Raw genomic sequence first — 98,921 nt, forward strand, 5'->3', positions numbered from 1 at the left:
ACATACACCCGAAGATCATCCGCCAGGTACAAGAACAACGACTTCAAGCGGCATAAGCCTTGACGGAGTACTGATGGTTTTTGCGAACTTTACTTGACACTAACAGCTGAATTTGATATGGATTCAAAAAGACTCGGAAAAGAAATAAAATATCTTCGAAAAGAGAAGGGAATAAATCAAAAAGAATTAGCTGAGGGAATATGTACACAATCTGCCATTAGTCAGATTGAATCAGGTGAAATATTTCCAAGAATTGATACATTATATTATTTGGCAGCAAAATTAAGAGTCTCTATAGATTTTTTTTTATCAATTTTATTTCATGAAAAGCATAATTACATAAACAATACAAAAGCATACATCCAGATGCTTTCGAATAAAAAGCAATATGATGAATTATATTTTTTTTCAAAAAATGAACTTAAAAATAATAAATTACACTCAGAATATCACCAATTTCTACTATGGCATTATTTTATGTCATCCTACTATTTAAAAAAAATTAATTACTCTCAATGTATAAACGAACTAAAAAAGCTCATTACTTTAGCAAGTATTCATGAAAAATATGAGTTAATTGATTTGAAGATAATGAACGCTATAGCTAATCTACATGCTGAAAATGAGGATTACACTTCGAGTATAGAAATTCATAATAAGATAATATCAATGGAGGACATACCTGAAGAAGAGTTTTATAAATTAAAAATAAAAGTTTTATATAATAAGTCAAAAACACTTTTTAAAATAGGAGATACTAAATTATCACTTAAATCCTGTGAAGATGCCTATAAAATTTCCACAGAGAAAGAAAGTCTTTTTTTATTAGGACAAATTTTTTTTCAAAAAGGACAGTGCCTAGAAAAGTTCACAAATACAGACATTTCATTAATCAAAGAATGCTATAAAAATTCTTTGATATTTCTTGAAATTTTCAAAATGGACTACTACATAAATATTATTAAAAAAGAAAAACAACAATACCTTTGTTCATAGCAGAAAAAAATCAGTTAAAAGAGTCAATTTCATGAATCTAATCCCTTACAGGACAAGGCTTTCAGAATGTAAAAAAGGAGGTACCTCCCCAAATCTCGAAATAGTTAAGTACGACCAAAACTTTTTCAGATTGGAGGAACGCTCCCTATGTCTATTATACGACAAGGAAGCCTGTTTGACCTGCAAGATTTATATGATTTAGAACCTACCCAACGCTATGATGCTATTTTGTCCGAATTTGATACGGACTCAATCCTTCACAAGGTTAATAAAAAGTCTTGGTTAGGTGCACCCACTGAACTCAATTATGCAGCGATGATCAACTCACTTCATATCCGTATCGTTGAACGTATCCCAACCGTTAAAGATCTGATCAAACGTTTAAAAGATGATTTTATTTTTAAACTAAATTGCGGATTCCTTATTTCTGATCGTGTACCGTCAGAAGCCGCCTATTCAAGACTTATCACCAAGCTTGATGCTTCCATTGTTCTAGAAGAAGCCAATGAAACCGTGGTGAACCAAGCGATTTCTGAAGGATTCATTACGGATGATGCCGTTGCCCTTGATGCCACACACTTCGAAGCACGAGATCAAGCGCATCCAAAAGAGGAAAAGCCGGCAACCGTGCCCAAGAAGCGTGGTAGGAAGTCAAAAGCAGAACGGGAACAATGGCTCATTGACCAAGCTGAACAGGAAGCTAATCTGCCCATTTTCGAGAAGAAAATTGAAGCTCAACTGGATGTGTCGCTCGACGAACTTCGGGCCACTCTCCCACAGAACCCGCAATGGGGTGTCAAGAAAAATAGTGAAGGTAAAAATGTCTTCTGGTACGGGTATAAAGCTCATTTAGCTGTCGGCACCCAATCCCAATACATTCTCCAATCCCTATTTTCTTCAGGGAACTTGAATGATGGGAAAGCGGCCATTCCTTTATTAAAAGGGATAGCTGAGCGTTTACCACTCCCGTCTCTAAACTATGCCATGATGGATGCAGGTTACGATTTTGAGCCTATCTATGCACAAAATCATCAAATAGGGCTCCAATCCGTCATTGCCTATAATAAGCGAAATGAGCCTGAGCCTATAGGATTTGACAAGCATTTCGTTCCAACTTGTGTAAGAGAACATTCCTATCGTTACGACAGCTATGATGCTAAATACGAAACATTGAAATATACGCGGCCAAAGGAATGTGTGGAGTGTCCTTTAGCGCAGGACGATCTTTGTCAAAAGGTCTATAAAGTGAAAATCACCACAGACTTGAGGCGGTATACGGCACCTGCCCGTGGTTCAAAAGCTTGGAAGACCTTATTCAAGCAACGAACCGCTGTTGAACGAGTCAATGCTTATCTCAAAGAATATTTTCAGCTTAACAATGTTCGTTATCGGACAGGTAAACGTGCGAGAGTTCATTTTAATCTTGTGACGCTGGTTTATAATGCTTCAAAATTGGCTTGTGATCGTATCAATCAATTGTTAATTCAACAAGCAGCCTAAAACGTATTTCCGCAATTAAAGAAAAGCACATCATTTTTTTAAAACGAAAAACTGAAATTCTGCTTCTATGACTTTCTAATCAAAAGCAATTATGAAATTGATTCATGTATGAGATCCTTGAATAATTTTTTCCGAAAATAAAATCGGGCAAATTTCGGGCAGTAGATGAATTCACTATTTTTAGAGTGCAATCGACCGATAATAAAAAACCCTCAACACAAGGAGTGTCAAGGGTTTTGGCTATTAATAACTGTTAAGATACTGTTCTCTTTCCCAAGGGTGAACTTGTGTGCGGAACATATCCCATTCGATTTCTTTCGCTTCAAGGAAGTTTTGAAGGGCGTGCTTGCCAAGAGCGTCGGTCATGACTTTGTTTTCTTTCATGATGTCAAGCGCTTCTTTTAAGTTAGCTGGTAGGTCTGGAATGCCAGCGGCTTCTCTTTCTTCCTTATCCATGACATAGATGTTACGATCGACAGCAGGTGGCGGGGTCAATTGATTTTTAACGCCATCTAAGCCAGCTGCAAGCAATCCAGCCATTGCAAGATAGGGGTTAGCAGAGGGGTCAACGCTACGCACTTCAACACGTGTGCTTAAGCCACGTTTCGCAGGAATACGAATGAGCGGGCTACGGTTTTTCATCGACCACGCAACATAACATGGTGCTTCATACCCTGGAACAAGACGCTTATAAGAATTGACCGTTGGGTTAGTGAGAGCGGTAAAGGCTTGTGCATTCTTAAGAATACCAGCGATGAATTGCATGGCAGTTTCGCTAAGCTGAGTCCCTTCAACGTCTGGGTTAAAGAAAGCATTTTCACCGTCTTTAAACAAGGACATATTGGCATGCATACCGTTACCATTGACACCGAAAAGTGGCTTTGGCATGAAGGTTGCGTGCAAACCATGCTGACGAGCGATGGTTTTTACAACAAGCTTAAAGGTTTGAATATTATCACAGGTTGTAACAGCATCAGCATATTTGAAGTCAATCTCGTGCTGACCAGGCGCAACCTCGTGGTGAGAAGCCTCTACTTCAAAGCCCATGTCTTCAAGCTCTAATACGATGTCGCGACGACAATTTTCGCCTAAATCGGTTGGGGCTAAGTCAAAATAGCCGCCCTTATCATTCAGTTCAAGCGTTGGCTCGCCTTTTTCATCAAGCTTAAATAAGAAGAATTCTGGCTCAGGTCCGATGTTAAAATCAGTGAAGCCTAGCTTATGCATTTCTTCTAGCTGACGCTTGAGAATGTATCGAGGATCTCCCTCGAATGGCGTGCGGTCTGGGTTGTAAATATCACAGATCATCCGCGCAACTTTACCTTTTTCAGAAGTCCAAGGGAAAACCACCCATGTATTTATATCTGGATAAAGCAACATATCCGATTCTTCAATACGGACAAAGCCTTCGATCGAGGAACCATCAAACATGATTTCGTTATCCAGTGCTTTCGGTAATTCATCAACAGGGATTTCCACGTTTTTGATAATGCCGAGAAGATCAGTGAACTGCAAGCGAATAAATTTTACATTTTGTTCTTTTGCTAAGCGAAGAATGTCGTCTTTTGAGTAGTTACCCATCTTTTCTCCTCCCAATCTCGTAAAAAAATTCTATCAGTGAAAAAATCGCGATAGTTCCCCTTGGATAATAGAGGTCTTCCCGTGTTTCCCCGCATCGAACAAGCCTTGCTTCAACAATTTTCTAAGCTCATCATCTGAGAGATCCGGCTTTCTATATTCCGTTTCGGGACTTTGTGTGTCAGACACAGAAGCACTCGTCAACTCTTCTTGTTGTTTCATTCCAAGAACATGTTGGATACCAGCGAGGTTCACACCTTTATCGAGCAAGGCTTTGATTTCTAATAATCTTTCAACATCGTTAAAAGAAAATAATCGCCGATTCCCTTTGGAGCGTTCTGGTGTCACAAGATGATGTTCTTCATAATAACGGATTTGTCGTGCTGATAGTCCAGTTAATTCCCCTACAATGCTCATTGAAAATAGCGGCATATTTCGACGAATACGGTCATCCACACAAATTCCTCCTTCCAAGTTTCTAGTTCAATTATAGTAAAGTGACTTTTTCCTGTCAACAGATGTTAAGTTTTTTAACACAAAAATTTTTTGAAAATTAATGAAGGTAAAAAAGTTGTAGAATCATCCTTAAAATTTAAGAAAAACCGGGCAAGAGTCCTATCCTTACCTAAGCATAGGCATCCTATTCGTAAGATGCCTTATTGCCAAATCGAGCGGATTAGAGCGCAAGTCATCCATTACAACATGAGTTGAGGCCATTAAAGATGATCGGCTACAACCGGCACATCCAGTGGCAATGTCAAAGCTATCACATTCATACCACCTCAAAAAGTAAAGAACATTTTTCGGGGATCCCGATTGTGCATCGGAGAAAGCGAACTGCCTGGAGTGGAAACGTGCACCGTCGGGATGACCAGAAATTTCATACTTTTGTATGAAAACAAACGTATTTCTTCTAGTAGAGCCTATATCGTCTGGTCAATACCGAACGAAGACATACACTCTTATCAAAAGGTTCATGGTAGAGGGTGCAACGCGCATGCGAAGCGGACGGTGATTTCTGATTTTTCAAAAAACTCTACACCTTCAAAAGGCATAGCGTTTAATGCTTATATTTTTACTCCTTTATTCAGCATGTCATCCTAAGGAGAGGCTGTACACCAGCACTATCCTACATAAAGAGTGCATGTGAAAAGTAAGCTATCTCTACATTAGTTGCCAGCAGGTAGGAGAATTAGCTTGCCATGGGCATGCCCACTTTCACTGATGTCGAGTGCTGTGCGCCATTCATTAAGCGTGAAAGTCTGGGCAACCGGGATAGTGAACTTGCCATCAGCAGTGTATTGAGCGAACTCGCCAAGAACAGCATAGTTCTGGGTCTGATCCATGGAGAACTCAGTGAAGGTGGTGCGCACGCCAAATTCAGCAGCTGCGTCGAAGTCACTAATGGTTAGGACACGGCGGGGATCATCAGCGGCGATCTGGATAAGAGCAGGTAATACTCCACTCGGTGGAGCTGTATCTAAAACCAGGTCAACCGGGATTTCCGGCCAGTTCGATCAAGAGGCTGCAGAGCGTTGGTTTTTCTCTAGGCGAACTGACGGAACTCTTTCAAGAATACGCTGTGAATAACCTTACAGTTTCAAAAGGAATTGAACTCGTTGAACGTTTTCGTGAAAAAATACATGAGATCGAAAAGAAACAGATCGAATTAGAGGAGATCCGCAGAGTCCTTGATAAAATGTTGGCGGCTAAAATTTCATTGCTTAACAAACTTGAGGATGGAAGCAACTTTTGATAACAAATCGATATAAGATATGTCACAGTGTATTCTCAGAAGAGCCTAAGGATTTGGTTATGTGGATTTATATACATTCAAATATTAGAAAATAAAATTGCCTCCAGCACAGACAACTTCTGTGTTGGAGACACATTTATACTAAAGGAACTAGCATTTTTTCATATTTACTGGGCCTGTCCAACTGGAAGCATCCCTTTTTCCATCAGTGTATCGATAGCAAATAAAATCGCATACTTGACATGAGCAAAGGTTAAGCCCCCCTGAACAAAAACCGTATAAGGCTCCCTTAATGGACCATCAGCAGAAAGCTCAATACTGGCCCCTTGGACAAATGTTCCCGCCGCCATGATAACAGGATCATCGTAGCCAGGCATCGGACTTGGCACCGGCTTAACATGAGCATTAATCGGCGAGCATTGCTGGATGGCTTGACAAAAAGCCACCATGCGTTCGGGATCATGAAAGGTCACCGATTGCACAAGGTCTGTACGTTCTTCATGCCATAAAGGCTGCGCCATCATCCCGACAGCTTCCATGCTGGCTGCAGTGAACAGCGCACCTTTTAAAGCTTCAGCAGTGACATGTGGCGCTAGGAATAGGCCTTGATACATTTCCGGCAGCATCCCAAGCGTGGGACCAACTTCCTTGCCCAGTCCTGGCGCAGTCAAGCGTTCCGCACAATGCGCGACAAGGTCTTGATTGCCAACAATATAGCCGCCCACTCTCGCTAGACCTGCTCCGGGATTTTTAATAAGTGAACCCGCCATTAAATCAGCTCCCACATGGCAAGGCTCCAGCGTCTCAACAAATTCACCATAGCAATTATCCACAAAAACGATGATATCTGGGTGCTGCGCTTTAATGCGTGTAATCGCGCTCTGAATCGAGCGGATAGAGAGAGAAGGACGGTCACCATACCCTCGTGACCGCTGAATGGCCACCATTTTTACTTTAGGGGTGATGCGGCGACAGACTTCTTCCACATTAATCGTCCCCTTGTCCAATGCTACAATTCCGCAATCAATATTAAAATCTTTTAGAGAGCCATGCCCCCCTGCCCTCAAGCCGATGACACTCTCTAAGGTGTCATAAGGCTTGCCTGTTATGTATAGCAGCTCATCTCCAGGACGCAGCACACCGAATAAAGCCACGGTAATGGCATGCGTGCCGGAAATTAATTGAGGCCGGACGAGGCCGGCCTCTGCTCCAAACACCTCTGCGTACACCGCTTCTAAAGCTTCTCTTCCGAAATCATCATAGCCATAGCCTGTGGTACCTTGGAGGTGAGCATCACTGATTTGCTGATGGCGAAAGCTGTTCAGCACTCGCCACTGGTTCTGTTCAGCGCGTTGATCAATCACCTGTAGCTGACTTGATAATTTTTCCATTGCTTGTTTCTCTAATGCCATTAATTGTTCTGAATGATGAAACGTGTCAAACATGATCTTCCTCTTTCCCTTCTACATGCTGGAGCGCTAATTGTTGGTACAGTGGGGACTGTCGCCACACAAAGCCATCATACTGATGCGCTTCCTTCTCATCATCCCAGTGATGTTCTGTCACAATCGTCTCCGTGCGGAGGCGTGCAATTAAACCACCATCGCCCGCTTCTACTGTTGCCCGATATGGTGCGGATTGTTCAATGATTTTATCTTGAATATACTGTTTGATGCGCGCTAAGTCGACTGCATCAAAAGCTGATATAAACAAGCCATCCTTAGGTAGGGTGAACGCCTTTGGATTCGCAATAGCATCCCTCTTATTGAAGAGCACAATCGTTGGGATTTGCTCTGCGCCAAGTTCATTTAAAAGCTTTTCTACAGTCTTGATGTGATTTGGGTGATCAGGATGAGACGCATCCACAACATGGAGGAGTAAATCCGCCTCCTGTACTTCTTCCAGCGTTGAGCGAAAGGCTGCCACAAGCTCTGTTGGGAGATCCTGAATAAAACCAACTGTATCTGTCATTAATGCATTTAAACCATCAGGGCAGCGAAACCGTCTTGTTAAAGGATCCAGCGTGGCAAACAATTTATTTTCTTGCAGCGTGTCAGCGTCTGTCAATTGATTAAATAAAGTCGATTTACCAGCATTCGTATAACCGACTAAGGCGATTTTAAAGGTTTGATTTTTCCTGCGACGGCTGCGATATTGCGCGCGATGTCTCACGACTACACCGAGCTGTTTTTTGATCTCGCCGATACGGCGCCGAATATGACGGCGGTCTGTTTCCAGCTGCGTTTCGCCAGGACCACGCGTCCCGATCCCCCCACCTAGACGCGAAAGGGAAAGCCCAAGCCCCGTAAGCCTCGGCAATAAATAATTCAACTGTGCCAATTCCACTTGAAGGCGGCCCTCTCTAGAACGCGCCCGTCCTGCAAAGATATCAAGAATAAGCTGCGTGCGATCAAGCACTTTGACTTCTAAAGCTGTGGCAAGATTCGTTTGCTGACTCGGTGATAGTTCATCATTAAAAATCACTGTATCCACGTCAAGCTCCTGACAAAGCTGTTTCAGTTCTTCCACTTTACCAGAGCCAATGAAGGTCGCAGCATCTACTCTCTGCCTTGCTTGTGTTAATGTCGCCTTAACACTGCCACCTGCGGTTTTTGTCAGGCTTTCTAATTCCTCCATTGAATAAGAAAAGGCCTCATCTGAAAGCGCAGGGTCGCGGCGTCCGGCAAGAATGACCTCTTCCATTCTCTATCCGTCTCCTACCTTTATGAATGTGTCGATTGAATCGAATGATAGTGCTACATTGAGATATCGTCTATAATTAAGTCATGCCTCATTGTGACATTGTCGATTCATCCTGGTGATAATTTCTTACATCGTATGGTTTTTCCTTGCTCTCCTCAATGGTAATGTCAGTCGAGCGAATCGTCAACAAACTCAAGCGATCAGGCACGCCTTCACGCAGCAGTCTTACCGCCTGCTGACGGATCATTTTTTCCACTAGATTCCGGACATAGCGGCCATTACTAAATGTTTTTTCATGTTGATTGACCTTGAGCTTTAAATGGCGTTCTAATTTTTTGCGCGCTTCAGAGGTCAGTTTATATTCGCGCTCTGCAATCATCTGATCCGTGATGAGTGTGAGTTCGTGTTCATTATAATTTGGAAAAGAAATCTGAATTGGAAACCGCGAAGGAAGCCCGGGATTCATTTCCATAAAATGATCCATTTCATCGGAATACCCCGCCAATATAAGGACAAATTCACCTTTCTTATCCTCCATTTGCTTGACCAAGGTGTCGATAGCTTCTTTACCAAAGTCCTTTTCGCCACCTCGTGCCAAGGAATAGGCCTCATCAACAAACAAGATACCACCTTGTGCTTTCTTAACAAGCTCACGCGTTTTTTGGGCGGTCTGACCAATATATTCTCCAACGAGATCGGCTCGTTCTACTTCGATTAAATGTCCCTTGGCTAAAACCTCCATATCAGAAAATAATTCACCTAATAAACGCGCGACTGTCGTCTTGCCCGTGCCTGGATTGCCTTTAAACAGCATATGGAGTGCTTGATTTTCCGTTTTTAAATGATGCTGACTGCGGAGCCGATTGACGTAAAGCCACGCATAGATTTCCCTGACTGTTTTTTTGACTTCTTCCATCCCAACAAAACGATTCAGTTTTTCTTCAATTTTCTCCAAAGAAAAATGACGCGTGAGTGTTTCCTTTTGACCGGAAATCGGTTCATCATATCCTTGTTTGGCCTGATTCAAAACGACATTGATTTGCCCTTTTTGTTTAAAAGTAAACGTATCGGACACTGAGCTCACCTCACTGTTCTTTGGTCCAGTATACGATGCGCAAAAGCATTGCGTGACAGATGCCTAGAAAATAAAGACAACCAGCTCAGGTTCAGCCAGCGAAATTGCATCCATACCATCACTATATGATAAAGATGCATTAATTATATTGACTGTCTTAGATTTTATTCCTCTCAGTCCTATTAACTGGCATGCCCGATACGAGCAAAAACCCTCGGAGATGACTCCGAGGATTTGATAGACATTATTCTTCGTTTTGTTGCGTGAAATGTACGGGGCGTGAAGGTGCAAAGGTTGAAATGGCGTGCTTAAAAATGAGCTGCTGCTTCCCTTCGCTTTCGAGAAGCACGGTAAAATTATCGAAACCTTTGACAAGCCCTTTAAGCTGGAAGCCATTCAACAAAAACACGGTGACAAACGTCCCATCCTTCCGCAATTGGTTCAAAAAGCTATCTTGAATATTAACAGATTGTTTCATGATGAACCTCCTCAATTCTCTATATCTTTTATTTCGCCTTTTAATTCATTTTTCCTGCAACAAATTCCATGATTTTTGTCACTTTTTTTGTAAAGGTTTGTTCAACTTGATCCATTGAAAACCAATGGACCTGCATTTGATGCTTAAACCACGTCATTTGCCGTTTCGCGAAGCGCCGTGAATTTCTTTTGATTAAGCGTACTGCCTCTGCCTGATCATAGTGCCCAGAAAAGACGGGAAACAGCTCTTTATAGCCGATAGCCTGAGCCGCTTGGCTATTCTGAAGTTGCTGTTCAGCTAAGCTTTCCACCTCTTTCATCAACCCCTGAGCCATCATGAGCTCAACGCGATGATTAATACGCGCATAGAGCTCATCGCGATTCATGGATAGGCCAATGACAAGATGGCGGTATAACGGTTCTTTTACCTTCTCAGCTTCTGGTTCAAGGCTCGGATTCCGAGCTTTTTCAATCGCCCGAATGACACGTTTGACATTATTCGGATGAATGCTTTTTGCAGCATGCCTATCTGTCTCTAGTAAGCGTTGGTAAAGTGCCTTACTCCCATGCTCTGCAGCAAATCGCTCAAGCTCTTTGCGAAAAGCGGGATTGTGCGGTTCATCTTGAAAAGTATAATTTTTATAAAGCACCGCATTAATGTAAAGTCCTGTCCCACCGACGAGAATGGGCAATTTCCCGCGCTGATGAATAGCTTGAATTTGCCTGCGCGCATCCCTTTGAAAATCAGATACGGTATATGTATCACCTGGATCGACAATATCTAATAAATGATGAGGGATGCCCTCCATTTCCTCAGGTGTGATTTTTGCAGTACCTATATCCATGCCCCTATAGACTTGAAAGGCATCACCATTAATGATTTCACCATTAAAGGCTTTCGCTAACTCTATGCTTAATTTGGTCTTTCCAACGGCGGTCGGACCAACAATGACGATAAGATCATGTTTCACTTTACCACCACATTCTTTTCAGGTCCCTGCCAATAGTTTAGATAATATTTTCCAAAAATACAAGTTTTATTCTGAATCTCTTCGTTCATTACTGAAAGAGCGCGGCTATGGAATGAAAGAGTGAACGAATAAAATCCACGAGCTTGGCAAAAAATCCCTTGGCTTCATCTGAATTTAAAACTTGATTCAGCTTACCTTTTACCTTCTGCAATTGATCGCCAACTTGGTTCCAATTAATATGAAGGTCTTGCATTTTTTTGAATAAGTCAACAAGCTTTTGCACCTGGGCATCGGTTAAATGAATGCCAAGTTGATCTGCCGCCTCGCGAATGATCTTCTCGATGTCAGCATCTGTTTTTGGATTTTCCTTAGCCATTTTTTCTTTGATCAATGTCATCAGCTGTGCCGCTTTATCCTTACCAATACCATTATCATTGGCTAGCTTCGCCGTGGTGACCATTTCCTCATTGGCGACCTGCTTTTGCTGTTCAGGAATCACATCTCCTGTCGAAAGTTCGTAGGCTTTAATCAATCCCGTTAAACCCGCAGTCCCTGATACATCAAAAGGAGCCGTGACATAGACCTGTGCATCCTTCACACCCGCTGTCGCTAAGGCATTGATATACATATCATTGGAGACATAGGTAATATGATTGGTGCTGACAGACAACCCTGTATTCTTTTCTCCAATCGTAATTTTGGATGAGCTGATTGCCCGTGTTCCTATTTGTGCCTTGGGCAGATAGTTGTCAAGATATTTATGCTCTTCAGCATTCGTGACCTCGATGATCTGGGCATGATTTTGATCCACATTCATTTCTTGTAAAATTTGTTGTTTTTGCTGCGCTGTGAGATCCGCACCCAGAGTGACAATGGTATCCCCCGGCGCTGCGTCGGCATGAGCCAACTGTGGGGCTATCGAGAGCGCAATAATAATGACCGCTGATAAGATGAAATAAACAGCTCGATTCATCGCTTTCAATTCCTTTCTACATCAAAACACTGATAAAACTACACTATTGACCTGCATGTCAAAATGCCAATGATTAAGCTTTTACTATAATCAGAAAATGCCTGAAGGTCAAGGTCCTTTAGACATGATTATTTTGCCGAAAATTTGATGCCTTTAACACCGGAGAGATCCTGCAAGGATTTTGTGATCTGATTGTGATCAATCTCCTGTTCGCTATTATTCATTTTGACTTGGATAACATATGGAGAATCACTCGTTGTCTCTCTTATTCTAACAGCATACTCAGACACCACAAGGTTCATCCCAGACAGTCTGTCAATAATGGCCGATGTCAGCGTATTCGTTGTTGCATAGATCGCCAACTGATAAGATTTATTAGGCAAGACAGGTTTGAAGACACGGTTCAACAATTCAAAACCAAGAAGAACGAGGGCGGTACAGACGATCCCCACTGTATACATTCCAGCTCCAATGGCAAGACCGATCCCCGAGGTGGCCCATAACCCAGCAGCTGTTGTGAGCCCACGAACGGACTGTCTTTGTACAAGAATGGTGCCGGCTCCAAGGAACCCGATGCCGCTAACCACTTGAGCCGCGATCCGACTAGGGTCTAGTGTAATATTCTGACCTAAGACATCGGTAAAGCCGTATTTAGAAATGATCATAATCACTGCACTGCCCACCGCCACTAAAAAGTGAGTCCGCAATCCGGCTTCTTTTAATCGTTTTTCACGCTCGAAACCGATACAAGCGCCAAGTATCCCTGATAAAACTAAGCGGATCACCCATTCCATTTCCACCACAAATCCCTCCTTCGTTCTCCATTCTTAATTAAGTTGATGGACGGGTAAGCACATCCTTTCTTCATGAATGCATTCTATGTGGTTTTAAAAAAAGGAGAACCTTTTTTCAGATTCTCCGCTGAGATGTCCTTATTTTCACCACAAATCCCATGTCGAGTGAAGATTATGTGAAAAATCACATCACCCTTTTAAACATCTTTTCCATCTCATAAGTAGTAAATTGAATAATAACAGGCCTGCCATGCGGACAGGTAAAAGGGTCCTCAGCCTTCGCCAACTGGTCTAACAGCGCTTCGATTTCATCCATACGCAAATGGCGGTTGGCTTTGATCGATTTTTTACAGGACATCATAATGGCCAAATCCTCACGCAGTTTTTTTACAGAAACCTTCCCATCCTCTAGGATTTGCTGCACAATATCTTCGATGGTTTCCTGTTCCTTTCCTGAAGGTAACCACTGTGGATGCGCTCGTACAATATAAGAGTGCTCGCCAAACGGCTCAAACTGAAGACCGATACGCGCTAATTCCTCTTGAAAGTTGTCAATAATGGCAGCTTCTGAGGCAGTGAACTCGAAGGTCATTGGCATTAATAATTCTTGGACTTCTTGCGCTGTTTCTCCAACCTTTTCACGATAAAATTCATATTTGATCCGCTCTTGTGCCGCATGCTGATCGATGATAAATAGGCCTGTTTCATTTTGAGCCATGATATACGTTCCATGCATTTGCCCGATGGGATATAAGGCAGGCATACGCCGCTGTGGCTGTTCAGGTTCTACCTCAGCAGGCTCCAGAGCCTCTGCCAATACTTCGTCGCTCTGAACCTCTGCCGCCATCGAGCGCTCCGTTTCCACAGGTTCCTCCTCATAAAGGACAGGAGAAGTGTCAGGCTCAACGTGTTGTTCTAACACATCCACGGCAGCGGAAGACCTTTTCTCTTCTTTAACTATAGGGGCGTATGTTGCTGACCGTTCAACTTGATGAGCCGCGACCTCTTGACGATGCGCGGATGTATAAGGTGAAAGATCAAGGGCTTGCTGTTCGGAATAAGGCTTTTCTTCACGCGCTTTCTTTTGAACAGCTGGGATTAATTGCTCCCGGTGAAAGGTCTGTTTTACCGCTTGCTCTATAAGCTCACACAGCTCTTTTTCTTTACTCAGTCTTGCCTCTAACTTAGCTGGATGGACATTGACATCAATTAAAGTAGGGTCCATTGTAATCTGGATGACTGCAATCGGATAGCGACCAATCGGCAGTAACGTATGATAGCCTTTTAGCACCGCATTGAAAATCGCATAATTACGAATGTAACGCCCATTGATCAAAAGATAGACATATTGCCGACCTGCTCGGGTGATTTCCGGTTTAACCAAGCGCCCCTTCACCTCATAGTCCAAAGAACTAGCGTCCAAAGGCAAAGAAGCCCGAGCGGTTTGAACACCGTAAATCGAAGCCAACACCTGAGCGACATCGCCACTGCCGCTTGTGTGTAACAGCATCTTTTCATTGTGAAAAAGTTCAAGGCGGACTTCAGGATGGGCAAGCGCAATTTTATTTAACGTGTCGGTTATATTGGCTAACTCAGTATGAATAGTCTTTAAATGCTTAAGCCGTGCAGGTGTATTATAAAAGAGATTGGTGACAACCATTTCCGTCCCCCGCCGACCATGAGCACTTCCTGACTCTATAATCTGTCCACCATGAAGGACGAGACGCCTGCCTTCTCCATGCTCAGTCGCTGTTCGCATTTCAATATGAGAAACCGAGGCAATACTCGGTAATGCTTCGCCGCGAAAGCCTAAGGTACGAATATGAAACAGATCAGGCTCATCTTTAATTTTGCTTGTAGCATGACGTTCAAAAGCCAACTCACAATCATCGGGTTCAAAACCATGACCATCATCAGTCACTTTGATCTTTTGTAATCCACCTTCTTCAACTTCGATGCGAATTTGTTTTGCAGCAGCATCAATGGCATTTTCGACCAGCTCCTTAACGATTGAAGCTGGCCTTTCTACAACTTCACCCGCAGCAATTTTATTGGCTAAGGGCTCGCTCATTCGATGAATTCGTCCCATCATTCACACTCCTTATTTGCTGCTTTTTATGCTTAGCATCCTTCAGTTAATTGGAACGCAATTGCTTTTGTAATTCAAACAGTTGATTCATTGCGTCCATAGGTGTCATTGCTAAGAGTTCAATCGATTTTAATTGTTTTAGAACAGTCTTCTCTTTTTTGCTTAATTTCCCTTCATCTGTGGATGAAAGCTCAGCAAACAGAGCTAATTGTTCCGTTTCAACTGTCGATTCGGGTCCATGTACAGGGACCTGTTCCTCTTCTGGCTGTTCCTCTTTTTCAATAGCTGTTGCCACTTGTGTGACACTTTGCTGCCGGCTTGAGCCTGCTTCTAATTCAACGAGAATTTCACTAGCACGACGAATGACTTCTTCAGGGAGCTCCGCAAGCTCTGCCACATGAATGCCATAGCTTTTATCAGCAGCCCCTTTCATGACCTTATGTAGAAAGACGACGCGACCTTCCTCTTCCTTGGCACCGACATGAACATTTCGCAAACGAGCAAGCGCCTGCTCAAGATCAGTGAGTTCATGATAATGCGTTGAGAACAGTGTTTTCGCTTTTACATGGGTATGAATGAACTCAACAATAGAGCGGGCGATGGCGATTCCATCATAGGTTGATGTCCCACGACCAATCTCATCAAGCAGGATTAAGCTTTGCTCTGTCGCTTCTGTCACCGCTTCTTTCGCTTCAGCCATTTCAACCATGAAGGTGCTTTGACCTGAGACGAGATCGTCCGCGGCACCAATTCGCGTAAAAATTTGATCAAAAATAGGTAGAACGGCCTCATCTGCTGGAACGAAACAGCCGATTTGTGCCATGATTGCTGCAAGAGCCACCTGACGCATCGCCGTGCTTTTTCCTCCCATATTCGGACCTGTGATCAATAGTACATCACAAGTATCATCCATGTATAAATCATTAGCCACAAATTGACCGCTATCAAGAACCTTTTCAACAACAGGATGACGACTATTGGTAAGGCGAATACGCCGTTCATGGTTAAAGACTGGCTTGACATAATTATTTTCGCTGCTCACTGTTGCCAGACTTTGCAGAACATCCACAGTACTGATATAACGGGCTAATTTCTGTAATCGTTCACTGTGTGCTTTGATTTCTTTGCGAATGTTTTGGAAGAGCTGGTATTCCAAATCCACCATTTTCTCCTGAGCTTCCATAATCAATTTTTCTTTTTCTTTGAGCTCTGGCGTGATGTAGCGCTCAGCATTCGTCAAGGTTTGCTTGCGTTCATAGCGCCCCTCAGGCAAATATTTTAGATTAGCTTTCGTCACCTCAATGTAATAGCCGAACACTTTGTTATATCCGATTTTTAATGATTTAATGCCTGTTGCATCCCGTTCCTGCTGCTCCAGCTGAGCAAGCCATGCCTTTCCATTTTTACTAATATAGCGGTACTCGTCGAGCTTCTCATCATAGCCTTCCTTGATCATCCCGCCCTCCGTAATCGAAATGGGAGGGTCCTCACTGATCGCCTGCTCTATTAGCGTATCAATATCCTCACAAGGATCAATTTCTCCTGCCAACCTCTGTAACGAAGCACTATCGATCGCCTGCAAGACCTTTTTGATTGCTGGGATTTGACCAAGGGATTGCTTGAGCTGGAGGAGTTCTCGAGCGTTCACATTCCCATAGGAAATTCGACCAACGAGGCGCTCCAAATCATAAATATCATTTAACAGCTCACGCAGACTTTCTTTTTCAAAAAAATGGGCGATGAAGGCTTCAACCATAGCAAGTCGCTCGCTGATTTCTGCTTCATTCAGCAAGGGTTTTTCGATCCATTGCTTTAGGCGTCTCCCTCCCATAGCCGTTTTGGTTTGATCTAAGAGCCATAACAAGGAACCTTTTTTATGCGCGCCGCGCATGGTCGACACTAATTCGAGATTGCGTCTAGTCTGCTCATTTAGGCGCATATACTGCATCACTTCATAGGTTTCGACCGGTTGTAAGTGGTCAAGCGTTCTTTTTTGAGTGTGTAATAAATAGGTTAAAAGCCTGCCATAAACCCTAGCAATATCCTGATGACTGTCTTTGGGCAAGAGACTTTCAAAGGCCATCGGCATAGCCTCTGACTCTTCATAAGACAAAGTAAAAGCGTGCTGCTGCAGGTGATCTAAAACGGCTTGTCCTATGTTACTAGCAACCACAACTTCCCGGCATTGAAAGCTATTAAGCTCCTGCGACACTAAGCGTTCACTTAACCCGCGGGTTGCTTTGGATTCTCCCGTTGTCATGTCCACCACAGCTAGACTGTATGTCCCATCATCACTCGCTGTCATAGCCGCCAGATAATTGTTCTCTTTTGGACGCAAAGAGCCTTCAGTCATCACCGTTCCAGGAGTGATTAACTGGACAACTTCCCTTTTAACAACTCCCTTGGCCTCTTTGGGGTCTTCAACCTGCTCACAAATGGCGATCTTATAGCCTTTTTCTATTAGGCGAGCAATGTATTGATCTGCAGAATGATAAGGAACCCCGCACATCGGAATCCGCTCACCATCGACTCCACCTCCTCGTGAGGTCAATGTGATTTCTAGCTCCCGAGCGGCTAATTTTGCATCCTCATAAAACATTTCATAAAAGTCACCCAATCTAAAAAAGAGGAACGCATCTTGATAGTGCTCTTTAATAGAAATGTACTGTTGCATCATTGGGGTTATTGCCATTATCTTCATCCTCTATATTTCAAACATTATGATTCATTAAACACAATTCGCTTAATAGCATTTTCTCCCCACATTATATCATATAACCTAAGGTAATCCGAGGGGACGATACTCTCATCTGTTCATTCTCACAGGCAGATCACACTGCTATTTTAGGGGGTCAAAAACCACTAGCCCAGCAATGAATTTGCCATTTCAAAACAATAAAAAGACTAGGAAGAGCTTCCCTCCCTAGTCTATTCTTCGACTTCACCAACCAAAAATTCGGAGTCGAGATCTTCAAAAGCTTCGTCGAGATCTTCATCCCAGTCTTCTTCTAACACACCATCTTCATCAACGGATACCTTAACCTTTGTTTCCCCAACAAGCTCCACTAGAAATTCGCGTTCAACTTGAACAACGACTTTATTTCCATTTGGAGAAATATTGGCTTCTAGGCTATTGGGTTCTTGAAGCTCATGAGCATAAACATCCAGACGATCGGAAATCACATTTTTATCTTTAATGGTTAATGGGATTTCATCACGGTAGCTTACGGTTTCACTGACAACCTCTGTTTTTGTATTATTGCTATAGGAGTACCAGATGTTAATGTCATAAGTTCCCTCGACGACGACAATATCCTTGTTATAATGGGTCCGAAATTTATGATTGATGACCCAGCAGCCGAGGATACTCGAAGGTTTATGAGTTGGAGAAACAGAATGTGCTGTTTGACTAAACTTTTTTCCTTTACCACATATGGCTCTCGTAATAATTTCTCTGTAATTTAACCCTGCGTCAGCCACGAGTCCATTACCTCCTTTGCTTTCTTCTCTGTCATGTTATGCAGGGCAAATAACTAGTGTGCAGAAATTGTTGAGATGGGCTCTCTCAGCATGCATTTACAACTCAATCGGCAATGTCTGCTCCTTTTTATAGGAGGCTGGAACAAAAAAAGTCATATGAATGCCGAACGACAAGGCTTTAAAAGTAGACAAAACTAGGGGCAACGGAAAAATGTGTGTAGTGTCACTTTATAGCCCCCGTTTTAAACTGTCTTATTTTCTAAGAAAAAACAGGTAAAGCAGGCCCGGTCCTTGTCCTGGCATAGAGCATCAGCAGATATGGAAGAGGCTTCATGGCAAGATCAAATGGACGGGGGCACAAGGCGTGAGGGATTCGGAACACTCTAAAATCGTGTGTTCCCGAATCGCCGCTGACTCATAATGCGATACTAGAGTCCTGTGGGAAGTGGGAGATCGGTAAGACCCCGCAGCGCGCAGCTCAAGGAGGCTTACCACGCTCCCATGGAAAGCGAGCGCTCTGGAGCGGAAACGTGCACTGGCTTCATGACTAGAAATTTTATCCCCTCTGATCTTTTAAAAAAAGCGATCCACAAAGTCGTCACTTTGAAAACCGCTCTTTACATGCTCTTATAATGTAACCACCAGTGGAGATTGTAGATAGTAATAAATCAAGTCTCCTGTATGGCGCAATGAATCAACATGTGTTCTTTCGAAAGCATGCGATGCATCAATGCCCGGACCAATCAAACCGTGAACAATATCATAGCCAGCGCGAATGGCTGCCGATGCATCCGATCCATAATAAGGATAGATATCAATCTTATAGCCAATATCATGAGCTTTCGCCAGCTCTACAAGATGCTTTCTTAAACCATAGTGATAAGGGCCACTGGAATCCTTAGCACAGATTGATACAGTGTACTCATCGGTTGCCTGTCCATCACCGATCGCTCCCATATCCACAGCCAGATATTCAACTGTTTCCTCAGAAATATTGGAATTGCCTCCAAACCCGATTTCTTCATTATTTGAAATCAAAAAATGGGTTGTGTATGGCAAGGATATAGCATTTTCTTTTAGTATACTTGCGACATGAAGCAATAACGCCACGCTAGCTTTGTCGTCAAGATGTCTTGATTTAATAAAGCCACTCTCTGTGACCTGAACACGGGGGTCAAAAGAAACAAAATCACCAACTTGAATGCCGAGAGCTTCTGTTTCCTCACGTGATGTCGTTTTTTCATCAATACGCACTTCCATGTTATCATCAGAACGCTCCGCCTTCCCAGCATCCTTGTACACATGGGTGGATGTTTGATGAATAAGAACTGTACCAGTCACGCGTTTCCCCTCAGCCGTTTCGATCTCACAATATTCCCCTTCGGCCATGTTCCAAGGAAAGCCACCAATTTTCGTTAGTTTCACACGACCATCAGCTTTAATTTCCTTAACCATAGCCCCTAGTGTATCGACATGAGCCGTTAGAAAACGATGTTTTGAATGATCCTTTCCTTCAATAGTCGCCAGTAGACCACCCTTGTTTGTCTTCATGGTTTTGATGCCTAAATTCTGAAAGTACTGTTCTGTAAAATCAATCGCTTGAGCCGCATTCCCAGATGGACTAGGAATGGAAACAAGCTGTGTAATGAGTTCAACGACCTTTTTTTCATCTACAATAGAACGCATCTGTCATCCTCCTGTCATTTTTAAAATTTCAACCTACAACAATGCGCTTAAATGGTTGTCCGAAAGCCATGTTCACTGACAACCTAAAACGATCATTCTCCACTAAACGGCAATAGAGATATGTACATGTCCATTTCTATGCTATAGAAAAGTGCGAAGAGATTCAATAGATATATTTCGGATATTGAAGGAATTTGCAATAGAGAAAAGTTGATAATCATATAAGTTTACATAATATTTTTATGGTTATTAAATTCCTAAACAAAAAACTGTTGATGGATATCCATCAACAGTTTTGTTTAGCGTTGGCTTCTAGAGCAGAACCCGTTTCACCTTTTAAAAGATCTCCACCCGTGGACGTAATAATTTCATCGGTCACGCGATTAGAAATCGTAATTGAAATGTATTGCAGAAGATCGTTAACATCCACCTGCGACTGTTTGAATTCTTGAACAATCGGAATCTCATCCAATTGTTTCATTAATTCATCGATCTTTCTCTCGTTTTCTTGATAGGCTTCATGTTTCTGATAATGCTGAAGATTAACCGATTCTTTTTGCAAAAGCTTGATTTGCTTAATCAGTTGTTGCACTTTTTCGTTCTGATTAATCGAAGCCTCTGCTCTTTTAAAAAAATCCACTTCGTCTGTCTCAGCTAACATCTTGGCTAATTCATTGGTTTTTTCCATGATTTGTTCCTTGGTATATTTACTCATTGAACAGCCGCCTCCACTTCTTGAATCCACTCACCATTTAATGACCAGGTTTTGGCATCAGTGATCTTTACTTCAACAAGCTCTCCAATCAATGATTTTGGACCTTCAAAATTGACAACTTTGTTTGTCCTTGTGTGTCCAGATAGAATGTCGCCATTTTTCTTACTCACGCCCTCGACGAGTACCTCAACCGTCTCCCCAAGAAGCTTCTGATTGCTTGCCGCCATATGCTTATTAACAATGGCATTTAAGCGCTGCAAGCGTTCCTTTTTAACTTCCATTGTTACATTATCTTCCATGCGGGCAGCCGGAGTGCCAGGACGTGGTGAATAAATAAAGGTATATGCCCCATCAAATTGACATTCTTCTACTAGAGAAAGAGTTTCTTGGAATTGTTCTTCGGTTTCATTCGGGTAGCCAACAATAATATCCGTTGTAAATGAAGCATGTGGTATCGCTTTTTTAAGCTTATAAAATAATTCGAGATAGGATTCTCTCGTATAATTTCTTCCCATGATTTTAAGGATGGCATTGTTCCCTGATTGGACAGGCAAATGAATATGCTCTACTAAATTGCCGCCCTTAGCAAGCACCTCAATTAAATCATCCGTAAAATCCCAGGGATGACTTGTCGTAAAGCGAACGCGTGGAATGTTAATTTTGCGGATCTCATCCATCAAATGGCTTAAACGATACGCGTTATCTTTAAGATCTTTTCCGTAAGCATTGACATTCTGACCTAGTAAAGTAATCTCTTTATAGCCCTTTCTTGCCAAATCACGTACTTCATGAATCACTTCCATTGGCTGACGGCTGCGTTCTTTCCCACGTGTATAAGGAACGATACAATAGGTGCAAAATTTGTCACAGCCATACATGATATTCACCCATGCACGAATGTTGCCTTTTCTAGCCTTAGGAAGATTTTCAATAACGTCGCCTTCCTTGGACCAAACTTCCATGACCATTTCTTTGCTGAACATCGCTTCTTTGAGCAACTGTGGCAACCGATGGATATTATGGGTACCAAAAATAAGATCAACATGCTGATGCTTTTGTAGAATGCGATTAACAACCGCTTCTTCTTGTGCCATACAGCCACACACACCGATGATCAGATCTGGTTTTTCTTGTTTTAAAGGCTTTAGGTGGCCGATTTCGCCAAATACCTTATTTTCTGCATTCTCACGAATTGCACAGGTGTTAAGAAGAATGACATCGGCATCAGCTTCTGTATCTGTCGCTTCATAACCAAGCTCTTCAAAAATACCTGCCATAACCTCAGTGTCATGTTCATTCATTTGACACCCATACGTACGGATTAAAAATTTCCGTCCCTCTCCAATCGTCGCCATATCTTCTGGAATATCAAAATCGTTGACATAGTGCGTTGTATTTTTTCGACGTCTCCTTGCTTCCTTAAGATTAGGAGGCATATACGTCTGTTCGAAGTATTTGGCAAAGTCAGCAGAACTCTTCTTTTTAATACGCTCTAAATTTTCAGCGGATTTTAAGTCCGTCGGCTCAACCGCCTGATTGTGTATTTGTCTATGTTTCTCGTCCATTCCTTCATACTCCTTTCCAGAAAGAAAGCCTACCTCGCAGGATTTCTGACCCTATCACGATCAACTACTACTCTTAAAATAAATCGTTAGCTCAGTGCATAGTTATACATTATTACAGTATAAAGCTTAGAAGCAAATTAAACAACTCTTCCTCCTTTGTATTTCTAGAGGATAAGAGCCTTTACTTAACAAGCCTAGCAAGCAAAACCAACATAATGCAACAGAGCTCGCCAACCCACTGCTTTAAACCGCTCGAATCCCTGTAAAGAATGGCTCATGAAAAACGCCGACCTTTTGGGATCGACACCTGAATAGAATTAGCCTTGATGCATGGCATGCCCATAATAGATTTCATCCATCTCCATTTGAAGCTTCTGAGTGATTAATACCTGCTCATCCTCCGATAAGGTTTCCTTCTTATAGCCAAATAAGTAATTGTTGAGATCAAAATCCTTAAGCTTACATTTTGTATGAAAAATATTACTATGACTGACATTCACATCAAACATATCATACATGTCTTGGACATCTTCCGGAATAAAGTTTTGAATCGAGCTAATGTCATGATCTATAAACAACTTATTGCCCTGAACATCGCGCGTAAACCCACGAACCCGATAATCAATAGTCATAATATCTGTGTCAAAGGAATGAATCAAAAAGTTTAAGGCTTTAAGTGGTGAAATCTCACCACAGGTAGAAACATCGATATCTGCTCGAAACGTACTGATGCCTTCATGTGGGTGATACTCTGGATAAGTATGAACGGTAATGTGACTTTTATCGAGCTGAATGACAACTGAATCAGGCAATGGACCTGGAGTCTCATCAAAATGCTCTGCAGGAACTTCGACAACGGGGCCCTCCGAAATTAAATACGTCACACTGGCTCCCTGTGGAACATAATCTTGCTTGGCAACATTTAAAACATGCGCACCAATGATATCTGACACTGTTTTTAAAATGGTTGCTAAACGATCCGCATTGTACTGTTCATCAATGTATTCTATATAAGCCTTGCGCTCCTCTTGCGTTTTCGTGTAACAAATATCATACATGTTGAAGCTCAAGGTTTTGGTAAGATTATTAAATTCATGAAGCTCAATCCGCTCATGAGGTGTTAGTCCCATCATTATCCCCCTCTGAATACTACTATTCTCTAGGATAAGCAGGTTTTCCTCTACCTATGCTATAAAAATGTATAGAAAAAAGAGGGTGAAACCAAACGAAAAGAATCCCCCCTCATACTGAACGATAAGTAACCAGGGAAACAGGAAGCGTAGTCAAAATATGGAGACTCCTACGGGGACAGTACGTGTCCGAAGAACCAGTTGGAAAAATAAATCGTCTATTTCCAAGTTCACTGAGGTCACTAAGGACGATCGGCTGAAACATCACATCCATGTGATAACACCGAAGCGAGCACATCACTACCACCCCAAAGAGTAAAAAGCACTTTTCGTGGACCCCGGTGGTGCGTTGAAACCCGAAGCTAGCTGCGCGCCTGAGGCGGTGCCTGTGGCAAGTGAAGTGTTGTGCCGGAGTGCTTCATGACTCATTCAAAATCCGAACGCATCCCTTCAAAGTTGTGAATGCGTTCGGATTCTCTATGAGCTGAAGCCTTCTGTCCCAGCCCCAACATCACCCTAACGTTTATCTGCATTAAATATTGGACGAGGTATCGAAAACGTCTCACCCAGCTTCGTATAACTTGTACCGGCTAAACGGCCAATAGGCTGCAGGACCTGCTCCGGAATTTTGCCATGATCATAAAGTGCATCATCGATATCAATCCCTATAACCTCACCGATAAAAAGTTCATTCGTAGGTCCCTTTCCTAAAGGAATGAGCTGATGAAGCGTGCATTCTAAGCGAATCTTAGCTTCTTTCACCCCTGGGACGGCGATAGTGTGACTTTCTTTTAAAGTCAACCCAAATTCCTTTACTTCACTATAGTCTTTTGGAAAATCGATGGCTGTTTGATTGACTAATTGTATATTCGTCTCATCAACAATATGGACAACAAAAGCTTTGCTCGTCACAATATTGGCAGCAGTATCTTTTCTGTCACCATTATCCTTTCGAGCGATAGAAACACCGATTAATGCTGGATCACTACACAAGACGTTAAAAAAGCTAAAAGGTGCCGCATTGACGAGCCCACTTTCATTTTGTGTGGTAATAAAAGCGATCGGTCTGGGCACAACGGCGCCAATTAATAATTTATAAGTATCCTGGATAGACTGCTGCTTAGGTTCAATAAACATAATATGATCACCTCATGAACACTATAGCAAAGCCTTACACAAGAAAAAAGAAAAATGGGCTAACGGAGACCATAGCGCTCCTGTAAAAGTTGCTGGTGATGGCGTTCATGCCCTGCTATAATATAAGCAATCGCGCACACGGTTAACGGAGAGCCATTGGCAGTCCCCGTACGCAACCAGACATCAGGAGCATTATCAATCCCTTTAATAAGTCGCAATGTTGACGCTCTGACCACTTTCAAATCATCTAATAGCTCTGAGAGCGCTCGCTCATTAAAGTCAGCCTTTTTGACATAATCATCTTGATCAAAACCTGGCAATTCCACTTTTTCCCCTCTAGCAACACTAAGCAGTCGATAAGCCATAATGCGTTCCGTGTCGGTCATATGTCCAATCACTTCTTTAATTGTCCATTTTTCTGGTTCATAGCGAAACAAAGCTTGCTCTTCGGTAAGCTCCTTGACCAAAGCAATCGTTGTATTCACCTGTTCTTCTAAAATGGTATTATTGAAATCATCAGGCACCAAGTCTATGTATCGCCTGTAAAAACTATTGTATTCATCTTCTCTCGGTCGTTCCAACATCCTGCCCTCACCCTTTCAATTATTGAATATTCTAAATGAAATTATATCATAGGAAAAAAAATAAAATACCCCTAAAAAAATAGAGGGATAAAACACTAATTTTCCCAATAATACGATGAGTGAAGTATGCTATAATGCTGCTAAAGGTACTTTTTGGTATTTACGGGAGGTCAATATGGGGATTAACGGTGTTTTTCAAACAAACAGCATCCAAGAAAGACTCAACTCCTGGCAACGTGCCATCATCAAAAGAGATACAGCTCAAGCAAAGCAAATGCTGGTGGAGCTCGAAAATCAAAGCATACATAGCATGCCAACGTGTCAAATGCGTGGTTACTATCACCTATTAAGATATGGTCACTATGTCTTTATACGTGAATTTGATGAAGCCAAGCTATGCTTTAATGAGCTGGAAGAGTATCTCTCTTCTTTCAATACAGAGGAAATGTTTCTCTTTTATCTCTTTCGAGGCATGGATTATAGAATAAACAGCGAACGCAATCAGGAAGCCTTAGCACTTTATCAAAAGGCCGAGAAGCTCATTCCTTCAATTGATCAAGATGCGCTGACCGCCGAACTGTATTATCAGACGGCAGCGGTGCTATTCGAACTAATCAAAAGCTTCGATTCCTTCATGTATTTGCAGAAGGCGTATACCCTATTTGAGAATATGGAGGATTATGCGCGCTTATCTGGATGTGAAATGCTCATCGGTTTGAATTGCATTGATATGCATCAATATGAAGAAGCGGAGAGGCGATTTCATTTAGCCTTAAAGCAGGCCAATAAAACAAACGATATCTCTTTAAAAAACTTAGCCTACCATGATCTTAGCCTACCATGATCTTGGGCTACTCTATAGCAAGCAAAATCTTCCAAAGGCAGCGATTCACTGGTTATTAGAATCTTATAAGACCGGAGAACAGTTTTATAAAACCCCCATTCTCCTTTGCCAAGAATACTGTAAACTCAATGAGCTTGATAAGGCTAGAGAATGGTACAATAAAGCAATGGTCTTATGTGAAGAAGTGAATGATACCTTGCATATTGCACTCTTAAAAGTTTTATATGGTATATATATAGATAGGGGAAATATTGAAAATACCTTACAAGAGGGCATTCAATTTTTCATAGAGAATAAATCATGGGAATATACACAAGACTTTGCATTATTACTAGCAAATTATTATAAGGATCGTTCTCGTTATCAAGAAGCAATGATATACTTTGAGAAGGTATTTGATGCTCAAAGAAAAATATTTGAACTGGAGGCTTTAAAATGAAAGCTCTAAAATTTTCTCTTTTAACACTTGCTTTAACGGCAACAGTTGCAATGTCGGCATTTTTTTACCATGAGGGTTCTTCTAAACAAGCATCCCGACTAGGCGGTTATCCTTCCGCAGGATTTATCTATTTTAATAATCTTTAAGCCTTAGCCTAATTAAAAACCCGACGCCAAATGGTTGCCGGGTTTTTAATTGCTTTATTTTAGATGATTCCCAGCGCTTTCCCTGCTTTTTCAAAAGCATTAAGCGCCTGTTGGAGTTCTTCTTGTGTATGCTGAGCAGTGACGATGGTGCGGATACGTCCTGTTCCCTTTGGTACAGTTGGGAAGACAATTCCTTGAGCGAATACACCATACTCATATAATTTATCGGATAATTGATGCGTTTTGGCTTCGTCACCAACGACAACTGGGGTAATTGGCGTTTCACTTTTTCCTGTGTCAAAGCCAAGAGCCTCCAGACCCTTTTTAAAGAAGGCACGATTATCCCATAGCTTTTCAATCAATTCCGGTTCATTCAGCAATACATCGAGCGCTGCTAAGCAGGCAGCCGTGACGGCTGGGGGATGAGATGTACTAAATAAGAATGGGCGACCCTTGTGAATAAGATAATCACGAAGCGTATTGGTACTCGCAACATAACCACCCAGTACACCAATCGCCTTGCTGAGTGTACCGACTTGAATATGGACTCGGCCATCCAAACCAAAGTGATTAACAGTGCCACGTCCATTCTTCCCTAAAACACCACTAGCGTGCGCATCATCGACCATGACCATGGCGTCGTATTTTTCCGCAAGGGCTACAATTTCTGGAAGTGGGGCAATATCTCCATCCATTGAAAACACACCATCAGTAACCACCAAACGCGTTCTAGCCCCTGTAGATGCTTTTAGAGCTTCCTCAAGCGAGTCCATATCAGCATGCTTATAGATTTTGCGTCCCGCCTTCGTTAAACGAATGCCATCAATAATCGAAGCATGATTTAATTCATCGGAAATGACCACATCTTGATCAGAAAGAATTGCTGATAAGACTCCTTGGTTGGTTGTAAATCCAGATTGAAACACTAATGATGCCTCAGTATGTTTGAAATCCGCAAGCTTTTCTTCAAGCTGATTATGCATCGACAAAGTTCCAGCGATCGTCCGTACAGAACCCGTTCCTGCACCATACTTCTCAACGGCTTCTATCGCAGCCTGCTTCAATTTGGGATGGTCCGTTAGACCAAGATAGTTGTTAGAGGATAATTGAATGACATTTTTGCCATGAATATCAACTTTGGACCCTTGCTTTGACTCTAATGGAATGAGCTGTCTAAATGTGTTATTATCCTTCATTTGATCGAGTTCTTCTTGGAGATAGCGAAATGCCTCTTTCATGTAAGAACCTCCTTTAAACAAGTCTCTATGTATTTCATATAATGACACTATTGCAATAATAAAAAGACAAACCCTGCCTTTCCTTCTTCATTTTATCATTCTCAACCCCAGAAGTACACTTTCATTGTACATTGGGGGAAGACGATTATTCTGGAAGTGCTTGATAGAAATGATCAAATAGAAAGCCTTTGACAAGGTCTTCTGAATAAAGCTTCTGCAAGTGATTAATAAGTTCTGGATAATAGCTATAATTGTCCAAGCCCTCTGGTGTAAACTGAATGCCATCAAAATCAGAGCCAAAACCGATATGGCTAGCACCGCCGAGTTCACAAATATGTTCAATATGCTTTAATATATCATCAATCGAAGCAGAGCCTGGCTCTCTCAAAAAATCGGTGACAAAAGTGATGCCAATGACACCATTGCGCTTGATGAGCGCTTCAATCTGATCGTCATACAGATTACGCGGATGATCACATAGTGCACGGGCATTAGAATGAGAAGCAATTATATAGTCTGCCTCCTCCACCGCATCCCAAAATCCCTTAGCATTTAGATGAGAAACATCAGTCCATACTTTATGCCGATTATTTTCTCGAATAACTTGGCGACCAAAATCAGACAAGCCTGCTCCGCGAGATTCTTCAGCCCCATCTGCTGCTGCATTTGCATTATTCCACGTCATCCCCACCGATCGAACCCCTAAGCGAAAGAGCGTCCGCAGTTTTAATAAGTCGATGTCAAGAGCATCACAGCCTTCTAGCGTCAGCATTACACCTATTTCATCCTCTTTTAAATGAGCAATGTCTTGCTTAGAACGCACTTGCTTGATATCATCATGCACAGCAAGAATCTTTTGATTAAAAATATCAATCATATTCAAAGCGATTCTAAATTTAATTTCTTGTGGTTCATCAGGCGGTATAAACAAGGCAAAGCATTGCACCTTACTGCCACCTGTTTTTAGATAGTTATAATTAATATGTAAGCTATCACTATTCGCAAAGTTTAATTTAGAATCATAGTGTAGCTTTAAAAGCACATCACAATGTGCATCGAAAATACGCATAGCCTTTCCCCACTTTCTTTTCTTTATATTATAGCATGTCTGCACCATCACGCATGTGTGCAGACATGCAAAAACCAGAAAATCAGAACCTAAACTGATAGGATCATCTTTGGAAGTCATCAGCGAAAAATTATAAATTTTGGCGATTGCCCAATTCTCTTTTATAAATAGAAAAAGCAATTATGGTAATAAACGAGGTTCGGAACACGAAAAATATTGGGTAATAGTAATCTTCAACATCGCTGACTTAAAAGGAGTTTAACTCAATTCTGTGGGGAAGCGGGCCAGAAGCAATTCTTCAAAAAGTAAAGTGATTCTCCCTAAAAACGCCCAGCTATACCTTCTGAAGGCATGAAAAAACCCACTTGTTATTAACAAGCAGGCTTAAAACCATCTGCTCACCGGGGCTCAACAATTAACTTGATAGCCGTTCGTTCTTCACCGTCGATCAAAATATCCGTAAATGCAGGAACACAAATGAGGTCGACACCACTTGGAGCTACAAAGCCTCTTGCAATCGCTACCGCTTTCACCGCTTGATTTAGGGCACCCGCACCAATGGCCTGTATCTCAGCACTTCCTCTTTCACGAAGTACACCAGCGAGTGCACCAGCTACGGAATTCGGATTGGATTTTGCTGAAACCTTTAATACGTCCATTTCAATTGTACCTCCTCCAGAGAGAATCGTTATCCCATTGTATCTATATTCCGCATCTAGTACATGTATTCCTTCTCTTCAGGATTAATTTTCAAATTTTTCTAAACTAAACATACTCCGGCTACTCATAAAATGGATGGTCAGGATTAATGAAATGCCGTTTTATAGCCGTTGCTTTACCTGTCGCTTTATCAATATCAATCACGACCGCACATAATTGCCCCGGCCCTGTTTCACTTTCAAAGCGAACCGGCATGCTTGTCTTAAATCGATGAATGACTGCATCGCGTTGCACGCCGATAATCCCGTTATAAGGCCCTGTCATTCCTACATCGGTGAGATAGGCAGTCCCCTGCTCCAAAATTCGTTCATCAGCTGTCGGCACATGTGTATGTGTACCGACAACAGCAGAAACACGACCGTCCAAATACCAACCCATCGCTAATTTTTCACTTGTCGTTTCTGCATGAAAATCTACAAATATAAGTGATGTCTTTGCCCGTGCTTTTTTGATTAATTCATCAGCAGCTGCAAAGGGACAGTCTATAGCTGGCAGGAAAACGCGGCCCTGAAGGTTGATGATCGCTATTTCCACACCATTTCGATTCAAAAAGATCAGCCCCTGCCCTGGTGTCCCTTTTGGATAATTAGCAGGCCTAACCATATGATCAGCTCGATCAATAAATTCAAAGATCTCTTTATTATCCCATGTATGATTTCCCATTGTGATCGCATCGGCTCCCGCACGCATCAGTTGCTTGTAGATGGTTTCCGTGATCCCTTTGCCATGAGCAGAATTTTCACCATTAATAATCGTCACATTCGGCTTATACGCACTTTTTAATCGTGGCAAATACTCGTCAATCATTTGCCTTCCTGTCTTCCCGTAGACATCCCCTACAAATAATACTCTCACCATTATAAACTCCTTCATGATTAGCAGCATTCACATGTACTAATCTTTATACTTGTTTTTATACTAACAGTACAGCTTTAGCCCTGTAAAGCTTTCGGCAAACTGATCCATCAGCAAATACTGCTTACGACAAGCTCTATTAAAACTAGCTTATCTCTAAATTTCAGGACGTTCTCCTCATAAAAACCGTGATTATCCGAGCGAGGACAAAATTTTATAAGTGCAAAAAAACGGCCCCTAGGGGCCGTTTTTTAGAGAATATTAAGCTTTTAAAGTGTTACTCTTACTTAGCGTATTCAATCGCTCGTGTTTCACGAATAACAGTCACCTTAATATGTCCCGGATAATCAAGTTCATTTTCAATCTTCTTCGTAATATCCTTAGCCAATTGATAAGATTTGGCATCATCAACAATCTCAGGCTCAACCATAATACGAATCTCACGACCGGCCTGAATAGCAAATGATTTCTCAACACCTTCAAATGACTCTGAAATCTCTTCTAATTTCTCTAAGCGACGGATATAAGTCTCAAGTGTTTCTCTTCTAGCACCAGGGCGCGCTGCAGATAAGGCATCGGCGGCTGCCACAAGTACGGAAATGATAGAGGTAGCCTCTGTGTCTCCGTGATGGGAAGCGATACTGTTGATAACAACAGGATGTTCACCATATTTTGTTGCAAGCTCAACACCAATCTCTACATGGCTTCCTTCCACCTCATGGTCTATAGCTTTACCAATATCGTGGAGCAAACCTGCACGTCGGGCTAGTGTCACATCTTCACCTAACTCCGCTGCCATTAATCCCGTTAAATAAGCGACTTCCATCGAGTGTTTAAGAACATTTTGTCCATAACTTGTTCTGAACTTTAAACGTCCTAAAATCTTGATTAAGTCTGGATGCAAACCATGAATGCCAACTTCAAATGTCGTCTGTTCGCCATATTCGCGTATCATCTCATCCACTTCACGACGCGATTTTTCTACCATTTCCTCAATGCGTGCTGGATGGATGCGACCATCTAACACCAATTTCTCCAGAGCAATTCTGGCAATTTCACGTCGGATTGGATCAAATCCAGATAAGATGACAGCTTCCGGTGTATCATCGATGATGAGATCGATACCTGTTAGCGTCTCTAGTGTACGGATATTTCGGCCTTCTCTACCGATGATGCGGCCCTTCATTTCATCATTAGGCAAGTTAACCACTGAAACTGTTGTTTCTGCAACATGATCAGCTGCACAGCGCTGCATTGCAAGTGAAAGAATATTTTTAGCTTTTTTATCGGCCTCTTCTTTGGCACGATTTTCAATTTCCTTCGCCATCTGTGCGGCTTCATGGACAGCTTCGTGTTTCACCTGATTAATGACTAACTCTTTGGCCTCCGCCATAGTTAATCCGGAAATACGCTCAAGTTCGGCTTGCTGACGACGCAGCACATCCTCCACTTTGCTTTCCATCTCTTCAATTTGTCGTTGTTGTTTTCCGAGAGAATCCTCCTTTTTGTCCAGTGATTCCTCTTTTTTATCGAGTGTTTCGCTCTTTCTGTCCAGGAGATCTTCTTTTTGAACGAGTCTATTTTCTTGCTTCTGAAGTTCGTTACGGCGATCACGAAGCTCATTATCCACTTCTGTTCTCATCGAATGAATTTCATCTTTTGCTTCAAGAAGCGCTTCCTTCTTGGACGCTTCAGCTTCTCGCCTAGCATCTTCTACAATTTGCCTCGCCTGATTTTCAGCCGTCGCAATTCTTGCTTCAGCGATCGATTTGCGTACCAAGTACCCGATCAGGATTCCAACGACTACAGAGATAAGCGCAATGGAGATGATGGTAATTGTACCCATAATATTCACCTCCCTGCTCTCAAACAGTCGTCCTATTTCGTCATGCGAAGACCATGTCATGGTCTCTTTTACACTTTTCAAAAATCATTTTTTAATGAAAGAAATATAAAGTGACACTTTCATTGTATATTTGGAAAAAATGGTTGTCAACTTGTATCGTATGATATTCTCTATTAAAGGCTAAAATAAGGGGATCCAATCTAAAATAAAAAATAGTCTATAAATTAAATTTATCCTAGACTATTCATAGAAGTTCCCAAAACACAGTAAAAAGGCTTATCTATCAAGTGGTTTATTCTGTATTTCAACGCATCAAATAAATGAAAAAAAATCCGTTTCTGATAAGGTTAATGTATGGCACGAGACTCCTACGGGAACAGCACGTGTCCGAAGACCCCGCAGGAAGTGTCTTTCTTCCGAGGAGGCTGAGGCCGTGCCCGTGGAAAGCGAGTGCCAGGAGCGGAAATCACCTACCCATGCTATACCCAATTTCAACATTTATTTTCGCGCCAAGGGAAAAGTATGCCCAAAAACAGATAACTTTTTAGTGCACGATCATTTTATTGCTTCANATACTCATTAGATGCATCTAGAGCCGTGTATCAATAGAATGAGCGCGTCCTTCCAAAAGTCAAGACCCTTGACCCTTTTAATTTACATAAAGCGCATTATTTTTATTAATAAAAAGGAATCCAATCACCCTTCCGGAGAAGCGGCACGGATTCCTTTATTTATTATCTTAAAGCAATTCACCTTGTTCAGGTTCAGCAATAGGGGCTTCTGGAGCATCTTCTTTATCTGCATCCAAACCAAAATGCTGACGAATGGCGTTCTCAATCTCTGCCTTAATTTCATCATTTTCTTTTAAAAACTGTTTGGCATTTTCACGTCCTTGACCAAGGCGCTCATCATTAAAAGAGTACCATGCGCCGCTCTTTTGAACAATGTCTAAGTCCGAACCAATATCTAGGATTTCGCCTTCTTTAGAGATACCTTCTCCGTACATAATATCAACCTCTGCTTGTTTAAAAGGCGGTGCAACTTTATTTTTTACAACTTTAATTCGAGTACGATTGCCCACCATGTCATTGCCCTGTTTAAGAGTCTCAGCGCGACGGACTTCTAGACGAATTGAGGAGTAAAACTTGAGTGCCCGACCGCCGGGTGTCGTTTCAGGATTACCAAACATGACACCGACTTTTTCACGAATTTGGTTGATAAAAATAGCGGTTGTTTTCGACTTATTGATCGCCCCAGAAAGCTTTCTCAGAGCTTGAGACATCAAACGCGCCTGCAAGCCAACGTGAGCGTCCCCCATCTCTCCTTCAATTTCCGCCTTAGGCACTAACGCAGCAACGGAATCGACAACGATGATATCAACAGCACCACTGCGAACAAGTGCTTCAGCAATTTCCAAAGCTTGCTCCCCGGTGTCGGGTTGAGATAAAAGCAATTCATCAATGTCCACGCCTAGTTTTTGTGCATAAACAGGGTCCAAAGCATGTTCGGCATCGATAAACGCGGCTTGTCCACCATTTTTTTGAGACTCAGCGATCGCATGAAGAGCAACCGTTGTTTTACCAGAGGATTCAGGACCGTAAACTTCAATGATTCTGCCGCGTGGATAACCCCCTACACCGACAGCTACATCAAGGGATAATGAGCCTGTTGAAACCGTTGAAACACGTTGCTCAGCCTGTTCTCCCAGCTTCATAATGGAGCCTTTACCAAATTGCTTCTCTATTTGACGCAAAGCCATATCAAGGGCTGCTTTTCTTTCACTCATAAATCATTATCTCTCCTTATTAGAGGGTTAAATTCAGCGCTTCACTTATGAGTTCTATTATAAATCTAGTAATTCTTGGTACTCAGAAAACCATGAACTCATCTGCCTACTCTTATAATAGACGTTTTTTATACATTTGCCAAGCGTTTTACGAACATTTATTCGATTTATTTTTCAAAAGGGGATTTTTCAAGTAAATAGCGCCGGATAAGATCAAAGCCATGCATCACGCTCCGCTGGCGAATACCACGTCTTGAGCCATTAAAACGAAAGGCATGAGCAACTTGAGTTTTTCCATGAGATAAACCGATAAATACTGTGCCAACAGGATGATCCTCTTCGAGTGACGGCCCAGCAACACCTGTAAAGCTAATGCCAAGGTCAGCATGGCAATGCTCAGCTGCTCCACTAGCCATTGCCATAGCGCAGGCTTCACTCACAGCGCCATTTTCATCAAGGATACGCTGCTCAACGCCTAACACATCACGCTTTACTTCATTTGTATAGCCGACGATGCCTCCAGAAAAAAGGGCTGATGCGCCAGGAAAGTCGGTTAATTGCTGGCTAAAAAGGCCTCCTGTCAGACTTTCTGCCGAAGCCACTGTCAGCCCTTTATCCTTCAATAATTCAAACACAACCTGTGGCAATGTCGTTTCATCACCATATCCATATAAAAATTCGCCGACGCGCGCGCTGATCTTTGCTTCTGTATCATCTAATAGCTTGGTTGCTTCCGCAGGATTACGATGTTTGGCTGTCAGGCGAAGCGTCACTTCTCCTTCCTTCGCCAGAGGCGCTATGGTTGGATTGGTTTGCGCATCAATCAAGTCCATGAGCTCGGTTTCCAAAGCCGATTCACCAATGCCAAAAAAGCGCAGGACGCGTGAATGAAGAGGTTCGTTGAAATCCTTAAGCAAGTACGGCTTGACCTCACCTAAGAACATCGGCTTCATTTCACTTGGCGGCCCTGGCATAAGGATATAGCGATGTGACTCAGTTTCTATGATCATTCCTGGAGCCATGCCATTATTATTTGGAAGAACACGGCTGCCTTCAAGTACGATGGCTTGCTTGCGATTATTTTCAGTCATCTCACGATTCAACTTTTTGAAATAATCCTCAATTTGCTGCATCGCTTTGTCATCTGTCACCAAACGTCTATCTAAACATTGCGCCACCGTTTCTTTCGTTAAATCATCCTTAGTAGGTCCCAAACCACCAGTAAAAATAATCAGCTCTGAGCGGGATTGCGCAATGCTGATCACCTGCTTCAAGCGTTCTGGGTTGTCCCCTACTACCGTGTGATAGAACACATTGATCCCCAGCTCCGCTAACTGCTCGGATATAAATTGAGCGTTTGTATTCGCAATTTGCCCTAATAGAAGTTCTGATCCGACTGCTATGAGTTCTGCATTCACCATAGACACCTTCATTCAGTGTAATTTTTCTAACCCTATTGTCTTACTGCCCTAACTATTTAATTATCGCTTCACCTATTAAATTCCTGCTTTTATTTTGATTTTAGTAGAATTTCTCTATTCTTATAGAAATAATCCCATCCGGATATGACCGTGAGAACAACAGCAATCCAAAGGATGATCATCGCTAGCGGGAAGCCGTTTTCTCCAAAGGGGATGTTGTGAAAGAGCAATAAAATCAACGCCACCATTTGAGCTGCCGTTTTCCATTTGGCAATGCGACTAGCGGCAATAACTTCACCAGATTCCACAGCCACAAGCCGAAGCCCTGTCACCGCAAATTCACGGGCCAGGATGACAATAACCATCCAGGAAGGAATCGTTCCAAAGCCAACCAATGGAACAAAAGCGCTCATAACAAGCAGCTTGTCCGCCAGCGGATCAAGAAACTTCCCAAAGTTTGTAACCAGATTAAGCTTGCGTGCATAATGCCCATCGAGCCAATCCGTACATGAAGCGACGATAAACAAAATCGCAGCAATAAAATCTTGCACTGGAATGACGGCATCCCCAATTGTAAATGTACCAAAATGCCAGGGAACAAGAAAAAAGATCAAGAAAATAGGAATGAGAATCACACGGGAAACCGTAATTTTGTTGGCAATGTTCATCTAAAGCGCCTCCTAATATAAGTCCGTAGAAAAAGAGCCACCCTGTGATGACTCTCAATCATTAGGATTTTTTGAAATTAATAGTCAGTGATTGTGTGGTGGTATCCGTCGGATATTTTAATACCTGACCATTGACCTTGACCACCGCTCCAGTCGTGTTACCAATCTTTAAATAAAGAGATTGGACACTGCTCAAATCCTTTTTAAATGACGCATCTTTTTGACCGTTAACGCCTTTGGCCACATTAGCAAAATAATAGCGTTCACCGCTAGCATTATCCTTAGATGCTGTCAACCAAGAATATTTGCCATCTACCGCAGTGACTTCTACTACAAACTTATCCGTATCAGAAAGAGAATAGGTAGAAGCTGTTCCTGATTGGCTCGTCATTTTTAGCGTCTGCTGGGTTGGCTTGTCTTCGTTTTGCTGATCAGATGGGTCATTTTTTGAGGTTGCTTTTTTTGTTGAATCTGACTGCTTCTGATCCGCTGTTTTATCAGCCGTTTCACCGGTTGCACCATCAGTCGATTTCTTCTTGGACTTATGGTCTCCAATATCACTGCCCTGCTGCAGGGTGACATCATCATTGCTCGATGCCTTACTGCTTTTATCATCGCTACCACCATTCACTTTAATAACTATAAAGTAAATGCAAGCAATGACCGCAATTAAAGCAACAACGGCAATAATCTTTGGTAAAAGCGATGATACATTGGTTGATGTTGCTTTTGATTTTACAGGAGCCGTCCGCTCAACCCGTTCCTTTCGAGAAGGCAGCTTTTCTATTTCTGAATCAGCTGCAGCTGCCGGATTAGGCACTTCAGAAGCATATTGGGTAAAAAGCTCCTGAACATCTAAACCAACAGTTTCCGCATAACTCTTAATAAAAGCGCGTATGTAAAATTGCCCGGGTAGAAGTTGATAGTCTCCATTTTCAATGGCAACCAAATAGCGTTTTTGAATCTTAGTTGCTTCTTGGATGTCGTCGAGGGTCAGTCCCTTTTCCTCTCTCGCTTCTTTTAGAGCCTTGCCAAGCTCACTCACTGATTACCACCTACCTCATATCAGTTAAACTCATTAAATGAAGAAAAACCATCTTCAAGCATGTCATACGTGATTTCTTCTTTGTCATGATTCCGTAATTCAATAATATAATCAAAGTCATCCAGCTGATATTCAGTATTTTGAACAAAAATATCAGGATGTTCAACAACCTTCGTGACAGGCATTCTCATGACGCGACGAAGCAATTCCCAATGGCGCTCCGTAGAACGGCGTGTTGACACAATGCCGTCGATGATAAACACGTGATCATCAGTAAATTCATCCTCAGCAAGCTGACTTCTCACCGTTTGTTTTAACAGAGTGGATGAAATAAATACCCAGCGCTTATTCGCACATACACTGGCGGCAACGACAGATTCGGTTTTTCCAACACGTGGCAAACCTCTTATACCAATCAGTTTGTGCCCTTCTTTTTTATACAATTCAGCCATGAAATCGACAAGCAAGCCAATTTCATCTCGCACAAATCGAAAGGTTTTCTTGTCATCTGCATCTCTTTCAAGATACCGTCCATGGCGAACAGCTAAGCGATCGCTTAACTTAGGTTCCCTCAATTTGGTGACATTTATGTTATCCATCGACTTAACAAAGCTATGAAGTTGATCAATTTGCGTGCTATTTTCAGTTCTTAAAAGCATCCCGCGCCTGGTGTCATCTACGCCATTAATCGTGAGAATGTTAATGCCGAGCATGCCAAATAAAGAAGTAATGTCACCCATCAGCCCAGGACGATTTCTATGTATTTCATACTCTAAATACCACTCTTTTTGCTCCTCCATATAAAACCTCTTTAGAATATGACGTGAACTTACGAACACCATTCTTATGCTCAAAAGCCAAAAGAAGTATCACTTCTAATTTATACTAAAAAATTAAAGGTTTCAAGAGAGAAAAAAGAAAATCTCTGGTAAATCCCATTTAAATAATAACCTACAAGTAGAGTGCTTATGATAGAAATAAAACGATGACCACGAGGTCTTGAAATAAACTGAAGAAAATCTTCATAGTAAAAAGAGATGTCCTTATAGACACCCCTTTTCACAAATGTTTTATTTATTGATTGGCACCATTGTTGTGAACAAGCTTTACCATCATGTTTGCGATAGCATGTTGTTCATCCTTGTCCGCCACGCTCCAAAGATCAGCTAGCATTCGTTGCTCATCGTTTTTTGGATCAACATGCTGAGCAAGATAGCCACCAATTTCCGTGGCAAAGTTGCTGATTGTTGATTGGTCAACACCTTTGCCTTCCGCTTGATGTAAGCGATCAGCCAGGAAATCCTTCCATTGATCCCAGTTTTGAAGAACAGACATGTTTTATACCTCCTTGAAATGATCCTACGTAGTTTAGGATGCCATGTGAGGAATAAACTATTCATTTCAATTGAGCAAAAAAATGGAAGACTGTATCCTTATGTTTGCCAGGCCCCATTGATGGAAATCACCTGTCCATTGATGTAATCCGCCTGATCTGAGACCAAAAAATCCACTAATGCCCCCACCTCTTCAGGCTGGCCAAAGCGTCCTGCTGGGATGTCATCACAGACTAACTGCTTCGTTTCCTCATCAAAGACCTCCATCATTTCTGTCTCAATGGCACCAGGCGCTACAGCATTGACATTGATATGACTCGGGGCAAGCTCTCTTGCTAAGGCTTTAACAAAGCTATTTTGCGCCCCTTTCATCGTCGAATACAGCACTTCCATAGAGGACCCGACAATTCCCCAGATGGACGTAATAAAGATGATTTTCCCTCTTTTATTGCGAATCATCTGTGGCAATAGTTCCTGCGTGATCAAAAAGGGGTTGGTAATATTTAAAGTAATAAATTTTTCTAAAGTCATCTTCGTCACATCTGTAATAAGCCCCACATGACTGCGACCGCAATTATGGATCAGACAATCGATGGGCCGATCAATCTCTTTTAGCAAGTGCCACCCGTTATCCTGACTAAGATCTGCCTGAAGCGTAATAAATTCCTGATCCGGATAACGCGCCATAAGCTCTTGACTTAAAGACTCGATTGCCGCTGTATTTTGATAATAATGTAAAAAAATCGAGAAGCCACTTTTAGCGAGCGCCTTTGAAATTTCGCGACCGATACCCCCGCTCGCTCCCGTGATCAAAGCATACTTTTCCACGTCATTTCGCCACCACTTTAAACTGCGTAAAGCAGTCATGATCAAAATGCTCATTAAGGACCGTTTGCAATTCTGTCAATGTCAGTGTCTCTAAAGTTGATAAAATGGAAAATAAATCCATTTGGTTGAATTGATAGCGTGTGAACTGTGTTGCGATAAATTCAGGCGAATTCAAGGCCTTTAAAAAAGAGCCGATCCGCTTTTTCCGCGCTCTCTCAACCGTCTGTTCATCAATGGGTTGCGACTTAGCCTCCTCCACCATTGCCTGAAGTCTTGCAGCCAGACGATCCGGATCTTCAGTATTGCCACCAAAAGCAGAAAAGGCAAATTCATATTCCTCAGTGTATTCAAAGGAAAAGCTATCATCAATTAAGCCTTCATCAATCAAGGTCTTATAATTTTCCGTTCCTTTTCCAAACAATAGTTCAAGCAACAATTGCACAGAAAGCTCATGACGCAGCATTTCGTCCCCCTGACGATGAACCGTCTTTTCTTTGTAGCCAACCAAACACTTAGGTGTTTTAACAGGCATAGGTAGACTTCGCTCTTTGTGGGCTACCGATACGGGCTCTTCAGGATATTGGCGCTCAATAGCTTGCTTATGAGTAAACCCTTTGCCCGCTTGATTCTTTTCTATAAGCGTGATGATGGCCTCGGGATCGACAGGGCCAACAACAAAAAGCACCATATTACTGGGATGATAAAAAGTTCTATAGCATTCATAGAGATGTTCTTTTGTAATTTTAGCAATGGACTCTACAGTACCTGCAATATCGATTTTAACTGGATGATTTTGATACATATTTTCAATAAGCCCGAAGTATAAACGCCAATCCGGATTATCATCGTACATGCGAATTTCCTGTCCAATAATGCCCTTTTCCTTCTCAACATTTTCATCAGTAAACGCCGGTTCTTGAACAAAATCTACAAGGGTCTCAAGATTTTTTTCAACATTGGATGTACTGGAGAAGAGGTATGCCGTTGCCGTGAAAGACGTAAATGCATTGGCCATTGCCCCCTGCGTGCCGAACGTCTGAAACACATCAACGCCATCAGGCTGTTCAAACATTTTATGCTCTAGAAAATGGGCTATGCCATCAGGTACCTTCAACCATTCCTCTTGATTAAAAGGTTTAAACTGGTTGTCAATGGCACCATATTTCGTTGTAAACGTCGCAAAGGTTTTGTTAAACCCTTCTTTTGGCAAAACATAAATGTTTAAGCCGTTATTCAACTGCTTATGATAGACTGTTTCTTGCAGCTGCTCAAATCGCTTCGTTTCCACTTAAGCACGCTCCTTTCCTTGAAGAAAATATACGGTATCTAATTGGGTTTGTTGAGCGACTTTGATAATGTCCTCACGATTGACACGATGAATGTCATCAAACCATTCATCAAGCACTAGAGCATCATTGGATAACACCTGTTGGTAAAGTAAATCAATCACTGAAAACGGACTATCCAGAGCTTCTAAAGTAGAATTGATCAGCAGCGCCTTCGTTTGATCGATTTCATGATCTGAAAACGCCCCTTCTTGCATCGCTTTAAATTGCTCATGAATAATGTCTAAGGCCTGATCGTAATTAGCAAATTCAATGCCTGACATCACGAGCATCAGCCCTTTAAAGCTTTCGTTGCGTGAAACAGCATAATAGGCGAGACTTGCCTTTTCGCGGACATTCATAAAAAGCTTGGAATGGGGGAAACCACCAAACAAACCGTTAAAGACTTGAGAAGCTGGATAAAGGGGATCACCCACAACGACATGTGTGCGATAGCCAAGATTAAGCTTGCCTTGCTCAATATCCTGACTCTCCTTGATATATTTTGGTTCAACAACCCTTTTATCCACATCCTGCAGCCGGCCTATAGGCCGATGTTCGTTTTGATTAAAGTGAAGAAGCGTCTTTAATTCACTTTGAATCACATCGCTATCAACATCCCCAACAATATAAAGGTCAACGCTATTGGTTTTAAGCATCTCTAAATAATAGTCATAAACATCAGTAGGCGTAAGAGCCTCTAAAGCCTCCAGCGTTCCATTTGTATGCAGTGCAAAAGGCTCTCCGGCACACATTTCATCAATTAGCCGTTCACTGGCATAGCGCATCTTATCATCATAGACCGCCAATAAGCGCTGCCTTAAGGCCCGCTTTTCCCGCTGAAAGACAGCCTCATCAAACGCTCCCTGCTCAGTGACATTAGGTTCAAGAACAGCTTCTGCTAATAAATGAAGGCTTTCTGTTAATAATGAAGACGATTCTGATAAAAATTTTTCATTTGCTGTATTGATTTGAATTGAAAGCACATGATAATGTCCCTTTTTCTGAACCTGTGAAGCGAGTGAAGCCCCGTATAAATCATCCAAGCGATGCTGGAGCTGTTGAGAGGTTGGGGACTTTTTTGTACTGCTTTTTAATAAATGTGCTAACAAAGCACGCTTAGTCACCGTGCTTTCCTCTAACGGTGCACAAAATTGTAAAACCATCGTTACCGTTTTAAATTTATTTGTCTTTACTATATGTAAACGATAACCCGCGAGTTCAACGATTTCTTCATTAATAGTGTTCATGCCTTTCCCTCCTTGTAATCCGTCTTTTTCATTGTACCCGAAAGCCGTCGTTTGAACCATCAATTAAGAAGAAAAATTTGCCTATTCTATATCATGAGAGAATATGATAAACCGCTGCCATTTATGTTGGGTTATTAGAACTATTAGGCAAAAACCCCCGATCCTATACTGGACACTAAAATGGAGTTCAACTAAAAGACATGGATTCGGACCATTTCAGATATAGTATGTTCCTCAGTATCCGGACTCACGGATACCTAGATGGGTATCCTGTGGGAAAGCAAGCCAAATAAACTGTCATCGCGCACCGTCCCCATGATCAGAAATTTTATAATTTCTCCTAATTTATTCATACTTCAAAAAAAAAAAAACAAAATTTCAGGTCAAGACCAAACTAATCTAGGTTTCTGATCTTTCAAGAAAAAACACACTCCCCCGCGGTTAAGCAGAGGAGTGCGTCACTATATTTTAAGAGGAAATTTCATCTTCAATTTTAGCAATCAGAACTTCCCTTGGTTTACTTCCTTCATACGGCCCAACAATATGGCGCTCTTCCATGGCGTCAATGAGACGGGCTGCTCGCGTATAGCCGATACGAAAGCGGCGCTGTAGCATAGATACTGAAGCCGTCTGCATATCGACAACAAGCTTAACCGCATCGTCAAACAGCTCATCTTCAACCTCCTGCGCTTTTCGTTCGGGTTCATCCGTAGGAATCATATTCTCTTGATATTGTGCCTTTTGCTGTGATATTACAAAATCAACCACAGCTTCCACTTCATCATCAGAAAGGAACGCCCCTTGTATACGCGTTGGCTTAGAAGCGCCAATAGGTAAAAACAGCATGTCCCCTTTTCCAAGAAGCTTCTCAGCACCACCACTATCTAAAATCGTCCTTGAATCGGTTTGAGACGAAACGCTAAAGGCAATCCTTGAGGGGATATTTGCCTTAATGACCCCTGTTATGACATCCACCGATGGACGCTGAGTGGCAATAATAAGATGAATCCCCGCTGCTCGCGCCATCTGAGCCAAACGAGTAATCGCATCCTCCACATCCTTTGAGGCAATCATCATCAAATCGGCAAGCTCATCAATGATAACAACAATATATGGCATATAAGGCTGCTGCTCTTCATGCTGTTCATTGTGCTTTCGAACATAATTATTATAGCCCTCAAGATTTCGTGTGCCGCTATGTGAAAAGAGCTCATAGCGGCGTTCCATCTCATCGACAACTTTTTTCAAGGCCTGCGATGCCTTTTTAGGATCCGTTACAACCGGTGTTAAAAGATGTGGAACACCATTGTACACATTCAGCTCAACCATTTTAGGATCAACCATCAGCAGCTTTACTTCATGGGGCTTCGTACGCATAAGCAAGCTTGTAATAATGCCATTAATACACACACTTTTTCCGCTTCCTGTTGCCCCAGCAACAAGGAGATGAGGCATTTTACTCAAATCGGCTAGAATGGGCACACCCGAGATATCACGGCCGAGCCCGATGGCGAGCTTGGACATTTCTTTGGAGGCATATTCTGATTCAAGCACCTCACGCAAGGACACCATGGCTACCTCTTGGTTTGGCACTTCAATACCAACTGCTGATTTTCCTGGGATTGGTGCCTCGATACGGATTTCTTTGGCTGCCAAAGCTAAGGCGATATCATCATTCAAATTGACAATGCGGCTAACCTTTACCCCCACATCCGGGTACACTTCATATTTGGTTACCGCAGGTCCAAGGTGAACCTTTTTCACCTTGGCTTTTACACCAAAGCTTTCAAATGTTTGCTCTAGCTTGCGTACATTTGATGCAATATGCTGGCGCTCATTGGTCTGCGAATTTTTCACCGGAGGATTTAGCAAATCGAACGACGGCAATTGATATTCTTCATTTTCCATCTCTGGGACAAGAAAACTTGCGCCTTCAGCCGCGTCATCCTCATCGGCTTCACTCTCCTCGCGCGGTGACTGTACAGATGTTTCGTGAGCTGTATAATCCGCTTCTTCATTAAAATCGTGAATAATCGGTTCCGTTTCTTCAGGCTCTCCAGCATTCTCGGTATGATCAATAAGCTCTAATGCTGCTTCAGAGGGGGGATTGGCAGCCTTTTCTTCCCGTTTATCCCGACGGCGTTCCTTAGATTCCTGCCATTTATCAGCAGCATTTTCACGGGCCGATTTAGAAAGACGACCAAGCCGAGTCATGAGCTTATGTAAAGTATCACGAAGCGATTTTCCTGTAATGAGAATGATAGAGATCAGGATGAGACAAAGCGCCATAAACATAGCTCCCTTGGCATCAAAGAGCACGTAGAAAAAGGCAAATCCGATCGCCCCAATCATGCCTCCTCCCAAATAACTCGCCGTTATATTGCCCAGAAGATATTCATGATAAAGCTCCCACGTATTGCGAAGTACCGATGCATTTTTCCATTGGTTATTGTCTGTTAAAGCTTCAAACAATTTCACATGGCTTAAAAGTAAAATAGCAAAAAACAAAATATAAAACCCAACGAGTCTGCGCGTAAAAAATCGTGGCTGTTTTCGCGCCCATATATAATATACTGACAGAATAAGTGTGCCGATAAAAATTAATATATACCATTCCCCCGCAAAAAAACGGGCGATATCCACTAACACTTTTCCAGCAATTCCTGTATGGGTAATGCCAATACAGGTTAAGGCAAACAAAATCAGACCGGTGGCTTCATAAATAAACATCTGTTTCCAGCCTTTTTTTGTCTGCCGCCTTCTCTTTCTTTTTCTAGCCATGAGTGTGACACCTCTGTTCAATCTATTGAGAAAACTTGGCTTTAAGCCAAGGTAAAGCCTGCTGAAGGGCTTAGCTTTTCCTCAGTCCATATTTCACACGAACAACGCGTTGGACTTGTCATCCTATTAAAAACGAGAAGCACCGCATGAAAAAACGATGCGCTCATGCGATGCTGTCCATTCCTTCTTATTATACTGTACCTTAAATGGTGGATTTGAGTAAAGGCTGAAAGGTCACCTTTTTTCCCGGCTGATATTTTTCTTGAAGAAAATGCTGAGGATCAGAACTTATCACTTGAACAATGTGATAGTCAGATTCAGTTTCCTGTTCAATGATAAGCGGAACACCATCCATTTCAATCATCACTTGCTTTGGCATTCCTCGCTCCTCGCTCTCAGAAAAAATGAGTTCAGGAGGCATAATCGTATAATACATTATTGAACCACCTGCTGTTCATCCCTATCGGGTTTTTGTTTATCAATCAATTCATGCAGCTTCAATAATGCCTTTCCCACACCACCAACCTCATCGATAATGCCCTTTTCTACAGCTTGTTCACCGACAAGATTTGTCCCTATATCTGTGGTTAAATTCGTTTTATTAAACATTAGCTCTTCAAAATCTTCGCCGCTAATTTTAGAATGCGTGGTGACAAATCGAGTGATCCGCTCTTGAATTTTTTCAATATAATCAAAGCTCTGTGGCACACCGATAACTAGTCCGTTAAGACGAACAGGGTGGATAAGCATCGTGGCGCTTTCAGCAATGAAAGAATAGTCTGATGATACGGCAATCGGCACCCCAATAGAATGGCCGCCGCCAATAACCAATGTAACCGTAGGCTTGGAAATGGTGGAAATCATTTCAGCGATCGCAAGGCCGGCTTCCACATCCCCACCAACCGTATTCAGCATGACTAGCAGGCCTTCGATTTTTTCATTCTGTTCAATAGCAATAAGCTGTGGAATTAAATGCTCATATTTAGTCGTCTTATTTTTTGGCGGTAAGGCCATATGACCTTCAATTTGACCAATGATCGTAAGACAGTGAATATTTGATTCGGAACCCGTTAGATTCGTCTGTCCGAGTTTTTGAATTTGATTGAGCAGCGCATTCGATTCATTGTTTTGTTGTTCTTGCTCTTGTTGCTCCTCTGACATCTGGAAAGACCCCTCCTTTTACATAAGTTACGATTATTATCTGATAAGCAAAGGTTTTTCATACATTGGAGCTATTAGAGCAAGAAGCTTCTATCACGCAGAAAAGTGCCGGCTACAGGGCACGACACTTTTCTTGAATCATATTTCCATAATTATCGGTAAAATCATTGGACGGCGTTTGGTTTTATCATAAAGATATCGACCTAGAGCATCACGAATACCGTTTTTCAGTGATGACCATTCAGATACCTTTTCATTCAGAGCTTTGGAAAGGACTTCTGTTACGATTTGGTTGGCATCCTCAATAAGTTCTTCAGACTCTCTAACATAGACAAAGCCTCGAGTGATAATCTCCGGACCGGAAAGAATGGCTTTTGATCGTCTGCCAAGGGTAACAACAACAATAAGTGTGCCATCTTCAGCCAGTAAACGGCGATCCCTTAGAACGATGTTCCCGACGTCACCGACACCCAAACCATCAACAAGCACTTGGCCAGCAGGAACCTTTTCCGTCTCACGCGCTTCACCCTTTGTAAATTCAACTACATCGCCTTTATCAAGTAAAAAGACATGATGGAGCGGAAGACCTGTTGAAGCGGCAATATCCATGTGCACCTTAAGCATGCGAAATTCACCATGGATTGGAATCAAATATTTCGGACGCACCAATTCAAGCATAAGCTTCAAATCTTCTTCTGAGGCATGCCCAGAAACATGAACGTCCTTACCGTAAACAACTTGTACCCCGATCCGCATTAATGAGTCGATCGCTTTGGTGACATCTTTCTCATCACCGGGAGAAGCAGAAGAAGCATAGATAAAGATATCTGTGTCCTTTGGCTGCAGCTTTTTATGAGAATGGTTGGCAATTTTTATTAAAGGTGACATTGGATCACCTTCAGGCCCTGTTGAAATAATGGCAATTTCACGATCAGGTCTTTTATCGATTTTATCTAAACTGATAAAGGTGTGCTTAGGGACATGTAAATAGCCAAGCTTTGTCGCAATGCCAACCAGTCGCTCAAGATAGCGATTGTCTAACGCCACCTTTCGCTTTGTCTGTACAGCGGCATTAACCACCTGCTGAATACGATGCAAATTAGACGCATAAAGAGCTGTTATAACTCTGCCTTCTGCAAAATAAAACACGTCTTCAATGCGTTCCCCTACTGTTGATTCAGAAGGCGTATGTCCAGGCAATTCAGCGTTCTTGCTATCCGAAAGCAGGCAAAGTACACCTTCATCGCCAATGCGCGTTAATTTACTCAAGTCAAATTTCACGCCATCTACAGGGGTATAGTCAAATTTAAAGTCCCCTGTATGAACAATCGCACCTTGCGATGTATGGAAGGCGAGGCCTACTGAGTCAGGGATGCTGTGGTTCGTTCGGAAAAACGATACCCGATTGCTTCCAATCCAAACCTCTTTGTCAGGATCTATTGTATATGTTTTGACTTTCTTATTACTTTTCATCTCTCTGAGCATTTGTTCTAAAAATGCCAGAGTCAGTGTAGTACCATATATTGGAGCCTTAATTTTCTTAATTAAGTACGGTATACCTCCAATATGTTCACTATGTGCATGAGTCAAGAAGATCGCTTTTATACGATCTCGTTTTTGTTCGAGATGCGTGATGTCCGGTATTACAGTATCAACACCAAACATCTCATCTTTAGGATGCATCATCCCGGCATCAATGATAAAAATATCCTCATTGATCTCAATAACTGTCATGTTATTTCCAATTTCACCAACGCCGCCCATCGCATAAATCTTGACCTTATCTTCTTGTTGATTCTGCAATGAGCATTCCTCCAATATTAACATATAAAAGATCTAACAATTCAAAAGGATCACTACGAACTATGGGTTTAGCCTATGTAAAACAAAAAACCGACAAACATACTAAACAGCTTCATTTCAAATCACGGCGATGATCACTGATCTGTGACTAGACCAACGGCTTTTCGATTCTTCAAACCCTTGATCTCTTACAAAACCCGTTTCACATCTCTCGCTTCTCTCTTTCGATTCCCATTAAAATGGCGCAACGCTTTAATTACTTTCTGTCTTCAGCCATCAATCGACACTCTTATCACACTTATTCGAAAGCTTCTCATATTTATGGCTTGTATACATTAAAATTAAAAGGCTTACCATAGCCCATACTTTCACCCGTACGAATCCTTATCCGTATTATACTCTAAATACAGGAGGATATACAAGACCTGAAACTGGTATAAAATGAATTTATTACTAATAGTATAGAAACGACTTAGCAAAATCTCCCCTCTTATAGAGAAGCCACTGAAAAGTTCTCTTTTTTATTTTATAATGCACAAGGAAGGTCGGATGCTGATTGCAATGAAAGGCACTCACTTTCCGCTGGAAAGTGGTAAGCCTCCTCACGCTGCGCCCTGCTAACGTCTTACCGATCTCCCACTTCCCGCAGGAGGCTCGTGCCTTCCATTTCATGACGATGGTGTATATTTTAGCTTTCAGTAGTTTTTCAGTACTCCTTATAGAGAGGCTATTTCTTTAAAACGGTAGGCATGAGGAGAGTTTTACAGAAGTATAGCAGAGGATTAAAAACTGTGCACTAAAAGTAAAAATAAAACATGATGATGTAAAAAGAGACACCTTAAAATGCCCCTTTTTACTCAGACTGAGCTCACCTGTTATAGCCTCAGTCCTCATCATTCGCTGATAGCTGCTGATAGACCTGCTGTAATTCCGTCAGCTCTGTTTCGGTCATGGGGACTAAAGGAAGACGCACACTGCCTACCTCGACTCCAAGCTGATTTAAAAGTGATTTAACCGGTACCGGACTCGGTTGCGCAAACAACTGACGCATGACAGGCAGTAAGTGCCGATGGTATTGTGCCGCTTTCTCAAACTGTCCTTTTTGAAAAGCTTGGATTAATTCACGCATCTGTGGTCCGATGACATGAGAGGCTACAGATACCACCCCATAGCCACCTATGGATAGAATAGGTAATGTCAGCCCATCGTCACCGCTATATAAAACAAAATCATCTGGTGTCCGCTCTATAATTTCCGCGATTTGATCCAAATTACCACTAGCTTCTTTTATGGACACTACATTTTCAATAGAAGCGAGTTTAACAACAGTATCAGGGCTTAAATTAGAAGCTGTTCGCCCCGGAACGTTATAAAGCATGATAGGAACATGAACGGATTGTGCAATGGTTTTAAAGTGTTCGTATAAACCAGCTTGGTTAGGTTTACTGTAATAGGGTGAAACGAGAAGCACACCCTCTACACCAAGCTTTTCAACTTCTTTTGTCAGTGCGACGCTTTCTGCCGTATTATTGCTCCCCGTCCCTACAATCACTGGTACTCTACCAGCTGTTGCCTCTAAGACGGTTTCGAATAAAGCCAGCTTTTCGCTTTTAGACAATGTCGGAGATTCTCCGGTTGTCCCTGCCACAACAAGCCCTTCAGTTCCTGTGTTAATCAGATGATCCACGAGCTGCCGTGTGCGTTTATCATCCACTTCCCCGTGTTCATCAAATGGTGTGACCATAGCGGTTAATAACCGTCCAAACACCACAAAAATCGCCTCCCAATATTAATCACCCACTGATTCAGGAATCCTCCTGCAATCGGTCTCTCTCTAGTTATCCTGCCCATTATTAATAATACTCTGTGGGCTCACTATAATTTTCTTTTTCCAATTCAAAGGCTTTATGGAGAGCATTCACAGCTTCATTTAAATATTTGTTCTCAATGAGTACCCAAATCGTTGTATGCGAATCAGCCGATTGCAAAATTTGAATGCCTTGACTTGTCAAAGCATGAACAATTTTGGCGGTTACACCTGGAACCCCTGCGATGCCAGCCCCAACCGCTGAGACCTTAGCGCAGTTGCGTTTGACCTCAGGATCAAAACCGAGTGTTTCAAGTGCAGCGACTGCACGTTCCGTTGCCAGACGACTGACCGTATAAACCACTTCCTGAGGACTGATGTTGAAAAAATCTACGCTGATATGCTGCTCAGCCATGGCTTTGAAAACCTTTGATTGAAAATCGTATTGATCCTTTTTCGCTTTAACTTTTATTTGTGTGACGTCATCCATATAGGTAATGCCTGTGATTAGGCGCTCCTGAACATCCTGACCTTTCCCCATCCTCTTAATTGCTGTGATCAGGGTCCCTGGACGTTCTGACTTCGTCGAACGAATCCGAATGGGCACCTTCGCCTGCATCGCAATTTCAACAGCCCGAGGATGAATCACTTTTGCCCCCTGATACGCCATATTACAGACTTCATTATAAGTGAGTACCTGTAAGTGACGGGCATCGGAAACAATCCGTGGATCGGCTGTCATAACACCTTCCACATCGGTAAAGATATCGATCCACTCAGCTCCTAGTGCTGCACCTAAAGCCGCGGCAGAGGTATCACTCCCCCCACGACCTATAGTCGTGATTTCTCCTGTCTTTGTAATGCCTTGGAAGCCAGCGACAACCACAACATCAACAGCTTCAAGTCTTTGACGAAGGACTGAGGTGTCGACCTCAATGATTTTAGCATTCATAAAGTTCTCACTTGTGCGAAAGCCTGCTTGGCCACCTGTCAACGCGTCGGAAGCGATCTCTTCACTTTGTAATAATCCTGAAAAAACAACGGATGAGATCGTTTCACCACATGACATTAATAAATCCATTTCTCGTTCTGAGAGCCGGCGATCTTCAACAAGGCCGAGTAGCGTATCTGTCGCATAAGGTGCGCCCTTTCTCCCCATTGCAGAAACGACAACAACGACCTTATAGCCCTCGCTTACTGCCTTTTTTACATGTTTTACGGCTTCACGCCGATCTTCATCAGATTGAACAGAAGTGCCACCAAATTTTTGGACGATGATCTTCATCTATAGAACCCCTTCAACATTAAATAGTAATAATCTTAAGCTGGACAAGGGTTTCAGCAATTTGTACTGAATTCCAAGCCGCTCCCTTTAATAAGTTATCCGAAACTATCCAAAGGTGAAGCCCTTTTTTCTCATCTGGGTCTTTGCGTACTCTTCCGACGAATACGTCTTTTTTTCCAGCAGCATCCATAGGCATAGGATACCCTAAGTTTGCTGGATCATCGACAACCGTTACGCCAGGTGAATCAGCTAACAAAGCTAAGGCGTCTTCAACGCCGACTTCTTGGTCAAGCTCTACATAGACAGATTCCGCATGACCAACAGCCACAGGCAACCGAACGCATGTCGCTGCTACACGAAGCTCTGGAAACGCCATAATTTTCTTTGTTTCATTGATCATTTTCATCTCTTCAAACGTATAGCGATTATCTTGAAAAGTATCGATTTGCGGAATGGCATTGAACGCAATTGGATATGGAAACTTTTCCGTTTTGGGCTCTTGACCATTCAAAACAGCCTCTGTCTGCTGCTTTAATTCCTCAATCGCTGAATGACCCGCACCAGACACCGCTTGGTAGGTAGAGACGATGACACGATTTAATCCATGCTTACGACGAAGGGGCTCTAATGCGACTACCATTTGTATTGTTGAACAATTGGGATTAGCGATAATCCCCTTATGTTCCCTTAATGCTTCAGGATTGACTTCTGGGACAACGAGTGGAACTTCAGGATCCATGCGAAACGCACTTGTATTATCAATAACAACAGCGCCTCTTTTTACAGCTTCTGGAGCCAATTGCTTAGATACCGCTCCACCTGCACTAAATAGGGCTATATCTACTCCTTCGAAAGCAGCGGGTTTTGCTTCTTCTACGATAATTGACTGATCTTTGAACGTTTGTGTCTTCCCCGCTGATCGCTTTGAAGCGAGTAGCTTTAATTGAGAAATAGGTAATGATGAGCCTTCAAGCATCTTTAACATTTGTACGCCGACCGCTCCTGTAGCTCCAACAATCGCAACATTTAAGCCTTGTTTTGTATTCAAAGGGAACACTCCTCCTGACAACTGACAATTCAAAGGAGAAACGCGAACTCTCCTTTTGCGTTTCTCCAGATTCTACTTCTTATTTTATCATATCCTCTAACAATGAAAAGGGAAAGGGCTAATCGCGAAATTTTTCTATCAAAACTGGATGAAGTTGTTTTCTCTCCAAGGCAGCTTCAACTGTTTCAGGAATGACTTCCATTCGTGAGACGAGCGATGTCTTCTTTTTCACGGGATCATCTTGACCAAAAGGAATAAAGAAGACATTTTTTGCAACCATTAATTTTGCGATATTTGCCATGCTTAACCCTAGACCATCATTGGTTGAAATACCTAAGACCACAGGGCTTTCATTCCTTAATGTTGCTTTAGCAGCCATGAGAACGGGGCTGTCTGTTGTGGCGTTAGCAAACTTGCTGAGTGAATTGCCCGTAAGTGGTGCAATAACCATCACATCCAAGGGCGTCTTCGGACCAAATGGTTCAGCTTCGACTATTGAGTCAACGACCTTATTCCCTGTGACTTCTTCAAGCTTCCTAACCCAATCAAGGCCATCACCAAAACGTGTATTGGTATGTTTAACAGTATAGGTAACAAAAGGGCTGACATTGGCTCCGAGCTCAACCAAACGCTCAATTTGTGGTAGCACTGCGCCATAAGTACAATGTGAACCCGTCATGCCAAAACCAATGTGTTTTCCTTTAAGATCCAATGGTATCGTCCTCCTCAATATATTTTTCCAATAAAAGCTCTGAAAGGACATTGCCAATAATTCGGCCAGCTGTTTTTGGGGCAACCATCGCAGGAATCCCAAGAACATGTAATGCTTTGATTCCCCGTTTTTCGGCATAGCGAAAATCGGTTCCACCTGGGTTAGATGCAATGTCAACAATTAATGCACGTGATGGCATTTTTGATAGAACCTTTCCGGTTAAAACACGTGATGGAATCGTATTGATACAAACATCAACGTCAGTGATATACTTCTCTAAATCTTTTATATGAAAAGGGATCATCCCCATCTCTCTAATTCTTGCCAAACTTTCAGGCTCTCTAGCACCAACACAAACTTTGGCTCCTAAAGCATCAAAGGTCCTAGCCATGGTCATTCCTGTACGGCCTAATCCAAGAATGACTACATTGGACTGATGGATGGTAATATCTGTATTCTGAATCACCATCATCAACGTCCCTTCTACTGTTGGAATAGAATTATAAATCGCCACATCATCCCGTTCAAAAAGCTGTACAACCTCCCGCTGACAAGTCTTGGCACATTCTCTTAAATAAGGTGTACTAATCCCCGAATAAATGGTGCAGTGATCCGGGGTTTGTTGAAGCCATTCCTCTGTAATTCGAACGGATTTATCGCTAAAGACCGTCTCTACTGTCCCATCATCACTTGTGCCGCTGACCGGTAGCACAATCGCATCAACAGTACTATATTGAATATCTTCAACATCAATCTTAGAAACACCGGCATAATAGCGGTCAAGCTGATCAAAACCGACTAAATCCAACGTTGCATCAAGTTCATTTAACTTATTGATGACCTCAAGCTGTCTGGCATCACCACCTAAAATCACTATGTGGACGCCTGTTAACATGTGTGTTCCCCCTTATTTATAGATTTAAGACTTTGGAGGAAGTCTTCTGGGTTATTGTCTGGGTTATCATATGTCGATGTAGGAAATGAGGTGAATAAAAAAGTGTAGGACAGCCCCCTACTAAGGAGTCGTCCCTTATCCTGAAATGGAAGAAGCTCGGTGAGGCGCATCTTATAGTAAAACACGAGCTTTAAAAACATTTCAGGCATGGGATGTTCTTTCAATCCCACAGACGCATTGACGGCCAAACTAGAGTCCTACGGGAAGTGGGAGAGCGGTAAGACCTTAGCAGTCCGAAGGCGCGAGGAGGCTTACTACTTCCCGCGGAAAGCGAGCGGCCTGAGAGCGGAATCGCGCACCATCCTCATGATCAGAAATTTTATACTTTCTTTTCTTTTAGAAAACTTGGCTTGCACCCCTTCGCTGGTACTCCTGATGTGATTTTTGCCAATCACACACTTAGGGTACCCGCAAGCCTCAGATGGCGAAAGTCAAAGTTACACTTATACCTCTCTTCCTTTATGAGCATCAGCGAAGTTATTACATTCTGATAGTATAAAAAAGCTTCTATCGAAAAAAATCGATAGAAGCCATAAAGTTTCTCTTATTTTTAAGGATTATTTTCTTACTGGAAGCTCTCCAGATGGGCTAATCACTGAGCATGAGTAATCTCGTTTAAACAGTCTCTCAGAGATATTTTTGATGTCTTTCATGGTCACTGCCTCGATCAATGTTGTAATCTCATCAAGCGACCGATGCTTTTGAAGAAGCAATTCATTTTTGGCATTACGGTTCATTCGACTTGATGTACTTTCTAAGCTGAGCATCAAATTGCCTTTGATTTGTTCTTGGCTATTTCTCAATTCTTTTTCCGTAATGCCTTTTTCTAAAATAGTATCGATGGTCAAAAAGATGGTATCAAAGAGCGCCTCAGTTTGCTCGGCACCTGTTCCGCCGTAGATCGTAAACAAGCCACTGTCTTTATGAGCAGAGTGGTAGGAAAAGATCGAGTAAGCGAGCCCTCGTTCCTCCCTTACCTCCTGAAATAGGCGACTGCTCATGCTTCCGCCAATAATATTGTTTAAAACAATCAATGGATAAATCGCCTCGTCACCAATAGGTAAACCGTTAAACCCAATGCACAAATGCGCCTGTTCGGTATCCTTTTGCTTGGCAATTTTTCCAGGATGAAAGGCAGGCTTCAACGATTCTTCAAGTGTGCGCGCTGCCTTATACTCACAAAAAATCGTTTCAATGTGCTGAATAAACGCTTCATCAACATTTCCCGCAATCGATATGACAATGTTCTCCGGTAGATAATGTGACTTCATATGGTCGACTAGAGCCGCCTTATCAAAACGGTTTAAAGAGTCCTCCGTCCCCAAAATGGAATAACCAAGAGGATGATCCTTATATGTAACTTGACTTAATAAATCATGGACACGGTCATCAGGTGTATCCTCATACATTTTAATCTCTTCAAATACCACTTGCTTCTCTTTGTTAAGCTCTGTTTCATCGAAGGTGGAATGAAAGAGCATATCGGCTAAAATGTCCACTGCGTATTCAGCATAATCATCTAACACCCTAGCATAGAGGCATGTATATTCCTTAGATGTAAATGCATTCACCTGGCCACCAACACGATCAAAAGCTTCTGCAATCTCACGGGCATTACGCGTCTTGGTACCTTTAAAGAGCATGTGCTCAATAAAATGTGATATGCCATTGTTGTCCACGTTTTCATCACGTGAGCCTGTACCAATCCATACGCCAATAGTCACTGAACGAACGGTTGGAATTTTTTCTAAAACAACGCGCACGCCATTTGCACATGTATGTCTTGTGATCAAATTGCTACCCCCTAAACGTCAATAGACGTGATTCGTTGTATTTTTGTCAGCGACAAATCCTATTCTATAACGCGATAAGCACTAAGTAAATTTAGCCTTAATGAATACTATAACATGTTCGGATTTAAGCCACAAACTGTAAGTTCTTTTATTCATGAACCCTTCCTTCATCGGTTAATGCTGACAGTGTCCCCAATTGATACCCTTTGTTTTTGATCGTTTCAATGATAGTCGGCAAAGCTTCAACCTCTGATTGACTCGGTGTTAAACGAATAATGGAGCCAGCCTCAACCTTTTCAGAAACCTGTCTGGTGATGCTTGATGGCGTTTCCTGACTTAGCGCACCGCCATCAAAGGTCCAAAGCGCTGTAATCATATGCAAGGCATGCGAAACAGCCAACACTTGTTCATCATAATGCCCCATGGGTGGCGTTAACCATCTCGGCTTGACGTTCAACAGAGCTTCAATGATTTTATTGGCATTTTCTAATTGCTTTGTTGCTTGAGTGTTGGATAGCTCAGTCAAGTCCTTTTGCTCCATACCAAAATTTCCAATTTCATGATTCTCATCACTGATCATCAAGGCTAAATTTGAATGAGCTTTCACCCATTCTGCATCTAAGAAAAATGTTGAAGAAAGCTCAGCTTGATTTAAAATTTCCAATATCTTAGGTATATATTCCCCACCACTCGCCACATCAAACACAAGGGCAACCATTGGTTTTTCTGGATTCCCTTTGTAGATCGGAGCCGGTTGAATATCTTCCAGATGTACACGCGGCGCTGTTTCTTCATAAATCAATTTTTGAGAGTTAAAATGGCCACTGGATTTTAATTTTTCATAAGAAGCTTTGACATTAACCTGTAATCCATTGTACCCCGGTATTGCCTTCCATACACTGTCTGTTCTAGCATTAATTGGCTTGATATTATGTTTTGCAGCATAGCTTTTAATCTTTTGATACAGGGGACTGGCCATAGCCTGAACCGGTTGTATCTCCCGATCGCTTGGAATGAATTGTGACTGATAAAACGCTTTATACGAAGGAAAAGCGGAAAAAGTAAGTACGAATAGGACTGCGAAAAGGCTGTATTGAAGCCCTCTTTTACGCAAAGGAGTCCCTCCTTTTCTCCAGCAGGTTTCACTAATGTCGTCTGAAACTTGGCTTATCGCCAAGCCACAGTTGGCGAAAATCAAAGTTACACTTATACTATCTTCCTTTATGAGCGTCAGCAAAGTTATACATTCTGATAGTACAAAAAAACTCTTGTGTTATTACCTTATGCGGACAAACTGACTGGCTAGAACGAAGGATTCATTAGAAAATTAAAAGTGTGAATGGAGGCTGGGAAAAAAACCAGTAAATTAAAAGTGGCACCTACCAAAAATTGGTGGGTGCCACTTTTTTGAATTAAAAAGTATAAAAGTCTGTTTGTCATCGGAATTGGCAATCAAATTACTTACTAAGAGTGCCCGCAAGCTGCAGAAGGGGACAGTCAAAGTCCAAATTATAAGCGGTTCCGCAAAGTTATACATTCTGACGCCATAAAAAAAGAGAGTGGTCATGGACCTGACCTCACTCTTGTTATTGCTTTTGTGTTTCTTTTTCTTGTTCCTCAGTCGTTAACGCTTGTTTTCTTGAGAGCTTGACGCGCCCTTGTTTGTCAATATCGATGACCTTAACAAGCACTTCATCACCAATGGCTACAACATCTTCCACCTTGCCAACACGCTTGTTATCCAGTTCTGAAATATGAACTAAACCATCTTTTGAATTGAATAGTTCAACGAAGGCACCGAACTTCTCAATGCGCTTGACTTTACCGACATACATATCACCGACTTTAACCTCGCGAACGATGTCTTCGATAGTACTCTTCGCTTTGTCATTCATTTGTTGGTTAGTCGAAGCAATATAAATCGTACCATCTTGTTCGATGTCAATTTTAACACCTGTATCATCAATAATTTTATTGATCATTTTACCGCTTGGTCCGATGACATCACGAATCTTATCTGGATCAATGCTCATGGTAAGAATCTTCGGAGCATATTTAGAAAGCTCATGTCTTGGCTCACTAATCGTGCTCATCATATGCTTCAGAATTGTCATGCGCCCTTCACGTGCTTGTGTGAGTGCTGTTTCAAGAATTTCGCGATTGATACCGGAAATCTTGATATCCATCTGTAAGGCTGTAACCCCTTTTTCTGTTCCTGCGACTTTAAAGTCCATATCGCCAAGCGCATCTTCCATGCCTTGGATGTCCGTTAAAACAACGACATCCTCCTCATGCTTGACCAGACCCATAGCAATCCCTGCAACTGGCGCTTTAATGGGCACCCCTGCATCCATCATCGCCATTGTACTTGCACAGATGCTCGCTTGAGATGTCGAGCCATTTGATTCAAGGACCTCTGAAACCAAGCGAATGGTATAAGGGAAATCCTTTTCATCAGGAACGACAGGTTCCAAAGCACGTTCCCCTAAAGCCCCGTGTCCAATTTCTCGGCGACCAGGAGCTCGCATCGGTCTAGCTTCACCCACACTAAATGGAGGAAAATTATAATGATGCATAAAGCGTTTGGATTCTTCCATGTCCAATCCATCAAGAATTTGCACATCTCCTAAAGCACCAAGCGTACAAATGCTTAAAGCCTGAGTTTGACCACGAGTAAACAGCGCAGAACCATGGGTGCGTGGGAGTAAACCCGTTGCAGAAGAGAGCGGACGAATTTCGTTGATTTTACGCCCATCAGGACGAATGTTATCCACGACAATCGTGCGGCGAACTTCTTCTTTGACAATTTTATGAAGAACATCCTCAATCTGCGCTATCTTGTCTTCATAAGCTTCATCTGCTTCATATTTTTCGATGACTTCAGATTTCACACCATCAATGGCCTGATCACGTGCCTGCTTATCTTTTGTCAAGATTGCCTGTTTCAATTTTTCAGTCGCTTCTTGGCGAATTTGCTGTTCAAGAGCTTCTTCTGCCTTAAATAATGTAACCGTCATTTTTTCTTTGCCAACTTCAGCAGCGATTTGCTCTTGGAAGCTGACGAGCTGTTTAATGTTTTCATGGCCAAATAAAATGGCGTCAAGCATCACTTCTTCAGGGACTTCATCGGCACCTGCTTCAACCATGTTAATCGCATCTTTTGTTCCTGCAACGGTCAAATGGATATCACTTTTCTCGGCTTGCTCTGAAGTCGGATTGATGACGAATTCTCCATCTACACGGCCAACGATGACACCTGCAACCGGTCCTTCAAAAGGAATATCAGAAATACAAAGGGAAAGCGAAGAACCAAACATAGCAGCCATTTCTGAAGAGCAATCCTGATCTACACTCATAACCATGCTGACAACTTGAACTTCATTTCTGAATCCATCTTCAAAAAGCGGACGAATCGGACGGTCGATTAAACGACTGGCTAGAATCGCTTTCTCACTCGGACGTCCTTCTCTCTTAATAAAACCACCTGGAATTTTTCCCACAGCGTATAAACGCTCTTCGTAATTGACGGTCAATGGAAAAAATGGCAGATCCTTTGCTTCTTTTGAAGCGGTTGACGTGGACAAGACGGCTGTATCGCCATAGCGTACCATAACAGCTCCATTGGCTTGCTTCGCTAAATTACCAATTTCCAATGTCAGCTTACGGCCAGCCCAATCCATCGAATAAGTTTTGACTTGTTGTTCCATGTATATTAAAGACCCCTTCCTTAAAAAACTGTTTCACAATATATTGGTTAGTCTGTCATCTTCAACGGGGTTAAATACTTGACGACTCAAATGAGGATCTATCTTAGAAACCCTTAACAGCTGCCGCGTTCCTGAAGTATTACGCGTGACGCCTTTAATGCCGAGACTATAATAAGTCGGCATCATTTGAGCTAAAACGTAGCATTCTATGTATAAGCCTCTATCGTCCATTGCTGAGAAACACTAGATAGGGACTCGATAGACTTTGTAAATAGCGGAAAAAGCGGGATGACTCCCGCTTTTTTTGTCACTATCGACGTAGTCCAAGTCGTTGGATTAAATCACGGTAGCGTGTGACATCTTTATTACGTAAATAAGTCAAAAGATGCTTACGTTTACCTACCATCATTAACAGACCTCTACGAGACGCATGATCTTTCTTATGAGTGCGTAGATGATCATTCAATGTATTGATTTGTTCCGTTAGGATAGCTACTTGCACCTCTGGTGAACCTGTGTCACCTTCGTGTGTTTTGAACTCTTCTACGAGTTGGTTTTTGCGTTCTTTTGTTAAAGCCATCCATTTCACCTCCTTACAATTATCCCCAATAGCCTAGCAGCCGTTGGTGACTCGAGCAGCCACGCTATGGTTCATGAGTCAAACATTAGCATACAACTTTTTCTAGCAAAATTCAAGTTTTTCTTAGTCGTAATGAAGAACTTGGTGAAAGACTAAACCTGAATCTCCTTAAAAAATGCCTCAGCCTGCTTTTTATCTTGGTGCATTTGGTCGACAAGCGCATCAACCTTTGTAAAGGTCTTGTCCTCTCTTAATTTCTTATACCATTCCACTTGCACGGTTTCCCCATATATCGATTGATTGAAGCCAAACAAATTGACCTCAATGACGATCGGTGTCGCTTCCTTATAAAATGTGGGGCGATCCCCAATATACCCCATCCCGTCAATCCACGTATTCTCTACGTTCATACGAACGGCATAAATACCTTGGTTTGGAATCACATAAGGATCGTGCGTCTTGACATTAGCCGTTGGGAAGCCCAGTTCAGCTCCGCCGCGTTTATCACCATGTACCACCATTCCTGTCATGCGGTAAGGGCGACCAAGATAGGCCTGCGCCTCTTCCATCTTTCCTGCAAGAATAAGCTCTCTAATATGTGTCGTGCTTACCTTGTGGTCATTGATCACCAGCTTAGGCACGGTTGTCACTGCAAACATGTTTCGTGATTCCTGTTTGATTGTCTCCATCGTTCCCTTTGCCATTCGACCATACGTAAAATCAAACCCTGCCACAACATGCTTAACATTTAAGCGGATGATATATTGATCAATAAATGCTTGAGGGGAAAGCTGGCTAAATGCCGAATCAAAGCGAACAAAATAAAGAAGATCGACACCTAGCGCCTTTATCAATTTCGCTTTTTCTTCAGGCGGCGTTAAATAATCGCTTCGCTTGTCCATCTTTTTTAGAACCACCGATGGATGGGGATGAAAGGTCATCACAGCTGCTTTTTGCCCCTTGCTATGGGCAATGTTTACAGCGGTCTTGATGACTTCTTGATGTCCGAGATGAACGCCATCAAAATAGCCAAGCGCCATGACCTTTTCACCAGCACCATCAATCGGCTCCTCAGAAGGTTGTGTTAAATGGATTGTTTCCAAAAATGCCACCTACTTTTACTTTTACTTCAATTTCAATTCAATTGGATAATACTCTTTCAGGTTTAATTAAATGCGGTTTGGTTGGATGTTGTTTATATATGGCTAAACATTCTCCGTGATTATTATAAACTGTATAGAGCTGATTTTTAAAGTCATTTGGTTTATTAAGAACAGCCCCATTCATGACTTGTTGGGCAGTTGCTTCATCGACATTGAGCCGTGGCATTTCTTTTAAAGCTTCATGAATCGGCGTTAACAGCGAGGCAAATCGTTCTTGTTCTATTGCTTGCTCAATATCAGCAAAAGACAGACAGTCACCGATATCAAACGCTCCAGAACGCGTGCGTGTTAAAGAGAACAAATGGGCAGGATAGCCCAGTTTTTTACCGATATCTACAGCTAAAGTCCGCACATAAGTCCCTTTGCTACAATAGACAACAAACGGTAGATCCTTTGAAAATGCTTCTCCATCTGTATTTAAGGCCAATTCAAAAATCGTCACCTGGCGGGAAGGGCGTTCAACCTTAATACCCGCGCGAGCATATTCATACAGCTTTTTGCCTTTAACCTTGACGGCTGAATACATGGGCGGCACTTGCGTAATCTCTCCTACAAAGGTTGTGAATACTGCTTCAATTTCAGCGCGCGACCACCGATCCGTCACCGTTTTTCCTTCAACAACCTCACCTGTAGCATCTTCAGTCGTTGTTGCTGTGCCAAGACGAATCACCCCTTCATACACTTTGCTATCCACTGTAAGAAATTGAGCAATGCGCGTAGCCTTTCCTAAACATATCGGCAATACACCATCCACTTCAGGGTCAAGCGTCCCTGTATGACCGATTTTCTTCATGTGTAGAAGCTTACGGAGACGGTAGATACAATCGTGCGAGGTCATTCCTCTGGGTTTATAAAGGGGCAGTACACCAGAAAACATAATCGTAACAAACTCCTTCAACTAAAATAAGCATGAATGAGAACGCACTCATACTGTAGACAAATATCTTAGAGTACATCGCTGCCCAGTCCTTTATTGGGCACAACACTTTATTCAATATAAACTATGCAGGTTAAGCGGAGTAAAAATTGCCATCACTCACTGCAAAAGGAAAAACTATGGTTGTACTGCTTTTAGCACTCCTGATGTAATTTTCCCCAATCACAAACTAAGGGGGCCTAAAAGCCTTAGGGAGTAAAAGTCACAGGTTTACTTATGCCAATACTCTCATCATCCTCCAATCATGTTAGCATAGGCTTATATTGTACAAGAAAGAAGGATAGACAAAAGCGTCTATCCTCAGTCTTCATCGTGAATATCATGAAGCAATCGGTTAATACGATTTCCATATTCAATCGATTCGTCAATCTCAAAACTTAATTCAGGTGTCTTACGAAGTCGAATCCGTTTCCCGATTTCTGATCGGATAAAGCCTTTGGCCTTATTTAATCCTTTTAATGTATCTGATTCCGAATCATTAGAACCTAGGACAGTGATATATGCTGTGGCTTGTTGAAGGTCTCCAGTCACATCCACTCCAGTCACCGTTACAAAACCAACTCTAGGGTCCTTAATGCGATTGGATATGATGTCACTCAATTCCTTCTTCATTTGTTCAGCAACGCGATTGACACGTAAATTAGCCAAAATCTACACCTCCATTACAGCCACTCATATCTTGTGCTCGCGCGCTCTATTTCAGCATTGCCATCCAATATGCGCAACGCGCGTTCCAATTCTTTCTCAACAGGGATTTTGGATGTTGCCACGGACACAAAAATGAGCTCTGTTCGTTGCCACACATCTTGGTGCCCAATTTCGGCACAGGCAACATTTAGCCGATTTTTTACTCGGGTTATAATGCTTTTAATGACTGAGCGCTTATCCTTTAAAGATTGGGCATTGTAAAGCATGCACTCACATGTCACTGAACCGATGATCACCGGGAGACTTCTTCCATGACGAAGGCTTCCATCGTATCGCCTTCCTTAATATCATTGAAATTCTCTAAAGTAATCCCACACTCAAATCCAGCAGTCACTTCTTTGGCGTCATCTTTGAAGCGTTTCAAAGTATCCACATGTCCTTCATAGATCACGATACCATCACGAATCAAGCGAATGCCAGCTTCACGGGAGACTTTCCCATCAGTAACATAACATCCAGCAATAGTACCAACCTTGGATACTTTAAAGGTAGTCCGCACCTCAACTTGACCAATGACTTTCTCTTCATATTCTGGATCAAGCATGCCCTTCATCGCTGCTTCCATTTCTTCAATCGCATCATAAATCACGCGATATAAGCGAATATCGACTTTTTCAGCTTCCGCTGTTCTTTTAGCATTGCCATCAGGGCGCACATTGAAACCAATAATTATCGCATTAGAGGCAGAAGCCAAAATGATGTCGGATTCAGTAATTGCTCCTGCTCCTGTATGGATAATGTTGACCCGAACACCTTCAACATCAATTTTTTTCAGCGAACCAGCTACAGCTTCAACAGAGCCTTGGACATCTGCCTTAACGATAACGTTGATCTCTTTGATGTCGCCTTCTTTGATTTTTTCAAAAAGGTCATCGAGGCTAACCTTTGATGTTTCCTTGCGTTCAGCCACACGATTTTTCTCAGCTCTCGCTTCACCAATTTGTCGAGCCTTTTTCTCATCCTCATAAACGATAAACATGTCTCCAGCACCAGGGACATCATTCAATCCAGTGATTTCCACAGGCGTTGATGGCCCGGCTTGCTTTAAGCGCCGTCCATGCTCATTGACCATTGCACGCACACGTCCGTATGTGTTTCCAACAACAATAGCATCGCCGATTTTTAATGTCCCATTTTGAACAAGCAACGTGGCAACTGGACCGCGCCCTTTATCGAGCTCCGCTTCTACTACAGAGCCGCGCGCTGCTTTATCTGGATTGGCTTTATAATCCTCTACTTCAGCAATAAGAAGGATCATTTCTAAAAGCTCATCGATCCCCTCTCCCTTAATAGCAGAAAGCTTGACGAAAATGGTATCTCCGCCCCAATCCTCGGCAATCAGACCGTGCTCAGATAATTCTTGCATCACGCGATCAGGATTTGCACCTTCTTTGTCCATTTTATTCACGGCCACTATGATCGGCACATTAGCCGCTTTGGCATGGTTGATCGCTTCAATAGTCTGTGGCATAACACCATCATCTGCCGCGACCACGAGGACAGTAATGTCAGTAATTTGCGCACCGCGCGCGCGCATAGTGGTAAATGCCGCATGTCCTGGTGTATCTAGAAAGGTTACCTTTTTACCCTCATGGGTGATTTGGTAGGCACCAATATGCTGTGTAATGCCCCCAGCTTCTGCATCGGTAACCTTAGTATGACGAATGGAATCAAGAAGGGTTGTTTTCCCGTGATCAACATGCCCCATAATGGTGACGACCGGTGGGCGACTAACCGCTGTTGCTTCATCGATATCCAAGCCTTCCTCTTCAAAGGCCGTTTCATCAACAAAGACTTCTTCCTCCGCTTTTACGCCGTAATCCTCGGCAATCAGCTGAATGGTATCTTCATCGATCTGTTGGTTCTTAGTGGCCATCACGCCAATACCCATGAGTTTTTTTATAATTTCAGTAGACTCTCGACCAAGCTTCTCTGCAAGTTCACTAACAGCCAAAGGCCCAGAATACGTGATTTTTTCAGGAAGCGGGGTTTGTTGCTTTGGCTTTTGTCCTTCATGGCGGTTGCGCTTGTTAAAACGTTTCCCTGACCGCTTTCCACCATTATTTCTATTCCGTGAATCATTCGGCTTAGCGCCTCGATTTTTGCCGTTTTCTCCATTGTTGGTTGGACGTTGTTGTCCTTTATTATTCTCTGAAATCACTTTATCATTTCCATTTCGATTTTTACGATTTTCTCTGACTTGTGACGATGGGGTATGACTGCTACGTTGGCCATTTTTAGCCTTTGCGTTTTCATTTGGTCGTTTCTGCTCGCGTGCATTGCCTGGATTTCCCGTCTTCGTTTCCTTTTGACTAGGCTTATTCCCGCGCTGTCTCTCTTGTTTTTCAGTACCAGATAGCTGTTTGTTAAGCTGTTGGATTTGTTCCTCAGTAATAACAGCCATATGGCTGGAGACAGGTGCACCTAAACGCTCTAACATATCAATAATTTTTTTACTTGGTACATTTTTTTCTTTTGCAAATTCATACACTCTTTTTTTACTCATATATTCACCCCCGCAATGATAGATCAAACAGAGTGACTAGTTTGTCACTGAATCCTTTATCAGTCACAGCAACAACGACACGTTCAACTTTACCAATTGCTTTACCTAGCGTTTGTCTGTCCGAAACGCTCCGCAAAGGGACCTTATAGGATGTGCACTTATTGGTAATGGTTTTTTTGGTTCGATCCGATGCATCCTCCGTTAAAATCACGATATTGGCTTTATTTTGCCGAATAGCCTGAATGACCTGCTCCTCCCCAGAAATAACCTTTCCAGCACGATTCGCTAAGCCCAAAAAAGAAAACCATCGGTCATTCGCTGCGCTCACTCCGCATTCTCCTCAACATGACTTTTCAATTCTTCATATAAAGCATCAGGCACTTCTGCTTTTAAATGCTTACTTAGCAGCTTTTTTTGCTGTGCCGTTTCAATACAGGTGATGTCTTTTGAAATATAGGCACCACGACCATTCTTTTTACCTGTTAGATCGAGGGTGACTTCCCCCTCTGGCGACCTCACAACTCGAAGAAGATCTTTTTTGTCCTTATTTTCTTGACAAACGATGCATTTTCTCAATGGTATCTTGCGCTTCTTCATGCGACTTCACCTCGAATTATAACGTATCTTCAGAGTCTGACGCGCCTTCAAACGCATCTTCTGAGCGATCGTTCACATCGACGTCTTCATCATCCCAGTCCGCATGATCATTGTCTGTGGCAGCTTTATTTAGCAATCCTAATTCCTCAGCATCAGACTCGCTCTTGATATCAATCTTCCAACCGGTTAACTTGGCAGCTAAACGCGCATTCTGACCGCGCTTCCCGATAGCTAGTGAGAGCTGATAATCAGGAACGATAACAGTTGTCGCCTTTTCTTCTTCATCAACAATGACATCGACCACCTTTGATGGGCTTAGAGCATTGGCAACATATTCTGTGGGATCTTCTGACCAGCGAACAATATCAATTTTTTCACCTTTTAATTCGTCGACAATCGCTTGCACGCGGGTGCCGCGTTGGCCCACACAGGACCCAACAGGATCGACCTCAGGATCTTCAGCATGAACGGCAATTTTAGAGCGGTCGCCCGCTTCTCTAGCAATCGATTTGATCTCGACAGTCCCATCATAGATTTCAGGAACCTCTAACTCAAATAGCCTTTTCAGCAAACCAGGATGTGTTCTTGAAACCAATACTGATGGTCCCTTAGTGGTATTTTCAACCTTGGTGATATACACCTTGATCCGATCATGAGGATGATAGCTTTCTGTAGGCATTTGCTCGGAAGCCGGCAGTAATGCTTCTAAGCGACCAAGGTCAACATAGATATAACGGTGATCCTGACGCTGCACTATACCTGTCATAATATCATCTTCTCGATCGATGTATTCCGAATAAATCACACCGCGCTCAGCTTCTCTGACACGCTGGGTAACAACCTGCTTGGCTGTTTGAGCAGCAATGCGTCCAAAGTTGCGTGGCGTGACTTCGATTTCAATGATGTCACCAATTGCATATTGTGGGCTGATATTATGCGCTTCGTCAAGAGATATTTGCAATCTCGCATCTTCAACTTCTTCGACAACATCCTTTTGTGCAAAAACTTTGATGGTTCCTGATTGATCATTGATATCCACTCGGACATTCTGCGCTTGATTGTAATTGCGCTTATAAGCTGAAATCAGCGCAGCCTCTAACGCATCTATTATAACATCCTTGCTTACACCTTTATCTTTTTCCAGAGCAGTAAGCGCATCCAAAAGGTCACTAGCCATTATTTAATCTCCCCTTTAGTTATCACCTGAGTGAAGCACGACCCAATCCAACACTCAGTGGCTTGAAATATTTTTTTAGTATATTTATTAAAAAATAATCGCTAATCTCGCATTGGCAATTTTGTCAATGGGTACTTGAATGTCAGTGACACGCGTTTTATGCTTAACAGAAACAGTAACCCCGTCTTCTGCCGCAGAAACGAGTCGCCCTTCAATTTCCTTATGTCCATCGATGGCCTCATAGGTAGTCAGGCGGACATCCTTCCCCACTGCTTTTTTGAAGTCTTCAATGCCACGCAATGGGCGCTCAGCACCGGGTGAGGAGACTTCTAAATAATAAGCATCATCGATGAGCGCCTCGTTTTGATCAAGTGCCTCACTCAAGCGTTCACTAACCCTTGTGCATGTATCCAAATCAACACCATGCGGAGAATCAATAAAAACTCTTAAAAACCAATTTTTCCCTTCCTTGACATACTTTAAATCAAAGAGCTCAAGATCAAGGTCATCAAGAATTGGTTCAATGAGTTCTTTGGCTGATTCAACAATTCTTCCAGCCACTCGATTTCCTCCTTTCTATCGCAATCCTATTAACCATAGTTTTGCCCAATAACGTTATGTAAAAACAGGCCTTATTCACTTTAGCTTTTTTATGAAAACGAAAGAGTGGGAAAATCCCACTCTTCTTAGCCGACCTATTCTCTAGTATTTCCTTTATTACTATATCATACCCATCAAGAATATCGCAACTCTCAGAACAAAAAGCTGACGGTATTAGAAAAGGGAGAGCTGATTAGCCTCAGGTAACCCTTGCAGGCAGCCTTGCTGATCTAGGTATTCGATCACAGTTTTTGACAGCTTTGCTCGGCGCTGCAGGTCTTCTTTTGATAAAAATTCGCCATCTTCACGCGCCTTAGCAATGTTCAATGCCGCATTTGTTCCTACGCCTTGCAGAGCATTAAATGGTGGAATTAATGCCTCACCATCAACAATAAAATCCGTCGCACTCGATCGATATAAATCAATGGGCTTAAAAGAAAACCCACGTTCACACATTTCACGAGCAATCTCAAGAACGGTGAGCAAGTTCTTTTCTTTAGGTGACGCATCAAGTCCCTTGCCTTGAATCTCATCGATTTTTGCTTTAATCGCTCCGGCACCACGCCGCATTGTATCAATATCAAAGTCATCTGCTCGCACTGAAAAATACGTCGCGTAGTATAGAATGGGATGATGCACTTTAAAATAAGCGATGCGAACAGCCATTAAAACGTAGGCTGTGGCGTGGGCTTTTGGAAACATATATTTAATCTTAAGACATGAATCGATGTACCAATCTGGCACATTATTGTTCTTCATCTCTTCGATCCATTCATCAGTTAGCCCTTTTCCTTTACGAACGGACTCCATAATTTTGAAGGCTAATGAAGGATCCAAGCCCTTATGCATTAAATACACCATGATGTCATCACGACAGCCGATGACATCCTTTAACTCACATATCCCTTGATTAATCAGTTCATCAGCATTATTTAACCAAACATCAGTCCCGTGGGACAATCCAGAGATTTGTACCAATTCTGCAAAAGTGGTCGGACGGGTTTCTTCAAGCATCTGTCTAACAAAACGCGTGCCAAACTCAGGAATCCCCAGCGTCCCTGTTTTACAACCGATCTGTTCCTCTGTTACACCTAGGCTTTCGGTGTTACTAAAAATTTTCATCACTTCGGGATCATCTGTTGGAATCGTTTTTGGATCAATTCCACTTAAATCCTGAAGCATCCTGATCGCCGTCGGATCATCGTGTCCAAGAATATCAAGCTTTAACACATTATCATGAATGGAATGGAAGTCGAAATGCGTCGTCCGCCACTCAGAATCCTTATCATCAGCTGGAAACTGGATGGGAGTGAAATCATAGACATCCATATAATCTGGAACAACGATAATACCTCCAGGGTGCTGCCCTGTCGTCCGCTTAACACCCGTACAGCCCGCCGCTAATCGATCGATTTCAGCCCCACGAAAATGAAGATCATAGTCACTTTCGTACCCTTTTACAAAGCCGTAGGCTGTCTTATCGGCAACCGTACCAATGGTTCCTGCGCGATACACGTAATCCTCACCAAACAGTTCCTTCGTATAATTGTGCGCACGGGGTTGGTAATCACCTGAAAAGTTAAGGTCAATATCAGGCACCTTATCTCCTTTGAACCCAAGGAAGGTTTCAAAAGGAATGTCGTGGCCATCCTTGATATAGTCTTGTCCACACTTAGGACATTTGGCATCCGGTAAATCGAAGCCACAGGCCACACTGCCGTCTGTAAAAAATTCTGATTGGTAGCAATGCGGACAATAGTAATGCGGCGGCAGTGGATTAACCTCTGTAATCGACATCATCGTGGCCACAAAGGACGAACCAACCGAACCCCGGGAGCCCACCAGATAACCATCATTCAAGGATTTTACAACCAATTTGTGAGAGATGAGATAAATGACCGCAAATCCATGACCAATGATGCTGGACAGTTCTTTCTCCAAACGTTTTTCCACAATTTCAGGAAGCTCATCTCCATAACGGCGACGTGCTTCTTTATAGCTCATTTCACGAACTTCTTCGTCCGCACCTTCAATTCTAGGTGTGTAAAGATCATCTTTAACCGGTGTAATATCAGCAATCCTATTAGCGACAAGATGAGTGTTGTCAATGACGATTTCCTCGGCGACCTCTTTGCCGAGGAAGCTGAATTCCTCAAGCATCTCTCCTGTTGTACGGAAATGGACAGGTGGCTGTAATTGTCGGTTCAACGGATTTCCCGCCTGTGACTTGATCAGGATTTTGCGATAAAGGTATTCATGTTCATCAAGGTAATGAACATTTCCTGTCGCTACCACAGGCTTGTTCATTTTCTTTCCAAGATCAACAATGTTGCCGATGATTTGACGCAAGGCCAGTTCATCATTCACAAGCTCTTTCTCGATGAGATGCTGTTGGATAGACGGCGGCTGCACTTCAAGATAATCATAGAAGGCTGCGACTTTTTCCGCCTCTTCTGCAGACTTCTGCATCATGGCTTCAAACACCTCACCTTGACTGCAGCCCGAGCCAACAATAAGTCCTTCACGATATTTGGTTAATAAAGAACGTGGAACACGCGGAACGCGATAAAAGTAATTGACATGAGAAGAAGAAATCAGCTTATATAGATTTTTGAGTCCTTCTTGAGTTGTCGCCAAAATCGTACAATGACTTGGTCTCACGCGCTCAAAATTCCCCTGACCTGTATTTTCATTCAATTGATCATGTAACGTAATCCCCTTTTCAAGGGTATCCTGAATCATTTTCCACAATAAGTAACCCGTGGCCTCTGCATCATAGATAGCGCGGTGATGCTGTGTCAGCTCAATATTAAATGCTTTACACAAAGTGTTTAAACGATGGTTTTTCATATGTGGGTAAAGAAAACGGCCGAGCTCTAACGTATCGACAACAGCATTGGCAGCTTTTGGCAACCCTACCCTTTCATAACCGGTGTTTAAAAAGCCCATATCGAATTGCGCATTATGGGCAACAAGGACACTGTCACCTGCAAATTCATGAAATTGTTTTAGCACGACGTCAATTTCTGGAGCATCACGGACCATATCATCGGTAATGCCTGTCAATTCAATCGTCGTGGTCGACAGTGTTTCATGAGGATTGGCAAACGCTTCAAAGCGATCGATAATTTCTCCATTTTTCACTTTAACTGCTGCCAGTTCAATGATCTTATGGTAGATGGCAGAAAGCCCTGTTGTTTCTACGTCGAAAACGACATACGTCGCATCTTGAAGCGCAATAGGTTGTTCATTAAAAGCAATCGGCACACCATCGTCGACCAGATTAGCTTCCACACCATAAAGAATCTTCACACCATGCTTCTTACCTGCGGCATGAGCTTCAGGATAGGATTGAGCTACCGCATGATCGGTAATCGCAATCGCTTCATGTCCAAATTGCTTGGCACGCGCCACTAATTCACTAGCTGAAGGCAAAGCATCCATTTGACTCATAGTCGTGTGGGCATGAAGTTCAATCCGCTTTTTCCCCTCTGGAGCATCATCTGTTTTCACCTGCGGAGGGAGCTCCCAAATATCCTTGCCTAGCATGACGAGATCGCGGACAAACGTATCGTTCTGCACCCCGCCGCGAACTTTGACCCATACACCTTTTTTTAAGCCGGCAAGCTTTTCATTGTCTTCTTTATCACGTAAAAAGACCTTGACGAGGATTGAATCGGTATAATCGGTAATTTTAAATAATGCCAAGGTTCGTCCACTGCGCAATTCACGAAACTCAACGTCAAAGACGTAGCCTTGCGTTGTAATGCGTCGTTCCTCTTCTGTGATATTCTTCAAAGGCACGGGCTCATCATCTATCGCATAACCAAAGCGTATTGGGCCAACCGGCGCGGAAGGAGCAGTCTCCTCCTCTTTCTTTTTGCGCTCTTGAAGGGCCTGAAGTGCTTTTGTCATGCTTTCTTCCTCAGTCTGCTTTTTGAACGCTTCGATCTCCTCAGTCGATGTGTTGACTTTAAAGTCGACCTTCACCCCCTGAAACCCTAAGAGAGCATACTGATCGACAAGAAACTGACCTAGCTTCCTTTTTAATGCCCCGGCTTCTGTATCACTTCTTGTCTCGACCACCAAACACTGATCGATATATTTAGGCATTTGATTCCTTAGTAGAGGAGCAGAAGCAGGCGAGGTCATTGCCACCTTTTCCACAATCACTGGCCAATAAGCAGGCAGAAAATCCTCGTGCCCTGTTTGTTCTGAACACGTCAATGAAAAGGACACATCTGTCGTGATGTGTCTAAAGGATTGTTTGAGCTGTTGATCGAACCATTGATACACATGTACAGGTAGCGGACGGTCAATACGAAATTTAAAATGCCAGCTCTTTTCTTTTTGGAGGACGGTAAGCCGCTCAATCGAACCATTTTGAAAATGCTTGTCGATGATTTCATCTGGCGCTTCGATTTGTCGAAGTAAAATGATCAATCGCTCTTGCTTTGTTTTTCCTTCAACCACGGTTTTTCCATCCCTTTCTTTATAAAACTTGAGCCTAGTCAAGCCTTCTTTTTATCTAGTGGTATTGATCCATATCTATGATAGATGACCTTCTATAAAAGCGGCGACTTCATCTACAGAAAGCTCCATAGATTCACCCGTCCGTCTTACTTTTACTTCGACGATCTGCTCAGAAGCTTTCTTGCCGACTGTCACACGGATAGGACAACCAATCAGATCCGAATCAGCGAACTTAACCCCTGCGCGTTCATTACGATCGTCCAACAAAACATCATACTGATGACCTAGCTCCTGATAGAGCTTTTCTGCAAGAGTCTTTTGCTCATCATTTTTCATATTAATAGGCATGATATGCACTGCAAACGGAGCAAGAGCAGTAGGCCAGCACAAGCCATTTTCATCAGAATGCTGTTCAGCTACGGCTGAAAGCGTTCTGGAAACACCAATGCCATAGCACCCCATAAGAAGAGGTTGACTTTTTCCATTTTGATCTAAAAATGTGGCATTCATCGCTTCACTATATCGTGTTCCCAGTTTGAACACTTGTCCCACTTCAATGCCGCGAGCAAATTGAATCGTTCCTTTACCATCTGGAGATGGATCGCCCTCCTTAATCATCCGGAGGTCAGCAAATTGAACATTGCTTAAATCCCGCGCTGCATTCACATTAAAATGCAGGGTCTTTCCACTAGCTTCGATGACACCATTAACAATGTTCTTAATTCCATTATCAGCGAGAATCGTCACATTGTCAAAGTGTGTTAAGATATCGTTTTGCGACCAATTCATAGCCTCTGGGGCCGCTTCAAGCAGTGTAGCGTTCAGCGCATTTTTCACTTTAATATCATTAACCTCATCCCCCGCAGCATATAGTACTGCAACAAGCTGATCCTCATTATCTTTGAAAACTTGAACGTGAATAAGAGCCTGTCCATCTTGCTTGGCTTGCCCCTCATCTAAAGGCAGCATGGCTTCATCAGAAGCTTTTGGGATAAACGTGACTTCTGCCATTTCAATGTTAGCCGCATAATCAGAGCTATCCGAGTAGGCAATCGTATCCTCTCCCACTGCTGCTAAGGCCATAAATTCATGGGTATCCTTGCCCCCCATTGCCCCAGAGTCCGCAATAACCGCTCTAAAATCAAGCCCACATCGTGTAAAGACATTGGTATAAGCCTCATACATTTTCTTATATCGTTCATCTAAGCTCGCTTCGTCAGCATGAAAAGAATAAGCATCTTTCATGATGAATTCACGGCCTCGCAACAAGCCAAAGCGCGGACGGCGCTCGTCACGGTATTTGGTCTGAATTTGATAAAGGGTCATTGGCAGTTTTTTATAGGTGGTCAGCTCATCGCGGACAAGACTAGTAATAATCTCTTCATGAGTTGCACCGAGAGCAAAATCACGGCCATGGCGATCCTGAAGACGCATTAATTCAGGGCCATAGATATCCCAGCGTCCTGTTTCATGCCAGAGCTCAGCAGGCTGAATGGCTGGCATTAATAATTCTAAACACCCCGCACGCTCCATTTCTTCTCTAACAATCGCTTCAATTTTTCTTAAAACCTTATACCCAAGTGGGAGATAAGAATAGATCCCTGAAGCATTTTGACGAATAAAGCCTGCCTTTATTAATAAACGGTGGCTGACACACTCAGCATCAGCAGGATTTTCCTTTAAAGTCGGTATTAGCATCTGACTTTGTTTCATGAATGATGATGCCCCTTTCAAGCTTAAATCAAGTTTCAAAAATTTAAGCGCGCATAACTGTATGATCTAATTATAAACCGTTTGGCCAACGCCCTGTCAATGACAATCTTACCACGCTACAAGTAGCGTGGTAAGTGTCTGACTCCATGCCATAGAGCAGTGCCTAAGGCATGTGGCCATAGATTTGAATAGCTTTCTACATAAATAGTTTTTGAATGTCATTCCAAGTCACAACAATCATTAAAAGCATCAAAAAGGCAAAGCCAATAAAATGAACAAGTGTTTCACGTTTGGGGTCTACTGGCTTACCACGCAGACCTTCAACAAATAGAAAGAGCAAACGGCCGCCATCTAAAGCAGGTAATGGTAAAAGATTGACAACCCCTAAGTTAATGCTTAACACTGCTGTCCAACGCATCACCCAAAAGATACCGTGATCGACCACTTGACCTGTTAAATTATAGATGCCGACCGGTCCAGAAAGTTGGTCAAGCCCAATGGCACCTGTGACGAGCTGTTTAAAGGCTTCAACCTCCATTTTAATCCAATAATAGGTTTGCGTTACACCACCCTTTATTGAATCCCAAACGCCTTTTTCAAAAGGTTGATTCACACCAATAATGCCCACACCTTTTTCATTCTTTGACGTGACTTTGACCTCTTGAATATGGTGATCACGTTCAATTTTGAGCGTCAGTGCTTGGTTTGGGCGCTTATTAATGTAATTAGCAATATCCGAAAAGCTTTCCATCGTTTGTCCATTAATGGCAAGAACGCGATCCCCTTCCTGCAAGCCAGCTTGGGCTGCTGGATCAGTTGAAATCAATTTACCTAAAAGGGGTTTCTCAGACGGCACGCCTTGTATGGAAAATAAAATCACAAAGACAATAAACGCCAGCAAAAAGTTATTGAATGGTCCTGCAAATATGGTCAAAATACGATCTAGCAATGATTTAGAGCCAAATTGCCGATCAAGTGGTGCAATTTGAAAAGCTTGCCCATCCATCACATATTCTGCTTTACGGTCGATAGGAAAATCAAAGCGTTCCCCTTCTTCCTCTTCATAGCCTTGAATGACAAGATCCTTTTCAAGATCAGCATAATCGACTGTGACCATTTTAGCATTTGGGTATTTATTTAATTGATTGATAATGATTTTGGATACGGAATCCGCTCGATTAAACATTAGACCAATCCGATGACCAGGTTTAATGTCAATCACTTCAGGATCCTCACCAGCCATTCTAACAAAACCGCCAATGGGAAGGAGTCTTAAAGTATATACTGTTTCTTTCTTCTTAATTGAAAATATCTTTGGACCAAAACCTATTGCGAATTCTCTACAAAGGATTCCCGCTCGTTTCGCTAGCAATAAGTGCCCGAGTTCGTGAAATGATATGAGAAGCCCAAAGATGATGACCACAGCAATAAATGTCTCCAAAAAAATCACCTCTGTATGTCACGCCATAAGTACGCGTATCATACTTACTCTTTGACAGTTTTATCGTTGCCTTATCGCTTCTTGTACCGCCCGTCTTATTTCCTTATCCACCATGCGAATCGTCTCAAGCGTCGGATGCTGAATAGTATGATGCTTTTCAAGCGCTTGAAGAACCAACCCCTCAATATCCAAGAAGGTAACAGCCCCTTTTAAGAAGGCAGCGACAGCCTCCTCGTTGGCTGCATTTAGGACAGTAGGCATCGTTCCTCCTGCCCTTCCGGCATCGTAGGCAAACTTTACCGAGCGGTATCTTTCCATGTCAACTTTTTGAAAATGCAGCTGACCTACTTCCCATAAGTTTAACTGTTTTGTATCAGTCAATTCAAGTCTATCCGGGTAAGTGAGCGCATATTGTATCGGCAAGCGCATATCAGAATGACCGAGTTCTGCAATCACACTATTATCAATGTATTCAACAAGAGAATGGACAATGCTTTCCTTATGGATAAGAACATCAATCTTTTCATAGGGAACATCAAATAACCAATGCGCTTCGATGACCTCCAAGCCCTTATTCATCATTGTTGCAGAATCAATAGTGATTTTAGCTCCCATTGACCAATTAGGGTGATTGAGCGCCTCTTCTATTGTTACATTATGTAATTCATCTCGCGTTTTATCTCTAAAGCTGCCTCCTGAAGCTGTGAGAATAAGCCGTTTAATCTGGGACTGCTTCTCACCGTTTAGAGATTGAAAAATCGCGGAGTGTTCACTGTCGACCGGTAAAATCGGCACATGCTTTTCTTTGGCAGCCGCCATGACGAGATGCCCTGCCGTAACAAGCGTTTCTTTATTCGCTAAGGCAATGATTTTACCTGCTGCAATCGCCGCTAATGTCGGCTCTAAACCAATCGAGCCTAGCACCGCATTAACCGTGACATCTGCTTCAGGGTAAGCGGCTACCTCTATTAATCCCTCTAATCCATAGACGACTTTGACAGGAGATGCGAGCTGCCCCTTCAGCTTATCTGCTGTTTCCTTATTTTTAACGGAAACAAGCTTTGGCCGGTGTGTATGGATCAATTCTAAGCCCTTGTCCACATTTTCTCCAAAGGCTAATGCAACAATTTGAAAATGCTCAGGATGGTGACGAACAACATTATCTGTTTGGACTCCGACTGATCCGGTGGCTCCTAGCAAGCTTATTTTTTTCATCGTAGACCTCTCCTTATTAGATTCCTGGACTTATATCAAATGGAGGATATAAAGCACCGGTAAAACAAAGATCCAGCTATCTACCCGATCCAACACACCACCGTGACCAGGAAGAAGTGTTCCCGAATCCTTGACATCATAGTGGCGTTTAAGTGCTGACTCAGCAAGATCACCAATCGGACCAAACACAGCGATTAAAATCGTCATAACGATGAGATTCATTGTCGTATCCTCAAACCCAATGACGAGTTGCAAAATAATCGAGATAATCAGTGCCGCAATAATCCCACCAACCATACCTTCGATTGTTTTATTTGGACTGATATGTGGAGCAAGTTTATGTTTACCAAATGCCCTTCCAAAGAAATAGGCACCAGAATCTGTCGTCCATATTAAGATGAGGATAAAAAGAACAAGCGAAAGGCCATCATTACGCACTTCTGACAGAAGCATAAAAGCAAAGCCAACATATAAAGCTGAAAATACAGTCAAGGCTGCATTTTCAAATGAAAACGATTGGTGAGAGAACACAGTCACAATCAATAAAATCAAGGTTAAAGCAATGACAATATCAATGATTGGATAAGAGATGACATGTTTTTTGATTTCTGGGTTTAAGACCATTAAAAAAACTGCGATGCCTCCCACAATACCTGGTAAGGAAGCCCTTTTTATTTTCGCCATGTGTATGCATTCTAAGAAGGCGATGATCCCCATCATTGCAGAAAATAAAGCAAAGGGAACCCTACCTATGATTAGAAAGGCTAAGAAAAGAGCCCCTGCTAACACACCCGTTATAATTCTTTGCTTCACTAACAAAAACTCCTTTAGCCTTTAACGCCACCGTAGCGGCGCGTTCGAAGATTGTACTGAGTAATAGCCTCTTTCAAATGGTCTTCCGTGAAGTCAGGCCAATACACCTTGGTAAACCACAACTCTGTATAGGCAAGCTGCCAAAGCATAAAATTGCTTAGTCGCAATTCTCCACTTGTTCGAATCAGTAAATCCGGATCTGGAAATGATTTGGTTAACAAGTAATCTGAAACCAACGCTTCATCAATTGCTTCAACAGATAAGTCTCCATGCTGAGTGTCCGACACAATTTGCTTAATGGTTTCAGTGATTTCATGACGACTTCCATAATTTAAAGCAAAGTTGAGAACCATTCCATCATTTTCCTCTGTCTGACGTTTCGCTTGATTCACTGCGTTTTTCGTATGCTGAGGCAATCTGGACTCATCACCCATTACTCGAACCTGAACATTTTCCTCAATCAGTTCCTTAAGATAGGTCGTTAAGAACTGTTCAGGAAGCTTCATAAGAAAATCGACCTCATCCTTGGGACGTTTCCAATTTTCCGTTGAAAACGCGTAGAGAGTGAGTACTTTCACCCCTAATCTACTGGCTGCTTTCACGATTTTTTTTACAATTTTCATTCCTTCGCGATGCCCAGCGATTCTCGGGAGTCCGCGCCCTCTCGCCCAACGACCATTCCCATCCATGATGATAGCAATATGTTCAGGAATCTTTTCGAGATTATACGTTTCATCATTATTCTCTTTTGTCTTTGTGTTTCTAAAGGCAAGCTTTTCAAGCATGTGGGTTCCTCCCATTACTCAGATATATCTCAAATAAAGAAAACTTGACTTGTGCCGCTTCGCTTAGTGCTCCTGATGTGATTATAAAACAATCACACATCAAGGCTGCGCACAAATCTCAGGTGGCGAAAAGTTCGAAGATTACCTTAAGCGCCCTGCTTAACAGGTCTATCTTTTTATAGCTATAAGAGTACGGCATGAAAGAAGTGTCTTCCTTCATGCCATTCATATCCATTGAAGGCTTAGACCTCCATGATTTCCTTTTCCTTATTTGAGCAGATATCATCGATTTTCGTGATGGCTTCGTCGGTGATTTTTTGCACTTGATCGGAAAACCGGCGGTGTTCATCCTCAGTAAGCTCACCATCTTTTTCAGCTTTTTTCAAGCTGTCATTCGCATCACGGCGAATATTGCGCACCGCAACTTTGGCATCCTCACCTGATTTTTTCACTTGTTTAACAAGTTCCTTTCTGCGTTCTTCGGTTAACGGTGGAATGGAAATACGAATGATATCACCATCGTTGTTTGGTGTCAAACCGAGATCAGCCATTAAAATTGCTTTTTCAATATCCCCCAATATGGACTTATCATAAGGCTGAATCGTGAGCAGACGCGCTTCAGGTACGGAAATGCCAGCCAATTGATTAAGCGGTGTATCCGCACCATAATAATTTACTGTAACGCGATCTAAAATTGAGGGATTGGCTCTTCCAGCCCGAATCGTTCCCAGTTCTTTCGTTAGAGCATCCGCTGCTTTCCCCATCCGTTCTTTTGTATCTTGAATGATTTCTGCTGTCATTTTTTATTTCCCCCTGACAATCGTTCCGATTTCTTCACCGAGAACGACACGTTTTATATTTCCTTCTTCTGTAATTGAGAATACAACAAGTGGAATATCATTGTCCATACAGAGCGATGAGGCGGTGGAATCCATAACAGCCAGCCCTTCGTTAAGTACATCTAAATAGGAAAGCTCATCATATTTTTCAGCATTTTTGTCAATCTTTGGATCTGCTGAATACACGCCATCCACCTGATTTTTTGCCATCAATATGACATCCGCTTCAATTTCTGCCGCCCTAAGTGCAGCCGTTGTATCTGTTGAAAAATAAGGATTACCCGTTCCCGCTGCAAAAATAACCACGCGTTTCTTTTCCAAATGACGGATGGCTCTTCTTCTTATGTAAGGCTCAGCCACTTGTCTCATTTCAATGGATGACTGCACGCGGGTTTCAACTTCTAGCTTCTCTAATCCATCCTGTAATGCTAAAGCATTCATAACTGTAGCTAACATCCCCATATAGTCAGCAGTCGCACGATCCATGCCCATTTCACTACCAACTTTTCCACGCCATATGTTTCCTGCACCAACAACAACAGCGACCTCTACATCTAATTCTACTATTTCTTGAATTTGGCGTGCAACGGATTTTATCACTTTCGGATCAATGCCGTAGCCTTGCTCTCCAGAAAGTGCCTCACCGCTCAACTTTAACACAACCCGTTTATACTTGGAATTTGCTACCACAGCCAGTCACGCTCCTTATTACATTGATAATCTTACTGTTGAGACATTGTGCCGTCTCTTTGAAAATAGGGAACACAAAGTGTTCCCTACTCATCGTCATTTCAATTGTATTAGCTTACTTTTTGATTTGCGCTTGCACTTCTTCAGCAAAGTTTTCTTGACGTTTTTCCATGCCTTCGCCAACTTCATAGCGAACAAAGCTTTTTACTTCTAATCCTTTACCAGCAAGATATTTTTTCACCTTTTGGTCAGGGTCTTTAACAAAATCTTGTTCAACAAGGCAAATTTCTTCAAGGAATTTATTTAAACGGCCTTGCACCATTTTTTCAACGATGTTTTCAGGCTTGCCTTCATTAAGCGCTTGTTGCTTAAGCACTTCTTTTTCATGTTCTAACTCAGATTCTGGAACTTCACTTTTATCTACATATCGTGGATTGATCGCAGCAGCATGCATCGCAATATCTCTCGCTGCTTCATCATCATTTCCTTTTAATACTGAAAGCACTGCAATACGTCCGCCCATGTGGATATATTCACCAAAGCTTTCGCCGTCAGATTTCTCAACAACCGCGAAGCGACGCAAGGAAATCTTTTCACCGATTTTAGCTACCGCTTCATTGATTTTATCATTCAATGTTTCAGCTCCGATATTCAAGGCAAGCGCGTCATCCAAAGTCGCTGGTTTTTCTTTGATAAGCAATGCTAAAATGTCATCAATTAACGTTATGAACTGATCATTTTTCGCAACAAAGTCGGTTTCTGAATTAACCTCAACAATGGCAGCAATATTGCCATCAATTTTAGTTTTAGCTAATCCTTCAGCCGCTACACGATCCGCTTTTTTCGCTGCCTTCGCAATCCCTTTTTCACGAAGAAGATCGACCGCTTTATCGAGATCACCGTCTACCTCTGTAAGAGCTTTTTTACAATCCATCATACCAGCACCGGTTTTTTCACGTAATTCTTTGACTAATTTCGCACTAATTGCCACAGTATTGCCTCCTTATGATTATGTAACGCATCATTAAATTTGTTATAGCCAGCAGATAACTCTGATGGTTCAAGGTGGTTATCTGCCTCACTCCTTAAAAAAAGGTGATAAAGGGTTATCCGCCCCTTATCACCCTTTTGTTAGTTGATCTATATTATTCAGCTGTAACTTCTTCTTCAGCTGCTTTTTCAGTTACTTCTTCAGCTTCAGCTGTTTCAGCTTCCTCAACGACTTCTTCAGGTGCATTTTCTTCACCTTGGTGAGCTTCAAGAATCGCATCAGCCATTTTACCAGTAAGCAATTTTACGGCGCGGATGGCATCGTCGTTACCTGGAATGACGACATCAATTTCATCTGGATCACAGTTCGTATCCACGATGGCAATGACCGGAATATTTAATTTATGTGCTTCAGCAATAGCAATGCGCTCTTTTCTAGGATCAATAACGAAAAGTGCATCTGGAAGACGTTCCATGTCCTTGATACCGCCTAGGAATTTTTCTAGACGCTCATGTTCTTTGTTTAAACCAACCACTTCTTTTTTAGGCAAAACATCAAATGTGCCATCTTCACGCATTTTTTCAATTTGCTTTAAGCGATTGATCCGTTTACGGATGGTTTCGAAGTTAGTGAGTGTTCCACCTAACCAACGATGGTTGACATAGTACATGCCCGAACGTTCTGCTTCAGATTTCACAGAATCCTGTGCTTGTTTCTTCGTACCAACAAATAAGATTTGTCCGCCGTCTGCAGCAAGCTCTCTGACAAAATTATAAGCTTCTTCAACCTTTTTAACGGTTTTTTGCAAATCAATAATGTAGATTCCGTTTCTTTCTGTAAAGATATAAGGCTTCATTTTTGGGTTCCAACGGCGTGTTTGGTGACCGAAGTGAACACCTGATTCTAACAGTTGTTTCATTGAGATAACTGCCATTTTTTTGTTCCTCCTTGGTTTTTTCCTCCGCCCACTTCATTTTTGCACAAGACCCTATCCTACTTGGCACCGATGCACAAATCACTGAGCGTGTGTAGTGTGTGTTGACACCAACGATTAATATAGCATACTTTTTTTCCAATGACAATAGTCAACGGCTTTTTTCTGCAAATCTCTTACAATGTGGCCACGGAAAAATTAAGACTGTCTTTTGTTATGAATGTTAATGATGAGTTCAACCTCACCCTTACCTTGATTGAGCTGTTGAGCAATAGCCTCCACGCTTAAGCCAGATTCGTGAAGCTGCAATATCCTTGAAGCCATAGATTGTTCTACGGTATCCTCAACATCCTCAGTAGGCAGCCCGCTAGGTTCCTCGACAATCATCGATGCCTTTAGCTGCTCCGCAAAGGAAGTTTTGTTCTCCTTGGGGGCCGGAGGTGGGGCTGAGGATGGTCCAGGTTGTTTTTTTTCTGCGACCGGCTCAGAGGCGGGGACTTGCTCCTGCTTTTTTTCTGCGTTCTCCAATCTTTTAAGGCGTTTAATCAAGTCATCGTTTTCCTGACGTATTTCTTCAAGATAATGGTCGAGCGTTACTTGAATGCTTTCTTGATCAACACCACCAGTCATGTCATTCTTTAATTTGTTCATCCTTTGGACAAGGATCACGATCAGATAAAAGGCAACAAGATGCAGACATAGGCTAAAAATAATAAATACGTATTCCAAACGATGGGGACCTCCTTTGTGTCCAAGCTCACAGCTCATTAAAGAGCATGTTCGCCTCTAATACCTTTTTCAGCTTTAAAAGAGCCTTTGAGTGAATCTGCGACACCCTTGATGTCGAAACAGAAAGCACCTTGCCAATCTCCGTAAGGGTTAATTCCTCGAAATAAAAAAGGCTAACAACCAGCTGCTCTTTTTCATTTAAAGTGGCCAACTGCTCTGATAAGGCGGCAATCATTTCCTCCTTAATCAGCTTCTGTTCAGGCTTCTCCGTCTGTTTATCTTCAATAAGATGAGCAATTTGGTCATGGCGATCACTCGATGAAAATTCATCATCAATAGAAATCATATTGCCTAAGAAACTGTCAGTAATAATGGCTTCTACCTCTTCAACGGAGCTTCCCATTTCTTTGGCGATTTCTTCAATGGTCACGTTTCTTCGATATTTTTGTTCTAAACGCTCCACAACGGCATCAATTTTTTTGCTTTTTTCACGAAGTGTTCTAGGAACGGGATCATCTCGTCTTAAGCCATCAAGGATCGCACCACGTATTCTAAAGGAGGCATAGGTGTCAAACTTTAATTCCCTTTTTGCGTCAAACTTCACTAGTGCATCATATAAACCCATAAAGCCATAACTCATCAGTTCATCCCGCGATACCGTTTTTGGCAGGCCGACACCAATTCTTCTGACGTGAAACTGCACCAGTGGTTCATAACACTTTATTAGAAAATCTGCAGCGTCTGGATCTTTCTTTTCAAGCCATTGTTTCCAATAGAACTGTTGATCCTCTTTCATTGTGTCTAGCACGACGCGTACCTCCCATCAAACATTCCTAGAATCAAATCGTCTTATCACCTTTTGTAACCGTATGAATGTGCAGCGCTTTGGTCTCGTTTATAAATCGAATCGTCCGTCCAAAATTGCCCCCTACATCTTCTCCCTTAAGCTGTAAATGTAAAAGGTCCAACTGCTCTTTCACCGCTTCAACATTACGCTGACCGATATTGGCAGTCCAGTTGGTGGTTGTCCGAAACATCTCCGCTCCCCCAGCCATTTTCGCTCGGATGTTTTCTTTAATTGCTCCTAATGCTAACAACTGCTTCAGCAGTTCTGGTACTGCCGTATTAGCAAATTTTCCTGGTGGATATGCCTTTCCGCGGCTGATCTCACTATCAGGCAGCATAATATGGGCCATGCCGGCTATCGGCTTTTGTAGATCATAGAGAACGAGTCCAACACATGATCCAAGTCCTGAACAGCGCAAGCTTGCCTGATCACAGGCCATTTTAATATCGGATAAGCCAACCATCAAACTATCAATCATTATGTTTCTCCATTTGTTTTAAAAATACAAGCAAAAAACTGGGGTCAGGCAAAAAGGTGAAGGCACTTTTAATCGTCTTCTGCGAACGTTCATTGTATAAAGCCGTATGAATGATCATCGCATCATCCTCATATAAAGACAGATCAATTAAGCCCTCTGTCAAAATAACATTTTTCATGTCCACACATACTTCTGGAGGCGATACAAAGCTGTTGACCCCCGAAAAATCAGACAGGGCAGAAACATATGAGCCCGCCAAAATATTGCCAATCTCAGCAAAGCCAGAACTATATAGTGATTCCGTTAGCAACATATCTATATTAAATGCGTCAGCCTGGATAAGAGGCTGTATCAAATATTCCACTTCTTCTAACGCAAACATGATGAAAAGATGACCCGAAATTCCTCCGTTTACTTTGAGATAAACGGCTGCCACTGGCGATTCAGCTTCCTCCGTCATCAACAACTCAGAAAATGATGCGATATCAACAGAAGGAACAGACATATTAATCGGTTGATTTAAGATTTGTGATAAAGAGGTAGCTGCATGACCAGCTCCAATGTTAGCCACCTCTTTGATAAGATCCAAATGCTGAGCGGTTAGCTGTCTTAACGACATTTCCATGTCAAACCTCTAATTGCTTAATTATTTCAATATCATTCGGATCCAAAATCTTATCCAAATTCAATAGAATCATCAGTCCTTCTTCAAGCTTGGCCACGCCATTCAAGTACTTGGCATGAATGCCACCTGCCACTTCAGGAACTGGATCAACGTCATCTTGAGTAATATCCAAGACATCCTTTGCTGTATCAATGAGCAAGGCGACACGAATATCCTCTGATTGGACAATTGCTAAGCGCGTCGATTCAGTAATGTCACTCGTCCCAATATCAAATTTACTGAGTAAATCTATGACTGGGAGAATCATCCCCCGCAAATTAATAACCCCTTTGATAAATGGGGCAGTATTGGGTACCCGCGTGATGTTCATTGGTTTTTCTACGGATATCACTTGCTCAACAGGTGCGCCATACACTTCATTCTTTAATGAAAAAACCATATATTTATTGACTTCTGCCATCTTTTCCACTCTCCCTTTTATTAGATCATCGACGAACAATCTAAAATTAAAGCGACTTGACCATTTCCTAAAATCGTTGCGCCTGAGATGGGGCGAACCTCACCCAAATAATTGCCTAATGACTTAATAACAATTTCTTGTTGTCCAATGAAACGATCAACAGCAAAGCAGGCCACATTTTTACCACTTTGAGCGATGATCGCCGGAATGTATTTATTATGCTGAACCTTGTCCCCAGGGACATCTAAAAGCTGGTTTAGACGTTTAAAAGGAATCATCCGCCCTCTATATTCATACATTTCTTCACCATTTGCCTTCATCAAGCTCTCCTCGGTCACCAAGGCGGTTTCCACGATGGAGTTGAGTGGCAAAGCATAGGTTTCATCCTGAACATTGATAAGCATGGATGAAATAATAGATAGTGTTAATGGGAGTTTAATAGTAAAAATTGATCCTTGGCCTTCCTCAGAATCCACATCAACCGTTCCACCTAAGGATTCAATTTTGTTTTTAACAACATCAAGTCCGACACCGCGCCCAGAAATATCCGATATCTTATCCGCTGTACTAAACCCTGAGCGAAACATGAGCTCGTACACTTCTTTATTGCTCAACGTCTCAGCCTCTTCGTTAGAAATCAAGCCTTTTTCCACTGCTTTATTCGCAACTTTATGGCGATTAATCCCGGCGCCGTCATCCTCAATCTCGATAAAGACGTGATTGCCACTGTGATAAGCACGTAACACAATGCGTCCTGCTTCATCTTTTCCAGCATCCCGGCGCTTTTCTGGCAATTCAATCCCGTGATCCATCGAATTGCGAATGAGATGGACTAGCGGATCACCAATTTCATCGATGACATTACGGTCTAGTTCTGTATCCACACCGAGCATTTCCAAGTTGATTTTCTTGCCCAAGTCCTTAGAGACACTGCGAACCATTTTCGGAAAACGATTGAATACCTGCTCAACAGGCTCCATTCTTAGATTCAAAATGATATCCTGCAAGCTCCCTGATGTGCGCGCGATCGTTTCAACTGTTTCATCTAATTCTTGGTCCTTCAGCTGACGGGCAATCTCTTCTAAACGCCCTTTATCAATAATCAGCTCTTCGAACAAATTCATCAGTTCATCTAATCTCTGTGTGCTCACCCGAATGGTTCGAGTGGCTGCTCTTGCTTTCGCTTTAGGAGCAGCCTCACCAGCAGCCGTTTGTTTTTGTGGCATTTGCTTAGAAGCTGCGGTCGCATTTGCTTCATTTTTCATAGGCGATACATGCACGGCTTCAACTTCAGAAACACTCAACAATTTTTCTTGGACATCACTCTCGCTGTCCTTGGTGATTAATTTGATGGTGAAAGAAGAATCAAATTCTCCTTCTTCGATAGCCTCAACAGCTGGCTCCGTTTGAATGACTTCTCCTAATTGCTCAACAATTTGAAAGACCATATAGGCGCGCGCAGCTTTTAGCACACACTCTTTACTGAGGACAACTTCAACCTGCCATACATTAAACCCTTGGTCTGCCGCCTGCTTCATCACATCGGCAAGAAAATCATTAGAAGGACTGCTGTCCGTTGGTGCCGATTGCGCTGGGGCTTCCGGCTGACCACCAGATGTTTGTTTTAATGAAGCCATGACCGCTGATATATCAACATCATCACTTCCACCGCCAGCGATCCGCTCTACCATTTCCTCTAACTGGTCAGCCGCCGCAAACAACGCATCAATAATGGCGCTATCGACAGTAAGCTCATTATTTCTTATGGCATCAAGAATATTTTCGAGCTGATGCGTTAACTCCATCATCGTATTAAAGCCCATGCTTCCTGACATACCTTTTAAAGTATGAGCGGATCTAAATATTTCGTTGACGACCTCTAAATTGCCGTGCGACTGTTCTAAATCGAGTAACCCTTGATCCATGCTTTGTAGATGTTCACGACTTTCCTCGAGAAATAAATCTAAATATTGGTTTGTATCCATTAACTAATACCTCCCTTATTTATTTGTTTGATGATTGCGGAAGAAATGTCATCAAGATTTACTATCTCATTCACTAAGCCTGTTTGTATCGCTGCCTTTGGCATCCCAAAGATGACGGATGTGGCTTCTGACTCGGCGATAGCATAGACACGGCTAACCTTTTTCAACGCCTTTAGCCCATCCGCGCCATCAGATCCCATCCCTGTTAAAGTCACGGTGAGAACAGAATCAAGCTTGTGCTCTGCAACGGATTCAAGCAACACATTATAGCAGGGCCGCAAGCCTCTTACTGCTGGTGATTTATCGATGTAAAACGCGAGTGAACGACCAACGGTTTGGATGCGGGTTTGAAAGCCACCAGGCGCAATGTAAATCGTTCCTTTTTGGAGCAATTCACCATGAGCTGCTTCTTTCACAATGGCAGGCGACCATTCATTTAATTTTTGAGCTAATGAATGCGTGAAGGCAGGCGGCATATGCTGGACGACAATAATCGGGACAGGTAAATCACTTGGAAGCTTTGATAAGACGGCACGTAACGCTTTAGGTCCGCCTGTCGAAGCACCGATACAAATCAATTGAAGTGCGGTGTCCCGTTTTTGCTCAATCAGCGGTTGGACAACATGTTCATCAACAGTATTTGCTGCCTGCTGAACAGAAATTTGTCCAGCATTTAAAATCTTGGTGATCAAACTCTCCTTTACTTTATGTATATCCAATGAAATTTCACCCGAAGGTTTGGTCACGAAATCCATTGCCCCAAGTGCCATGGCTTCAATCGTGACCCTTGCCCCTTTATCTGTCAGACTACTTAACAAAATAATGGGAACAGGATGTTCTGCCATGACTCGCTCAATGACTTCGAGACCATTTAATTTGGGTAAATTAACATCTAATGTGACCACATCGGGCGCGGATGCCTTAATTTTTTTTAAGGCATCCTCACCATCCCTTGCAGTGGACACCACCGTCATCCGGGGGTCCTCATTAATCATTTCCGAGATGAGCTTTCTCATAAAAGCAGAATCATCAACAACAAGCACTCGTATTGGTTCCATATTCCTCACACCTTCTTGCGAAATAGATGCTTTAGCTTCATGATAAAGCTGTCCATTGTGTCTTGTTGTTGAGCCGACTGTCCATTAAGGTAATTCGCTGCCAATTCAGTTATATTAATAGCAACCTTGGCACGTGGATCGGCCTCTAAAAATGCCTTTCTCAGCTTCACAGCTTTAACCACTGCTCGATCTCTCGGTAAACAACCTAGCAATACAAGATCCTTGTCCAAAAACCGTTTTGCAACCGTCGACAGCTTTTGCCATGTTTCATCTGCCTCCTTTTCATTGTCATAGCGGTTGATGACGCAATGTACCGGAATTTCCGGCGAATATTTATGAATAATTTTAATAACTGCGTAAGCATCGGTCAGCGCTGTTGGCTCCGTTGTGGTGACGAGTAAGATCTCATGAACCGCACTGACAAATTTTAATGTGGATTCATTGATCCCTGCTCCAAAATCAAAAATGATCATGTCGAAGTCATTTTTGATGTGCTGCAATTGTTCAAGAAAATAAGCAAATTTATCATCATTAAGTTGAAATAAATCCGTCAAGCCACTGCCGCCTGTTAATACTGATAAGCCACTGGGGTGCCTGTTCAAAACCTCTTGAACAGGCAAGCGCTGATCAATCATGTCTACGATATTATAGCGCCCATTCATCCCGAGCAAAATATCGATGTTTCCCATTCCGATATCCAAGTCAATTAATAGTGTCCGCTGTTTGGCATTATTTAAAGCTAAAGCAAAATTGGAGGAAAACACCGATTTGCCTACCCCACCTTTTCCACTCAAGACAGCAACAATCTTCGTCTGTTGCACTTTTTCTAGCCGATGATGCTGTTCCATTCTTTGTCTGAGGCTTTCAGCTTGATCAGCCACGCCACACACCTTCTATCAATTGATTTACAATCGTGCTTTTCTCAGCCTTGATAATGTCATCCGGCACATTTTGACCTGTTGTCAGATATGCTGCGCCTAAATGATTAGAAAGGATAACGTTAATGACAGACCCCATAGACAATGTCTCATCCAGCTTTGTAAAAATATAACCAGACAAGGCGAATCCAGAAAATAGCTGAGCGATACGTTCAATATCTTCTGTTTTTGCGGTTGCACTTAAAACAAGATAGCTTTTCATCGCTTGAACATCGCCGAGCAATCGCTCCATCTCACCGATATAAGTCTGTTGCTGATAATTTCTCCCAGCTGTATCGACAATGATCAAGTCGACATCCTTTAAGGCGATGATGGCTTCCTGAAATTCATCATGGGTATAAGCCACTTTAACGGGAATGTTTAAGATTTTCGCATATGTTTTGAGCTGTTCAACCGCAGCAATCCGATACGTGTCCGTTGTAATAAAAGCCACCTTTTTATTTTGCTCTAGAACAAGCTTTGAAGCGAGCTTTGCTGCTGTTGTTGTTTTGCCTACGCCAGTTGGCCCTACCAATGTGATCACCTTTGTTTGATCATCTACTTCTTTAAAAGGAATGGGAGCCAATTGTTCAAGCAATGCCTGTCTAAGAAGCTGCTTCAATTCTCCTTCTGATAAAGCGTCTTCTGACGTAAACCATGCTTTTAACAGCGTCTGTACAAGCTGATTGACACGCTCTGAGGGAAGTCCCTCCCGTATTAAACGGTCATGAAGCCCTTTGATTTCAACAGGCAGCGGACTCGTCCATGGACTAGGCATAACTTGAGGGTTGACCGTTTTGGGTTCCTGCTTATCAGACAGTTGTGTCGGGTACGCTTTACGCTCAAAAACAGGCTGCTCCGGCCTTTTAGTGGGCTGCACTGGTTCTTGTTCAGGCATTGGAAAAGCGTTTAGTGGTTCAGGCGATGAAGCCACCTGATCCAGAGCGGCGACGACTTCGACTGCTGATTTACTTTTGAACAAATGTGTCAATCCGCGTTTTTTCACATTTTTTGTATAAAGAATGACGGCGTTATTACCTAATTCCTTCTTCACCATGCTCATGGCTTCTGGCATTGAATTTGCAACGAATTTTTTTATTTTCATGCGATACTCACCACCCCGATGCTCTGAATCTCAACGCTTGGTTCTAATTCGTTATAAGATAATACCGCCACTTGTGGAAGAGACCGTGAGATCATTTGTTTCACATGCAAGCGAATTGCTGGTGAACATAGAATAATCGGTTCTTGATCGAAATCTGTGTGCTGTTCAATCCTTTGAGCAATCTGTTCCAATATATGTTGGATGGTATTGGGTTCAAGTGCTAAATAATTCCCGTGTTCAGTTCGTTGAACAGCACTGGAAATCGTCTCTTCAAGCTGTGGATCTAAAGTAATAACCTTCAATAGATTATTTTTCACATATTGCTGAGAAATCTGTCTGGATAACCCTTGTCGTACATACTCGGTGAGCAGATCGGTATCCTTAGTCATTTGACCGACATCGGCAAGCACCTCAAAAATAACTGGCAAATTACGAATTGAAATATGTTCACGCAAAAGGTTAACAAAAACCTTTTGAATGTCTCCGATGCTTAACGGTTCTGGTGTCACCTCATTCACCAAAGTCTCATCAGTTGCTTTTAAATGTTCAATAAGCTGTTTGGTTTCCTTGCGCCCAAGAAGCTCGTGACAATGACGCTTCAACAGCTCTGTAATATGAGTGGATACGACGGAAGGCGGATCAACAACAGTATAGCCAAGCATCTCAGCCTGTTCCTTCATATCCTCCCCAATCCATTTTGCTGGTAGTCCGAAGGCTGGTTCAATCGTATCGACACCCGTGATGGATGGATCATCCTCACCAGGGCTCATCGCCAAATAGTGATCCAACAAGATATGCCCACGAGCAATTTCTGAACCCTTGATTTTAAATCGGTATTCATTGGGCTCTAACTGGATATTATCCCTGATACGGACCACTGGAATGATAATGCCGAATTCCAAAGCCAATTGTCTGCGGATCATGACAATGCGGTCCAGTAAGTCCCCGCCCTGGTTAGCATCCGCGAGTGGTACAAGCGCATAGCCAAACTCGAATTCGATAGGATCATTCTCAAGAAGATCTACAACGGTATCAGGGCTTTTCAACTGTTCTTCTTCAATATCAGCTGCAAGCTCTTCCTCATTGATCTGTTCCTTCGCATTCTGACGCGAGAGGAGATAGCCGCCGATAAATAATAAAAGCGCAATCGGAACCGTGATGACAAAACCAATCGGTGTAAATCCAAGTAAAAGGATGACACCCCCAGCAATATAAAGCATCATTGGATAAGCGAGAATCTGCTTCGTAATATCCTGTCCAAGATTGCCTTCTGAAGCAGCACGAGTGACAATAATACCGGTAGCTGTTGAGATCATCAAGGCCGGAATTTGACTCACGAGTCCATCTCCAACCGTTAGCAATGTGTAATTATGCGAAGCATCTCCAAAACTCATACCCATCTGAGCAACACCAATGATCATGCCAACGATCATGTTGATGACAACAATGATGATACCAGCAATAGCATCCCCTTTAACAAATTTACTGGCACCGTCCATCGCTCCGTAAAAGTCGGCCTCACGAGCGATTTTGTCACGTCTTTTTCGCGCCTCTTTCTCATTGATTAAACCTGCGTTAAGGTCGGCATCAATGGCCATTTGTTTTCCTGGCATCGCGTCGAGGGTAAACCGTGCCGCCACTTCCGATACACGCTCCGCCCCTTTCGTGATGACCACGAATTGAATAATAATGAGGATGAGGAAGACCACAAAACCAACAAGCGCATTCCCACCAATAACAAAGTTACCAAAGGTTTCAATGACTACCCCGGCATCCCCTTTTCCTAAAATGGAACGCGTCGTTGATACATTTAACCCAAGTCTAAATAGAGTTAATAGCAGGAGTAACGAAGGAAGAATTGAAAATTCCAATGGCTCTTTCATATTCATTGCAACCAATAAGACGATTAATGCAAGCGAAATATTGATGATTATAAAAAAGCTTAATATAAAATTAGGTAAAGGAATAATCAGCATAAGAACGATTAATATGACGGCCAAGAGCACGGATAAATCTTTTAGTTTCACTTGATTTTGCACCTCATTACTTTAATCAAACTGCGCCATTGAGTTTATATACATAGGCTAAAATTTCAGCGACGGCTTTAAAAAATTCCTCTGGAATCGGGTCTCCGATATCCAGGCGGTGAAAAAGTGCACGTGCCAATTCTTTTTTTTCAACAATCACGACATCATTTTCTCTGGCGATCGCTTTGATTCTTTGCGCGATTAAATCCGCGCCTTTGGCAATAACAACTGGTGCCTCCATGCTGTCATCTTTATACTGTAAGGCAACGGCAAAATGTGTCGGGTTAGTGATGACAACATCTGCCTTAGGGACTTCTTGCATCATTCGCCGCATCGCCATCTGCCGTTGCAGCTCACGAACCTTGGCTTTGATTTGCGGATCCCCTTCTGTATTTTTATACTCATCCTTAATCTCCTTTTTTGACATTCTGATATTTTTTTCATGATCAAAGCGCTGATAGGCATAATCAAGAGCACCTATAAATAGAAGAACTAGGGAAGCGGCAACCCCCATCTCTAAAACAGTTCGTCCCGCAGTACGCACACTATCCCACAGTGTTTTTTGGGACAACACTAAGAGTTGATCGCGATTGATCCACAGAACAATAAAGGTCGTTAAACCGATGAGCAGGATCTTTAACAAAGATTTAAGAAATTCAACAATGGCTCGCATCGAATAGATGCGTTTAAAGCCACTTAAAGGGTTTAAACGATTGAACTTAAAGGATAAAGTTTCTGTCGAAAACAAGAGGCCAATTTGAGCGATATTTGAAAAGACACCTATCACTAGGGCAATGAGTAAAACCGGGGCAATCAGCTTCGCAGTCTCGATGACGAGCTGCGTAAATAACTGGTGCACATGCCCTTCAGTTAACGCCATTTGGATATCATCTGTATACGACTGTTTCATTAAGTCACCTAAGCCCTTGCCAATCTTAGGTGCAACAAACAAAAATACAATGAATATCGCTAGCATTGACAACGCCGTAGAAAGGTCATTACTTTTAGCGACCTGACCTTTTTTACGCGTGTCTCTTCGCTTCTTTGGCGTCGCTTTTTCAGTTTTTTCTTCGGCAAAAAATTGTAAATTTAATCTTTGCTTCATTTAAGAACTCCCCAAATAGTTCATAAAATCCTTCATAGCGTCAGATGTCAATTCAAATATTTCCCTAAACATCGCCACGTATATCGGCATAATAATAAGCAGAATAATCAAGCTGACACCTATCTTTAGCGGAATACCGACGACAAATACATTTAACTGTGGTACGGTTCTAGCGATAATGCCAACAGCAACATCAACAAGAAATAAACAGCCTAATATCGGAAGTGCCATTTGCAAGGCAATGGCAAACATTGACACCGTCAAATGTATGACATGAAAGGTAGCCGGTGATTGATTGATGCCAACCGCCATCTTATCCACCGGGATCATTTGAAAGCTATAGTAAATCCCATTTAAGAGCATGTAATGCGCATTCGTTGCAAACAGAAAGACCATCATCAATATATAAAAGAATTGTCCAGTCAATGGGCTTGATGTTTGGCTTTCAGGATTGATCAATGTCGCCACTGCAAACCCCATTTGAATATCAATAAACGCCCCGGCAAGCTGTACAGCATAAAAAAGAATGCCGGAAACAAAGCCAATCCCAAGGCCTACCACCACTTCTTTTAATAAAAGCAACGGATATTGAGCGCTCCACTCCACAGCTTTGGTACTCATTGTCGCCGTTATGATGAAAGAAAAAATCACCGCAAAGGCAAGCTTAAAGCGAGCAGGAATGGTTTTATATGAAAATAGAGGTGCTGTTAAAAAGAAGCTTGTCAACCTTACCAACACGAGTAAAAATAAAGGCAATGCTTGAATACTATTCATATTAGCTTACAAATCCATTAAGGTTTGAAAAAATATCTTGCGTGAAGGTAAGAATTTTAGAAAGCATCCATGGTCCAAAAATAATCAACGATAATAACACAGCAACTATTTTAGGTATAAAGGCCAATGTTTGCTCCTGGATCTGGGTTGTCGCCTGAAAGATACTAACAACAAGTCCCACGACTAAAGCAATTACCAATATTGGCCCTCCGATTAACAACACCATCATAACGGCCTTTTCAGCCTCTGAGATTACAAATTCCATACTCATCTTTTCATCAGCTTCCTTGTTTACTCAAGATAACGATTAGGTTATGAATAACCTGCTAAGAGCGATTTGACAATCAAATACCAACCATCCACCATCACAAATAATAAGATTTTAAATGGCAATGAAATCATAACCGGCGGCACCATCATCATTCCCATCGCCATCATGACACTTGCAACCACCATATCAATGATCAAGAAGGGGATAAAAATCATGAACCCCATTTGGAAGGCTGTCTTTAGCTCACTGATGGCATAGGCTGGTACTAGGGCCGATAGCGGGATATGCTGTATAGAATCTGGCTTTTTATAATGACCATACTCTAGAAATAAATTAAGATCTTTCGTTCGCGTTTCCTTTGCCATGAATTCCTTAAACGGTCCTTCAGCTTTGACCAGCGCTTGCTTCTGTGATAAATCCCCTTTTAAATAAGGCTGTACAGCATCATGATTCACATCACTAAATACCGGTGCCATGATGAAAAAGGTTAAAAAAAGCGCTAAGCCAATGATCACCTGGTTAGGCGGCATTTGCTGAGTGGATAAGGATGTCCGAACAAAGGATAGAACAATGACAATGCGCGTAAAGGACGTCATCAAAATTAAAATCGATGGTGCTAATGACAGGATGGTCAGTAAAATGAGCAGCTGGACGGTCGTTGCTACATCCTGCGGCTGGTTTGTTAGCAAGTTTGAATTTAATCCTGGTATTAGCTCATTCATCTTTAGAATCCTTCCGCATATGTTTATCTATTTTTCCTTTACGCTCCGATAAAATATCCTTTAATTTTTCTTGAAAGACAGTAAGCCTACTGTTTTCACCGGAAGAAGTTGAAGCCTTGGTCCAATTCAATAAGCGACTGACATTCTTTTGAATGAGATCTGTTGACGGTTCTTCTGCCAGTAAAGCTTCTACAGCCTCAGGATCTTGAATTTCTTTTAAAAGTTGGACAGAATCTCCGACGCCAACGACTAAAATTTCATCACCAATACGAATAAGTTGTATAGAACGATTGGGACCGACGGCCACGCCACCAACGTTTTTAATGGTCCCGTAGCTTTGGAAAGCACGGGTTTTCTTAGAAACGAGACGATAAAGAATATAGATCAAGCCAATGATCACAATCATAGCTCCAACTAATTTAACAAAGATCCAAACCGGACTTTTCGTCTCATTAGTTGTTGTTGTACTCTGCGTCGTCGACTTCTGAGGGGTTGTATCCTTAGTGTCGTCAGACTTACATTTATTCTCTATTGTGCTGGCCACTGATGCATTTTCACTACAGTTGGTTTTAGCATAGGACATCGTCTGTCCGCCCAAGCATAGGACGAGCGCCAGTCCTATGCAAAGGAGTACTTTATAACTAAATGCTTGCATGTGTGATTATCCTAGCGTTTTTTTGATCGCTTCAAGTACACGATCGGCTTGGAACGGTTTTACAATGAAATCTTTCGCTCCTGCTTGGATAGCATCAATAACCATGGCTTGCTGTCCCATTGCAGAACACATGATAATTTTAGCTTGTGGATCAGCCTTTTTAATTTCTTTTAAACTGGAAATCCCATCAACTTCTGGCATCGTGATGTCCATGAGCACAAGATCAGGTTGGTGTTCAGCATATTTCTCAATCGCTTCACGACCATTGCTGGCTTCATCAACAATTTCATACCCGTTCTTCACCAAGATATCCTTGATCATCATGCGCATAAATGCTGCATCATCCACAATTAATATTCTGTTTGCCATTTTTCCTAACCTCCGAAGTAATGAATAAATTTATTATTACAATTTTTGTAATCGATCCCGCTGATTAATGATTTCAGTAATCCGCACACCAAAATTTTCATCGATGACAACAACTTCACCTTTGGCAATCGGTTTTTCATTAATAAGCACGTCGACTGGCTCACCTGCGAGCTTGTCTAATTCTATCACAGAACCAGGACCTAGCTCTAAAATTTCTCTGATTCTTTTCTTTGTGCGGCCAAGCTCAACAGTCACATTAAGTGGAACATCGAGTAATAAATCGATATTTCGTGATGAATGCTCCTCTTGAGCCGTATCAAACTCTCGAAAAGCAGCCGATTGGACATTCGCAGCGGGTTGCTTCATGCGATTGGCATTCTCATTTCCCGTATGCGAAGCTGCACGCACTGACTCAGTGTGTCCACCGCTTGTCCCTTGTGATTGTGCCTGTTGTGAAGAGGCTTCATTCACTTGTGGCGCTTCAGCCTTTTCGCTATTCGCCGCATCATGAAGGCTGGTAAGCTCTGCAACTAACGACTTAGCGAAATCGATTGGAACAAGCTGCATGATGTTGGAATCAACCAGATCCCCAATCTTTAAAGAAAAAGATACCTTTATAAACAGATTTTCATCAGGTACATCATCTTCCCAATTTTCTTTTTTTACATCCAGCATTTCAGCCAATGGCGGAGAAATATCCACACGCTTTTCAAACATGGTTGAAAGCGAGGTTGCCGATGAACCCATCATCTGATTCATAGCTTCCTGTACGGCACTTAGCTGAATCTCATTGATCTCTATTTGTGGATTTTTGCCATCGCCTCCTAACATTAAATCAGCAATAACACTGGCGTCTTCACGCTTTATAAGCAAAACATTTGTCCCTTCAAAGCCCTCAGTATAACTCACTAAAACTGACACATGTGGATAAGGGAATTCATCACTCATCGCGCTTTTCTTGATGTATGAAATCTCTGGTGTTGTGATCTCTACCTTTTGATTCAATAAGTTGGATAATGCAGTTGCTGCATTACTAAAGGAGATATTTCCAATTTCACCCAACGTGTCTTTTTCAATATCGGTGAGAATATCTTCTGTCTCTCCCCCCTCAGTGTTTTGAGAAGAATCACCGGACACATCATCACCACTCAACAGAGCATCAATTTCTTCTTGGGAGAGCATACCATCCTCATTACTCATTCTTCTTCACTTCCTTCCTCAATCACGTCGAGCACTTGCACTGCTAAATGCCTATTTTTAAGTCCAGGTTGTCCCAAATATTTTAATTCAGAGCCTACTTTAATATCGATGGGCTGATCAATGCCTTTTTTCAGTGGTATGACATCATCAATCATCAAATCTAGAAACTCTCCAATAGTAACCGTCGCATGACCAAGCTCGGCCTTCACCTCAACATGAGCATTTTCAACATTTCTCTTAATTTGTTTGGCATCATCTGGAGTCACTTCTTTTTTACTTTCAACCATCCATTGATGCATGGATAAATTAGGGATGATCGGCTCTAATGTCACATGTGGGAGACAAATGTTAATCATTCCACTCGCTTCCCCAACTGTCGCTTGTAAAGAAATGACAACAACGGTTTCACTTGGTGAAGCAATTTGTAGGAATTGTGTATTGACCTCAAAATCACTCATTTCAGGTTCAATCGTATACACATTCATCCACGCATCTTTATAAGGCTCTAACGCATCTTCAAATATTTGCGAAATGAGCTTAGATTCAATCTCTGTTAAGTTATCGATTTTATTAAAGCTATCCCCCATACCACCTAACACGCGATCCAGCATCGCATAAGCAATATTTGGATTAACCTCCATCACCATTCTCCCAGATAATGGGGCTGCTTCAAAGACATTTAAAATGGTCAGTGAGGGGACTGAACGCACAAATTCTTCATAAGGAAGCTGATCCACTGAAGCTACCGAAATTTGTACAAAGGTTCGCAGCTTCGTTGAAAAATAGTTGGTCAGTAAACGTGCATAATTTTCATGAATGCGTGTTAAACTGCGAAATTGATCCTTCGAAAAGCGTAACGCTCTTTTAAAATCATACACTTTTTCTTTCTTTTCAACTTCTTCTTTCAACAGATCATTGGCATCCATTTCTCCTGTTGAAATGGCCGAAAGCAGCGCGTCTATTTCTGATTGAGATAATACATCTGCCAAAGCGCATCACCTCTTTTCCTCAGCAAACTCATTGAATGATTTTCTCAGTCGTATAGACGTGAGTGACTTTCCCAGACTTCATTAGGCCATTGAGCTTATCTTTAAGGGCGGTTTCCAAATCCTTGATGCCCTTTTGCCCTTGTAAATCCTTCTCCGTTTTATTGGATAAAAGATATAAAATAGCATTATTAACTTGGAACTGTCTCTTTGTTAGCTCATCTTTCGCATCCTTATTTGACACCTGCATTAAAAAGGAAACCTTAATGAATTTGTTGTCGCTTAGGTTCGTTGTGATCTCATCTGTTGACACAGAAAGATGCTTGACAATCTCAGAAACAGTTGGCGGAGAAGATTTCGCCTGAGCTTTATGATTTAAATAAAAATATAAACTGGCACTGATCACAGTAAGTACAGCCATTGTAATGATGACTGTATTAAGTGTCTTACTTTTAAACATCTTGAGCTCCCTTTTCAGTCATATTTGAAGCAAACAACCCGATTTCTTTATAAAAAGCTCGCGTTTTTTTAGTGACTTCATACTCTGTATCTTTTACAATAATTTTTTTTCCAGTCGTAAGTGATATTGTTGTATCAGGTAACGCTTCTACTTGTTCGATCAATAATGCATTTAACGTAAAAGCTTTTCCGTTAATTCGCGTGAGTTGGATCATAATAAAGGGATCGGAAGGACCGATCCCTTCCCTCCTTTATTGTCGTTTCAAGTTAACAAGCTCTTCTAAAATCGAGTCAGACGTTGTGATGACACGAGCGTTAGCCTGAAAACCACGCTGCGCTTCAATCATGCTCGTAAACTCTTCAGAAAGATCAACGTTCGACATTTCCAAGGAACCGACGGATAAGCTGCCGCTTCCGTTGTCTCCAGGAGCGCCTTCAACCGGATCGCCGGAGTTGCTGGATGCACTGTAAAGCGACCCACCGACTTTATCCAATCCTCCTGGGTTGTTGAATTGGCTCGTTGCAATCTGACCAAGCAATTGCAAATCTCCATTGGACAGAATGCCATAAATACGGCCTGAGGAGTCGACATTGAAATCCTGCAATGAAACCTTATCTCCAATCACATCAGCGGTTGCCGGATCATTATAGCTAGATAAGCCATCGAAATTAATGTCGTCTAGTCCTACATTCGCAGTGCCCGTTGTCCCATTATCATCATAGCTAAAGTTCAATCCGTCAGCATCATCATCTAGGGTAATCTTATCAACACTGCCATCTTCCTTAAAGGTGACGGTTCCTGTTTGGGGTATGTGTAAAATAGTTCTCGGTGGTATTTCTACAAAATCCTAGCCAAAAAAGAAGAGGCACTCTATCATAAATGTATGCCTACCAGAGCAAATACATCGTAGA

General features: G+C 42.3%; 92 protein-coding genes. 6 read left to right on the top strand and 86 right to left on the bottom strand.

Annotated features, from left to right (window positions below; all coding sequences use genetic code 11):
* Nucleotides 1-117: 117 nt before the first annotated feature.
* Both IEW82_RS12515 and IEW82_RS12520 read left to right on the top strand, forming a co-directional pair.
* Nucleotides 118-996, top strand: coding sequence for a helix-turn-helix domain-containing protein (locus tag IEW82_RS12515; protein WP_188694638.1), 879 nt, complete (start codon nt 118-120; stop codon nt 994-996).
* A gap of 147 nt (nt 997-1,143) precedes the next feature.
* On the top strand, nt 1,144-2,496 hold the full coding sequence (locus IEW82_RS12520; protein ID WP_188694641.1) for a transposase: 1,353 nt from the start codon (nt 1,144-1,146) through the stop codon (nt 2,494-2,496).
* Nucleotides 2,497-2,739: 243 nt separating this feature from the next.
* Here the strand turns inward: IEW82_RS12520 and glnA are convergent, their stop codons facing one another.
* From glnA to IEW82_RS12535, 3 genes are all read right to left on the bottom strand, one after another.
* On the bottom strand, nt 2,740-4,077 hold the full coding sequence (glnA, locus tag IEW82_RS12525; protein ID WP_188694644.1) for a type I glutamate--ammonia ligase: 1,338 nt from the start codon (nt 4,075-4,077) through the stop codon (nt 2,740-2,742).
* A 33-nt stretch (nt 4,078-4,110) separates the two neighbouring features.
* Nucleotides 4,111-4,530: a MerR family transcriptional regulator gene (locus IEW82_RS12530; RefSeq protein ID WP_188694647.1), complete on the bottom strand. Its 420-nt coding sequence runs from the start codon at nt 4,528-4,530 to the stop codon at nt 4,111-4,113.
* A 713-nt stretch (nt 4,531-5,243) separates the two neighbouring features.
* The gene (locus IEW82_RS12535) at nt 5,244-5,576 is read right to left on the bottom strand and encodes a zinc-binding dehydrogenase (RefSeq protein WP_188694875.1); all 333 of its coding nucleotides are present in this window, start codon (nt 5,574-5,576) and stop codon (nt 5,244-5,246) included.
* On the opposite strand from IEW82_RS12535, the gene IEW82_RS12540 reads away from it, so the two are divergent.
* Nucleotides 5,543-5,830 carry a MerR family DNA-binding protein gene (locus IEW82_RS12540; RefSeq protein WP_188694650.1) on the top strand — a complete coding sequence of 96 codons (288 nt, stop codon included), beginning with the start codon at nt 5,543-5,545 and terminating at the stop codon, nt 5,828-5,830. The genes IEW82_RS12535 and IEW82_RS12540 overlap by 34 nt on opposite strands.
* A 167-nt stretch (nt 5,831-5,997) precedes the next feature.
* Here the strand turns inward: IEW82_RS12540 and IEW82_RS12545 are convergent, their stop codons facing one another.
* From IEW82_RS12545 to IEW82_RS12620, 16 genes are all read right to left on the bottom strand, one after another.
* Complete coding sequence (locus IEW82_RS12545) at nt 5,998-7,275, bottom strand: methionine gamma-lyase family protein (protein WP_188694653.1); 1,278 nt, start codon at nt 7,273-7,275, stop codon at nt 5,998-6,000.
* On the bottom strand, nt 7,268-8,533 hold the full coding sequence (gene hflX / locus IEW82_RS12550; protein ID WP_188694657.1) for a GTPase HflX: 1,266 nt from the start codon (nt 8,531-8,533) through the stop codon (nt 7,268-7,270). The genes IEW82_RS12545 and hflX overlap by 8 nt, the downstream gene beginning before the upstream one ends.
* Nucleotides 8,534-8,621: 88 nt before the next feature.
* Nucleotides 8,622-9,608, bottom strand: coding sequence for an AAA family ATPase (locus tag IEW82_RS12555; RefSeq protein ID WP_188694660.1), 987 nt, complete (start codon nt 9,606-9,608; stop codon nt 8,622-8,624).
* A gap of 244 nt (nt 9,609-9,852) precedes the next feature.
* Nucleotides 9,853-10,086 carry an RNA chaperone Hfq gene (hfq, locus tag IEW82_RS12560; protein WP_188694663.1) on the bottom strand — a complete coding sequence of 78 codons (234 nt, stop codon included), beginning with the start codon at nt 10,084-10,086 and terminating at the stop codon, nt 9,853-9,855.
* A 40-nt stretch (nt 10,087-10,126) separates the two neighbouring features.
* Nucleotides 10,127-11,056 carry a tRNA (adenosine(37)-N6)-dimethylallyltransferase MiaA gene (gene miaA, locus IEW82_RS12565; RefSeq protein ID WP_188694666.1) on the bottom strand — a complete coding sequence of 310 codons (930 nt, stop codon included), beginning with the start codon at nt 11,054-11,056 and terminating at the stop codon, nt 10,127-10,129.
* Nucleotides 11,057-11,144: 88 nt separating this feature from the next.
* Nucleotides 11,145-12,029, bottom strand: coding sequence for a DUF1002 domain-containing protein (locus IEW82_RS12570; RefSeq protein ID WP_188694669.1), 885 nt, complete (start codon nt 12,027-12,029; stop codon nt 11,145-11,147).
* Nucleotides 12,030-12,157: 128 nt separating this feature from the next.
* A complete protein-coding gene (locus IEW82_RS20315; RefSeq protein ID WP_188694879.1) occupies nt 12,158-12,823 on the bottom strand; it encodes an MgtC/SapB family protein in 666 nt (221 codons plus the stop codon).
* A gap of 184 nt (nt 12,824-13,007) precedes the next feature.
* Entirely contained in the window at nt 13,008-14,912 is a 1,905-nt protein-coding gene (gene mutL, locus IEW82_RS12580; protein ID WP_188694881.1) for a DNA mismatch repair endonuclease MutL, read from the bottom strand.
* A gap of 46 nt (nt 14,913-14,958) precedes the next feature.
* Nucleotides 14,959-17,604: a DNA mismatch repair protein MutS gene (mutS, locus tag IEW82_RS12585; RefSeq protein ID WP_373285722.1), complete on the bottom strand. Its 2,646-nt coding sequence runs from the start codon at nt 17,602-17,604 to the stop codon at nt 14,959-14,961.
* Between the two features lie 236 nt (nt 17,605-17,840).
* Nucleotides 17,841-18,392: an outer spore coat protein CotE gene (gene cotE, locus IEW82_RS12590; protein ID WP_188694672.1), complete on the bottom strand. Its 552-nt coding sequence runs from the start codon at nt 18,390-18,392 to the stop codon at nt 17,841-17,843.
* Nucleotides 18,393-19,019: 627 nt separating this feature from the next.
* Entirely contained in the window at nt 19,020-20,078 is a 1,059-nt protein-coding gene (locus IEW82_RS12595; protein WP_188694676.1) for a M42 family metallopeptidase, read from the bottom strand.
* 286 nt (nt 20,079-20,364) lie between these two features.
* A complete protein-coding gene (locus IEW82_RS12600) occupies nt 20,365-20,793 on the bottom strand; it encodes a YlbF/YmcA family competence regulator (protein WP_188694680.1) in 429 nt (142 codons plus the stop codon).
* On the bottom strand, nt 20,790-22,358 hold the full coding sequence (gene miaB, locus IEW82_RS12605; RefSeq protein ID WP_188694684.1) for a tRNA (N6-isopentenyl adenosine(37)-C2)-methylthiotransferase MiaB: 1,569 nt from the start codon (nt 22,356-22,358) through the stop codon (nt 20,790-20,792). The genes IEW82_RS12600 and miaB overlap by 4 nt, the downstream gene beginning before the upstream one ends.
* Before the next feature lie 317 nt (nt 22,359-22,675).
* The gene (speD, locus tag IEW82_RS12610; RefSeq protein ID WP_188694887.1) at nt 22,676-23,488 is read right to left on the bottom strand and encodes an adenosylmethionine decarboxylase; all 813 of its coding nucleotides are present in this window, start codon (nt 23,486-23,488) and stop codon (nt 22,676-22,678) included.
* A 516-nt stretch (nt 23,489-24,004) separates the two neighbouring features.
* A complete protein-coding gene (locus tag IEW82_RS12615) occupies nt 24,005-24,625 on the bottom strand; it encodes a flavin reductase family protein (protein ID WP_308422159.1) in 621 nt (206 codons plus the stop codon).
* A gap of 59 nt (nt 24,626-24,684) precedes the next feature.
* The gene (locus IEW82_RS12620; protein ID WP_188694686.1) at nt 24,685-25,209 is read right to left on the bottom strand and encodes a DinB family protein; all 525 of its coding nucleotides are present in this window, start codon (nt 25,207-25,209) and stop codon (nt 24,685-24,687) included.
* Between the two features lie 175 nt (nt 25,210-25,384).
* Here IEW82_RS12620 and IEW82_RS12625 point away from each other — a divergent pair, with 175 nt between their 5' ends.
* Genes IEW82_RS12625 through IEW82_RS12635 form a run of 3 tightly spaced genes read left to right on the top strand, consistent with a single transcriptional unit; the run spans nt 25,385 to nt 26,638 of the window.
* The gene (locus tag IEW82_RS12625; RefSeq protein ID WP_188694688.1) at nt 25,385-26,053 is read left to right on the top strand and encodes a hypothetical protein; all 669 of its coding nucleotides are present in this window, start codon (nt 25,385-25,387) and stop codon (nt 26,051-26,053) included.
* The gene (locus tag IEW82_RS12630; protein ID WP_188694692.1) at nt 26,034-26,492 is read left to right on the top strand and encodes a tetratricopeptide repeat protein; all 459 of its coding nucleotides are present in this window, start codon (nt 26,034-26,036) and stop codon (nt 26,490-26,492) included. The genes IEW82_RS12625 and IEW82_RS12630 overlap by 20 nt, the downstream gene beginning before the upstream one ends.
* Entirely contained in the window at nt 26,489-26,638 is a 150-nt protein-coding gene (locus tag IEW82_RS12635) for a hypothetical protein (RefSeq protein ID WP_188694694.1), read from the top strand. The genes IEW82_RS12630 and IEW82_RS12635 overlap by 4 nt, the downstream gene beginning before the upstream one ends.
* 59 nt (nt 26,639-26,697) lie before the next feature.
* Here IEW82_RS12635 and IEW82_RS12640 read toward each other — a convergent pair whose 3' ends face one another.
* The 67 genes from IEW82_RS12640 to IEW82_RS12970 form a co-directional block, all read right to left on the bottom strand.
* The gene (locus tag IEW82_RS12640) at nt 26,698-27,876 is read right to left on the bottom strand and encodes a glycine C-acetyltransferase (RefSeq protein ID WP_188694698.1); all 1,179 of its coding nucleotides are present in this window, start codon (nt 27,874-27,876) and stop codon (nt 26,698-26,700) included.
* Nucleotides 27,877-28,021: 145 nt separating this feature from the next.
* Entirely contained in the window at nt 28,022-28,945 is a 924-nt protein-coding gene (locus tag IEW82_RS12645) for a dipeptidase (RefSeq protein ID WP_188694701.1), read from the bottom strand.
* Between the two features lie 398 nt (nt 28,946-29,343).
* Nucleotides 29,344-29,604, bottom strand: coding sequence for a stage V sporulation protein S (locus tag IEW82_RS12650; protein WP_188694704.1), 261 nt, complete (start codon nt 29,602-29,604; stop codon nt 29,344-29,346).
* A gap of 121 nt (nt 29,605-29,725) precedes the next feature.
* Nucleotides 29,726-30,520, bottom strand: a complete 795-nt coding sequence (locus IEW82_RS12655) for a TIGR00282 family metallophosphoesterase (RefSeq protein ID WP_188694895.1) — start codon at nt 30,518-30,520, stop codon at nt 29,726-29,728.
* Nucleotides 30,521-30,803: 283 nt separating this feature from the next.
* Nucleotides 30,804-32,366 carry a ribonuclease Y gene (gene rny, locus IEW82_RS12660; RefSeq protein WP_188694707.1) on the bottom strand — a complete coding sequence of 521 codons (1,563 nt, stop codon included), beginning with the start codon at nt 32,364-32,366 and terminating at the stop codon, nt 30,804-30,806.
* A 739-nt stretch (nt 32,367-33,105) separates the two neighbouring features.
* Nucleotides 33,106-34,152, bottom strand: coding sequence for a recombinase RecA (gene recA, locus IEW82_RS12665; protein ID WP_188694710.1), 1,047 nt, complete (start codon nt 34,150-34,152; stop codon nt 33,106-33,108).
* A 167-nt stretch (nt 34,153-34,319) separates the two neighbouring features.
* Nucleotides 34,320-35,573, bottom strand: a complete 1,254-nt coding sequence (locus IEW82_RS12670; RefSeq protein WP_308422160.1) for a competence/damage-inducible protein A — start codon at nt 35,571-35,573, stop codon at nt 34,320-34,322.
* Between the two features lie 89 nt (nt 35,574-35,662).
* On the bottom strand, nt 35,663-36,241 hold the full coding sequence (gene pgsA / locus IEW82_RS12675; RefSeq protein ID WP_188694713.1) for a CDP-diacylglycerol--glycerol-3-phosphate 3-phosphatidyltransferase: 579 nt from the start codon (nt 36,239-36,241) through the stop codon (nt 35,663-35,665).
* Nucleotides 36,242-36,302: 61 nt separating this feature from the next.
* Entirely contained in the window at nt 36,303-37,286 is a 984-nt protein-coding gene (locus tag IEW82_RS12680; RefSeq protein ID WP_188694715.1) for a helix-turn-helix domain-containing protein, read from the bottom strand.
* Between the two features lie 20 nt (nt 37,287-37,306).
* Nucleotides 37,307-38,086: a DUF3388 domain-containing protein gene (locus IEW82_RS12685; RefSeq protein WP_188694719.1), complete on the bottom strand. Its 780-nt coding sequence runs from the start codon at nt 38,084-38,086 to the stop codon at nt 37,307-37,309.
* A 274-nt stretch (nt 38,087-38,360) separates the two neighbouring features.
* On the bottom strand, nt 38,361-38,621 hold the full coding sequence (locus tag IEW82_RS12690) for a DUF3243 domain-containing protein (RefSeq protein ID WP_188694722.1): 261 nt from the start codon (nt 38,619-38,621) through the stop codon (nt 38,361-38,363).
* Nucleotides 38,622-38,719: 98 nt separating this feature from the next.
* Nucleotides 38,720-39,448: an elongation factor P 5-aminopentanone reductase gene (ymfI, locus tag IEW82_RS12695; RefSeq protein WP_188694727.1), complete on the bottom strand. Its 729-nt coding sequence runs from the start codon at nt 39,446-39,448 to the stop codon at nt 38,720-38,722.
* A 1-nt stretch (nt 39,449) separates the two neighbouring features.
* Complete coding sequence (gene yfmH, locus IEW82_RS12700; RefSeq protein ID WP_188694730.1) at nt 39,450-40,736, bottom strand: EF-P 5-aminopentanol modification-associated protein YfmH; 1,287 nt, start codon at nt 40,734-40,736, stop codon at nt 39,450-39,452.
* Nucleotides 40,737-42,023 (bottom strand): EF-P 5-aminopentanol modification-associated protein YfmF, encoded by a 1,287-nt coding sequence (yfmF, locus tag IEW82_RS12705; protein WP_188694732.1) that lies wholly within the window; start codon nt 42,021-42,023, stop codon nt 40,737-40,739.
* A 468-nt stretch (nt 42,024-42,491) separates the two neighbouring features.
* A complete protein-coding gene (locus IEW82_RS12710; protein WP_188694736.1) occupies nt 42,492-44,804 on the bottom strand; it encodes a DNA translocase FtsK in 2,313 nt (770 codons plus the stop codon).
* Between the two features lie 202 nt (nt 44,805-45,006).
* Nucleotides 45,007-45,240 carry a YlzJ-like family protein gene (locus IEW82_RS12715; protein WP_188694739.1) on the bottom strand — a complete coding sequence of 78 codons (234 nt, stop codon included), beginning with the start codon at nt 45,238-45,240 and terminating at the stop codon, nt 45,007-45,009.
* The gene (locus tag IEW82_RS12720; RefSeq protein ID WP_188694742.1) at nt 45,240-45,965 is read right to left on the bottom strand and encodes a ClpP family protease; all 726 of its coding nucleotides are present in this window, start codon (nt 45,963-45,965) and stop codon (nt 45,240-45,242) included. The genes IEW82_RS12715 and IEW82_RS12720 overlap by 1 nt, the downstream gene beginning before the upstream one ends.
* Before the next feature lie 138 nt (nt 45,966-46,103).
* Nucleotides 46,104-47,768 carry a ribonuclease J gene (locus IEW82_RS12725; protein WP_188694745.1) on the bottom strand — a complete coding sequence of 555 codons (1,665 nt, stop codon included), beginning with the start codon at nt 47,766-47,768 and terminating at the stop codon, nt 46,104-46,106.
* An 883-nt stretch (nt 47,769-48,651) separates the two neighbouring features.
* Nucleotides 48,652-49,539 carry a 4-hydroxy-tetrahydrodipicolinate synthase gene (dapA, locus tag IEW82_RS12730; protein ID WP_188694747.1) on the bottom strand — a complete coding sequence of 296 codons (888 nt, stop codon included), beginning with the start codon at nt 49,537-49,539 and terminating at the stop codon, nt 48,652-48,654.
* An 82-nt stretch (nt 49,540-49,621) separates the two neighbouring features.
* Complete coding sequence (gene dapG / locus IEW82_RS12735; protein ID WP_188694749.1) at nt 49,622-50,860, bottom strand: aspartate kinase; 1,239 nt, start codon at nt 50,858-50,860, stop codon at nt 49,622-49,624.
* A gap of 19 nt (nt 50,861-50,879) precedes the next feature.
* Nucleotides 50,880-51,908, bottom strand: a complete 1,029-nt coding sequence (locus IEW82_RS12740) for an aspartate-semialdehyde dehydrogenase (protein WP_188694754.1) — start codon at nt 51,906-51,908, stop codon at nt 50,880-50,882.
* 118 nt (nt 51,909-52,026) lie between these two features.
* Nucleotides 52,027-52,620 carry a dipicolinate synthase subunit B gene (locus tag IEW82_RS12745; RefSeq protein ID WP_188694756.1) on the bottom strand — a complete coding sequence of 198 codons (594 nt, stop codon included), beginning with the start codon at nt 52,618-52,620 and terminating at the stop codon, nt 52,027-52,029.
* Entirely contained in the window at nt 52,610-53,515 is a 906-nt protein-coding gene (gene dpaA / locus IEW82_RS12750; protein WP_188694758.1) for a dipicolinic acid synthetase subunit A, read from the bottom strand. Before dpaA ends, IEW82_RS12745 begins: the two co-directional genes overlap by 11 nt.
* Before the next feature lie 617 nt (nt 53,516-54,132).
* Nucleotides 54,133-55,368, bottom strand: a complete 1,236-nt coding sequence (locus IEW82_RS12755) for a M16 family metallopeptidase (protein ID WP_188694761.1) — start codon at nt 55,366-55,368, stop codon at nt 54,133-54,135.
* A 148-nt stretch (nt 55,369-55,516) separates the two neighbouring features.
* Nucleotides 55,517-56,482 carry a polysaccharide deacetylase family protein gene (locus IEW82_RS12760; RefSeq protein WP_188694763.1) on the bottom strand — a complete coding sequence of 322 codons (966 nt, stop codon included), beginning with the start codon at nt 56,480-56,482 and terminating at the stop codon, nt 55,517-55,519.
* A gap of 472 nt (nt 56,483-56,954) precedes the next feature.
* The gene (gene pnp, locus IEW82_RS12765) at nt 56,955-59,075 is read right to left on the bottom strand and encodes a polyribonucleotide nucleotidyltransferase (protein ID WP_188694765.1); all 2,121 of its coding nucleotides are present in this window, start codon (nt 59,073-59,075) and stop codon (nt 56,955-56,957) included.
* Between the two features lie 310 nt (nt 59,076-59,385).
* Complete coding sequence (rpsO, locus tag IEW82_RS12770) at nt 59,386-59,655, bottom strand: 30S ribosomal protein S15 (protein ID WP_188694768.1); 270 nt, start codon at nt 59,653-59,655, stop codon at nt 59,386-59,388.
* A gap of 152 nt (nt 59,656-59,807) precedes the next feature.
* On the bottom strand, nt 59,808-60,758 hold the full coding sequence (gene ribF, locus IEW82_RS12775; RefSeq protein ID WP_229672592.1) for a riboflavin biosynthesis protein RibF: 951 nt from the start codon (nt 60,756-60,758) through the stop codon (nt 59,808-59,810).
* Between the two features lie 37 nt (nt 60,759-60,795).
* Entirely contained in the window at nt 60,796-61,695 is a 900-nt protein-coding gene (gene truB / locus IEW82_RS12780; RefSeq protein ID WP_188694771.1) for a tRNA pseudouridine(55) synthase TruB, read from the bottom strand.
* A gap of 360 nt (nt 61,696-62,055) precedes the next feature.
* Nucleotides 62,056-62,403: a 30S ribosome-binding factor RbfA gene (gene rbfA, locus IEW82_RS12785; RefSeq protein WP_188694774.1), complete on the bottom strand. Its 348-nt coding sequence runs from the start codon at nt 62,401-62,403 to the stop codon at nt 62,056-62,058.
* A 14-nt stretch (nt 62,404-62,417) separates the two neighbouring features.
* The gene (locus tag IEW82_RS12790) at nt 62,418-62,699 is read right to left on the bottom strand and encodes a DUF503 domain-containing protein (RefSeq protein ID WP_188694777.1); all 282 of its coding nucleotides are present in this window, start codon (nt 62,697-62,699) and stop codon (nt 62,418-62,420) included.
* Nucleotides 62,696-64,969, bottom strand: coding sequence for a translation initiation factor IF-2 (gene infB / locus IEW82_RS12795; RefSeq protein WP_188694780.1), 2,274 nt, complete (start codon nt 64,967-64,969; stop codon nt 62,696-62,698). The genes IEW82_RS12790 and infB overlap by 4 nt, the downstream gene beginning before the upstream one ends.
* Before the next feature lie 4 nt (nt 64,970-64,973).
* Complete coding sequence (locus tag IEW82_RS12800; RefSeq protein WP_188694784.1) at nt 64,974-65,297, bottom strand: YlxQ family RNA-binding protein; 324 nt, start codon at nt 65,295-65,297, stop codon at nt 64,974-64,976.
* Nucleotides 65,294-65,566: an RNase P modulator RnpM gene (gene rnpM, locus IEW82_RS12805; RefSeq protein WP_188694786.1), complete on the bottom strand. Its 273-nt coding sequence runs from the start codon at nt 65,564-65,566 to the stop codon at nt 65,294-65,296. The genes IEW82_RS12800 and rnpM overlap by 4 nt, the downstream gene beginning before the upstream one ends.
* A gap of 16 nt (nt 65,567-65,582) precedes the next feature.
* Nucleotides 65,583-66,743 (bottom strand): transcription termination factor NusA, encoded by a 1,161-nt coding sequence (gene nusA, locus IEW82_RS12810; protein WP_188694789.1) that lies wholly within the window; start codon nt 66,741-66,743, stop codon nt 65,583-65,585.
* An 87-nt stretch (nt 66,744-66,830) separates the two neighbouring features.
* Nucleotides 66,831-67,304 carry a ribosome maturation factor RimP gene (gene rimP / locus IEW82_RS12815; protein WP_188694792.1) on the bottom strand — a complete coding sequence of 158 codons (474 nt, stop codon included), beginning with the start codon at nt 67,302-67,304 and terminating at the stop codon, nt 66,831-66,833.
* A 213-nt stretch (nt 67,305-67,517) separates the two neighbouring features.
* Entirely contained in the window at nt 67,518-71,816 is a 4,299-nt protein-coding gene (locus IEW82_RS12820; protein WP_188694794.1) for a PolC-type DNA polymerase III, read from the bottom strand.
* 75 nt (nt 71,817-71,891) lie between these two features.
* Complete coding sequence (locus IEW82_RS12825; protein ID WP_188694798.1) at nt 71,892-73,529, bottom strand: proline--tRNA ligase; 1,638 nt, start codon at nt 73,527-73,529, stop codon at nt 71,892-71,894.
* Between the two features lie 196 nt (nt 73,530-73,725).
* Complete coding sequence (gene rseP / locus IEW82_RS12830) at nt 73,726-74,970, bottom strand: RIP metalloprotease RseP (protein ID WP_188694799.1); 1,245 nt, start codon at nt 74,968-74,970, stop codon at nt 73,726-73,728.
* A 60-nt stretch (nt 74,971-75,030) separates the two neighbouring features.
* Entirely contained in the window at nt 75,031-76,185 is a 1,155-nt protein-coding gene (gene dxr, locus IEW82_RS12835) for a 1-deoxy-D-xylulose-5-phosphate reductoisomerase (protein ID WP_188694802.1), read from the bottom strand.
* A gap of 30 nt (nt 76,186-76,215) precedes the next feature.
* A complete protein-coding gene (locus IEW82_RS12840) occupies nt 76,216-76,998 on the bottom strand; it encodes a phosphatidate cytidylyltransferase (RefSeq protein WP_188694804.1) in 783 nt (260 codons plus the stop codon).
* Between the two features lie 14 nt (nt 76,999-77,012).
* Nucleotides 77,013-77,783: an undecaprenyl pyrophosphate synthase gene (uppS, locus tag IEW82_RS12845; RefSeq protein ID WP_188694807.1), complete on the bottom strand. Its 771-nt coding sequence runs from the start codon at nt 77,781-77,783 to the stop codon at nt 77,013-77,015.
* Between the two features lie 242 nt (nt 77,784-78,025).
* Nucleotides 78,026-78,583 (bottom strand): ribosome recycling factor, encoded by a 558-nt coding sequence (gene frr / locus IEW82_RS12850; protein ID WP_188694810.1) that lies wholly within the window; start codon nt 78,581-78,583, stop codon nt 78,026-78,028.
* 3 nt (nt 78,584-78,586) lie between these two features.
* Entirely contained in the window at nt 78,587-79,312 is a 726-nt protein-coding gene (gene pyrH / locus IEW82_RS12855; protein WP_188694813.1) for a UMP kinase, read from the bottom strand.
* A 115-nt stretch (nt 79,313-79,427) separates the two neighbouring features.
* Nucleotides 79,428-80,303: a translation elongation factor Ts gene (tsf, locus tag IEW82_RS12860; RefSeq protein ID WP_188694816.1), complete on the bottom strand. Its 876-nt coding sequence runs from the start codon at nt 80,301-80,303 to the stop codon at nt 79,428-79,430.
* A 154-nt stretch (nt 80,304-80,457) separates the two neighbouring features.
* Entirely contained in the window at nt 80,458-81,237 is a 780-nt protein-coding gene (gene rpsB / locus IEW82_RS12865; protein ID WP_188694819.1) for a 30S ribosomal protein S2, read from the bottom strand.
* Between the two features lie 198 nt (nt 81,238-81,435).
* Complete coding sequence (locus IEW82_RS12870; RefSeq protein ID WP_188694821.1) at nt 81,436-81,966, bottom strand: DUF6115 domain-containing protein; 531 nt, start codon at nt 81,964-81,966, stop codon at nt 81,436-81,438.
* Between the two features lie 28 nt (nt 81,967-81,994).
* The gene (locus IEW82_RS12875; RefSeq protein ID WP_188694930.1) at nt 81,995-82,762 is read right to left on the bottom strand and encodes a FliA/WhiG family RNA polymerase sigma factor; all 768 of its coding nucleotides are present in this window, start codon (nt 82,760-82,762) and stop codon (nt 81,995-81,997) included.
* Between the two features lie 43 nt (nt 82,763-82,805).
* Nucleotides 82,806-83,291, bottom strand: coding sequence for a chemotaxis protein CheD (locus tag IEW82_RS12880; protein WP_188694825.1), 486 nt, complete (start codon nt 83,289-83,291; stop codon nt 82,806-82,808).
* The gene (locus IEW82_RS12885; protein WP_188694828.1) at nt 83,284-83,916 is read right to left on the bottom strand and encodes a chemotaxis protein CheC; all 633 of its coding nucleotides are present in this window, start codon (nt 83,914-83,916) and stop codon (nt 83,284-83,286) included. The genes IEW82_RS12880 and IEW82_RS12885 overlap by 8 nt, the downstream gene beginning before the upstream one ends.
* Before the next feature lies 1 nt (nt 83,917).
* On the bottom strand, nt 83,918-84,376 hold the full coding sequence (locus IEW82_RS12890) for a chemotaxis protein CheW (RefSeq protein ID WP_188694831.1): 459 nt from the start codon (nt 84,374-84,376) through the stop codon (nt 83,918-83,920).
* 20 nt (nt 84,377-84,396) lie between these two features.
* Nucleotides 84,397-86,361, bottom strand: a complete 1,965-nt coding sequence (locus IEW82_RS12895; RefSeq protein ID WP_188694834.1) for a chemotaxis protein CheA — start codon at nt 86,359-86,361, stop codon at nt 84,397-84,399.
* Complete coding sequence (locus IEW82_RS12900; RefSeq protein WP_188694836.1) at nt 86,361-87,419, bottom strand: protein-glutamate methylesterase/protein-glutamine glutaminase; 1,059 nt, start codon at nt 87,417-87,419, stop codon at nt 86,361-86,363. The genes IEW82_RS12895 and IEW82_RS12900 overlap by 1 nt, the downstream gene beginning before the upstream one ends.
* A gap of 5 nt (nt 87,420-87,424) precedes the next feature.
* A complete protein-coding gene (locus tag IEW82_RS12905; RefSeq protein ID WP_188694839.1) occupies nt 87,425-88,300 on the bottom strand; it encodes a MinD/ParA family protein in 876 nt (291 codons plus the stop codon).
* Nucleotides 88,293-89,441 (bottom strand): flagellar biosynthesis GTPase FlhF, encoded by a 1,149-nt coding sequence (gene flhF / locus IEW82_RS12910; protein ID WP_188694842.1) that lies wholly within the window; start codon nt 89,439-89,441, stop codon nt 88,293-88,295. The genes IEW82_RS12905 and flhF overlap by 8 nt, the downstream gene beginning before the upstream one ends.
* Nucleotides 89,438-91,468 carry a flagellar biosynthesis protein FlhA gene (flhA, locus tag IEW82_RS12915; protein WP_188694845.1) on the bottom strand — a complete coding sequence of 677 codons (2,031 nt, stop codon included), beginning with the start codon at nt 91,466-91,468 and terminating at the stop codon, nt 89,438-89,440. The genes flhF and flhA overlap by 4 nt, the downstream gene beginning before the upstream one ends.
* Nucleotides 91,469-91,493: 25 nt before the next feature.
* Nucleotides 91,494-92,573 carry a flagellar biosynthesis protein FlhB gene (gene flhB, locus IEW82_RS12920; protein WP_188694848.1) on the bottom strand — a complete coding sequence of 360 codons (1,080 nt, stop codon included), beginning with the start codon at nt 92,571-92,573 and terminating at the stop codon, nt 91,494-91,496.
* Entirely contained in the window at nt 92,574-93,347 is a 774-nt protein-coding gene (fliR, locus tag IEW82_RS12925; protein ID WP_188694851.1) for a flagellar biosynthetic protein FliR, read from the bottom strand. It lies immediately after the preceding gene.
* A 1-nt stretch (nt 93,348) separates the two neighbouring features.
* Complete coding sequence (fliQ, locus tag IEW82_RS12930; RefSeq protein WP_188694854.1) at nt 93,349-93,618, bottom strand: flagellar biosynthesis protein FliQ; 270 nt, start codon at nt 93,616-93,618, stop codon at nt 93,349-93,351.
* A gap of 41 nt (nt 93,619-93,659) precedes the next feature.
* A complete protein-coding gene (fliP, locus tag IEW82_RS12935; RefSeq protein WP_188694857.1) occupies nt 93,660-94,340 on the bottom strand; it encodes a flagellar type III secretion system pore protein FliP in 681 nt (226 codons plus the stop codon).
* A complete protein-coding gene (locus tag IEW82_RS12940) occupies nt 94,333-94,995 on the bottom strand; it encodes a flagellar biosynthetic protein FliO (RefSeq protein ID WP_188694859.1) in 663 nt (220 codons plus the stop codon). Before IEW82_RS12940 ends, fliP begins: the two co-directional genes overlap by 8 nt.
* A gap of 6 nt (nt 94,996-95,001) precedes the next feature.
* Nucleotides 95,002-95,364, bottom strand: coding sequence for a response regulator (locus tag IEW82_RS12945; protein ID WP_188694862.1), 363 nt, complete (start codon nt 95,362-95,364; stop codon nt 95,002-95,004).
* Nucleotides 95,365-95,400: 36 nt separating this feature from the next.
* Nucleotides 95,401-96,564, bottom strand: a complete 1,164-nt coding sequence (gene fliY / locus IEW82_RS12950) for a flagellar motor switch phosphatase FliY (RefSeq protein WP_188694865.1) — start codon at nt 96,562-96,564, stop codon at nt 95,401-95,403.
* The gene (fliM, locus tag IEW82_RS12955) at nt 96,561-97,553 is read right to left on the bottom strand and encodes a flagellar motor switch protein FliM (protein ID WP_188694868.1); all 993 of its coding nucleotides are present in this window, start codon (nt 97,551-97,553) and stop codon (nt 96,561-96,563) included. Before fliM ends, fliY begins: the two co-directional genes overlap by 4 nt.
* A gap of 28 nt (nt 97,554-97,581) precedes the next feature.
* Nucleotides 97,582-98,010 carry a flagellar basal body-associated protein FliL gene (fliL, locus tag IEW82_RS12960; protein WP_188694870.1) on the bottom strand — a complete coding sequence of 143 codons (429 nt, stop codon included), beginning with the start codon at nt 98,008-98,010 and terminating at the stop codon, nt 97,582-97,584.
* Nucleotides 98,003-98,224 carry a flagellar FlbD family protein gene (locus IEW82_RS12965; RefSeq protein ID WP_188694873.1) on the bottom strand — a complete coding sequence of 74 codons (222 nt, stop codon included), beginning with the start codon at nt 98,222-98,224 and terminating at the stop codon, nt 98,003-98,005. The genes fliL and IEW82_RS12965 overlap by 8 nt, the downstream gene beginning before the upstream one ends.
* 36 nt (nt 98,225-98,260) lie before the next feature.
* Entirely contained in the window at nt 98,261-98,845 is a 585-nt protein-coding gene (locus tag IEW82_RS12970; protein WP_188694933.1) for a flagellar hook-basal body complex protein, read from the bottom strand.
* Between the last annotated feature and the right edge of the window lie 76 nt (nt 98,846-98,921).

It is taken from the genome of Pullulanibacillus camelliae, from assembly GCF_014642655.1.
Lineage (GTDB): Bacteria > Bacillota > Bacilli > Bacillales > Sporolactobacillaceae > Pullulanibacillus > Pullulanibacillus camelliae.

Excerpts from the sequence above, each read along its gene's own strand:
- mutL (WP_188694881.1), bottom strand. The coding sequence starts at position 14,912 with ATGGGACGAATTCATCGAATGAGCGAGCCCTTAGCCAATAAAATTGCT.
- dapG (WP_188694749.1), bottom strand. The coding sequence starts at position 50,860 with ATGAAGATCATCGTCCAAAAATTTGGTGGCACTTCTGTTCAATCTGAT.
- flhF (WP_188694842.1), bottom strand. The coding sequence starts at position 89,441 with ATGAAAATAAAAAAATTCGTTGCAAATTCAATGCCAGAAGCCATGAGC.
- miaB (WP_188694684.1), bottom strand. The coding sequence starts at position 22,358 with ATGGACGAGAAACATAGACAAATACACAATCAGGCGGTTGAGCCGACG.
- recA (WP_188694710.1), bottom strand. The coding sequence starts at position 34,152 with ATGAGTGAAAGAAAAGCAGCCCTTGATATGGCTTTGCGTCAAATAGAG.
- IEW82_RS12945 (WP_188694862.1), bottom strand. The coding sequence starts at position 95,364 with ATGGCAAACAGAATATTAATTGTGGATGATGCAGCATTTATGCGCATG.
- frr (WP_188694810.1), bottom strand. The coding sequence starts at position 78,583 with ATGACAGCAGAAATCATTCAAGATACAAAAGAACGGATGGGGAAAGCA.
- IEW82_RS12715 (WP_188694739.1), bottom strand. The coding sequence starts at position 45,240 with ATGTATTATACGATTATGCCTCCTGAACTCATTTTTTCTGAGAGCGAG.
- nusA (WP_188694789.1), bottom strand. The coding sequence starts at position 66,743 with ATGGCTAGTGACCTTTTGGATGCGCTTACTGCTCTGGAAAAAGATAAA.
- fliP (WP_188694857.1), bottom strand. The coding sequence starts at position 94,340 with ATGAATGAGCTAATACCAGGATTAAATTCAAACTTGCTAACAAACCAG.
- IEW82_RS12600 (WP_188694680.1), bottom strand. The coding sequence starts at position 20,793 with ATGAGTAAATATACCAAGGAACAAATCATGGAAAAAACCAATGAATTA.
- fliQ (WP_188694854.1), bottom strand. The coding sequence starts at position 93,618 with ATGAGTATGGAATTTGTAATCTCAGAGGCTGAAAAGGCCGTTATGATG.
- fliY (WP_188694865.1), bottom strand. The coding sequence starts at position 96,564 with ATGAGTAATGAGGATGGTATGCTCTCCCAAGAAGAAATTGATGCTCTG.
- IEW82_RS12890 (WP_188694831.1), bottom strand. The coding sequence starts at position 84,376 with ATGGCAGAAGTCAATAAATATATGGTTTTTTCATTAAAGAATGAAGTG.
- IEW82_RS12520 (WP_188694641.1), top strand. The coding sequence starts at position 1,144 with ATGTCTATTATACGACAAGGAAGCCTGTTTGACCTGCAAGATTTATAT.
- IEW82_RS12965 (WP_188694873.1), bottom strand. The coding sequence starts at position 98,224 with ATGATCCAACTCACGCGAATTAACGGAAAAGCTTTTACGTTAAATGCA.
- IEW82_RS12670 (WP_308422160.1), bottom strand. The coding sequence starts at position 35,573 with ATGGTGAATGCAGAACTCATAGCAGTCGGATCAGAACTTCTATTAGGG.
- IEW82_RS20315 (WP_188694879.1), bottom strand. The coding sequence starts at position 12,823 with ATGGAATGGGTGATCCGCTTAGTTTTATCAGGGATACTTGGCGCTTGT.
- IEW82_RS12620 (WP_188694686.1), bottom strand. The coding sequence starts at position 25,209 with ATGTTGGAACGACCGAGAGAAGATGAATACAATAGTTTTTACAGGCGA.
- glnA (WP_188694644.1), bottom strand. The coding sequence starts at position 4,077 with ATGGGTAACTACTCAAAAGACGACATTCTTCGCTTAGCAAAAGAACAA.
- IEW82_RS12710 (WP_188694736.1), bottom strand. The coding sequence starts at position 44,804 with ATGGCTAGAAAAAGAAAGAGAAGGCGGCAGACAAAAAAAGGCTGGAAA.
- dxr (WP_188694802.1), bottom strand. The coding sequence starts at position 76,185 with ATGAAAAAAATAAGCTTGCTAGGAGCCACCGGATCAGTCGGAGTCCAA.
- rny (WP_188694707.1), bottom strand. The coding sequence starts at position 32,366 with ATGGGTACAATTACCATCATCTCCATTGCGCTTATCTCTGTAGTCGTT.
- IEW82_RS12615 (WP_308422159.1), bottom strand. The coding sequence starts at position 24,625 with ATGTTTATTGAACCTAAGCAGCAGTCTATCCAGGATACTTATAAATTA.
- IEW82_RS12885 (WP_188694828.1), bottom strand. The coding sequence starts at position 83,916 with ATGGAAATGTCGTTAAGACAGCTAACCGCTCAGCATTTGGATCTTATC.
- IEW82_RS12515 (WP_188694638.1), top strand. The coding sequence starts at position 118 with ATGGATTCAAAAAGACTCGGAAAAGAAATAAAATATCTTCGAAAAGAG.
- IEW82_RS12625 (WP_188694688.1), top strand. The coding sequence starts at position 25,385 with ATGGGGATTAACGGTGTTTTTCAAACAAACAGCATCCAAGAAAGACTC.
- pgsA (WP_188694713.1), bottom strand. The coding sequence starts at position 36,241 with ATGAACATTGCCAACAAAATTACGGTTTCCCGTGTGATTCTCATTCCT.
- mutS (WP_373285722.1), bottom strand. The coding sequence starts at position 17,604 with ATGGCAATAACCCCAATGATGCAACAGTACATTTCTATTAAAGAGCAC.
- IEW82_RS12650 (WP_188694704.1), bottom strand. The coding sequence starts at position 29,604 with ATGGACGTATTAAAGGTTTCAGCAAAATCCAATCCGAATTCCGTAGCT.
- IEW82_RS12880 (WP_188694825.1), bottom strand. The coding sequence starts at position 83,291 with ATGATTGATAGTTTGATGGTTGGCTTATCCGATATTAAAATGGCCTGT.
- IEW82_RS12630 (WP_188694692.1), top strand. The coding sequence starts at position 26,034 with ATGATCTTAGCCTACCATGATCTTGGGCTACTCTATAGCAAGCAAAAT.
- rpsO (WP_188694768.1), bottom strand. The coding sequence starts at position 59,655 with ATGGCTTTAACAAAAGAACGCAAAAACCAACTCGTAGAAGAGTTCAAA.
- IEW82_RS12635 (WP_188694694.1), top strand. The coding sequence starts at position 26,489 with ATGAAAGCTCTAAAATTTTCTCTTTTAACACTTGCTTTAACGGCAACA.
- fliR (WP_188694851.1), bottom strand. The coding sequence starts at position 93,347 with ATGAATAGTATTCAAGCATTGCCTTTATTTTTACTCGTGTTGGTAAGG.
- IEW82_RS12720 (WP_188694742.1), bottom strand. The coding sequence starts at position 45,965 with ATGTCAGAGGAGCAACAAGAGCAAGAACAACAAAACAATGAATCGAAT.
- truB (WP_188694771.1), bottom strand. The coding sequence starts at position 61,695 with ATGTTTTCTGGTGTACTGCCCCTTTATAAACCCAGAGGAATGACCTCG.
- hfq (WP_188694663.1), bottom strand. The coding sequence starts at position 10,086 with ATGAAACAATCTGTTAATATTCAAGATAGCTTTTTGAACCAATTGCGG.
- IEW82_RS12875 (WP_188694930.1), bottom strand. The coding sequence starts at position 82,762 with ATGAAAGAGGATCAACAGTTCTATTGGAAACAATGGCTTGAAAAGAAA.
- IEW82_RS12825 (WP_188694798.1), bottom strand. The coding sequence starts at position 73,529 with ATGAAACAAAGTCAGATGCTAATACCGACTTTAAAGGAAAATCCTGCT.
- IEW82_RS12895 (WP_188694834.1), bottom strand. The coding sequence starts at position 86,361 with ATGGATACAAACCAATATTTAGATTTATTTCTCGAGGAAAGTCGTGAA.
- IEW82_RS12640 (WP_188694698.1), bottom strand. The coding sequence starts at position 27,876 with ATGAAAGAGGCATTTCGCTATCTCCAAGAAGAACTCGATCAAATGAAG.
- dpaA (WP_188694758.1), bottom strand. The coding sequence starts at position 53,515 with ATGTTAACAGGCGTCCACATAGTGATTTTAGGTGGTGATGCCAGACAG.
- infB (WP_188694780.1), bottom strand. The coding sequence starts at position 64,969 with ATGAGTAAAAAAAGAGTGTATGAATTTGCAAAAGAAAAAAATGTACCA.
- flhB (WP_188694848.1), bottom strand. The coding sequence starts at position 92,573 with ATGAAGCAAAGATTAAATTTACAATTTTTTGCCGAAGAAAAAACTGAA.
- hflX (WP_188694657.1), bottom strand. The coding sequence starts at position 8,533 with ATGGAAGAGGTCATTCTTGCCGGACGCCGCGACCCTGCGCTTTCAGAT.
- IEW82_RS12595 (WP_188694676.1), bottom strand. The coding sequence starts at position 20,078 with ATGCGTTCTATTGTAGATGAAAAAAAGGTCGTTGAACTCATTACACAG.
- pnp (WP_188694765.1), bottom strand. The coding sequence starts at position 59,075 with ATGGAACAACAAGTCAAAACTTATTCGATGGATTGGGCTGGCCGTAAG.
- yfmF (WP_188694732.1), bottom strand. The coding sequence starts at position 42,023 with ATGAACACTATTAATGAAGAAATCGTTGAACTCGCGGGTTATCGTTTA.
- speD (WP_188694887.1), bottom strand. The coding sequence starts at position 23,488 with ATGGGACTAACACCTCATGAGCGGATTGAGCTTCATGAATTTAATAAT.
- IEW82_RS12940 (WP_188694859.1), bottom strand. The coding sequence starts at position 94,995 with ATGCAAGCATTTAGTTATAAAGTACTCCTTTGCATAGGACTGGCGCTC.
- rnpM (WP_188694786.1), bottom strand. The coding sequence starts at position 65,566 with ATGAAGAAGCGCAAGATACCATTGAGAAAATGCATCGTTTGTCAAGAA.
- IEW82_RS12545 (WP_188694653.1), bottom strand. The coding sequence starts at position 7,275 with ATGTTTGACACGTTTCATCATTCAGAACAATTAATGGCATTAGAGAAA.
- IEW82_RS12900 (WP_188694836.1), bottom strand. The coding sequence starts at position 87,419 with ATGGAACCAATACGAGTGCTTGTTGTTGATGATTCTGCTTTTATGAGA.
- IEW82_RS12685 (WP_188694719.1), bottom strand. The coding sequence starts at position 38,086 with ATGGAGGAGCAAAAAGAGTGGTATTTAGAGTATGAAATACATAGAAAT.
- rpsB (WP_188694819.1), bottom strand. The coding sequence starts at position 81,237 with ATGGCAGTTATCTCAATGAAACAACTGTTAGAATCAGGTGTTCACTTC.
- IEW82_RS12645 (WP_188694701.1), bottom strand. The coding sequence starts at position 28,945 with ATGCGTATTTTCGATGCACATTGTGATGTGCTTTTAAAGCTACACTAT.
- IEW82_RS12690 (WP_188694722.1), bottom strand. The coding sequence starts at position 38,621 with ATGTCTGTTCTTCAAAACTGGGATCAATGGAAGGATTTCCTGGCTGAT.
- IEW82_RS12570 (WP_188694669.1), bottom strand. The coding sequence starts at position 12,029 with ATGAATCGAGCTGTTTATTTCATCTTATCAGCGGTCATTATTATTGCG.
- fliL (WP_188694870.1), bottom strand. The coding sequence starts at position 98,010 with ATGTTTAAAAGTAAGACACTTAATACAGTCATCATTACAATGGCTGTA.
- uppS (WP_188694807.1), bottom strand. The coding sequence starts at position 77,783 with ATGCTTGAAAAGCTTGCCTTTAGAAACACAAAGACAAAAGAGAATAAT.